This window comes from Thermus sp. LT1-2-5, from assembly GCF_040363165.1.
In the GTDB taxonomy this organism is placed as follows: domain Bacteria; phylum Deinococcota; class Deinococci; order Deinococcales; family Thermaceae; genus Thermus.
In genome coordinates, this window is sequence record NZ_BSRG01000004.1 from 107,891 (window position 1) to 209,581 (window position 101,691).

Below are 101,691 nucleotides of genomic sequence, written 5' to 3' on the forward strand. Positions count from 1 at the left end.
AGGAGGGCTTGATCGCGCGGCTTTCCCAGGGGAAGGAGCTCCGCATCCTGGCCCCGGGCACGGACCTTTCCCTTTCCGTGGCGGGGAGGGTCTGGATCAACTCCGACGGGCGGCGGAACATGCCCTCGGGGGAGGTGTTCACGGGTCCGGTGGAGGATAGCGCCGAGGGCGAGGTGCGCTTCAACCTCCCGGCCTTCGTGGGGGGGCGGAGGGTGGAAGGGGTCTACCTCCGCTTTGCCCAGGGCGAGGTGGTGGAGGCCCGCGCCGAGGTGGGGGAGGACTACCTGCAAAGCGCCCTGGCCACGGACGAGGGGGCGAGGCGGCTTGGGGAGGTGGGCATCGGCACCAACTTCGGCCTCACCCGGCCCACGGGCCTCATCCTCCTGGACGAGAAGATGGGGGGCACGGTGCACCTGGCCTTGGGCCAAAGCTACCCGGAAACGGGCGGCAAGAACCGAAGCGCCCTCCACTGGGACCTGGTCCTTTCCCTGAGGGAGGGCCGGCTCCTTCTGGACGGCGAGCCCCTCCTGGCCGAGGGGCGCTTTGTGGGCCTCTAGAGGTCTTTCCGTTCAAAGAGGAGGGCCGCCAGGAGGGCGAAGCCCAGGGTGTAGATGAAAAGGAGGGAAAGCCCAAGCCCCGCCGCCTGGGGTCGCAGGTGGAGGTCCAAATAGGTGGTGAGGAGGAAGGGCGTTAGGGCGGGAAAGGCCACCAGGAGGCGCATGAGGAGAAGGGTGGCCACCGCCGCCAGGGCGCTCGCCGTGGTGGAGAGGAAAAGGGTCCCGTAAAGAAGGGCCAAGGCGGCCAGGGGCACGAGGACCGCCCCCGCCAGGAGGTGGGCCCGCAGAACTTCCCCCAGGGCCTCCCCTGGGGCCAGGAGCCCCGTGCCGGCGAAACCCCCTTCCCCCAGGCCCGTGCCGCCGAAGAAGGGGCCAAACCCGTGGGGCAGGCCCGCCAGAAGGCTTCCGAGGAAGCTTGCCGCCAGGAGGACGAAGGGGTAGAGGAGGGTGGCGAGGAGCTTACTCAGGAGGAGGAGGCTTCGGGGAAGGGGTCTTAGGAGCAAGGTCTTGAGCGTGCCCTGGGCCACCTCGCTCCCCAAGGACTCGCTGGCCGCCATGACCACCAGGAAGGGGAAGAGGAACTCCATGCCGGCGAGGAGGCTTAAAGACACCACCTGCCACCCCGAGGCCAGGACCAGGCCGTAGACCTCCTTAAGCCCGGGGGCTAGGGCCCAGAGGAAGGGGAGGAGGAAGGCGAACAAGAGCCCCAAGGCCACGGAACGCAACCGGAAGAGCTTGTAAACCTCAAAGAAGAAAAGCCTAAGCATGCTTCACCCGCTCCTGGTAGTAGCTCCTGAGATCGAAGCGTTCGGGATGGAGGGCCTTCACCCGGTATCCCTCCTCCAGGAGGGCTTTTAGCGCCGCTTCTGGGTTCCCCTCAAAGAGGATGGCACCCCCTTGGAGCCGCACCTGGGCCACCTGGGGGAGGGTCTTGAGGAGGGCTAAGGCCCCTTCCAGAGGGTGGGCCTCGAGGCGATAGACTTCCCGCCCGGAAAGCGCCACCTCGTCCAAAAGCCTTCCCCCGCCCAGGATCCCCACCTTATGGGCGTACTGGCCTACCTCCTGCAGGTGGTGGGTGGAGAGGAGGACCGCCACCCCTTCCCGGGAAAGCTCCTTTAGGAGGCCGTGGACGAGCTCCACCCCCTCCGGGTCCAAGCCGCTGGTGGGCTCGTCCAGGACCAAGACCTTGGGCCGGTGCAGGATGGCCGCCGCCAGGCCCAGGCGCTGCCTTTGCCCCAAGGAGTAGCTTCCCACCTTCTGGTCCGCCACCGCCAACAGTTTCAGGCGGGCCAGCACCTCGCCGATGCGCCCTTCCTCCCTCACCCCGGCCAAATAGGCCTGCAGGCGGAGGTTTTCCCGCCCGGTGAGGTAGGGGTAGAAGGCGGCGGGCGCCTCCACCACCGCCCCCAGGTGGCGCCGGGCAGCAGGATTCTTGTGCACGTCCTCCCCCAGGAGGAGGGCCCTTCCTTCCGTGGGGAAGGCCAGGCCCGTCACCAGGCGGATCAGGGTGGTCTTGCCCGAGCCGTTGGGGCCGGCCAGGGCGTAGACCTCCCCCGGGGCCACCGTCAGGCTCACCCTTTCCAAGACGGGCTTGCGGCCATACCGCTTGCCCACGCCCTCTAGCCTCAGGGCTTCCATGGGTGCTATACTACTCAAGCCCCCGGTCCAGCGCGGCGGGCCGGGCGTGAACCGGGTCAGGTCCGGAAGGAAGCAGCCCTAAGCGCCCAGGTCCGGGCGCCGCTGGGTAGCCGGGGGCGGCTTATCCACAGGGTTATCCACAAGTCCTCAACGCCCTTGGCTATGGGTTTGGTCGTCCTTTGCGCCCTCCAGAAGGGCGCTTTTGTTCATCCCTTGCGTTTGGGGCCGGTCCGCGCTACCCCCTTTTCCACAAGGGCGAAGACCTCTTCCGGGGTGTACCCCGCTTCCAGGAGAATGGCCTCCGTGTGCTCTCCCAAAAGGGGCGGGGGCGTGGAGGGCCTGGCGGGGGTGCGGGAGAGGAAGCGCAAGGGGTTGGCCAGGGTAGGAAGCCTTCCCACGAGGGGGTGGTCCAGGGTCCAGACCGCTTCCCGCACCCAGGCCTGGGGGTCCTGGAAGGCTTCGGCCAGATCGTTCACCGGGGCGGCGGGGACCCCCGCTGCTCTGAGCTGCTCCAGCCAGTAGGCCCGGGGGCGGGTGCGGAGCCTTTGGGCGATGGCCCTTTCCACCTCCTCCCGCTCCTCCACCCGGCTTGGGTTGGTGGGGAAGCGCGCCGCCAACTGGGGAAGCCCCAGGACCTGGCAAAGCCTTTGGAACTGCTCGTCGTTTCCCACGGCGAGCACAAGCCAGCCGTCCTCCGCCGGGAAGGCCCCGTAGGGGACGATCTGGGCGTGGGCGTTGCCGAGCCTGCCAGGGGGTCTTCCCGTGAGGAGGTAGCTTTCCCCGAGGTTCGCCAGGGCGAAGAGGCCCACGTCAAAGAGGGAGAGGTCGATGTGCTGGCCCAGGCCGCTTCGCTCCCTCTCCCAAAGGGCGGCGAGCACGGCCACCGCTCCCATCATCCCCGTCATCACGTCAATCCAGGCCACCCCCACCTTCATGGGGGGGCCTTGGGGCTCCCCGGTGACGGACATGATGCCGGTGTAGCCCTGGAGGGCGGCGTCGTAGCCGGGTTCCTTGGCCCGGGGCCCGGTGTGGCCGAAACCGGTGAGGGAGAGGTAGACGAGCCTGGGGTTCAGGGCCTTGAGGCTTTCGTAGTCTAGGCCGTAGCGGGCGAGGTCCCCTGTCTTGAAGTTTTCCACCAGCACATCCGCCCGCCTGGCCAGGCGCCGCACCGCCTCCTGGCCTTCCCCTTGCTTGAGGTCCAGGGCCACGCTCTTCTTGCCCCGGTTCACGGAGAGGAAGTAGGCGCTTTCCCCCTCAGCGAAGGGGGGGCCCCAGCTGCGGGTCTCGTCCCCCCAGGGGGGTTCCACCTTGATGACCTCCGCCCCCAGATCGGCCAGGATCATGGTGCAAAGCGGCCCCGCCAGCACGCGGGAGAGGTCCAGCACCCTAACGCCGGAAAGCGGCCCCATGGCGGCTATCCTAACCCGGTATAGTGAGAGCGTGGGCCGCTTCCTCAGGCACCTCTTCGTTTTTGCCGTGCTCCTTTTCATCGCCCTGCCCTTCCTCTGGATGGCCTACGCCGCCTTCATGCCCAAGGAGGCGGTGTACTCGGGGGAGCTTTTCTCCCGGGTGGGCTTCAGCCTGGAAAACGTCCGCGCCCTGGCCAAGGAGGGTTTCTGGGACCGGCTTCTCTTCTCCCTGGGCCTTTCTTCGGGCGTGGTGGCCCTGCAACTCCTCACCGCCCTTTTGGCCGCTTACGCCCTCCGGGCGGGGCTTGGGCTTTTGCCCTTTTACCTTTTCCTCATGGCGGTGCCAGCGGAGCTCCTTCTGGTCCCCCTGTACGGCGTCCTCCAGGGGCTTGGCCTCCTGGACACCCTTTTTGCCCTGGTCCTTCCCTTCGCCGCTAGTCCTTTTGTCATCTACCTGGTCTACCAGGCCATGCGGGGGGTGCCGGAGGAGCTTTTGGAGGCGGCCAGGCTGGATGGGGCCGGGCACCGGGTGCTCCTCTTCCACATCCTCTTCCCCTTGGCCCGGCCCACCTTGGTGGCGGCGGGGGTGCTCGCCTTCGCCGCCCACTGGAACCTGGTCCTTTACCCCAGGGTGGTGGTTTCCGACCCCAGGCTTTGGACCCTCCAGACCTGGCTCACGGACCTACAACGCAAGTACCCCACGGACTGGGGCCTCCTCTCGGCGGCGGCGCTTTTGAGCGTCCTGCCCATCGCCCTCCTCTACCTCCTCTTTGAGCGGCGGGTGGTGGCCACCTTTGAGGAGGGGCTGAAGGGCTGAGGGGCCTTTGGGACTAGCTCTTCCCTCGCCTTTGGCCTGCGCTTTCAAAGCGGGCCCTGAGGGCCTTTAGCCGCTCCCGCACCCGTTCTTCCCAACCCTCCCCCGTGGCCTCAAAGAGAAGGAGGTCCTCGAGGCCCTCGGGCAGGTAGCGCTGGGCGAAGCTCCCCTCCGGGTTCTCGTGGTAGTAGGCGTACCCCCGGCCGTGGCCCTGGGACCGGGCCAAGGCGGTGGGGGCGTTCCTCAGGTTTAGGGGCACGGGGGCTTGGGGGTGGGCCTGCACCGCCGCCTCTGCCCGTTGCCAGGCGGTATAGAGGCTATTGGACTTGGGGGCCAGGGCCAGGTAGACCGCCGCCTCCACCAAGGCGAGCTCCCCTTCTGGGCTTCCCAAGGCCTCGTAGGCCTCTAGGGCCGCCACCGCCAGGCGAAGGGCCAAGGGATCGGCTAGGCCCACGTCCTCCACCGCCACCCGGATGAGGCGACGGGCCACGTAGCGGGGGTCTGCGCCCCCTTTTAGGAGCCTTGCCAGGTAGTAGAGGGCGGCGTCCACGTGGCAACCCCTAAGGCTTTTGTGCAGGGCGGAGGTGAGGTCGTAGAAGTGGTCCCCTTGGCGGTCCATGGCGAAGCGCTCCGCCCCCAGGGCCTCCCGCACGCTTTCCTGGCTCACCTCGCCGAAGGCGGCGGCGAGCTCTAAGGTGTTCAGGGCGAAGCGGGCGTCCCCCCCTGCCGCCTGGGCCAGGAGCCTTAAGGCCGCTTCCTCGAAAGGGGTGCCGGGGAGGCCCCGGGGGTCGGTGAGGGCCCGCTTCAGGAGGGTGAGGAGGTCCTCCTCGGAAAGGGGGCGCACGGGGAGGAGGCGGAGGCGGGAGCGCAGGGCGGGGGTGAGGAAGAAGGCGGGGTTTTCCGCCGTGGCCCCGATGAGGGTGAGGAGGCCGGACTCCAGATGGGGGAGGAAGGCGTCCTGCTGGGCCTTGTTGAAGCGGTGGATTTCATCCAAAAAAAGCAGGAGCCCCCCTTCTTCCCGCGCCCGTTCCAAAGCCCGCCGCACCTCTTTAAGCCCCGCCTCCACCGCGGAGAGCCGGAGAAAGGGCTGGCCCGTCCCCTCCGCCAGGAGGCGGGCCAAGGTGGTCTTACCCGTGCCTGGGGGGCCGAAGAGGACCATGGAGCTTAGGCGCTTTTCCGCCAGCATACGCCGCAAAAGGCCCCGCTCCCCCGTGAGGTGGGGCTGGCCCAAGACCTCCTCCAGGCTCCTCGGCCTGAGGCGCTCCGCCAAAGGCTCCACCCTTCCATGGTAAGGCGGGGGTAAGGGGGTGTGTGGTAGCCTTGGAAAGAAACATGCGCTGGCTTTTTTTGCTCCCTTGGCTTCTCTTCCTCCTGGGCCTTCTGCCCCTCCAGGGGGAGCTCTTGGGCCAGGTGGATAGGGGCTTGGGGCTTTTCCTGGCGGGGCTCCTTTTGGCGGCGGTGGCGAGCCTTTACTCCCGCTTCCCCGTGGGTTTCCGGGTGCAGTTCGCCTGGGTGCTGGGGTTGGGGCTCTTGGCCTTCCAGCTGGCCTGGGAAAGCGCCTTGGCCTTCACCGGGCAGGAGGGGTCGGCCTACACCGCCTTGGCGGGGGTCTTGGGGGCTATGGCCTTGGGGGTGGCCTTCTTCCTGGGCACGGGGCGGGAGGCCCCTTTGCTGCCCGCCTTAGAGGGGGTGGGGACGCGGGAGGACCTCCGGCGCCTGGCCGGGGCCTTGGAAGGGCTCGCCTTGCGGCGGGAGCTGGTTCTGGTCTACTTCTCGGCCCCCCTGCCCTCTGAGCGCTTGGTGCGGGAGCTTCGCCGGGGGGATTTGGCCTTCCGCCTGGAAGGGGGGTATCTGTTGGTGCTCCAGGGAGGCCGCCCCGAGGACGCCGCAGGGCTTCTCAAGCGGCTTCGGGAGCGGTTTCCCCTGGCCGCCTACGCCGTGGAGCGCTGGCGGGGAGGGAGCCTGGAGCGGGTTCTGGCCCGCCTCGAGGCGGAAAGCCTCCTGCAAACCTAGCGGTGTAGCCTTCTTCCCCCTACACCGCTTGCGGGTGTACGGGTTTTGCCTTTAGCGCAAGGCGCCTTGCCCGCTTGGGGGCTACCTTGGAGGCTAAGGAGGTCAGCCATGGAGCAGGCCAAGGAGATCAGCCAAGCGTGGCAGGAGGCGTTGGAAACCTACGGGGAGCGGGAGGAAGAGTGAGGCTTCAAGCGGCGGAGGGGGCCTTCGCCCCCTCTTTGTTTACTTCCCCACCAGGCGCTTGCGCTTGGCCGGGTCCAGGACCTTTTTCCGCAAACGGAGGCTCTTGGGGGTGACCTCCAAGAGCTCGTCCTCGGCTAGGAACTCCAAGGCTTCCTCCAAGGAGAGCTTCCTTGGGGGGATGAGGCGGATGTTCTCGTCGGAACCCGCAGCCCGGATGTTGGTGAGCTTTTTGGCGGTGGTGACGTTCACCTCCAGGTCGTTTTCCCGCACGTGTTCCCCCACGATCATGCCCACGTAGACCTCGGTGCCCGGTTCAATGAAAAACTGCACCCGTTCTTGCAGGCGGTGGAGGCTGTAGGCGGTGGCCACCCCTGCTTCCATGGCCACGGCGCTCCCCGTGGTGCGGGTGGGGATGGGCCCGGCCTCGGGGCCGTAGCCGTGGAAGGTGTGGCTCAGGATGCCCTCCCCCCCGGTGAGGGAGAGGAAGAGGCTGCGGAAACCGAAGAGGGCCCGGGCGGGGAGGAGGAACTCCGCCCGCACCCGATCGCCCGATTCCATGTGGACCATCTCCGCCCGCCGGGTGCCCAGGGCTTCCATCACCGCCCCAAAGCGGTCCTTGGGGGCTTCCACCACCAAGAGCTCGTAGGGCTCGAGGCCATCCTTCAGGAGGACCCGGGGCTGGCCCACGCTAAACTCGTACCCTTCCCGGCGCATGGTTTCCAGGAGGATGGCCAGGTGGAGCTCCCCCCGGCCCCGTAGTTCAAACACCTCGGGGGCCACCTCCAAAACCTGCAGGGCCACGTTGGTGCGAAGCTCCCGGTCTAGCCGCTCCTTGAGCTTCTGCCCCGTGACGTACTTTCCCTCCCGCCCGGCGAAGGGGGAGGTGTTGGCGGTGAGGGTGAGGGCCACGGTGGGTTCGTCCACCGCCAAGCGGGGCAGGGCCTCGGGGGCCTCGGGGCTCGCTAGGGTGTCCCCGATCTCCGCCCCTTCCACCCCGGCCAGGGCCACAATGTCCCCGGGCAGGCTTTCCTCCACCTCCACCCGCTCCAGGCCCTGATGGGTGTAGACCGCCGCCACCTTGGCCAGGACCTGGCCCCCTTCCTTCAGGATGGCCACGGTTTCCCCCTTGCGCACCCGGCCCCGGGCCACCTTGCCCACGGCCACCCGGCCCAGGTAGGGGGAGTGGTCCAGGTTGGCCACCAAAAGCTGGAAAGGCCCTTCCCTCCAGCGGGGCGGGGGGACGTGGTCCAGGATGGTTTGGAACAGCTCCGCTAGGTCCCCCTTGGGCTCTTCCCGCCAGGCCCTCCCCTCGCGGCCGATGGCGTAGAGGTAGGGGAAGTCCAGCTGTTCCTCGGAGGCGCCCAGTTCCACCATGAGGTCAAAGGTGAGGTTGAGGACCTCGTCGGGTCGGGCCTCCTTCTTGTCCACCTTGTTCAGGACCACGATGGGCTTGAGGCCGGCCTCGAGGGCCTTGCGCAGGACGAAGCGGGTCTGGGGCATGGGGCCTTCCGCAGCGTCCACCAAGAGGAGCACCCCGTCCACCAGGGAAAGGGCCCGCTCCACCTCCCCCCCGAAGTCCGCATGCCCCGGGGTGTCCACGATGTTCACCTTCACCCCGCCCCAGGCCACGGCGGTGTTCTTGGCCAGGATGGTGATGCCCCGCTCCTTCTCCAGGTCAAAGGAGTCCAGGATCCTTTCCCCTTCCTCCTTCTTCAGGGCCTTGGCTTGGCGGAGCATGGCGTCCACCAAGGTGGTCTTGCCGTGGTCTACGTGGGCAATGATGGCAATGTTTCTAATCTCCATGGGCGCACCCAATCCCCCCACTCTACCACGGGAAGGCGCGTAGGATAAGGGCATGGTGGTGGCCACCTTCTCCCTGGTGGCCCGGGACCCCGAAACCGGGGATCTGGGCGTGGCCGTGGCCAGCAAGTTCCTGGCGGTGGGGGCGGTGGTGCCCTTCGCCAGGGCCAAGGTGGGGGCCGTCGCCACCCAGTCCTACGCCAACCCCCGCTTTGGCCCCCAGGGCCTGGCCCTCTTGGCGGAAGGGGCGAGCCCGGAAGGGGTCTTGGAAGCCTTCCGCCGCACCGATCCCCACCTGGAAAAACGACAGTTCGGCCTGGTGAGCGCCAGGGGCGAGGCCCTAAGCTTCACCGGTTCCCTTTGCCATCCCTGGGCCGGGGGGGTGGTGGGGGAGGGCTTCGCCGTCCAGGGCAACCTCCTGGCGGGCCCCGAGGTGGTGGAGGCCATGGCGGAAACCTTTGTGCAGGAAAAGGACCTTCCCTTTCCCGAGCGGCTTCTTGGAGCCCTACGAGCAGGGGAGGCGGCCGGGGGGGATAAGCGGGGCCGGCAGTCCGCCGCCCTTTTGGTGGTGGGGGAAGGGAAGGGGTACGGGGGGCTTTGGGACCGCTACATAGACCTGCGGGTGGACGACCATACCGAGCCCCTGGAGGAGCTTGCCCGCCTTCTTTCCCTCCACCGCCTCCTCTTTGAAAAGCCCAAGGCCAGACGCCCCCTGCGGGAGGAGGAGGTGCGCTGGGTGCAGAGGGTGCTCCACGGGCTTGGCCTTTACGCCGGGGAGGCCCACGGGGTCTTTGACCGGGAAACGGAGGAGGCATTTTTGGCCCTCATCGGCATGGAGAACCTGGAAGAGCGCTACCAAGGGGGTCCCGAGGTGGACGAGGCCACCCTGGACCACCTCAAACGGAGGTACGGGTGGAACTAGGCGCCGGGGGTGTGGTCTTCAACGCCAAGCGGGAGGTCCTTCTCCTTAGGGACCGCATGGGCTTTTGGGTCTTTCCCAAGGGGCATATAGAGATGGGGGAGAGCCTGGAAAGCGCTGCGGTGCGGGAGGTGTACGAGGAAACCGGGGTCCAGGCGGTGGTCCTAGGCCCTCTCTATCCCACCCGCTACGTCAACCCCAAGGGGATAGAGCGGGAGGTGCACTGGTTCCTCATGCGGGGGGAGGGGGAGCCCAGGCTCGAGGCGGGCATGACCGGGGCCGGCTGGTTCGCTCCCGAGGAGGCCCGGGCCCTCCTCGCCTTCCCCGAGGACCTGGGGCTTTTGGAGGTGGCCCTTGAGCGCCTACCGCTTTGAGGACAAGCTTCCCAAGGTCCACCCCACCGCCTTCCTCGCCCCCGGGGCCTACGTGGTGGGGGCGGTGGAGGTGGGGGAGGGGGCTTCCCTCTGGTTTGGCGCCGTGGCGCGGGGGGATTTGGAGCGGGTGGTGGTGGGCCCCGGAACCAACGTCCAGGACGGGGCTGTCCTCCACGCCGACCCGGGCTTTCCCTGCCTCTTAGGGCCTTCCGTCACCGTGGGCCACCGGGCGGTGGTCCATGGGGCGGTGGTGGAGGAGGGGGCCTTGATCGGCATGGGGGCCATCGTCCTCAACGGGGCGAGGATCGGCAAGAACGCCGTGGTGGGGGCGGGGGCGGTGGTGCCCCCGGGGATGGAGGTGCCCGAGGGGATGTTGGCCCTGGGCGTCCCCGCCCGGGTGGTGCGCCCCGCCGACCCCCCCACCAACGCCCCCCGGTACCAGGCCTTGGCCGAGCGCTACCGCAAGGGGCTTTTCCCCGTGGACCCCCCCCGGCGCTACCGCCTCACCCTAAGGGGGCAGGATGCGCTCAACCCTTTTAGCGAGCTCCACTTGCGGTTGAAGCGGCAGAAAAAGGAGGCCCTCGAGGCCCTGCGCCAGGTGGCCCAGGGCTTTCCCTTGGCGCCGGAAGCTGCCATACCCCTTCTGGAAGAGGGCCTCATCGTTCCCGAGTGAGCCCGGGGCCACAAAAAGAAGGGAAAAAGGGGAGCACCATGGAGCGCAAGATGGTGGAGATTGAAGAAACCGGCCTTTCCTTTGAAACGGAACTGGACCTGGACCGCCTTAAGGTCCTGGCCTCGGAGTGGCTTCAGGTGATCGGGGAGGATCCCAACCGGGAAGGGCTTTTGAAGACACCGGAGCGGGTGGCCAAGGCCTGGGCCTTCCTCACCCGGGGCTACCGCCAAGACCTTAAGGAGATCGTCAACGGGGCGGTCTTCCAGGCGGAGGGGAGCGAGATGGTGGTGGTGAAGGGCATCGAGTTTTACTCCCTTTGCGAGCACCACCTTCTGCCCTTCTTCGGCCAGGTGCACATCGGCTACATCCCGAACGGCAAGATCCTGGGCCTTTCCAAGTTCGCCCGCATCGTGGACCTCTTCGCCCGTCGCCTCCAGGTGCAAGAGCGCTTGGCGGTCCAGATCGCCGAGGCCATCCAGGAGATATTGGAGCCCCAAGGGGTGGGGGTGGTGGTGGAGGGGGTCCACCTCTGCATGATGATGCGGGGGGTGGAGAAGCAGCACTCCCGCACCGTTACCAGCGCTATGCTGGGGGCTTTCCGGGAAAGCCAGAAGACGCGGGAGGAGTTCTTGAGCCACCTGCGCTAGGGGCTAGCGCCGCCAAAAATGCCCCAGGAGGTTGAGGAGGAGGGTGAGGAGAAGGGAAAGAAGGAGGGCCGAGGTGAGGGGGATGTATACCCGTAAGCCCTCCCGCTCTATGCGGATGTCCCCCGGCAGGTGGCCGAACCAGGCGAAGAGCTTGGGGAAGTAGAGGAGAAGGAGCCCCAAGGCCGCAAGGAAGAGCCCAAGGTAAAGGAGCGCTTTACCCAGTTCCATCCCGCACCTCCAGGTAGGCGGTGAGGGCGGCCCCCAAAAGCCCAGCGTCCCCTCCAAGCTCGGCCTTGCGCAAAGGGGGTACCTCCCAGCCCGCTAGGTAATGGCGGTAGGCGGCGTGCAGGGCTTCCCAGTAGCCCTCTGGGGCGTTTAGGGCGAGCCCCCCGCCCACCACCACCGCTCCCGGGTCAAAGGCCTTGACCAGGCTGGCGAGGCCCAGGCCCACGTAATGGGCCGCCTGGAGGAGGATGCGCTTGGCCTTGGGGTCGCCTTCTTGAAAGAGGGCGAAAAGCTCTTGGTTGCTGACAGAGCGGTGGTAAGCGTAGCCCGCTTCCCGTTCCAGGGCCCGACCGGCGGCCAGGGCCTCCAAACACCCTTCCAGCCCGCAGCCGCACATGGGTCCCCCGGGGAGGAGGGTCATGTGGCCTAGCTCCCCGCCTTGGCCCCTTTCCCCCCGGAGCACCCGGCCCCCAAGGACCACCCCGCCCCCGACGCCGGTGGAAACCGTGAGGTAGAGGGAGCTCGTTTCCCCTCGGGCCGCCCCCAGGTGGTGCTCGGCCAAGGCGGCGGCGTTGGCGTCGTTTTCCAAGTAGACGGGCTTGCCCGTGGCCTCTTGCAGAAGGTCCCGGATGGGGAAGTCCACGAGGCCGGGGATGTTGGGGGTGAAGCGGATCACCCCTTTGCGGAAGTCCAAAGGCCCTGGGGTGCCAAGGCCGATGGCCACCCCTTCCCCCCCCGCTTCCTCCTCCGCCTTGTGGGCCGCCTCCGCCAGGGCCCGCACCACCGCCATCCCCCCCTCCTTGGGGGTGGGGAGGACCACCTTGGAAAGGAGCTTTTCCCCGTCAAACACCCCGGCGGCGATCTTGGTCCCCCCGAGGTCCAGGCCCACCACCCTCATGGCGCCTCCTCCGCCAAGACGGCCTCGGCTTCGCCCCAGAGGGCCTCGGGCACGAAGAGGGCCACGTCCCCCATGTAGGTGCCCAAGGCGGCCTCGGGGAGGCCGGCGAAGGGGGTTTCCAGGAAGACGGGGATGCCCCGGACCTCGAGGCGGGCCTTCAGCCCCTCCGCCACCGGGCGGGGGGCGGTGAGGAGCTTGGCGTATGGGGTTCCGGCTACCGTGCGGCGTTCCATAGGGCCTCCACTAAGCGGGTGTAGGCTTGGGCGGCGGCCTCCACCTGGGATAGGAGGATGTGCTCCTTGGGGGTGTGGGCTAAGGCGGGGTCCCCTGGGCCCAGGCCCAGGACCGGAGCCTTGGCGCCCAGGTAGGGGGCGTCGGTGGTGAAGGGCCAAAGGCCCGCCCTTTCTTGGCCCAGGGCCTTTAGGGCGGCCTGGAGGAGGGGGTGGTCCTCCGGCAGGCGGTAGGGGGGCCAGAGGGCGGGGATGGCCATCCGTACCTCCCCCGAGGCCCGCTCCTCCTCGGGGATGTACACCGAGGCGCTTCCCAAGGCCCTTAGGCGGTCCAAAAGCCCCTCCGGGTCCGCCTCGGGCTCGTAGCGCACGTCCAGGTAAAGCCGCACCACCCCGGGGGTCTGGTTGGTGGCCCCGGGGTAGGTGTCCACCCGGGTGGGGGTGAGCTTGAGGCCGGAGGGTAAGGGGAGTTCCTTTAGGGCGAGGAGGTACTCGGCAAGGTCGTAAAGGGGGTTTTCCCCGGAGGCCAGGGCGGCATGGGCCTCTTCCCCTTCAAAGTCCGCCCAGACCTCGGCCCGGCCCCGGTGCCCCCGCATGAGCCTTCCCCCCGAGGGTTCCCCCAGGATGAAGGCCAAGGGGCTAAGCCGCAGGGCGGCGTAGCGGCTTCCCAAGCCCCCCACCTCCTCCTGTACCACCGCCAGGAAGCGCACCCGGCCCCGGAGGGGGGTCCTGGAAAGCGCCTCCAAGGCCAGGAGCATGGCCACCAGGGCGCCTTTCATGTCCACCGCTCCCCGGCCGTAGAGCCGCTCGCCCACCACCGCCCCTTGGGGGTGGGGCCAGTGGGCGGGGTCCCCCACGGGCACCACGTCCATATGCCCGGTGAGGACCACCTCGGGCTCCTCCTCCCCCAAAAGGGCCTCCACGTTCCCCGCCTCGTCCAAGGTGGCGGGGAGGCCCAAGGCCTTTAGGGCTTCCAGGAGTAGCCCCGCCACCTCCTCTTCCTTCCCCGGAAGGCTTTCCGCCTGGACGAGGCGGGAAAGGAGCTTCACCCAGTCCACGCCCCTATCCTACACCCCGGGAAAGCCTCGCCTGGTAGAGGGCGATGCCCAGGGCCACGGAGGCGTTCAAGGACTCCGCCTCGGGCCGGATGGGGATGCGGAAGAGCTCGTCGCAGGACTCCCGCACCAGCCGCCGCATCCCTTCCCCCTCCGAGCCCACCACCAAGGCCAAGGGCCTTTGGAAATCCAGTTCTGGGGGGGTCTTCTCCCCCCGCACGTCCAACCCGTAGACCCAAAGCCCCCTTTCCTTGAGTTCCTTCAGGGTGCGGGGGAGGTTTTTCACCTTGATGACAGGAAGCTTGAGGGCGGCCCCAGCGCTGGCCTTGAGGGCTAAGGGGGAAAGGGGGGCTGCCCGCCGCTCCTCGGAAACCACCCCGTGGGCCCCCAGGGCCAGGGCGCTCCGGATCATGGCCCCGTAGTTCCTGGGGTCGGTGATCCCGTCCAGGACCACGAGAAGGGGGGGTTCGCCCCGGGCTTCGGCCAGGCGCCAGGCGTCTTCCAGGGTGGCGTAGGTGGGCGCCTCCACCTCCGCCGCCAGGCCCTGGTGGTGGGTGGTGCGGAGGAGGGTATCGAGCTCTATTCGGGGGACGAGCTCAAAGGGGGCCCCGAGCCGCTCCAGTTCCCGTAGGAGCCAGGCCTCCACGCCCCTCGCCACCAGGACCCTGCGGGCGCGGCCTTCCCGGATGGCCTCGAGGACCGGGTTTCTCCCGTAGATCCACATGGCCCGAGTCTACGCCGTATGATGAGGGGGAAGGAGGCCTTATGTACCGGACCATCCTTATGCCCACGGACGGGAGCCCCTGCAGTTTCCAGGCCCTGGAGCATGGCCTTTCCCTGGCCAAGGCCCTGGGGGCCAAGGTGCACTTTCTCTACGTCCTGGAAAACCCCGCCCAGGCCATCTGGATCGCCCCCGAGAGCGTTCCCTACGGCCTCGAGCTCCTGGAGGACCTGAAGAAGGCGGGGGAGGAGGCCATCGGGAAGGCCCTGGCCCTGGCCAAGGAGAAGGGGGTGGAGGCCACGGGGGAGGTGAAGGAGGGTACCCCCATCCCCACCATCGTGGAGGCGGCCAAGGGGTTTGACCTCGTGGTCATGGGCACCCACGGGCGCACGGGGCTGGACAAGCTCCTTTTGGGCTCGGTGACCGAGGGGGTGCTCCACCGGGTTTCCGTGCCGGTCCTGGTGGTGCGCTGCCGCTAGATGCGCCTCGTTTCCGTCTTCGTCTCCTCCAGGCTTTCCCCAAAGGACCCCCTTTACCCCAGGCTCGTGCGCTACGGGGAGGTGCTGGCCGAGGAGGGCTTTGGCCTGGCCTGTGGCGGGTACCAAGGGGGGATGGAGGCCCTGGCCCGAGGGGTGAAGGCCAAGGGGGGGTTGGTGGTAGGGGTTACGGCCCCGGGCCTTTTCCCGGAGCGGAAAGGCCCCAACGCCCACGTGGACCTGGAGCTTCCGGCCAGTAGCCTTCCCGAGCGCATCGGCCGGCTTTTGGACCTGGGGGCGGGGTACCTGGCCCTGCCCGGCGGGGTGGGCACCCTGGCGGAGCTGGTTCTGGCCTGGAACCTCCTCTACCTGCGGCGGGGCTTGGGGCGGCCCTTGGCGGTGGACCCCTACTGGCTCGATCTCCTCAAAGCCCACGGGGAGATCGCCCCCGAGGACCTCGCCCTCTTGCGGGTGGTGGCGGGCGAGGAGGACCTGCGCCGCTTCCTGAGGAGCCTATGAGCGAAACCCTGGTGGTTTATGTGCCCGACCTGGGCCAGGGGGCGAGCTTCTACCAGGCCTTGGGCCTGGCCCTGGAGGAGCTCGTTCCCCACGAGGCCTTATTGGTGCCGGGGGAGGGGCCTCTTCTCCTCCTCCGGCTGGGGAAAGGCGGGGTGGAGCGGGGACCGAGCCGGCCCAGGCCCGAGGGGCAGGGCTTTGCCCGGCTCCGCCTCGAGGAGGGGCGGCTCGTCTTCCTGGTGGAGAGCCTCGCCCACGAGCGGCTCCGCCTGGCCAAGTACGGCCTGGCCTACCGGGAGGCGGGGGACCACCTCCTCCTCTTTGACCCCGGGGAGAACCCGGTGGTGGTGCGGGAGGGGTGATGCGGCTTTGGCTTTTGGACCTAGACGACACCCTCCTCGTGGACCACGGGGTGACCCGGGAGGTACTGGAGGCCTTGGGGAGGGAGGTGGGGGTAGAGGGGCTTTACCCGGCGGTGAAGGCGCGGGCCGAGGCCCTATTCCGGGAGGCTCCCTTTTACCCCTGGGCGGAAAGGATCGGCCACTCGGCCTTAGAGGCCCTTTGGGCGGGCTACACCACCCCGGGCCTCGAGGCCTGGGCCGCCTGGGCCTGGCCCTTTCGCGAGCGGGTCTTCCGCGAGGCCTTGGCCGCCCTGGGGGGGCCTAGGGAAAGGGCTCGGGAGCTGGCGGAGGCCTTCTTCCAGAGGCGACGCCGCTACCCCCTGTTCCCCGAGGTGCCGGAGTTCCTTAAGGCCCTGCGGGCGCAGGGGGCCTTCCTCGTCCTCCTCACCAACGGGGTCCCTGACCTGCAGCGGGAGAAGCTCGTGGGCGCCGGGCTGGAGGCGGCCTTTGACCTCACCCTGGTCTCGGGGGAGGTGGGGTGGGGCAAGCCCGACCCCCGGCTTTTCCGCATGGCCCTATGCGCCTTCGGCCTCCCCCCCGAGGCGGCGGTGATGGTGGGGGACAACCCCGAGCGGGACATCCAGGGGGCCTTGGCGGCGGGGCTCACGGCGGTCTTCGTGGACCGGGGCCACCGCTTGCCCGACCCCCGCTACCCCGCCCACCTGCAGGTGAAGGACCTAAGGGAGGCCCTGGCCCTCCTTTCGTGAGGCGCTTCACGGGCGACCCGTTTCCTTTCCGGTAGACTCCCCCCATGCACGAGGCGCTCCTTTTCCTCCATAGTTGGGTGCGTTGGTTGGTCCTCCTTTTAGGCCTCTTTGCCCTCCTCCGGCCCGAGCCCCGCTTGGGGGCCTTTTTTGCCCACGCCCTCACCCTGCAGGTGGTCTTGGGGGTGGCGTTGGCCTTTGCAAGCCCCCTTTTCCAGGGGGCCCTGGCCAACCTGCCCGCGGCGATGGAGGCGGGGGGAGAGGCCCGCTACTTCGTGGCGGAGCACTGGGTGGGGGGGCTTGTGGCCCTGGGGCTCGCCCACGCCGGGCTGGCCCGGGCGCGGAAGGGGAAGCCTAGGGCCCGGCTCCTCTTCGGCCTTGCCCTCCTCGCCCTACTCCTTTCCATTCCCTGGTTTCGGCCCTTCTTCCGGCTCTAGCGTGGCCTGCCACCTGGGTCCCCCCCTAAACTGGGAGGGTGCGGCCCTTTCCTCCCCAAGGCGAGGAGGACTTCGCCCCCTTCTTCCCCGAGGAGCTCCTGCGCCGGGGCCTGGCCTATGCCCGGGAGGGGCGGGTTCGGCGGGTTTTCCGGGTAGGGGAGCGGCTTTTCGGCGAGGTACAGGGTTCGGCGCCTCTGCCCTACCGGGTGGAGGTGGGGCCGGGCCTTTCGGGCCGGTGCGAGTGCCCTTACCCGGACTTCCCCTGCAAGCACGCCGCCGCACTTCTTTACGCCTACCTGGAGCGGCAGCCTGAGGACCTTCGGGCCCGCCTCGAGGCCCTCCCCCCCGAGGAGGCCAAGGCGCTTCTCCTTCGCCTGGCCCGGGTACCCGAGGTGGCCTTCCGCCTCAAGGAGGTCCTGGCCCCCGAGGAGGCTTTCCGGGAAGGGGTGCGGCGCCTGCGCCAGGCCTTCCGCCTGGGGGAGGGGGAAGAGGAGGTGGAGGCCCTCCTCTTAAGGCTGGAGGAGGCGGGGAGGGAGGAGGTGGAGGCCTTTTTGGAGGCCCTGGTCCAGGCCCCCTTTGACCCCGAGCCCTACCTGCGGCAGGCCCTGGCCCGCTACCAGGCCCTTTCGCCCCGCCTTCGGTTCCTCCTGGGGCTTTACCTGCGCTACCCCTCGGAGGCCTTGGGGGAGGCCTTCTTGGAGGCGGCGAAGGGAGCGCCGGAGGAGGCGCTTTCCCTCCTCAAGGGGCAGGACCCCTCGGGCCTAAAGCGGGCGCTTAGGGCCGAGCTCCTCTTCCGCCTGGGCCGGGAGGAGGAGGGCCTCGCCGCCCTGAGGGAGGGCCTGGAGGGGGTGGAGGACTACCTCCAGCTGGTGGCGCGCCTTTTGGCCCTGGGCCGCCTGGAGGAGGCCCTCTTCTACGCCGAGGAGGCTCTGGCCTGGTTCGGCCGGGATCCGAGGCTTCTGCCCCTGCTGGACCTCCTGGTGGCCCACCGGGGCCGGGTGGAGGACCATCGGGCCCGCTTCGCCATAAGGCCGAACCTCGAGGACTACCTGGCCCTCAAGGCCAAGCTAGGCCGAGGTTTTGCCGAGGAGAGGGCGCGGCTTCTGCGTCAGGTTCAAGACCCCACCCTCCTCGCCCAGATCTACCTTCTGGAGGAGGACTGGAAGGGCTTGGAGCGCCTCCTGAAGCGGGCCCCTCCGGAACGCTACCCCGCCTTGGCCGAGCTTCTGGAGGAAAGGCTTCCCGAGGAGGCCTTTCGCCTCTACCGGGAGGCCGCCTGGCGCTTGGCGGAGGCAGGGGGGAGGGCCCGCTACGAGGAGGCGGCGCGGCTTTTGCGGCGGGCAGCCCGCCTGGACCCCAAGGGGGCGGAGGAGGCGGCCTTGGCCCTCCTCCGGGCCTACCCCCGCCGCTTTGCCCTGAGGGAGGCTCTGACCCCCCTTCTCGGGCAAGGCTCATGAAGCCTTGGGAGAATGGGCGGGTGGAGCGCTTCCCTTGGGTGGAGGTCTTCCGGGGGCTTGCCATCCTGGAGGTGGTCCTCCACCACGTCACCGGCCGCTTCCTGCGCGAGCTCTCCCCGGGGAGCCCGGAGTGGCTCCTCCTGGCGGCGGCAAACCGCACCCTCCACTTCGCCGTGCCCGCCTTCCTCTTCATGACCGCCTTGGTCCTGGGGGCGGGGCTGCTTCGGGATTTCCGCCTGGGGCGTTACGGGAGAAACCGTGCCCTGCGCCTCCTTTGGCCCTACCTCCTCTGGAGCGGGGTCTACCTCCTCTTCCGCTACTGGGATGCGGGGGCGTTCCAGCCGGAGCGGCTCCTCCACCAGCTCCTTTGGGGCAAAGCCTACTTTCACCTCTACTTCCTGGCGGTGGCCCTCCAGCTCACCCTGCTCCTTCCCCTTTTCCTTCCCCTCCTCCGGAGGCGCCCCCCGGGCCTTCTGTTCCTCGCCCTGGCCTTAGGGCTTACCCTCCTCGTCTACTTCCTGAACCGGCACTACCGCTTCCTGCCTTACCCGGGAAGCTTCGTCCTTTGGTACACCCCGGCCATCCTCCTTGGGCTTTACCTCGCCGCCCACCTGGACCGCCTTCCCCGCCTTCTCCGGCTTTGGCCCCTCTTTCTCCTCTTGGCGGGGATGGGGCTTTGGGGCTACCTGCCCCTGGCCCTTAAGGTCCTCCAGGGGCTTCCCGTGAACACCTTCGCCTACCAGGCCTTCCACTGGGCCTACACCACGGGGGTGGCCTTCCTCCTCCTCGTCCTGGCCCACCGCCTGGCCCAAAGCCCCCTTAGGGCCCCCTTGGCCTTCCTGGGCCGCTACTCCCTGCAGGTCTACCTGGTCCACCCCATGGTGGTGCGGCTTCTGGAAAAGTACCCCGCCTTCCCTGAGCCCCTGGGCTTCAAACCCGCCTTCCTCATCTACCTCCTCCTTGCCCTGGCCCTCCCCCTCCTCCTCGCCCGCCTCCTGGCCCGGGCGGGGGTGTCCCCTGTGGTCTTTGGGCGATGAGGGCGATTTGGGTCTTTTTCCTCCTCGGGCTTTTGGCCAGGCCCTCCCCCGAGGGTTTCCGCCTCGAGGGTGATGGCCTCCGCTACTTGCGGGAGGGCGTCTCCCTCTACGCCCTCCTCTGCCGCCCCCAAGGGGTGGCGGAGGGGGCGGTGCTCCTGGTGCCTGGGGGGTTTGGTCCTCCCACCCCGGGCATGGAGGCGCGGTGCCGCCGCTATGCGGAAAAGGGCCTCCTTGCCCTGGTGCCCCACCTAAGGGGGCGGGGAAGGAGCGGGGGCAAGATCACGGGCTGCCTGGCCGAGGCGGAGGACCTGGCCCACCTGGCCCGCCTCCTCCCCCGGCTTGGGGTGCGGCGGCATGCCTATGCGGGCTACTCCCTCGGGGCCTGCGTGGCCCTGAGGGCGGCGGCCCGGGAAGGGGCCTCCAGGGGGGTGGCCTTCGTCATCGGCCCCGTGGACTTCGCCGAGCAGGTGGCCCTCCTGCGGCGAACCCGTCCGGAGGCCTTAGGGCGCTGGCGGGAGGTCTTTGGCGGCCTTCCGGAGGATTGCCCCGCCTGCTACGACCGGCAAAGCCCCCTGCCGGAGGCGGCGCGCCTAAAAGCCCCCCTCCTCATCCTCCAAGCGGGCAACGACCCTCTCATTCCTCCCACCCAGGCCTGCCGCCTCCGGGACGTGCGGGAGGGGGTGGGGCGGAGGGTGTACCAGGTGGCCCTCACCCGGGAGGAGGCCCCGTGGACGGGTCCCCTCACCCGGGGCCGGGCCTGCCTTAGGCCCACGGGGTTTGGTCCCCCCTCGGAGGACCACCTGGTCCTCTTTCCCGACCTTCACCATGCGGTGGTGCCGGCCATGGAGGCCTTGGTGGAGCGGTTTCTTTTGGCCTGGCTTCGGCCTTGACAGGCGGGGGGCTTTGCCGCATAGTAAGGCTTGCGGCCAGACCTTGGAGGGTTGGCCGAGCGGTTGAAGGCGGCGGTCTTGAAAACCGCTGTGGGCCTTGGGCTCACCGGGGGTTCGAATCCCTCACCCTCCGCCAAAGGCGTGGAGAGGTGGCCGAGTGGTCGAAGGCGGCACCCTGCTAAGGTGTTGCACCGGGAAAACCGGTGCCGCGGGTTCGAATCCCGCCCTCTCCGCCAAGCCGGCCCGGCCCAAAGGCCGGGCTTAGCCCTTTATGCTCCTTCCCCTGCCGCCCCTAAAGCCTTGCCGCTTCTATAGGCGGAAAAACCGCTTCCTGGTGGAGGCGGACGTGGGGCCCTTGCACCTTCCCAACTCCGGCCGGATGGGGGAGCTTTTGCGGCCCGGCGCTTCCTGCTTCTACCACCCCAAGCCCACCCCCAAGACCCGGGGCCGAATGGTCCTGGTGGCGTCGGAAGGGGTTTTGGTGGGGGTGGATGCGAGCCTTGCCGGCCGCCTTTTGGAACTCCTTTTGCGGTCTGGGCACCTAGGCCCTTGGGAAGGCCTGCGGCGGGAGGTGGCGGTGGGCGGGGAAAGGCTGGACTTCTTTGCCCGGCTCGGGGGGAAGGAGGCCTATTTGGAGGCCAAGAACTGCAACCGGGTGACGGGAGGCCTCGCCCTCTTTCCCGATGCCCCCACCGCCCGGGGGGCGCGGCACCTCCGGCTCCTCGCTGCCTTGGCGCGGGAGGGGAAGGGGGCTTACGCCCTTTGGTTCGTGCAACACCCCCTGGCGGAGGCCTTCGCTCTAGACCCCACCGATGCTCCCCTCCACCGGGCGGCCCGGGAGGCCCTGGAGGCAGGAGTAGTCCTGAAGGCCTACCGGGTGCGGCCCACCTTGGCGGCCTTGGTGTTGGAAGGCGAACTCCCTTGGGTTTGGCTAGCCTCCCAAGAGAATTTGGAAGGCCACCATGAGGGCCGCGGCCACCGTGAGGACCGTGGCTACCCCCTCGGCCTCCGCCTCCTTGAGGGCGTCGGGCAGGAGCTCGGCCACCGCCATCCAGATCATGGCCCCGGCGGCGAAGCCCAGGCCCACGGGGAGGATGGGCCGGAAGGCCTCCACCAGGAGAAAGGCGGGCACGGCCATGAGGGGCTGGGGCAAGCTGGAAAAGACGCTCCAGAAAGCGGCCCCTAAGACGCTCACCCCCCGCGGCACCAGGACCAGGCTTATGGCAAGCCCCTCGGGGATGTTGTGGACGGCGATGGCCAAGGTGATGAAGACCCCAAGGGCCTCCCCGCCCCCGAAGGCCACCCCTACCCCCACCCCCTCGGCGAAGGAGTGAAGGGTCATGATGCCCACGATCATGAGGGCCTTGCGGGCGTCCAAGCCCCTGAGCTCGCCGAAGCTCACCTCCCGGCCCTCTAGGTAGCGGTGGGAAAGCTGGATGAAAAGGAGGCCCAGGGCCACCCCCAGAAGGGTGCGGCCCAGGCTATAGCCCACCCCCTCGTAGATAAGGCCGAAGCTCGCCGCCACCATGAGCCCGGCGGCGGCGGCGTTGGCCAAGCCCAGGTGGCGCTTGAGGACGTTTTGGGTGAAGAGGAAGGGCAAGGCGCCCAAGCCCGTGGCGATGGCGGTGAGGAGGGCGTAGAGGAAGACGCTCCAGGGGGAAACGGAAAAGCCTTCCATACCCCTCCTAGCTTACTGCAAGCGATTACTAGTTTCAATAAGCCAATCCCGCACCGCCTCCGCCACCTCTTGCCGGTTCCGGTCCAGAAGGAGGTCGTGCCCGCTTTCCGGGAAGATCAGGTGGCGCTTTTCCCGGCTTCCCAGAAGGGCGTAATAGCGGTCCACCCCCTTGACCACCCGGTCCCGCCCCGCCTCCACCACCAAGGCGGGGGCCTGAACCCGGGGGAGGATCTTCGGGGTTTGGCGCATGAGGCCAAGGAGCTCCCCCACCGCCCGGGTGGGAAAGTAGGGATAGTTGGGGTTTTGTCGCTTTAGAAGGGGGTCCTCAATGGAGTTGGGCCCGGGGAAGCGGGGGACGAGCCAGGCCAGGTAGGGGGCTAGGGGGGCCAAGGGGTTTTGCAGGGCAAAGGCGGGGGCCAGGGCCACCAAAGCCGCTGTGGGGTGGGCCGCGGCTAGGTGGGCGGCGAGGAGGGCCCCCATGGAAAGCCCCACCACCCCCCGGGGTTCCGGGAGGGCCAGGTAGGCCTCCTCCGCCTCCTTGAGCCAATCCTGCCACCGCACCCCTAGCAGATCCTCGGGGCGGGTGCCGTGGCCGGGAAGGGCGGGCTGGGCCACGGCGAAGCCTGCCTCTCGGAGCACCCCGGGCAAGGGGCCTAGGGTGAGGACGGGGTGGGAGGTAAAGCCGTGCAGGAGGAGGAGGTGCATGCCTCAGCATACCCCGCCTGGACGTTCTTGTAAGCGGCGTGGTAAAACGGGGGGGAATGCTGGAGGGCAACCTCGCGGAGTTCCCTTTTCCCTCCTTGGTGGGCGCCCTGATGAGCGCCGGGCGTACCGGGAGGCTTTTGGTAAGGTCACCCCACCTCGAGGGGGAGGTCTACGTGCAAGGTGGCCAGGTGGTCCACGCCCGGGTCCAGGCGGGGGAGAAGGTTTTGGAGGGGGAAGAGGCCCTGGACCTTTTGGCAGGGCTCAAGCGCGCCCCTTTCCGCTTTGAGCCGGAGGTCCTCCCTCCCCACACCACCCTCCTTGGGGGGCTAGCCGTGCCCGCACGGCTAGCGGAGGCCCAGGCGGCCTGGCAGGCCCTAAGCCTTCCTGGGGACTGGGGCTACGTCCTGCGTCTGCCCAGCAAGGAGGGCGCGGTGGAGCTTACCCCGGAGGCCTTAAGGGTCCTGGCCCAGGTGGAGGGGAAGCGCATCGCTGAGGTCCTGGTGGCCCCTGGGGTCTTGCGCCTCGCCCGCATCCTCCACACCCTTTTGCAGATGGGGGCTTTGGAAGCGGTGCCCGTAGTGGAGGTTCCCCCAGAGCCCCTTCTGGTCCTGCCCATCTACGGCCCAGGCTCCGGGATAGCCTACGTGGACGAGGCTCTCTACGCCCAGTGGGCCCGGGCCATCCGCCATGGGTTTCGCTTACGGGTCACCCCCCCGGGGACGGTCTTTGAGGTGCGCCCTAGGCCCAATATCCCCGGGCGGCTTGGGCTTTTGGAGGAGGACCTCAGGCGCTTACGCCTGAGGCGAGGGGATAGGGTAGAGGTGGTGCCGGAGGTTTAGCCTATGGATATCCTGACCCTGAACGAGTATCTGAACCGCATCGTCTATGGCTTTCCCATGAAGCTGGTCTTCCTCCTGGTGGGGGCCTATCTGGTTATTTTTCAGATCCGGTGGTTTAGCGCACCCCTCCGGATGATGCGGGTTTCCTTTAGCGAAACCTTTGGGGCCCTTCGGGAGCGTTCTTACGGCTTCGGCGGCCAGATTACCCCCTTCCAGGCCACCATGGTGGCCCTCTCCGCCACCGTGGGGACGGGGCACCTTTTGGGGATGCTGGCGGCGGTGTTGCTAGGGGGGCCAGGGGCGGTTTTCTGGATGTGGGTGGGCTACTTCTTTGGCACGGGGAGCAAGTTTGCCGAGGCTACCTTGGCGGTGCACTATCGCCGCCGCTATGCCGATGGCTCCGTGTCCGGTGGCCCCATGTACTACCTTTCCCGGGGGTTGCCCCGCCTCCGCTTCTTGGGGCACCTCTTCGCCTTTTTCGCCGCCATCGCCGCCTTTGGCATTGGCAACCTTTCCCAGGCGGGGGCGGTGGGGGGAGCCTTGACGCCCCTGGGAGCGCCCCCGGCCCTGGTGGGGCTTGGCCTCGCCCTTTTGGTGGGGGTGGTGCTGGGCGGGGGGATCGTCCGGGTGGCCCGTTTCGCCCAGGTGGTGGTGCCTCTCAAGCTCCTCCTCTTTCTGGTGGCGGTGCTGCCCCTCCTGGTCCTCTATGGGGGGAATATCCCCGAGGCCTTGGCCCTGGTCTTCCGGGCGGCCTTCACCCCGGAGGCCGCCTTGGGCGGGGCGGCGGGGTATAGCCTTTTTGCCGCCCTAAACGCCGGGCTTGGCCGGGGCATCTTCGCCAACGAGGCGGGGTTGGGCTCGGCGGCCATCGCCCACGCCCAGGCCCAGGTGGACCACCCCGTGCGCCAGGGCTTCTGGGGGGTTACGGAGATGTTCGTGAGCTTCCTGGTGACCTCCCTCACCGCCCTCACCTTCATCGCCTCCGGCCTTTGGCGCCAAGGGGGAAGCGCGGCGGAGGCAGCCCAGGCCCTCTTTCAGGCCCATCCCTTGGGGAGCGTGATCCTGGCCCTCACCGTGGCCGTCTTCGCCCTGGGGACCATGGTGTCCTGGGGGTTTTACGGGGAGGAGGCGGCGGCCTTCCTCTTCGGGGAAGGGGTGCGCTGGCCCTACCGCCTCACCTTTGCCGTTTTGGCCTTTGTGGGGCCCTTGGGGGGCCTCGAGGCCTTCTTGGCCATCTCCGACACCCTAAACGGCCTCATGGCCGTTCCCAACCTCCTGGGCCTTGTCCTCCTAGGCGGGGTGGTGGGCCGGCTGGTCTACGGCTTCTTCCGCGGGGAGCCTTGGGTGCCGCCCCGTTAGCGGAAAAGGCTCCGGATGGCCTTTTCTAGCTCCTCTCCCGCCTTACGGTCCAAGGTGAGCTTGACCTTGAGGGCCACGCGCAGGGCCTCTTCCTCCAGGGCCTCCCGGCTTTCGCAGGCCCGAAGCCGGGCGGCGAAGGGGTCCGCCTTTGGGCCCAGGCGGGCCTTGAGGAGGTCTAGGAGCTTTTGGCAGAGCTCCTTCGGTCCCTCCACGGGCAGGATGAGCCCCCGCTTGAGGAGGCTTGCCAGGATGGCGTAGGCGTTTTCCCCTAGGCCGCTATCCCGCACCACCTCCTCCTCCGTGCGCCGCCCGTCGCAGAGGGTGTACACCCGCCACTCCTCCGGGGTGGGCTTCCAGTCGGCCTCGGGGGGGGTGGGGTTGCGGCGGAAGACCATGGTTACAAGGAGGCCACGATGGCGTCCACCAGGCGGAGGACCAGGTAGACGAAGACGGCGCCCAGGAAGAGGACCAGGGAGAGGAGAAGGAGGAGGAGGCTTGCGGGCTCGCTCCACGTGAGGAGCAAGATAACGAGGTAGGCCACCGCGAAGAAGGCGATGAGGAAAAACATCTGCCCGCTCCTCTCCCCCACGATGCCGCCGGGAGCGGCCCTGCGGATCCTTAGGCCTAGGACCACGTTGTAGGCCATGAGGAGGAGGCCAAGCCCCAAGAGGAGTTTTTCCATGTCGCCATTTTACCCCTGGCGCCACTCCCGGATGGGGACGAGCTCTCCCCCCTCCACCTGCTTGCGTACGGGGCGGTAGCGGCGGTCGAACCAGATTTCCAAAACCGCCCGGTCCAGGCTCCTCGGGGCCACGATCTCCTTACGCACGTAGTAGCCCCCTTCCGTGGGGCTAATCTCCGTGCTCTTGGAAAGCCTTAGCTCCACCACCTCCCCGCTTTTCGTGCGCACCCGCACCCGGAAGGCCAAGGGGCCCTCCGGCTTCACGTGGGGGTCTTGGCGGAAGGGCCACATCACGCCTCCTTGAGGTCCGCCACCTTCGCCCCGGTGAGGGCCAGGAGCTCCTCGGGCCTCACGGGAAAAAGGGCCTGGGGGGTGCCCGCCGCCGCCCAGAGGGCCTGGTAGGCGAGGAGGTCTTGGTCCAAGAAGGTGGGCAAGGCCCGGGCGTGGCCCACAGGGGGCACCCCGCCGATGGCGAAGCCGGTGAGGGCCCGCACCTCCTCAGGGGTGGCCCGGCGCAGGGGTTCGCCCACCAGGGCGCCCGCCTTCCTTAGGTCCAGGCGGTTTTTACCGCTTAGGAGGAAGAGGTAGGCCCCCTTCTCCCCCACGAAGACCAAGCTCTTCACGATCTGCCCCACCTCGGCCCCCACCGCCTTTGCCGCTTCCGGGGCGGTGCGGGTGGATGCCGTGAGCTCCACCACCTTCAGGTGGCCGAAGCCCTTGGCCTTAAGCGCTTCTTGTACCTTGCGGGCGGAAGGGCTCATAGGGCGTAAAGGAGCTCGGCCAAAAGGGCGGCCCGCCGGGGGATTTCCGAAACCACCACGTACTCCGTCCTTTGGTGGGCGTCCCCGCCGAAAAGCCCCAGGCCGTCCAGGGTGGGCACCCCTAAGGCGGCGGTGAAGTTGCCGTCGGACCCGCCGCCCACCCGGCCCGGCTCCAGGCGAAGCCCCAGGGCCTCCCCGATGGCCTTAGCCCGGGCGAAGAGGGCGAGGCTTTGCTCCGTGGGTTCCATGGGGGGGCGGTTGAGGCCGCCCGTGACCTCTAACCGGGCCCCAGGGAGGGCGGGGGTGAGGCGCTTCAGGCCTTCCTCTACCCGACGCACCTCCTCGAGGGTCCAGGCCCTCAGGTCCACCTCTACCCAGGCCTCCTCCGCCACCACGTTGCTCACCGTGCCTCCCCGCACCACGTTGGGGCCCAAGGTGGTCCCCTTTTCCCGGTCCTCCAGGGCGGCCACCTTCAGGATCTGGTGGGCGAGCTCCAAGATGGCGTTCACCCCCTTCTCCGGCTCCACCCCCTGGTGGGCGGCCTTGCCCAGGGCCTTGAGGCGGTATAGCCCCACCCCCTTGCGGGCCACCTTCAGGTCCCCCGTGGCGGTGGGGGGTTCCAGGACCAGGGCGGCCTTAGCCTTCTTAGCCGCCGCCTCAATGAGGGGGCGGCTTTCCTTGGAACCCGTTTCCTCGTCGGGGGTGAAGAGGATTTCCAAAGGGGGAAGCCTCCTTCCCGTGGCCTCGGCGTGGCGCAGGGCGTAGAGGAGGGCGATGATCCCCCCCTTCATGTCGTAGACCCCGGGGCCCACGGCCCGGTCCCGCTCCAGGCGGAAGGGCTCCGGGAAGCTTCCCCTGGGGTGGACGGTGTCGTAGTGGCAGAGCACCAGGACGGGGTCCCCTTCCCCTTCCCGCCGCAGGAGGAGGACCGGCCCCGCCGGGGTGTCCTTGCGGGAAAGCCGCCCTTTCATGGGCCCAAAGGCCTCTTCCAAAAAGGCGGCCGCAGACCTCAGGCCCTCCAGGTCCCCCGAGGGGGATTCCCGCCGCACGAAGGCCTCGAGGTCCTTCAGGAACTCGGGGAGCTTGGCCTGCATCCAGGCTAGGGTGTCCATGCCCCCATTATGCCCCCTCGGCCAGGGCTAGAGGGGAAGGGTGAGGGTGAACTCGGCGGCGAAGCCCTCCCCCTCGAGCCTTGGGGCGAGGAGGAGGTCGGCGCGGAAGAGGCCGTCTTGGCGGTTTCCCACCTGGGGCATGCCCCTTTGCGCATAGGGGGGGCGGGCGTAGACCTGGCTCTGGACCTCCTCGGGGAAGAAGAGCTGGGTGGCCAAGGCCCTCCCCTTGGCCTCCACCCGGAGGTGCAGGTGGGGGGTGCGGCTCGGGTACCACCCGGGGAAGAGGGTGAGGAAGCCCACCTGGCCCTTCTCGTCCGTGGCCTGCCACCCCCGGCAGAAGACCCCAGGGGCGTTCACCCCGGAGTAGCGGCCTAAGGCGTCCGTGTGCCAAAGGTCCACCCGCGCCCCCTGGAGGGGCCGGCAGGCCGTGTCCTGCACCCGTAGGGTGAGGCGCAAGGGAACCCCGGGAAGCCCCTCCCGCAGGTCCTGCCGTTGGGGCACTTCCCGCAGGTAGTAGGGGCCTTCCGTGAGGGCCGGGGTGGGGCGGCAGGCCCCTTGCCCCCGGGCCCAGGGGAGGAGAAAAAGGGCGAGGAGGCTACGCCGCTTCATCGCCGCCTCAGGGTGAGGTCCACCTCGAGCCGGATGCGGTTTTCCACGCCCAGGACCACGGGCACCCGGGGCTGGACCAGGCGGAACCGCTCAAAGGGGAACTCCGTCTTCAAAAAGACCCTCACCTCCTGGCCCCGGAACTCCGCTTCCCCCTCCCAGACCACCTCCTGGGTCACGTCCCGAAGGGTGAGGTCTCCCACCACCTGGATGGATGCCTTGCCGCTTTGGGGCAGGGGGTTGGGAAGGCCCTTCACCTCCTTGGGGCGGAAGGTGGCGGTGGGAAAGCGGTCCGTCTGCAGGGTGTTTTGCCGCAGGTAGTTGTCCCGGCGGGCTTGGTCGCTCCTCAGTTCCCTAAGGTCCACCACGAACTCCCCGCTTGCTCGCCCCCCCTGGAGGGCTACCTGCCCGCTTACCGCCTTGGTGGCGCCCACGGCGTCGGTGATGCCCACCCCTAAAAGCTCCTCCCGCACCCGGTAGCGGGCCTCCCCCGACACCACCTCGAAGCTTTGGGCCAAAGCCGGTATAAAAAGGGCCAAGCTCAGAACGAGCCAGCGCATCCCGTCCACCTCCCTTGCTATGGAAAGCGTAGCGGGATAGGGTTAGACCCGGGTTAGAGGGAAGCGGTTTAGACTTGAGCCATGGTCCGGGCCGTGCTCTTTGACGTGGGCAACACCCTGATCCTGGCAAGCCCCCGGTTTTGGCTTCTGCCCTTTTTGGAGGAGCGGGGGCTAAGGCCTCGGAATGACCCAAGGGCGGCGGCCCTGGAGGCCTTTCGCTTCTATGAGGAAAACCACCTCCAGGCCAAGGACCTCCCCACGGCCCTCGCCCTCTGGCAGGAGTTCCACCGGAGGCTCCTTACCGGCATGGGGCTTGCGGAGCATGCGGAGAGCCTAGCCCGGGAGCTCGTGGCCCGCTGGCGGGACCCCGCCATCTGGCCCTTGGCCCCGGGGGCTAAGGAGGTGCTGAGGGCCTTGCGGGAGCGCGGCTATGCCCTGGCCGTGGTGTCCAACTGGGACGCCACCTTGCCGGAGATCCTGGAGGTGGTGGGCCTAAGGCCCTACTTCCACCACCTGGCGGTGAGCGCCCTTTCCGGCGTGGCCAAGCCCGACCCCAGGCTTTTCCAGGAGGCCCTAAGGGCCTTGGGCGTGGCCCCGGAGGAGGCGGTGCACGTGGGGGATGCGGAGGCGGACCTCTTGGGGGCCAAGGGGGCGGGGGTGAGGCCCCTCCTCTTCGATCCCCTGGGGCAAAACCCCCAGGCCCTCCACCGCCTGGAAAGGGTGCTAGACTTCCTGCCATGAGCGTGCGGGCGGCCATCTGGGGGGAAAAGAAAGAGGCCATTGAGGAAAGCCTGAAGGCGGTGGACGAGGACCTCTTCCGCTACATCCGCGACTTCGCCTACGAGGAGGTCCTGGCCCGCCCGGGGCTGGACCTGAAGACCCGGGAGCTTCTGGCCATCACCGCCTTGATCGCCCTGGGAAGCCCCAAGGAGCTCGCCACCCACCTGGAGGGGGCCTTGAGGGTGGGGGCCACGGAGCAGGAGGTGCGGGAAACCATCCTCCAGTCCGCCCTCTTCCTGGGCTTTCCCCGGGCCCTGGCGGCCATGAAGCTCTTCCAGAGGGTGCTGAAGGGCCGTGGTGCTCCTCACGAGGGGGAAGGATAGGGCGCTTTTGGCCCGGCTCGCCGCCTTGGGGGTGGAGGCGGCGGAGGTGGCCCTTTTGGAACAGGTGGACCTCCCGGGCTTAGAGGAACTTCCCGGGAAGCTCCTGGAGCCATGGGACTACGTGGCCGTCACTTCCAAGGAAGGAGCGAAAAGGCTCCTTTGGGCCTGGGAGGAGGCGGGAAGGCCCCCCCTAAGGGTGGCGGCGGTGGGGGAGGGGACAGGGGAGGTCCTGGCGCAAGGGGGGCTACCCCCCGCCCACCTTCCGGAAAGGGCCACGGCCAAGGACCTGGCCGAGAGCTTCCCCCCGGCGCAAAGGGTTCTGTTCGTGGCGGGGGACCTGGCGGGGCGGGACCTGGAGGCGGGGCTAGGGGCTAAGGGGGTGGAGGTGGTGCGCCTTGAGGTCTACGCCACCCGGGAGCGGGAACTTTCCCAGGAGGAGCGCCGCCTCCTGGAGGGGGCGGAGGTGGTGGCCTTCTTCAGCCCGAGCGGGGTGCGGGCCTACGCCCGCTGGACGCATCGGCGACCCAAGGCGGCCTGCATTGGCCCCGCCACGGCGGAGGCGGCAGCAACCCTGGGCTTTCCCGTCTTCGTCGCGGCGGAGCCGGGGCTAGAGGGGCTTTTCCAGGCGATCCTTCGCGCTTTGTGAGGGACAGGTGTCCCTACCCGGCTTGGGTATACTGGCGGAAGGCTATGGCCCTGCCCTTATACCTGGTGGGCCTTTCCCACAAGACCGCTCCCCTGGCGGTGCGGGAAAGGGCTGCCCTGGACCCCGTCGTGGCCCTCCCCGCCGCCCTGCGGCGCCTGGGCAAGGCGGTGGTCCTTTCCACCTGCAACCGCACGGAGATTTACGGGGTGGGCTCCTTCCAGGAGGCCAAGGCGCTCCTTTTGGAAAGGGGTGTGGAGCCCCAGCACCTCTACGTCAAGGAGGGGACGGCGGCCCTTCGCCACCTCTTCCAAGTGGCCGCAGGGTTGGACTCCTTGGTGCTGGGGGAGGCCCAGATCCTGGGCCAAGTGCGGGAGGCCCTTTTCCTGGCGCGGCGGCATGGGGCCACGGAAAGCCTTCTGGAAAAGGCTTTCCAGTCGGCCATCGCCGTGGGCAAGCGGGCCCGGAGCGAAACCGCCATCGGCGCCGGGGCGGTGAGCGTGGCCTACGCCGCCTTGGACCTGGCCCTGGCCGTCTTCGGCGATCTGGCGGGGCTTTCCGTGGCGGTTTTGGGGGCGGGGGAAATGGCGGAGCTCTTCCTCACCCACCTCCGCGCCCACGGGGTGGGGCGGGTCCTGGTGGTGAACCGCACGGCGGAGCGGGCGAAGGCCTTGGCGGAGCGCTTCCATGGGGAGGCGTTTTCCCTGGAAGCCCTGCCCCAGGTCCTGGCGAGGGCGGACCTGGTGGTGGCCTCCGCCGCCGCCCCCCACTACCTGGTGCGCCCCGAGGACCTGCCCCGGCGGGCCAAGCCCCTTTTCCTCATCGACATCGCCCTGCCCCGGAACATAGACCCCAGGGTGGGGCGGCTTCCCCACGCCTACCTCTACAACCTGGACGACCTGGAAAAGGTGGTGGAGAAAAACCGCCAAGCCCGCCTGGGGGAGGTGCCCAAGGTGGAGGCCCTCATTGAGAAGGCCCTGGGCGATTACCTGGAGTGGTACGCCGGCCACCGGGTGCGGGAGGCCATCCGGGCCTTGGAGGAAAAGCTTCTCCGGGAGGTGTCCACGGAGTTGCCCCACGCCGACCCCTTCACCTGGCACAAGGAGGCGGGCCGCCGGGCCCACCCCTTGATCCTGGCCCTCAAGGCCCAGGCCCGGACATGACCCTGGCAAGCGCCCTGGCCTTTTTGGGCGTGGCTCTCTTGGCCCTAGGGTGGTTCTGGCCTCGAGGGATTGGGCTTGGGGCCTGGCTCTACCTGGGGGCGGCCTTGGTGGATGCCCTGGCCAAGGGGGTTTTTTCCGGGCCGGCCCAGCCCGCCTTGGTCCTGGGCGGCCTTTTGGCCCTGCGGGGGGAGGGCCTCGGCCTTCGCCCCAGGCTTTCTCCCTTGCGGCGCTACCTTCTCCTTTTGGCCTTGGTCCTGGGCCTTTTCGCCCTCAAGGCCCTGCCCCACCCTAGGGGAGAGCTACCCCTGTTCCTTACCCTCTTCCACGCCGGGGCCTTTGTGGTGGCTTACCTGGCCTTGGCGGTGGGGGTGGGGGCGGGCGTCCTGTGCGCCTTGCAGGACCTGCGCCTGCGGGCGCACCCGGAAAAGGCCTTAGGGGCCCCGCCCCTTTGGAGCCTAAAGCGGCTTGAGCGGGGGTACTTGCGGGTGGGCTATTGGGCGGCCACCCTGGGCCTGGGAAGCGGCATGGCCTGGGCCTTTAGCTACTTCGGAAGCCCTTTGAGCCTGGACCCCAAGGAGCTTTCCGCCTTTTTGGGTTGGCTCCTTTTTACCTTCTATTTCCTCTTGGAGGAGAGGCTTAGGGGCCGGGCCCGGGTTGCGCTTCTCCTTCTGGCCTACGCCCTTTTCCTCTTCGCCTTTTTGGGGGCTCCCTTCCTGGGGTCCCGGCACCCCTCGAGGCTCCCTCTTTAAATATCGCAAGTTAGACTTGACAATCTATAAACCTCGAGTTTATCCTTTTAGCCAGGGGGTGAGCATGGGGCTAGGGTACTGGGACCGGGAGGCTCTCCTGGAGCGGTACCGGGAGCGCTTGCGGGAAGCGGAGCGGGAAAGACTTCTCCTTTCCCGGCACCGCCCCTGGCGGGTGCGGCTCGCCCGGGCTCTTTGGCGCCTGGCTGAGGCCCTGGCACCCGAGGTGCGGTGGGAGGTGGCCCGTGGAGGCTAAGCGGCGCGTTTTGGCCGTGTTGAGGGAGGGCGCCATCGCCCTCGAGGCCGTGGCGCTAGGGGAGGTCCAGGTGCGGTTTTAGACCAAGGAGGCGTGATGGAGGAGAAACGGAGGGTTTTGGAGATGGTGAGGGCGGGGGAGATTGGGGTAGAGGAAGCCGTGGCCTTGCTTGAGCCTTTGGAAAGGCCTAGACCCCAGGCCTTGGCGTCCCTTTTGCGGTTGCACATGGACGCTTATGACGAGGGCAAGCCCGTGCGGATCCGCCTCAATCTGCCGCTGGCCCTGGCGGACCTCGTGGAGGGCTTCCTGCCCCAGGAGGCCAAGGCTACCCTGGAGCGCCAAGGGGTGAACCTGCGGGAGGTGCTCAGCCTGGCCCGGCAGGGGACGGAGGGGAAGCTTTTGGAGGTGGAGGCGGAAGGGGTCAAGGTAAAGGTGGGACTATGGTGATGCGACCGCTTCCCGTGCGTTGCCCGGCTTGCGAAAACCCCTTGGCGGTGAAGGTCCTTTTCTGCCCCGCCTGCGGCACCGAGGTTGCGGGCCGCTTCGCCCTAAACGAGTTCGCCCTCCTGCCCAAGGAGCACCTGGACTTCCTGCGGCTTTTCGTGAAGGTCCGGGGAAACCTAAAGGAGGTGGAGCGCCTCCTCGGCGTGTCCTACCCCACGGTGCGGGCCCGGCTGGATGCTCTCCTGCGGGCTTTGGGCTACGAGGCGGAGCCGGAGGGTACGGAGGAGGCGCGCCTCCAGGTCCTGGAGGCCTTGCGCAAGGGGGAGATCAGCGTGGAGGAGGCGGTGGCGCGCTTGCGGGGAGGGAAAAGCTGAAGGCGGTGCCCTTTCCCACCTCGCTTTCCACCCAGACCTCCCCCCCGTGGGCCTCGAGGATGGCCTTCACGATGGCCAGCCCTAACCCCGAGCCCCCCCGCTCCCGGTCCCGGGCCTTGTCCACCCGGTAGAAGCGCTCAAAGAGGTGCGGGAGGTGCTCCTCGGGAATGCCTTCCCCGTCGTCCTCCACCCGCACCACCACCTTCTTCCCCAGGTCGAAAGCCCTAAGCCACACGTGCCGGGACCCGGCCTTGAGGCTGTTGGCCACCAGGTTGGCTAGGACCTGGTGGAGCCGATCCGGGTCCCCCCGCACGTACACCTCCGGGGGGGCCTCCACCAGGATCTCCCCTTCAAAACTCCGCTTGAACTCCTCCCGCACCTCCTCCAGGAGGTCCAAGACCCGCACCGGGATGGGCTCGATGCGCCAGCTTCCGCTTTGGGAAAGGTCCAAGAGGTCGGAGACCAGCTTGCTCATGCGCTCCGCTTCCCGCCGCACAATATCCAGGCTTTCCCGCTGCACCTCGTTTAAGGGGGTGCGGCGGAGGAGGTAACCCACGTGGCCCAGGATGGCGGTGATGGGGGTTCTGAGCTCGTGGGAGGCGTCTTGGAGGAAGCGGGTCTGGGCCTCAAAGGCCTTCTGCATGCGGGAAAGCATCCCGTTTAGGGCCCGGACCAAGGCCGCCACCTCGTCCGCCCCTTCGGGCTCGGGCAGGGGCTCGGGGCGCTCGGGCATGGCCTCGGCCCGCCGGGCCAGCCACTCCAAGGGAGAAAGGGCCCGGGCCACCAGGGCCCGGGCCAAGAGCACCGCCAGGAGGAGGACGGCCAAGGCGGTGCCGGCGTAGATGCGGGCGAACTGGTTCAGGGTGGCCTCAATCCCCTCCGTGGGCCGCCCCACCAGGAGGAGGCCCTTCCACACCGTGCCGGCCACGTTCACCTCCACCCGGCGGGCGTAGACGAGAAGGGTGAGGGGCTTGCCTTCCCGGGGTAGCTCCACCCGGGTCCAGACCTCCCCCTGGGCCAGGAGTGTGCGGTAGTCCCCCTCGTTGAGGAGGAGGCGCCCGCTTCCCAGAGCCGGGCTTTTTTGCAGGCTAATCCCCCCCTCCCGGGCCAAGAAGGCGGGGTCCTCCTCGGGCAGAAGTTGGAGCTCGGCGTAAAGGCCAGCGGGAAGCCCCGCTTCCAAAAGGGTTTGCCCCCCGAGGTTCAAAAGGCGCACCACCTGGTTGCTGGCCTCCAAGAGCTCGGCCCGGAGGTTGCGGTAAAGAAAACTCCGCAAGACCCCTTCCAGGGCGAACCCCAGCACCAAGAGGGTGACGAAGAGGAGACTGGCGGTTAACAGGGTGATGCGGGCGCGCAGGGTCATGGAGGGGGGTTAGTCCTCCCTTAAGACGTACCCCACGCCCCGCACCGTGTGGATGAGGCGGCGCTCCCCACCCGCCTCCAGCTTCTTGCGCAGGTAGCCGATGTACACGTCCACCACGTTGCTCCCGCCCTGGTAGCCTGGCCAGACCTTCTCCTCGATCTCGTAGCGGCTAAAGACCTTGCCCGGGTTTTTGGCGAGAAGCTCCAGGAGCTCAAACTCCTTGTTGGAAAGCTCTATGCGCCGCCCGGCGCGGAAGACCTCCCGCCCCTCCACGTTGATGATGAGGTCCGCCACCCGGATCTCCCCGGTGATGGCCGGGCTTACCCGGCGCAGGTGGGCCCGCACCCGGGCCAGGAGCTCTTCTATGGAGAAGGGCTTTACCAGGTAGTCGTCCGCCCCGGCGTCCAGGCCCTCCACCTTGTCCTCCACCCGGTCCTTGGCGGTGAGGATCAGGATGGGCACATTGGAGGTCTTGCGGATGCGCTTGGCCACCTCAATCCCGTCCATGACGGGAAGCATTAGGTCCAGGATCACCAGGTTGGGGTTTACCTCGCGGAAGCGGGAAAGGCCGGTGATCCCGTCGTGGGCCACCTCGGTGCGGTAGCCCTCCGCCTGGAGTTCCAGTTCTATGAAGCGGGCGATGTCCTTCTCGTCCTCCACGATGAGGATCAGGGGGGGTTCCATACCCCTCAGGATACTCACTTTCTCATGAGAAAGCTAGGTGTAGAGGCTGAGGACCGCCAGGTACATGAAGAGGCTTCCCAAAAGCACCAGGAGGTGCCAAAGCCCGTGGAAGCCCACCCGGTGCGGCCAGGGGTTGGGGCGTTTGAGCCCGTAGACCAAGGCCCCCAGGGTGTAGAAGGCCCCTGCCAGGGCCATGAGGGCGAAGGTGGAAAGGGGCAGGTCAAGGCGGGGCAGGAAAAGGACGGAAAGCCATCCCAGGCCCAGGTAGGCCAGGGTGTACAGCCAGCGGGGGGCTTTGAGGAAGAAAAGGCGGAAGCCCACGCCCAAAAGGGCTAGCCCCCAAACGAGGCCCAGGGCAAAGGCCTTGGGGCCTTCCCGCAAGCCCTCTAGCAAAAAGGGGGTATAGCTCCCGGCGATAAAGAGGAAGATGGCGGCATGGTCCAGCCGCCTCAGCCAGGCCAGGGCCCTTTCCTCCACCTTTAAGGCGTGGTAGAGGGCGCTTGCGCCGAACATCAGGGCCATGGTGAGGCCGAAGAGGAGAACGCCGCCCCAGGCCTCCTTGGGGGCCAAAAGGAGGAGAAGGAGGCTACCCAAAAGGGCAAACGGCACACCCAAGGCGTGGCTCAAGGCGTTGAACGGCTCGCGGACCATGCCCAAGCTTACCCTAAGCCCAAGGCGCTTTCCACCTCTGCCACCTTCTTCACCGTGCGCAGAAGGGCGTCCGGGTTGAGGCTTAGAGAGTCAATCCCCCGTTCCACCAAGAAGGCGGCGAACTCGGGGTAGTCGGAAGGGGCCTGGCCGCAGATGCCCACCGGCTTTCCCCGGGCGTGGGCTTTTTCCAGGAGGAGGGCGCAAAGGGCCTTCACCGTTTCCCGCCGTTCGTCGAAGAGGTGGGCCACCCTTTCGGAATCCCGGTCCAGGCCCAAGGCCAGCTGGGTGAGGTCGTTGGAGCCGATAGAGAAGCCGTCAAAGAGCTCGGCGAAGGCCTCGGCCTCGAGGACATTGGAAGGGATCTCCGCCATCACGTAGACGAGAAGCCCCTCCTCCCCCCGTCTTAGGCCCCCTTCCGCCATGACCTCCAAGACCTTCGCCCCCTCCTCCGGGGTGCGGCAGAAGGGCACCATGACGTGAAGGTTCTTTAGGCCCATCTCCTCCCGCACCCGCTTCACCGCGGCCACCTCCAACAGGAAGCCCTCCTTGTAGTCGGGGTGGTAGTAGCGGCTCGCCCCCCGCCAGCCCAGCATGGGGTTTTCCTCCTTGGGTTCAAAGAGGTGCCCCCCCACCAGGCGGGCGTACTCGTTGGTCTTGAAGTCGGAGAAGCGGAGGATCACGGGCCGGGGGTAAAAGGCGGCGGCGATGAGGCCGATGCCCTGGGCTAAGCGGTCCACGAAGTAGTCCCGCTTGTCGCCGTAGGCCTCGGTGAGGGCCTCCACTTCCCGTTGCACGGCAGGAGGTAAGGCCTCGAAGCGGGTGAGGGCCAGGGGGTGGATGCGCACGTGGCTAGCGAAGACGAACTCCATGCGGGCAAGCCCCACGCCGTCCGTGGGGAGGAGGCTCGCCTTCAGGGCCTCCTCCGGGGTGCCCACGTTGACCAGGATCCGGGTTTTGGTCCTGGGAAGGGCCTCGGGGCGGATCTCCTCCACCTCAAAGGGCAGGCTCCCCCGGTAGACCCGGCCCACCTCCCCCTCGGCGCAGGAAACGGTCACCGCTTCCCCCTCGGGAATGGCCCGCGTGGCTCCCACCGCCCCCACCACCGCCGGCACCCCCAGCTCCCGGGCCACGATGGCGGCGTGGGAGGTGCGCCCACCCCTTTCCGTGACGATGGCCGCCGCCTTTTTCATGATGGGTTCCCAGTCGGGGTTGGTGGTTTCCGTGACCAGGACCTCTCCTTCCTGAAAGCGGTCCATCTCCTTAGGGTCCTTGAGAATGCGGGCCCGCCCGGTGGCGATGGCCTCCCCCACCGCCAGGCCTTCCGCCAACACCTCTCCCCGCGCCAGGAGCCGAAAGACCCGAAGCACGGGGCTCTTTTGCGCATGCACCGTCTCGGGGCGGGCCTGGAGGATGAAGAGTTCCCCCGTGGGCCCGTCCTTGGCCCACTCGATGTCCATGGGGGTGGGAGCGCCCCGCTTCTTGGAATAGTGCGCCTCGATCTTCAAGGACCAGTCGGCAAGCTGTAGGGCCTCCTCGTCCTTCAGGGCGAACTGGTTTCGCAGGTAGGGGGGCGTGGGGCGGTTTTTCAGGCGGCCTTCCTTGGGGTCAAAGACCAGGGTGAGCTCCTTGGTCCCCAGGCGCTTGTACACCAGGGCCTTGTACCCCGCCTTTAGAGCCTCTTTGTGCACGTAGTAGCCGTCTGGGACCACCCGCCCCTGGACGATGTTCTCCCCCAGGCCCCAGATGGCGGTGAGGTAGACAAAGCCCCGGTGGCCCGTGTCCGGGTCCAGGGTGAAGATGACCCCGCTGGTGGCGGTGTCCGCCCGCACCATGCGCTGCACCCCCACGGAAAGGGCCACCTTCAGGTGGTCAAAGCCCATATGGGCCCGGTAGCTGATGGCCCGGGCGGTGAAGAGGCTGGCCATGGCCCGTTTCACGTGCAGGAGGAGGTCCTCCTCCCCTTGGACGTAGAGGTAGCTTTCCTGCTGCCCGGCGAAGCTGGCCGTGGGCAGGTCCTCGGCGGTGGCGCTGGAGCGCACCGCCACGGGGATCTCTTCCTCCCCCGCCTCCTCGGAAAGCTGGCGGTAGGCCAAAAGGATCTCCTCCCTAAGGTCCGGAGGATACTCCCCCTTGAGGATCAGGTTCCGGAGGTGGCGGCTTGCCCTTTGGAGGGCCTTGGGGTCTTCCACGTCCAGGTCCTTTAGCTCCTGGGCGATGGCCTCCTTCAGGCCGTTTTTCTCCAGAAAGTACCCGTAGGCCTCGCTGGTGGTGGCGAAGCCACCGGGCACCTTCACCCCCAAGGGGGAAAGCTCCCGGATCATCTCCCCCAAGGAGGCGTTCTTGCCCCCCACCAAGGGGACGTCCTCCAGGCCCACCTCGTGGAAAAACCGCACCCATCTCATGGCACCCCTCCTTTCCGCAAAACCTCCCGCAGCACCCCTTCTGCGCTTTCCCCCTCGTAGAGGGCCTCCTCCGTGAGGAAGAGGCGGTGGGGGAGGGCTAAGAAGGCAGCATCTTTGAGTTCTTTCCAGTCTACCAGGGGCTTCCCCCTCAGGTAAGCTAGGGCCTTGGCCAAGGCCAGCCAGGCCTTGGCCCCCCGGGGGGAAAGCCCCATGCGAAGCCGCTTGTCCTCCTGGGTCAAGAAGGCCACGTGGGTGATGGCCTCTAGGGCCTCCTTGGCCACCCGCACCTCCGTGGCCTCCTTTTGCCCCTGGAGGAAGTCCACCGCCTGGGGCTCGGGGAGCTTGGGCTCCTCGGTGAGGATGCGGAGCCACACCTCCCGCCTGGGGGGGCGGAAGGGAATTTTGGCGGTGAAGCGGTCCAGCTGGGCCTCGGGCAGGGGGTAGGTGCCCTCCAGCTCCAGGGGGTTTTGCGTGGCGATGACGAAGAAGGGCTCAGGCAGGGGGTGGCGCACCCCGCCTGCCGTCACGGCCCGCTCCTGCATGGCCTCGAGGAGGGCCGACTGCACCTTGGGCGGGGCCCGGTTGATCTCGTCCGCCAGCACCACCTGGGCGAAGAGGGGACCTGGTACGAAGACGAAGCTTCCCTGGCGGAAAATCTCGCTCCCGGTGAGGTCCTGGGGGAGAAGGTCGGGGGTGAACTGGATGCGCTTGTAGGAGAGGCCGCTTCCTTGGGCGAAGCTTTCCGCCAGAAGGGTTTTGCCCAGGCCCGGCGCCCCTTCCAACAGGGCGTGCCCCCGGGCCAAGAGGGTGGCCAGAAGGGCCTCGATGGCCTCCTCCTGGCCGAAGAGGGTTTGGTTCAGGGCCTCCTTGAGGCGGAAAAGCGCCTCCACTACCCCTCCTGGGCCCGGCGCTCCTGGACGATCTTCTGCGCCAGGTGCGGGGGCACCTCGGCGTAGTGGCTGAACTCCAAGGCGTAGGCCCCAGCCCCCCCGGTGAGGCTTGGCAGGGTCTTGTAATACTCCAGCACCTCGGCCAAGGGCACCTCGGCCCGCACGGCGCTCAGGGCTCCCTCCTGCTCCATGCCCAGGATGCGTCCCCTGCGGGCTTGCAGGTCGGAGAGGATGTCACCGATGCGCTCCTGGGGGGCTAGGACCTTGATCTGGTAGATGGGCTCCAAGAGGACCGGGCTCGCCTCCGCCATCACCTTTTTAAAGGCCAGGCTGGCGGCGATCTGGAAGGCCAGGTCCGAGGAGTCCACCTCGTGGTAGGAGCCGTTATAGACGATGGCCTTGAAGCCCATCACGGGGTAGCCCGCCAGGACCCCCTTCTTGGCCGCCTCGAGGATCCCCTCCTCGATGGCCTCCTGGTACTTGCTGGGGATAACCCCCCCGGTGATGCGCCACTCAAAGCTGTACTCGGGGGCGGGCTCCAACCTAAGCCACACGTCCCCGTACTGGCCGTGCCCCCCGGTCTGCTTCTTGTACTTGCCCTGGCCTTCCGCCACCTTGCGGATGGTTTCCCGGTAGGGCACCTTGGGCACGGAAAACTCCACCTCCACCCCGTAGTCCGCCAGGCGCTCCTTGGCGGTGGTGAGGTGAAGCTCCCCATGCCCCCAAAGGAGGAACTCCCCGGTTTCCTCCTGCCTTTCCAACTTGAGGCTCGGGTCCTCCTCCAGAAGCTTCCTCAGGGCCTCCCCCAGCTTGGCCTCGTCCGTGCGCCCCTTGGGGTAGAGGGCCACGGGCACGTTGGGCTCCGGCAGGCGGGCGAAGGGCACGGCCTCGCTTTCCGGCTTCTCCCCTTGCCAAAGGAGCATGCCCCGGTGCAGGGTTTCCGCCTTGGGCAAGCCCAGGATGTAGCCCGCCTCCGCCTCCTCCACCTCCAGGAGGTCCTTGCCCATGGGCACGTAAAGGTGGGGTAGGCGCACCGCCCCCGCCTCGCTTTGCAGGGTGTCCCCGGGCTTGAGCCTGCCCCGGTAGAGGCGGACATAGGCCACCTGGCCCATGAAGGGGTCCACCTGCACCTTGAAGACCTTGGCCAAGGGGGGGCCGTCCCCAAAGCGCTCCTGGGGGGAAGGGAAGGCTTCCAGGATTAGGTCCAGAAGGGGCAGGACGCCGATGCCCGTTTCCCCCGAGGCCAGGGCCACGGGGTAGAGGAGCCCCCGTCGCACCGCTTCATGAAACGCCTTTTCCAGGGCCTCCCCCGTGACCTCCTCCCCTTCCAGGTACTTCTCCAAAAGGCCCTCGTCCGTTTCCACGATGGCCTCGAGGACCTCCTGGCGGAAGCGCTCCGCCCGCGCCCTCTCCTCCTCGGGCAAGGGCACCTCCACCTCCTTGCCCCCTTCCAGGCGGTAGGCCTTGCCGTGGAAGACGTCGATAAGCCCCACCCAGCGCCCCCCCTCGTACAGGGGCAGGTCAATGGGAAGGATGGGGCCCAGGGTGGCCCGGAGGTCGTCCAGAAGGGCGTAGTAGTCCCCGCCCTTGTCCAGCTTGGTCACCACCACCATCCGGGGCAGGTCCAGGCGCTCGGCCACGGTCCAGGCCCTTTCCGTGCCCACCTGGACCCCGCTTTCTGCGGATACCGCCACCAGGGCGGCGTCCGCCGCCTCCAAGGCCCCCCGGATCTCCCCCACGAAGTCCCCGTAACCGGGGGCGTCCAGGAGGAAGATGCGGTGTTCCTTGTAGCGCAAGGGGGCTACCCCGGTGCGCACCGTGGTGCGGTGGAGCTTGGCCTCGGGGGTGTAGTCCGTGGTGGTGGTGCCCTCCTCCACCCGGCCCATCCGCTCCTTGGCCCCCGTGTGGTAGAGGAGCGCTTCCGTTAGCGTGGTCTTGCCGCTTCCCGCATGGCCCACCAGGGCGAGGGTACGGATCATGGTCCCTCCTTCTTGGTGCCCATAGTATAGGGCCAAGGAGGGGGCGATTGTCCCAAGTCCTTTACGTGCCCCGAAGGCTTCTGGAGGAAACCCGGGCCCACCTCCTGCGGGAGGCTCCCCGGGAAGGGGTGGGGCTTTGGGCGGGCGGGCGGGAGGTGGAACGGATCATCCCCCTGCCCAACGCCCACCCCCATCCCCTCACGGGCTACCTGGCGGAGCCTTTGGCCCTTCTCAAGGCCCTAAAGGAGTTGGAGGGCCAGGGCCTGAAGCTGCTTGCCATCTACCACTCCCACCCCCATGGCCCCGCCTTCCCGAGCCCCACGGACGTTCGCGAGGCCCGCTGGCGGGTGCCCTACGTCATCTTTGGCACCGACGGGGTTAGGGCCTTCCTCCTGCCCGAGGGGCAGGAGGTGGCCTTGGCGGTCCTATAATCAAAGGCATGCGTACGGCGGAGATCCGCGAGAAGTACCTTTCCTTCTTCGAGGGCAAGGGCCATCTGCGCCTGCCCTCCTTTAGCCTCATCCCCGAGAACGACCCCTCCCTCCTCTTTACCTCCGCGGGCATGGCTCCCCTGAAGCCCTACTTCCTGGGGGCCAAGCCCGTCTTCGGAGGTAAGGAGTGGCGCAGGATCACCACCTGCCAGGAATGCCTCCGGGTGGGGGACATCGAGAACGTGGGCCGCACTTCCCGGCACAACACCTACTTCGAGATGCTGGGGAACTTTTCCTTTGGGGACTACTTTAAAAAGGAGGCCATCCTCTGGGCCTGGGAGTTCCTCACGGAGCACCTGAGGTTGGACCCCAGCCGCCTCTGGGTCACGGTCTACGAGGACGATGACGAGGCCTACGCCATCTGGCGCGACCTGGTGGGGGTGCCCGAGGAAAGGATCGGCCGCTTCGGCGAGGACGAGAACTACTGGCCGGGCGGGGCCATCACCCACGGGCCCAACGGACCCTCAGGCCCTTGTTCGGAGATCTTCTACGATCGGGGCCCGGCCTTCGGTACCCCGGACGAAACCGGGCCCAACACGGGGAGCGGGGACCGTTTTGTGGAGATCTGGAACCTGGTCTTCACCCAGTACGACCGCCAAGGCCCCATCCCCGGGCCCGGCATCCTCAAGCCCCTGCCCCAAAAGAACATAGACACCGGCATGGGCCTGTACCGGGTGGCGGCCATCCTGCAGGACGTGGAGGACTTCTACCGCACCGACACCTTCTTCCCCCTCATCGAGCGGGTGGCCCTTTGGAGCGGCAAGCCTTACGAGGGGAAGGGGAGCGTGAGCCACCGGGTCATCGCCGACCACGTGCGGGCGGTGGTGGCGGCCTTGGCCGACGGGGTGACCTTCGCCAACACCGGGCGGGGCTACGTGATCCGCCGCCTCCTCCGCCGGGCCCTGAGGTACGGCTACCTTTTGGGGCTTTCCGAGCCCTTCCTCTACAAGCTCGCTCCCTTGGTGGCGGAGCTCTTGGGCGACTTCTACCCCGAGATGCGGGAAAACCTCCCCTCGGTGGAGCGGCAGATCCGCCTCGAGGAGGAGCGCTTCCTAGAAACCCTGGAAGGGGGCTTGAAGCGCCTGGACGCCCTCCTTTCCGGCCTCAAGCCCGGGGAGGTGCTTTCCGGGCAGGAGGCCTTCCGCCTTTACGATACCTACGGCTTCCCCCTGGACCTCACGGTGGAGATCGCCGCTGAACGGGGCTATGGCGTGGACACCGAGGGCTTCAAGCGGGCCCTGGAGGCGCAACAGGAGCGCTCCCGGGCGGCCATGGCCTTTGAGCGGGAGATCTTCAAGAAAAGCGCCCAGGTCCTGGAGGAGCTCTACGCCGAGCGGGGGGCCACGGAGTTTTTGGGCTACGGCGCCCTGGAGGCCGAGGCGGAGGTTTTGGCCCTTCTGGCCGGGGACCAAAGCCTTGGGGAGGCGGGGCCGGGCACCGAGGTGCAGGTGGTTCTGGACAAGACCCCCTTCTACGCCGAAGGGGGTGGGCAGATCGGGGACTTCGGCGTCTTGGAGTGGCCCGGGGGCAGGGCCCAAGTGGAAACCACCCTGAAAACGGAGCAAGGCCTTTTCCTCCACAAGGCCAGGGTGGAGGAGGGGGTTTTGCGGGTGGGGCAGAGGGTGCGGGCCCTGGTGGACCCCAAGAGGCGGGACACCGAGCGCCACCACACCGCCACCCACCTCCTCCACGCCGCCCTTAGGGCCGTCCTCGGCCCCCACGTGCGCCAGGCGGGAAGCCTGGTGGCCCCGGACCGGCTCCGCTTCGACTTCACCCACCCCGAGCCCCTGACCCCAGAGGAGCTGGAGCGCATAGAGCTCCTCATCAACCGCTGGATCATGGCGGACTTCCCCGTCACCTGGCGCTACATGCCCCTGGAGGAGGCCCGGAAGGAGGGGGCCATGGCCCTTTTCGGGGAGAAGTACGGGGAGGTGGTCCGGGTGGTGCGGGTGGAGGGAAGCCCCCTGCCGGGCCTAGAGTCCAAGGAGCTCTGCGGGGGCACCCACGTGCGCCGCACCGGGGAGATCGGGGCTTTCCTCATCGCCAAGGAGGAGGCGGTTTCCGCCGGGGTGCGCCGGATCGAGGCGGTGGCGGGGGAGGCGGCCATCCGCTTCGCCCGGGGCGCGCTAAACCGCCTTGGGGCCTTGGCGGAACGGCTTTCCGTGGGGGAAAGCGCCCTGGAGGAGCGGTTGGAAAAGCTTTTCGCCGAGCTTAAGGCCAAGGAAAGGGAGGTGGAAAGCCTCAAGGCGCGGCTGGTGCAGGCGGAGCTCAAGAAGGAGGTGGCCCTCTCGGAAAAGGGCGGTCTCCGCTACGCCGTGGTGGAGATGGCGGGGCTGGACGGGGAGGCCTTGCGCCAGGCGGCGGACGACCTGGTGGAGCGGGGGGCCGACCTCGCCTTGGTCCTCTCGGAGGGCAAGGCGGTCTTGAAGCTCTCCAAGCGGGCCCAGGAGCGGGGCCTCGAGGCGGGAAGCCTCTTCCGCGCCCTCACGGAGAGAGCGGGGGGCCGGGGGGGCGGCAAGGGGGTCTTGGCCCAGGGAGCGGGGCTGGACCCCGAAAGGGCCAAGCAGACCCTCCCCGAGCTTCTCCCGTAGAATAGCCCCATGGGTACTTGGTTCGCCCTCCTGGCGGTGGCCTTCTCCTGGGCGCTATTTGCCCTCACCTTCGCCCGGTATCGCCGGAGGCCCGCTTTGCACAACGCCCTTTACGCCTTGGGGCTTTTCCTCTTCGCCCTGGCGGTGACGGCGGAGCTTTGGGCCCGGCTTGTGGGAGCGTGGGACCCCGGGCTTTACCGCCTCTGGTACCTGGCCGGGGCCATGCACGGGGTGACCTTCTTGGGCTTGGGAAGCCTCGCCCTCCTCAACTCCAAGGCGGCCCGGGGGCTCCTCCTTTTCCTTAGCCCGTTCCTCCTTTACGGGCTCTACCTGGTGGCCTCGGCCCCCTTGGACCTAGGCGCCCTCCCCACGCCCTATGCCCCCTCGGGGAAGGCCTTCCCCGAGCCCAGCCTCACCTCCCCTAGGCTTTGGACCATCCCCTTTAACCTCCTCGGCACCCTCCTCCTGGCCGGGGTGGCCCTGTACACCACGCTCCGCTTCTGGCGGGAAAACCCCTTGCGGGCCCAGGGCACGGCCCTCATCCTCGTGGCCGCCTTGGTGCTGGCCTCCACCAGCACCCTGAACCGGCTTGGGGTGGTGGGCCTGGAGGAGCTGGGGCGGGCCCTGGGGGTGGCCCTCCTCTACTTCGGGGTGGTCCTGGCGGACCGGTCGGCCTATGCGGGTGGGCGCGCTTGACGTGGGGGAGGCCCGCATCGGCCTGGCGGTGGGGGAGGAGGGTAGCCCCTTCGCCTTCGGCCGGGGATACCTGGTGCGCCGCAGCCTGGAGGCGGACCTCGAGGCCATCTTGGACTTCGTGCGGCGGGAGGGCCTAGGGAAGCTTTTGGTGGGCCTCCCCTTGCGCACCGACCTTAAGGAAAGCGCCCAGGCCAAGCGGGTGCTTCCCCTGGTGGAGGCCCTAAGGGCGCAGGGGCTCGAGGTGGAGCTTTGGGACGAGCGCTTCACCACCAAGCTGGCCCAGCGGCGGCTGGCCCACGCCCCCAAGCGGCTACGGCGGGAGAAGGGGAAGCTGGACGAGCTGGCGGCTGTGGTCTTGCTGGAGGACTACCTTGCCCGAAGGCTCTAGGAAGTGGCTCTGGCGTGGGGTTTTAGCCCTTTTCCTCACCTTTGCCCTCCTCTTGGCCTACGCCCTTTGGCTCTTGGGACCCACGGGGAAGGAGGCGGTGGTGCGCATCCCCCGGGGGGCCAAGGGGGCGGAGGTGGCGCGGATTTTGGAGGAGGCGGGGCTCCTGCGCTCGGGCCACCTCTTTTCCGCCTATCTGCGCTTTTCGGGCCGGGAGAGGCGCTTGGTCCCGGGGGTTTACCGCCTAAGGGGGGAAGGGGCCTTCCGCCTGGCCCGCGCCCTCACCGGGGGGGAGAGGCCCTTGACCCTTACCCTCACCTTCCCCGAGGGACAAAGGGCCAAGGACTACGCCCTGAGGCTTTCCCAGGCGGGCTTGGATGGGGAGGGTTTTCTCCGCCTCGTGGAAAACCCGGGGCCCCTGAAGCCCTCCTACGTGGAGGGGAAGACCCTGGAGGGCTTTCTCTTCCCCGCCACCTACACCTTTGACCTCCTCGCCACCCCGGAGGAGGTAGTGCGGGCCCTCCTCCGCCGCTTCGAGGCGGAGCTCACCCCCCCGGTGCGGGCCCTTCTGGCGGAGCGGGACCTTTCCGTCCACGCCTGGGTGACCCTGGCCTCCATCGTGCAGGCGGAGGCGGGAAGCGAGGCGGAGATGCCCTACATCGCCGGGGTCTTCCTCAACCGCCTGGAGCGGGGCATGCCCCTTCAGGCCGACCCCACCGTGGCCTACGCCTTAGGCAAGCGCCTCCCCGAGCTTTCCCGGCCCGCGGGGGATTTCGCCGTGGACTCCCCCTACAACACCTACCGCTACCCGGGCCTTCCCCCAGGCCCCATCGGCAACCCGGGGCGGGCGGCCCTTCTCGCCGTGCTGAACCCGGTGCGCACCGACGGGAAGGGCCGCCCTTACCTCTACTTCTTCCACGCCCAAGGGAAGCTCTTCCTCAACACCGACTTCGCCGGGCACCTCCAGGACCTGGCCCGCCACCGCTACTCCTCCCCGTAGCGGAGGAGCCTTAGCTGGGCGTAGGCGAAGAGCAGGGTGAGGAGGAGGATTACCAAGGTGATGGCGGCGGCGTAGCCCAGGCGGAAGTTTTCAAACCCCGCCTCGTAAAGGTAGTAGCCCAGGACCCGGGTGGCCCCGTAGGGCCCGCCCCGGGTGAGGAGGAAGACGGCGGCGTAGGCCTGGAAGGAAAGGATGGTCCCCACCACCACCAAGAAGGCCACCGCCGGGCGCATGAGGGGGAGGACCACGTAGCGGAAGGCCTCCCCAGGACCCGCCCCGTCCACATAGGCGGCCTCCAGGAGGGTCTTGGGGATGGCCTTGAGCCTAGCCGAGGCCACCAAGACCCCGTAGCCCAGGTGCCGCCAGAGGGTGAAGAGAACCACCATGACCAGGGCCCAGAACCCCTCCCGGTCCCAGGGGGGGATGGGGAGGAACTGGGCCAGGGCGCCGTACTCCGGGGTGAAGAGGGTGTACCAGCTTAGGGTGGCCCCGCCCAGGGTGACGAGGCCGGGGAGGAAGAGGAGGCTCTTGGCCAGGCGCTCGTAGGGCATTCCTTCCAAGGCCACCGCCAGGCCCAGGGAAAGCCCCACGAAGAGGGGCAGGGCGAGGAGCATGAACTTGAGGGTGACCCAGAGGCTTCCCCAGAAGGCGGGGTCCTTGAGGAGGTCTTGGTAGTTCTTGAGCCCCACGGGCTTGGGTTCGGAAAGCCCCGACCACTCCCAGGTGGAAAAGCGGATCACGTCCAAGAAGGGGTAGAGGACGAAGACCCCCAGGGTGAGGAGGGCGGGGAGGGAGAAGAGGACTAAGGGCAGGCGGCGCACGCTAGAAGAGGTAGAGGAGGCTTAGGCGGAAGGGGAAGCGGTCCGAGGTGGCGGCCTCGAGGGCGATGGGCTCCAGGTAAAGCCTAAGCCCAAGGCCCCAGGCCAGGTGCAGCCCGCTTCCCGTCTGGTACCCAAGGCCTAAGGTGCCGGAAAGGGCCCCGCCCGGAAGCTCCAGGCTCGCCACCGGGCCCACGTGGGCCCCCAAGGGGTAGCGCAGGTCCAGCCCGAGGCCCAAGGAGGTGTAGAAGTCCCCAAGCACGAGCCCGGGGAAGAGGTTGGCCTTGAGGAGGGCGTAGACCTCGGGGTTGGGGGAAAGGAGGGCCTCGGCGTCCAAGCCGGTGTCGATGCCCAAAGGGCTGAAGGGCAGGAGGAGGCTTCCTTGCAGGTAGGCGCCCTTATCCGGGGCGTAGCCCACGCCCAGGGTGGTTTCCGGGTAGGCGGGGGCTTGGGCCAGGGCCAGGCCCAGGAGGAGGAGGGAGGCTAAAAGCCGCTTCATATCCCCTCCATCCTACCAGGTAGCATGGGCCCATGCCCGTGGCCTTTTCCGTGGAACCCAGGGAGGGCTTGGTGCCGGCCAAGGAGGTGCCCCTTCTGGTCCTGGTGGGCCTCACCGGGGTGGGGAAGAGCACCCTGGTGCAGGCCCTAAGCCTTCCTGCCCTTCCCGACCGCCGCCAGTTGGTGGACCGCTACGTCCTCCCCCGCTACGGGGCCAAGCCCCCCCTTCCCCGGGAGGAGCGCTTCCGCTACACCCGGCTGTTCCGGGAGGAGTTCCCCGGGGGGGTGGCGGAGGTCCTGGCCCGGGGGTACACCGAGCCCTACCCCCTCCTTCTCTTTGACGGCCTGCGGGGGGAGAAGGAGGTGGCCTTCGCCCTGGAGCACCTGCCTAACGCCCGCTTCGTGGTCCTCCAGGCCAGGGAGGCCACCCGGCTCAAGCGCCTCCTCGCCCGCCAGGACGCCTTTGACCGGGTGGCCCTGGAGGAGGCGGAGCTCCAGGCGCTTAAGGCGCTTGCCCAAGGGGTGCTCGCCCCGGGGGAGCTAGAGGAGGCCTTGGGGCTTGCGCCCCCGGAGGAGGTTCTCGCCAAGCTCAAGATCGTGGCGGAGGAGAAGAAGAACTACGATCCCGAGGGGCCCTTGCGCCTCTTGACGGGCCACCCCCGGGCCCTCCTCCTGGACACCGAGGCCCTTTCCCTCGAGGAGGAGGTGAGGGCGGTGCGGGCCTTCCTTCGGGACCAGGGCCTTTTAGAATGAGCCTCATGCCGACCCTAAAGGACTTCCGCCTCGTTCCCTTCCGCATCCCCTTGAAGGCTCCCTTGCGCTGGGGTAAGTCCTCGGAGATGGCGGTCTTGGAGCATGCCCTTTTGGAGGTGGAGCTCTCCGACGGCTCCCTGGGCCGGGCTGAGGTGGCCATAAGGCCCACCATCTACGGGGAAACCTTAGGCAGCGTGCAGGCGGGGCTCGCCTACCTCGCCCCCAGGCTTAAAGGCCTCGAGGCGGACGACCAGGAGGCCATCCGCGGGGTACTGGAGGCTTTCCCCTACAACTTTGGCCTCAAGGGGGCCCTGGACACCGCCATCTGGGAGGCCTGGGCCCGGAGCGAAGGGGAGGAGCTCCACCAGGTCCTCAAGCCCGCTAAGCACCGGGTGCGGGTGGCCTACATCCTGGGCCTCGGGGGGGAGGAGGAGGTCCTGGAGGACGCCCGGCTGGCCTACGAGGGGGGGGTGAGGGTCTTCAAGGTAAAGGTGGGGCTGGACCTCGAGGCCGACACCCGGCGCCTCCTCCGCCTCAAGGAGGCCTTCCCGGAGGTGGAGCTCTACGCCGACGCCAACGAGGCCCTTTCCCCCCAGGAGGCGGAGCGCTACCTCACCGCCTGGAAGGCCTTGGGCCTCCTCTACGTGGAGGAGCCCTTGCCCATAGAGGAGGTGGAGGCGAGAAGGCGCCTCAAGGAAAAAAAGATCCTCCCCCTCATCGCCGACGATTCCGCCATGACCCCAAGGGACCTCCGGCGGGAACTCCTCTTGGACACCTTTGACATCCTCAACCTCAAGCCCGCCCGCACCGGCATCACCTGGACCCTGGAGATGCTGGCCTTGGCCCGGGAGAAGGGCAAGCGGGCCATGGTGGGCAGCCAAGCCCAAAGCGCTTTTGGCGCCTACCAGTCCGCCCTCCTCGCCTTCCAGCAGGGGGTGACGGAGCCCTCGGAACTCGCCTTCCACCTGAAGGCGGAGGGCGGCTTCTTCTCCTTCCCCGCCTTCCGGGAAGGGTGGCTCTACTGGGAGGACCTGGTGGAAGGCCGCTTGGACGAGGCGGCTTTTGCCCGGTATGCCCTATAGGAGGTCTAGCGCCTCCCGGAAGTCCCGGAGCACCCCTTTGGCCCCCGCTCCCAAGAGGCTTTCCCCCTCGTGCCCCGTGAGGAGGGCGTAGGTGGGGATGCCGGCCCCCACAGCGCTCTTCACCCCGGAAGGGGAGTCCTCGAAGGCCAGGGCCTCTTCCGGGGCCACCCCCAGGCGCTCCAGGGCCACCCGGTAGGGGAGGGGGTCGGGCTTGCCCCGGCCCACCTCCTCGGCGAGGACGAGGAGGGGCGGGCGTAGCCCCAGGGCCCTTAACACGTGGCGGGCGTTTTCCCGGGGGGCGTTGCTGACCACGCCCCAAAGGAGGCCCTTAGCCTCGGCCTTGCGGAGAAGCGCGGGAAGCCCGGGGGTGGGCGCAAGGTTTTGGGCGAGCTGGCGGAAGCGGGCCTCCTTGGCCTCTATGAGCCTTTGCGCCTCTTCCCCTTCTAAGCCCAGGAGGTCTTTCACGATCTCCGGGTTGAGCCTTCCTGAAATCCTTTCCCGGTAAAAGTGGGGGTCCACCTCGAGGCCAAAGGGCCTCAAGACCTCCCGCCAGGCCACCAGGTGAAGGGGGTCGGTGTCCGCCAGGGTACCGTCCAGGTCAAAAAGGAGGGCCTTAGGCATGGACCTCCCTCCGCGCCAGGCCCTGGAGGAGGAGGAAGATCCCCGCCGCCAGGGCCAAAAGCCCCAGGGGAATCCCCCCTTGGGGCAAGAGGGCGAAGAGGGCGGGGATCAGGGTGCTCCCCGCAGCCCCCGCATACATAAGCCCCCCCAGGGCCTTGTGCCCGAAGCGGGCCTGCACCAAGGCGAAGAGGGTGGAGAAGAGGGGCCCCAGGAGGAAGCCCGTGAGGGGGAAGAGCAGGGCGGTGGGGGGGAGGAGGTTGAGGGCGAGGAGCCCCATCACCCCAAGGAGGAGGGCCTTGAGGGCCAAAAGGGGCCTTTGCGCCACCCGCTTCGCCAAGGCGAGCCTTCCCAGGGCCAAAAAGAGCCAGTAAAGGGAAAGGAGGACGCCCCCCAAGGCGGTGGGGTGGCCCAGGGCTTCCAGCCAGACCCGGTTCCAGGTGGCCAAGGAGCCTTCCAGCCCGGTGTACAGGGCCACGGCCAGGAGAAAGGGCCAAAGCCCTCCCGAGGCCTCCCCGGAGGTGCGGGCCACCGTGGGGGCCTTCCAGACCAGGAGGGCGGCGAAGAGGGCGAGAAGTCCCGCCAGGGCCAGGAAGAGGGGGTAGGGCACGAGGGTAAGGGCCAAGGGGGTGAGGACCGCCCCCAGGCCGAAGGCCACGTTCACCCGGTTTAGGAGTTCCACCCGCCTTTCGGGGAAGAGCTCCCCCACCAGGCTGTTGCCGTGGACGTTCATCGTCCCCTCCCCGAGGCCGAGGAAAAAGGCCAGGGCCACCACCCAAGCAAAGCCCGGGGCCCAGGCCACGCCGAACAGGGCGAGCCCCACCAGGCCAAGGGCCAAGGGGAAGAGGGGGTGGCGCCTTTCCCCTTGCGCCAGGCGCACCCCCAGGAGGAGGCCCACAAGGAGGGCGGTGAAGAAGAGGGAAACCTCTTCCCCCACCCCGTACCGGGCCCGCCAAAGGGGCAAGGCCGCCCCCGGCAGGGCCACGATGACCCCCACCAGGAAAAGGGCGAGGAAGGAGCCCCAGAAAAAGCGCACGTTCGCTATTCTCCCCCTTCCTGACCCTTTGGTCAATAATGGAAGGCATGGAGGCCCTCTTGGCCAAAGCCTTGGCGGGGGAAGGCTTCTTCGCCTTTCCCGGCGTCCTCCTGGTGCGGGGACCAGACGCCTTTTCCTTCCTCCAGGGGCAGTGCACCCGCGACCTGAGGCGGCTTTCCGGGCCCGCAGGGGCCTTGTTCCTCAACCACAAGGGGCAGATCGAGGAGGGGGCCACCCTCTTTCCCCACCCGGAGGGCTACCTCCTTGCGCCGTGGGGTAGCCTCGAGGGCCTTTGGCATCGGCTTAAGCGCTACATCGTCTTCGACCAGGTGGAGCTTTTGACGCTTCCCCTCTACCGCCTGATCTATGCCGACGGGCGGGAGGAGGTAGGGGAAGGGGCCGAGGGCGCTTGGCCTGCGGAGCTTTACCCCCTGTACACCCTGCTCAAGGGCCTTCCCCTCCTGGAGGACATCCGGGGGGAGCTGCCCCAGAGCGTGGGCCTCCTCTCCCTGGTGGACTACGGCAAGGGGTGCTACGTGGGCCAGGAGATCATGGCCCGCACCGAGGGCAAGGCGGTGCCCTACCGTCTGGTGGGCCTAAGGGCCTTGGCGGTGGGGGAGGCGCCGGCGGAGCTCCTTTGGGCGGGGAAGCGGGTGGGGGAACTCAAGCGCCTGGAGGCCACCCCCTTTGGCCCCTTGGGCCTGGGGGTGGTGCGGCAGGAGGTGCCCTTCGGGGCCGAGGTGGAAGGGGGCGGGGGGCGCTACCGCCTTGCCCCCCTTCCCTTTGAGGAGGTTGAGGAGGCGGCGTGGAGCGGGCAGAGATCATCGGGGTAGGCACGGAACTCCTTTACGGGGAAACCCTGGACACCAACACGGCGGAGATCGCAAGGAGCCTCAAGCCCTTCGCCCTCAAGGTGGAGCGGACCCTCAGGGTGGCGGATGAGCCCGAGCCCTTGGCCCGGGAGGTGCGGGCGGCTTGGGAGCGGGCGCGGCTTTTGGTGCTCTCGGGGGGGCTCGGCCCCACCCCGGACGACGTGACCCGGGAGGCGGTGGCCCTGGCCCTGGGGGAGCCCTTGGTCCTGGACGAGGCGGTGTTGGCGGAGATCGAGGCCCTCTTCCGCGCCCGGGGGCGGGCCATGCCCGAGGCCAACCGCAAGCAGGCCCTGAAGATCCCCTCCGCCACCTGGCTTAAAAACCCCGTGGGCACCGCCCCCGGCTGGTGGGTGCGCAAGGAGGGCAAGGACCTCATCCTCCTCCCCGGCCCTCCACCCGAGTGGCGGCCCATGTGGCGGGAGGTTTTGCCGGAGCTTGCCCTTCCCCGTAGGCCCTACACCGAGCGGGTCTTCAAGACCTGGGGCATCGGGGAATCGGACATCGTGGAGCGGCTTGGGGAGCTATTCCTCCGGGAAGAGGAGGTGGAGGTGGGCACCTACCCCAAGCTCCACGGGGTGGAGGTGGTGGTGCGGGGCCGGGAGGACCGGGTGGCGGAACTTTCGGAAAGGATTAAGAAAAAACTCCTGCGGGAGATTTGGGGCGAAGGGGACTTGACCCTGGCCGAGGCGGTGAAAAGGCGCATGGAGCTGGAAGGAGCCACCCTGGCCACCATGGAAAGCCTCACGGGGGGGCTCCTTGGGGCGGAGATCACCCGGGTTCCCGGGGCGAGCCGCTTCTACCTGGGGGGCGTGGTATCCTATTCCGTAGGGGCCAAGGCCCGCTTCGGTGTGCCCGAGGAGCTCCTCGCCAAAACGGTTTCCGCCGAAACGGCCAAGGCGATGGCGGAGGCCGCACGGTCCCTTTTCGGCGCCACCTACGCCCTAGCCACCACGGGGGTGGCGGGGCCCGAGCCCCTCGAGGGCGAACCCGTGGGCACGGTCTACGTGGCCCTGGCCACCCCCAAGGGAACCGAGGCTAGGCGCTACCGCTTTCCCGGGGACCGGGAGGCGGTGCGGCTTCGGAGCGTGTACGCCGCTTTGGCCCTTTTGGTGACATGAGGCTTTTCTACGCGGTTTTCCTCCCTGAAGACGTGCGGCGGGCCCTGGTGGAGGCCCAAGGTAAGGTGGCCCGTTACAAGGGCTGGAAGGAGGTGGCGCCGCACCAGCTCCACCTCACCCTCCTCTTTCTGGGGGAAAGGCCGGAAGGCGACCTGGAGGACCTCCTGGCCCTCGGCCACCGCTTGGGGCGCCAGCACCCCCCCTTTCCCGCCCGCATCCGGGGCACGGGCTACTTCCCCAACGAGGGAACCCCCCGGGTCTGGTTCGCCAAGGCGGAAGGGGAGGGGTTTTCCCTCCTGGCCGAGGCCCTGCGGGAAGGGGTAGCGGAGGCCTTGGGGGAAGAGGCCCTTAGGGCGGGCGGGGACAAGCCCTTCAAGCCCCACATCACCCTGGCCCGGCGCAAGGCTCCCGCCCCCAGGGTGCCCCCGGTGGTTTTCGGCCTGGAGTGGCCGGTGACCGAGTTCGCCCTGGTGCGCTCGGAGCTCAAGCCCAAAGGGCCCGTCTACACCATTTTGGAGAAGTTTCCCTTGCGAGGTGAGCATGGACGAGAACAAGAAGAAAGCGCTGGAGAACGCCCTGAAGACCATTGAGAAGGAGTTCGGCAAGGGGGCGGTAATGCGGCTTGGGGAGATGCCCAAGCAGCAGGTGGACGTGATCCCCACGGGCTCCTTGGGCCTGGACCTGGCCTTGGGCATCGGGGGCATCCCCCGGGGCCGGGTGGTGGAGATCTACGGCCCCGAGTCCGGGGGCAAGACCACCTTGGCCCTCACCATCATCGCCCAGGCGCAGAAGCAAGGGGGTGTGGCCGCCTTCGTGGATGCGGAGCACGCCCTAGACCCCCTCTACGCCGCAAGGCTTGGGGTGAAGGTGGAGGACCTCTTGGTTTCCCAGCCGGACACCGGGGAGCAAGCCCTGGAGATCGTGGAGCTTCTCGCCCGCTCCGGGGCGGTGGACGTCATCGTGGTGGACTCCGTGGCCGCTTTGGTGCCCAAGGCGGAGATCGAGGGGGATATGGGGGACGCCCACGTGGGCCTCCAGGCCCGGCTCATGAGCCAGGCCTTGCGCAAGCTCACCGCCGTATTGGCCAAGAGCAACACCGCCGCCATCTTCATCAACCAGGTGCGGGAGAAGGTGGGGGTGATGTACGGCAACCCCGAAACCACCCCTGGGGGGCGGGCCCTCAAGTTCTACGCCAGCGTGCGCTTGGACGTGCGCAAAAGCGGCCAGCCCATCAAGGTGGGGAGCGAGGCGGTGGGCATCAAGGTCAAGGTGAAGGTGGTGAAGAACAAGCTGGCCCCCCCCTTCCGCGAGGCGGAGCTGGAAATCTACTTCGGCAGGGGGTTTGACCCGGTCATGGACCTGGTGAACGTGGCCGTGGCCGCTGGGGTCATCGAGAAGGCGGGGAGTTGGTTCTCCTACGGGGAGCACCGCCTGGGCCAGGGGAAGGAGAAGGCGGCGGACTTCCTGAAGGAGCGGCCCGAGCTCCTGGAGGAAATCCGGGCCAAGGTCCTGGAGCGGGCCGACCAGGTGGTCTTGGCTGCCAGCGAAGAGGGGGAGGAATGAGCCTTCTGGACCTGGTGCTTTTGGCCCTAGTCCTCCTCCTTTTGGCGGCCCTCTTTTTCAGGCGGAAGGGCGAAGACCGCACGGGGGAGGAGGCGAAGGCGGTTTTGGACACCGCCAAGGAGGAGGCGAAGGCCGCTTTAGAGGCCGCCCGCAAGGAGGCTAAGGAGATCCTCGAGGCGGCCCGGCACGAGGCCAAGGTCCTGCGGGAGGAGGCCGAGGCCCGGGCCAAGGCCTTGAAGGCGGAGCTGGAGGCCGAGCTCAAGCGCCGGACCGAGGCGCAAGAGCAGGAGACGAAAAAGCGCTTCGCCGAGGTGGAGGAGCGCCTAAAGGCCGAGCGGGAGGAGTTGAGGGCGGAAAGGGATCGGCTCCGCTCCCTCCAGGAGGAGCTCAAAGCGGAACGGGAGCGCCTCAAGGAGGAAAGGGAGGAGCTTCGCCGGGAAGCGGAAAGGCTTTCCAAGCGGGGTGAGGCCTTGGACGCCCGGGCCCTAAAGCTAGACGCCCTGGAGGAGGCCCTTTCGCAAAAGGAGGCGGCCCTCAAGGCCAAGGAGGCGGAGCTTTCCGAGCGGGAGAAGGAGATAGAAAAAAGGCTTTACCAGGTGGCGGGCCTTTCCCCCGAGGAGGCGCGCAGGCTCATCCTGGAAAAGCTGGACCAGGAGTTGGAGGAGGAAAAGGCCCAAAGGGTTAGGGCCGCCTTGGAGAAGGTGCGCCTCGAGGCCCGGAGGGAGGCGCAGAAGATCCTGGCCCAGGCCATGCAGCGCCAGGCTTCGGAAACCGCCGCACAGCTTGCCGTTTCCGTGGTCCCCATCCCCTCCGACGCCATGAAGGGCCGGATCATCGGCCGGGAAGGGCGGAACATCCGCACCTTTGAGGCCCTCACGGGGGTGGACCTCATCATCGACGACACCCCGGAGGCGGTCCTCCTCTCCTCCTTCAACCCCGTGCGGCGGGAGATCGCCCGCATGGCCTTGGAGGAGCTTCTCAAGGACGGCCGCATCCACCCAAGCCGCATCGAGGAGGTGGTGGAAAAGGCCAAGCAGGAGATGAAGACCTTCATCTACGAAAGGGGCGAGGAGGCGGCCTTGGAGGCTGGGGTGGTGGGGCTTAAGCCTGGCCTCATCCAGCTTCTGGGGCGGCTCCACTTCCGCTCTAGCTACGGCCAAAACGTTCTGAAGCACTCCGTACAGGTGGCCCACCTGGCGGGGATCATGGCGGCGGAGCTCGGTCTGGACGCCGCCATGGCCAAGCGGGCCGGGCTCCTGCACGACATCGGGAAGAGCGTGGACCGGGAGGTGGAAGGGAGCCACGTGGAGATCGGCATCGCCCTGGCTCGGCGCTTCGGGGAGCCCAAGGAGGTCCTTGACGCCATCGCCCACCACCACGACCCGGAGAACGCCGAAACCACCTACGCCGTCTTGGTGGCCGCCGCCGACGCCCTCTCCGCCGCCAGGCCCGGGGCCAGGCGGGAAAGCCTGGAGGAGTATCTGCAGCGCCTCGAGGCCCTGGAGCGCATCGCCCTTTCCTTCCCTGGGGTGGAGACCGCCTTCGCCGTGCAAGCGGGCCGCGAGGTGCGGGTCATCGTCAAGCCGGACAAGATCACCGACGCCAAGGCGGTGCTCCTAGCCCGGGAGATCGCAAGCCGCATCGAGCGGGAGATGAACTATCCGGGGCAAGTCCAAGTGACGGTGGTGCGGGAGAGCCGGGCGGTGGAGTACGCCAGGTGAGCTAGAATAGGGCGATATGCTTCGGGGCGAGGACATCGGGATTGACCTGGGGACGGCCAGCGTCCTCATCTACGTGCGGGGGAAGGGGATCGTCCTCCGCGAACCCTCGGTGATCGCCGTGGTGCAGGGGAAGCGGGAGGTGAAGGCGGTGGGGGCGGAGGCCTATCGGATGCTCGGGCGCACCCCCGGCAACATCGTGGCCGTGCGCCCCTTGAAGGATGGGGTCATCGCCGACTATGCCCTCACGGAAAGGATGCTCCTCCTCTTCCTGCAGAAGGTGCTTTCCCCCATGAGCCGCTTCTTCAAGCCCCGGGTCATGGTGGGGGTGCCCTCTGGGGTCACGGACGTGGAGAGGCGGGCGGTGGTCCAGGCGGTTTCCGCCTTGGCGCAGAAGGTCTACCTCATCGAGGAACCCTTGGCGGCGGCCATCGGGGCCGGCATCAACGTGGCCGAGCCCACGGGGAGCATGGTGGTGGACATCGGGGGTGGTTCCACCGACATCGCCGTCATTTCCTTGGGGGGGATCGTGCGCTCGGAAAGCCTCCGCATCGCCGGGAACGAGATGGACCAGGCCATCATCCGCTACATCCGCCAAAAGTACAACCTCCTCATCGGCGAGCGCACCGCCGAGGAGCTCAAGATCCAGCTGGGCCGGGCCAAGCTCCTCCCCGGGGAGGAGAAGGAGGTGGCGGAGGTCCGGGGGCGGGACCTCATCAGCGGCCTTCCCCGCACCGCAGAAATCCCGGCGGAGGACGTGGCCGAGGCCCTCAAGGAGCCCTTGGAGAAGATCTTCCAGGGGGTGAAGGGGGTGTTGGAAACCACGCCCCCCGAGCTGGCCTCGGACATCTACGAGCGCGGCATCCTCCTCACCGGGGGCGGGGCGCTTCTAAAGAACCTGGACGTGGCCCTGCAGGAGGCCACGGGGGTGCCGGTGGTGGTGGCGGAAAACCCCATTGAGGCCGTGGCCCTGGGCACGGGGAAGGCCTTGGAGATGCTCCACGTCCTCGAGGACACCATCCTCTCCTCCGACGACGTCCTAAGGAGGTGAGGCCTTGGACATCCAGGAGATCCTCAAGCTCCTCCCCCACCGCTACCCCTTCCTCCTGGTGGACCGGATATTGGAGGCGGACGAAAAGCGCTTCCGTGCCTTGAAGAACGTGACCTTCAACGAACCCCACTTCCAAGGGCATTTCCCCGGCTATCCCATCCTGCCAGGGGTCTTGCTCCTCGAGGCCATGGCCCAGGCGGCGGTGGGCACCATCGCCAAGCAACCCGGCTTCAAGCCGGGGGGGCTCGTCTTCCTCGTGGGGGTGGAGGAGGCCCGCTTTAGGAAGCCCGTGGTGCCGGGGGACACCCTCATCCTGGAGGGGGAGCTCCTCCTCTTCCGCCGGGGCCTGGGCAAGGTGGCGGTAAGGGCCTTGGTGGAAGGGGAGGAGCGGGCGAGCGCCACCCTGAGCTTTGCCGTGCGGGAGGGGTGATGGACCTTTCCGCCTACCTCAAGCGGGCCCGGGGCGGGCGGGTGGTGCGCACGGGGTTTTTGGAGCTCGAGGACCAGGCCCTCCTGGAGGCCCAGGCAAAGGCGGAAGGGCTCAAGGTGGCCTTCTTCGGCGGCTTCCCCCTGGCGGAGCGGAAGGTGGCCGTCCTCTACCCCCCCGAGGTGCCGGGCGTCCCGGACCCGGTGGAGGTCTACCTCCTGGAGAAGGAGCCCCCGGACCTGGGGGAGGCCATGGGGGACGTGGAGGCCTGGGAGGAGGGGTATTTGGTGGCCCTGCTTCCCCAGGGGAAAAACGCTCTCCTGGAAGCGGGCTACACCCTGCATCCCGCCCCCGAGGCCGCCTTCAAGGCCACCAAGGGCGTGCGCACCCTGGTGGTCCCCTCCCTGCGGGTGGACGCCTTAGGGGCTAAGGGGTTCGGCGTTTCCCGCAGCTACTTCGTCCAAGGGGTGAAGGCGGGCAAGGTGCGCCTTAGGGGCAAGGTGGCCTCCCCTAAGGACGAGGTGCGCCCTGGGGATACCCTCTTGGCCGAGGGCTTGGGAAGCCTCCGCCTCTTGGAGGTCCTGGGCGCCACCCGCCGGGGCAACGTCAAGGTGCGGGTGGAGGTGGAGAAGGGTTAGGCGTCATTAGTTTGGGTGGGGGGAAGGAGAGAGTGTGAGCCCCCCCACTTGCCATGAAAACGCAAGGGGTAGTAGCATTCAGGCCGTAAGCCCCAAGATATGGGGGGATTGCGGAGGGATTATGGAGCGCTATTTCTTTGACGAGCACGCCCAAGCCATCGCTAAGCGCCAGTATCTCCAGCCCGGGGACGGGGATATTCTGGGCATGTTCCGCCGGGTGGCCCGGGAGATCGCCAAGCCGGAAAAGCCCGAGGAAAGGGCGTACTGGGAGGAGAAGTTCTTTGAGCTCATGAGCTCTAAGCGCTTCTCCCCCGGCGGGCGCATTCTGGCCGGGGCGGGCACCGCCCACGGCAACCTCCTCAACTGCTTCGTGCAGGGGGCCACGGAAAACCCTCCCGAAAGCTTTGCGGGCATCATGGAGGTGGCCAAAAAGCTCGCCTTGGTCACCAAGGTGGGCGGGGGAAACGGGGTGAACCTGGACCCCTACCGCTCCCGGGGCACGAGGAAGCGCCGGGCGGTGCAGGGGGTGGCTTACCTCTCCGCAGGCCATCCCGACGTGGAGGACTTCATCCGCGGCCTCATGCGCCCCCCCATCAACCCCGATGGCCCCAAGGAGGAGATCGCCCTCAAGAACTTCGCCCGGGTGGTCTACGGGGAGGTTTCCCCCGAGCTTAAAGCGTTGGCGGAGCGCTACGGGGTGGCCGTGGTCCAGGAGCCTCCGCAAGACGCCATCCGGGTGCCCGACGATATGGGGGGCATCGTGGAGGCCGCCAGGGAGGCGGCGGACCGGGCCCGGCGGGGGCTTGTGCCCCACGTGGACTTCTCCCTCCTTCGGCCCGAAGGCGCTCCCATCCGGGGAAGCGGCGGGACCAGCTCCGGCCCCGTGAGCTTCCTCTTTGAAATCTTTGACAACTTCCTGGAGTGGGCGGCCTTGGGGGCGGAGGAGGCGGGCCCCGTGGCTACCCTGCGCTACGTCTACGCCCCCGTGCTCCGGGTGGTGCGGCAGGGGGGGTGCCTCCATCCGGACACCTTGGTGCACACGGACCGGGGCACCTTGCGTCTTCGCGAGCTTGTGGACCCCTTCCGGCGGGGCTGGCAACGCCACACCCTAAGCGTGGCCACCGATGAGGGATGGCGGCCAAGCCCCGAGGGGTACAACAACGGCGTAGCCCCCACCCTCCGGGTGGTGTTGGAAAACGGCCTCGAGGTCCAAGGAACCCCTAACCACAAGCTCAAGGTCCTCCGGGAGGACGGAACGCGGGCGTGGATGGAGCTCCAGGAGCTTAAGCCCGGGGACTGGGTCATCTGGGTGCTGGATGAGCACACGGGCACCCCGGTCCAACTCGCCCCCTTGGACGAGGCCTTCCACCCCAACGCCAACCCCATCCGCACCCCAGAGGTGCTCACCGAAGACCTGGCTTTCCTCCTTGGGTTCTTCTTCGGGGAGGGCTTCGTGAGCGGGGACCGCATTGGGTTTTCCGTTCACGAGGAAGAGCCCATGCGGGCGGAGGTCAAGCGTCTCTTCCGCGAACTCTTTGGACTGGAGCTCCGGGAAGAGAGGAAACCCGGAGACCGGAGCGTTACCCTGGTGGTTCGGAGCCGTCCCCTGGTCACCTGGCTCCGGAAGAACGGCCTGCTTAAGGGGAAGGCACAGGAGTTGGAGGTCCCGAGGGCCATCCGCCAAAGCCCTCGCCCCGTCCTCGCCGCCTTCCTCCGGGGCCTCTTTGAGGCCGATGGCACCGTGACTGCAGGCTATCCCATGCTGGTTACCGCCTCCAAGCGCCTGGCCCAGGACGTGATGGTCCTCCTGGGAGGGCTTGGCATCCCTTCCAAGCTCCTCCGCTACAACCCCCGCCCCGGGCGCTTCTCCAAGGCTGAGCACTACCGGGTCCGGGTGGTGACCGCCAAGGGCCTGGAGCGGTACCTGGAAAGGATTGGGGTGCCTCAAGGCTCCCGCCTCGAGGCCCTTTACGGAAGCCGGCCCGACACGCGCCGAGAGTCTAGCTGGCCCTTACCCCACGCCGAAGTTCTCTTGAGGCCCCTCCTGGAGGTGGCGGGAAAGGGCAGGAAAGGCCATGCTTCTCCCTACACCCCCTTGCGCAAGGACCTTCTCCGGTATCTCCGGGGCGAGCGCCAGCTCACCGCCACGGGGTACACCCTGGTCCAGGAGAAGGCCCTAAGCTTGGGCTTGGAGGCCGAGCCCTTCGCCTTCAACGAGTACTACGTGCGGGTGGCGGCCGTGGAACCGGGGGGGGAGATCCTTACCCTGGACCTTTCGGTGGAGGGCAACCACACCTACCTGGCCAACGGCCTGGTGAGCCACAACACCCGCCGCGGCGCTGGCATGGCCACCCTCGCCCTCGAGCACCCCGACCTATTGGACTTCCTCACCGCCAAGGACCTGGACCGGGAGAAGGCGGAGGGGGATATCTCCACCTTCAACATCTCCGTTTTGGTGAGCGATGCCTTCATGCGGGCTTTGGAGCAGGACGCCCTTTGGCCCGTCACCCCTGTGGAGGTCCCCGGCAAGTACTACCCCTACCCCCTGGAGGGCCCCTACACCGGGAAGGTGCCCGAGCTTCCCGAGCGGGAGGACGGGGCCAAGCCCATTCCCCTTTACGAGGGGAAGGTGCCCGCCCGCTGGCTCTGGCACGAGATCGCCTGGCACGCCTGGGCCACGGGGGAGCCGGGGCTCATCTTCGTGGACCGGGTCAACGCCCTTTCGGCCCTGAAGGGGTTGGGGGAGCGCTACCAGATCCGTTCCACCAACCCCTGCTTCGTGGGGTCCACCCGGGTGCCCACGGAGTACGGCTTGGTGCCCATCGCCGAGCTGGCGGAGAAGCCGGAAGGCTTTTTCCTGGTCACGGATAACCGGGCTCCCTTTGGGGGTATGGGCCGGCCCATGCCTTATGAAGGCACCACGGTGCGCCGGGCGGCCAAGGCCTTCTTCACCGGGGTGAAGCCAGTGGTCCGCTTGAGGACGCGGGAGGGGCTAGAGCTCACCCTTACCCCCGACCACCTGGTCCTTACCCTCGAGGGCTACCGGGAAGCGGGTAGCCTCCGTCCGGGCGATCGGATTCTGGTCCAAAGCGGAGAGGGCCTATTCCCCAAGGAGGTGGTCCTCCCGGCCCCCGCCTTGGCCGTGGTGCGGGAGCGGGTGGCCATTGCTGGAAGCCGGAGCGGGGTGGGAAGGGCCGATGTGCGGGCCCGGTACGCCAACCTTCCCACCCAGTGGAGCCGGGAGCTGGGCGTGGCCTTGGGGTGGCTTGTGGGGGATGGCTACCTGCGGGAAGACGGGGTGGGCTTTTACTTCTCCCAGGAGGATTTCCAAGCCCTTGGTTGGCTTGTGGACCTCCTTCGAGATTGGTTGGGCGGAGGAACCCTCCAGAAAACCTTCTCCAACACCTACCACCTGCACTTTAAGCGTATACCTGCTGAGTTCTTCCAGGCCCTTGGGGTCAAGGTGGCCAAGGCCATGGAGAAGCGGGTTCCTGAAAGCCTTTTCCGGGCTCCTCGGGAGGCGGTGGTGGGCTTCCTCCAGGGGCTCTTTAGCGCCGATGGCTCGGTCCAGATAAACCCGGGCAAACGAGATGCCACGGTGCGCTTGGCCTCCTCTAGCCCGGCTTTGCTGCAAGATGTGCAGCTCCTTCTGCTAAACCTCGGCATCTTCGGCAGGATTTATCGGCGCCGCCCCCGGGGGGAAAAGCTCCTTCCCAACGGACGAGGCGGGGTAAAGGCGTACGAGGTAGCGGAGCAGTACGAGCTCGTCCTGGGGGGTAGGAACCGCGACCGTTTCGCTGAGGTGGTGGGCTTTTTGCAGGAGGCGAAGCAGGCGAGGCTTCGCGCCTACCTTCAAGACCGCCCTCGAGGGAGTTACCGCAAGCCTTTTGTGGCGGTGGTGGAGTCCCTCGAAACCTTGGGGGAAGCCCCCGTGTACGACCTCACCGAACCCGTGACCCATAGCCTCATCGCTAACGGCTTGGTCTGCCACAACTGCGGTGAAATCCCCCTCACCGTGGGCGAGCCCTGCGACCTGGGCGCTTTGAACCTCGCCGCCTACGTGAAGGACGGGGAGTTCCAGATGGAAGCCTTCCGCCAGGACGTGCGCACGGCCATCCGCTTCCTGGATAACGTCCTGGACGTGAACCGCTTCGCCCTTCCCGACAACGAGGAGGCGGCCAAGAAGCTCAGGAGGCTTGGGCTTGGGGTCATGGGCCTCGCCGACATGCTCATCCGCTTGGGCCTCCCCTACGATTCCGAGGCGGCCCGGGAGAAGGTCTACGAGATCGTTTCCGCCATGCGGGAGGAGGCCATAAAGGCCTCGGAAGCCTTGGCCGAGGAACGGGGGGTCTTCCCCCTCTACGAGGCGCACCGGGAGTACTTCGAGGCCCTGGGCGTGAAGCCCCGGCGCAACGTGGCCGTCCTCACCGTGGCCCCCACGGGCACCACCAGCATGCTCATGGGGGTTTCTAGCGGCATCGAGCCCGTCTTCAGCCCCTTCGTCTGGCGCAGGATCGGCGGGGAGTACAAGCCCCTCCTCCACCCCCTCTTCGTGGAGCTCATGGAGGGCTATCCGCCTGCCCCTGGCTACGAGAAGGACGGCAAGTGGGACTGGGACAAGATCATCGAGGAGATCCAGAAGGACGGGCACGGCTCGGTGCAGAACCTCCCCTTCGTGCCCGAGGCCATCCGTAAGGTCTTCCGTTGCGCCCACGACATCCACCCCCTGGACCACGTGCGCATGCAAGGGGTGGTGCAACGGGCCTTCGACGCCGAGGGGTACGCCGCCAACTCCCTCTCCAAATGCCTTGCCAAGGGCACCTTGATACCTACTTCCCGCGGGCTTATCCCTGTGGAAGAGATTGCCCCACCTCATCCCGAGGACACGTTTGTTCCCGTGGAGGGCCTCTACACGGCGGAAGGCTACCGCATCACCGCCCACTACTTTGCCGGGAAGAAGCGGGGGGTTCGGGTGCGTCTGGACAACGGCTCCGAGCTTGTAGGGGCTTGGGAAAGCCACCGCGTCCTCACCCCAGAAGGTTGGCGCCTCATGCGGGACCTGAAGCCGGGGGATCTCGTGTTGGGGAAGTTGGTGCCTTCCCATGGCCCTGGAGGCGCTCCCATCCCCTTGGACCTTCCTCGCCGCACCGACGCCAAGCCCCTTCCCCTGCCCGAAAGGATGAGCCCGGAGTTGGCCCTTTTCCTGGGCATGTTGGCGGCGGATGGAGCCACGGTAGAGCGCACGGGCTTTGTGGGAATCGCCACCAAGAGCCCGGAGGTGGAGGCGGTTTTCCGCGAAGTGGCTTATAAGCTCTTCGGCGTGGAGCCCAAAGTCACCCTGGACAAGCGCACGGGGGTGCGAAACCTTTACCTGCTTTCTAGGCGCTTGGCCCGCTACGTGGAGGCCTTGATCGGCAAGGGGGCCAAGGGGAAGCGGGTGCCCTCCCAGATCCTCCAGGGGAGCCCCGAGGAGAAGCTGGCCTTCCTCCGGGGGTTGACCTTGGACGGGTACGCCCGTCAGGACCTGGGCCTCATCCTTTACGAGGGCAAGAGCCGCCGGCTCGCCTACGAGGCCGCCGAGGTGGCCCGCAGCTTCGGGTTGCCCTTGGTGTACCAAGGCCGCAAGAAGGTGAAGGCGTCCAAGGAGACGTATTTTGTCCACTCGGTGGTGGTTTCGGGCCCCCTTCAGGAGTTGGTGGAGCCCATAGAAAGCCACAAGCGCATTCCCCGGGTGGACAAGCAGTATAGGGTCTTCGTGCCCGAGGAGGTTCTGGCCGCTACCCAGGTGGGGGTGCATCATCCCGGCTACCGGAACCTGAAATCGGTGCGGGATAGAGGGGTATCCCACGTGTACAACCGCACGGCGGATCGTTTGGGTTGGCCCACGGAGGTTCTGGCCTTCCGGGTGGTGGCGGTGGAGGATGCGGGCGAGGTGGAGATGTACGACATAGAGGTGGAGGACGTCCACCGCTATGTGGTGAACGGCATCATCTCCCACAACACTATCAACCTGCCCCACGAGGCCACGGTGGCCGATGTGGAGGCCGCCTACACGGAGGCCTACCGCACGGGGTGCAAGGGGATCACGGTCTACCGCGACGGCTCGCGGGAGTTCCAGGTGCTCACGGTGAAGAAGGAGGCGAAGGAGGTAAAAGAGGTAAAAGAGGTAAAAGAGGAGAAGGCGCCCGAAGGGGAACCTCAGGTGGCCCCGGCCAGGGAGCCAGGGGGTCCCGTCTACGAGCGCCCGGGCCGCCTCATGGGCTTCACCGATATGGTCAAGCTCCTCTCCCCCGAAGGGACCAAGCGGAGCTTCCTCGTCACGGTGAACCTCCTGGGGGACAGGCCCATCGAGGTCATCCTCACCTCGGGCAAGGCGGGGGACGAGGCCAACGCCGACAGCGAAGCCCTGGGCCGGGTGGTGTCCATCGCCCTGCAGTACGGGGTTCCCCCCGAGGCCATCGTCCGCACCCTTAGGGGCATCAACGGGGGGCTTTACGGCACCTACCAGGGGCGGCTTGTCTCCAGCAAGGCCGACCTCATCGCCGTGGCCCTGGAAACCATCCCCCAGGCCTTCAAAGGGGCGGCCGAGGCGGCGGAGCCCCTGCCGAGCCTCTCGGGCGGGGGCCTGGCCCTGCCCGGGGCCCTCCCTTGCCCGGTTTGCGGGGAGAGGGCTTTGGTGCGGGAGGAGGGTTGCTACAAGTGCCAGGCCTGTGGCTACTCCAAGTGCGGCTAGGGTGAGGCCGTGGTGCGGGTGAAGATCTGCGGCCTCACCCGCCTCGAGGACGCCCTCCTGGCCGAGGATCTCGGGGCCCACGCCCTGGGTTTCGTCCTCGCCCCGGGCTCGCCCCGGGGGGTTTCGCCCCCAAGGGTGCGGGAGATAGCCGCAGCCCTGGGGCCCTTGGTGGTGCGGGTGGGGGTCTTCCGGGACCAAGCCCCGGAGGAGGTGCTTCGCCTCATGGAGGAGGCCCGGCTCCAGGTGGCCCAGCTCCACGGAAAAGAGCCCCCGGAGTGGGCGGAGGCGGTGGGGCGCTTCTATCCCGTGATCAAGGCCTTTTCCCTGGAAGGCCCCGCCGACCCTGCCTGGGCCGGCTACCCCGCCTGGGCCCTCCTCCTGGATAGCCCCCGGCCCGGCAGCGGCCAGGCCTACCCCCGGGCCTGGGCCGAGCCCCTCCTGGCCACGGGGAAGCGGGTGATCCTGGCCGGGGGGATCACCCCGGAAAACGCCCCCCAGGCCCTGGCCCTCCGCCCCTACGCCATCGACCTGGCAAGCGGGGTGGAGGAGGCCCCGGGGGTGAAGAGCCCAAAAAGGCTCGAGGCCCTCTTCGCCCAAGTGCGGGCCTTTATGATGGGGGTGTGAAGGGCCACCCCTTTTACCCCTATCTAGAGGCCCTCTTGCAGGCGGCGAGCCTGGCCCAGGGCATCCACGCCTACTACCTGGCCAAGGGCTTCACCCAGGGGACCAAGTCCGGCCCCACGGACCTGGTGACCCAGGCGGACCGGGAGGCGGAGGCGGCCATCAAGGACCTCCTCCTTTCCCGCTTCCCCGAGGCGGGGTTCTTGGGGGAGGAGGGGGGAAGCGAGGGCGGAAAGGCCCTCCGCTTCATCGTGGACCCCTTGGACGGCACGGTGAACTACGCCCACGGCTTCCCCTTTTACGGGGTTTCCTTGGCCCTGGAGGTGGAAGGGGTCATCCAGGTGGGGGTGGTGCAGGACACCGCCCGGGGAGAAACCTTCTACGCCCTCCGGGGTGGGGGGGCCTACCTGGACGGGCGGCCCCTCCGGGTCACGGAGCGGGGGGAGCTTTTGGGAAGCCTCCTCGCCACGGGCTTCCCCTACGATGTGGCCAAGGACCCCGAGAACCTCACCTATTTCGCCCGCGCCCTGAGGCGGGGGCTGTTGGTGCGGCGGCCGGGAGCGGCGGCCTTGGACCTGGCCTACGTGGCCGCAGGGCGTCTGGAGGGCTTCTGGGAGGTGAAGCTCAACCCCTGGGACGTGGCGGCGGGGTGGCTTCTGGTGGAGGAGGCGGGGGGGCGGGTGACGGACCTGGAGGGGAGGCCCTACCGCCTGGGCCACCGCTACATCGTGGCCACCAACGGGCGCATCCACGAGGCTTTGCTCCGGGTGCTCCGGGAAGACTAGAATGGGGGCATGGACCTAGAGGCCAAGAAGAAGGTCCTGAGAAGCTTCACCTACGGGCTTTACGTCCTCACCGCCAGGGACGGCGAGGAGTACGCTGCCGGCACGGTGAACTGGGTGACCCAAGCCTCCTTCACCCCGCCCCTCATCGCCCTTGGGGTGAAGCGGGATAGCCGCCTCCACGCCCTCATAGAGCGCACGGGGAGGCTCGCCCTCATGACCTTGGCCGCAGACCAAAAGGCCATCGCCCAGGACTTCTTCAAGCCCACGCAAAGGGAGGGGGACACCCTAAACGGCCACCCCTTCGTCCCCTCCCCCACCTTCGGCCTGCCCCTCCTCACCGAGCTTCCCTATTGGCTCGAGGCCGAAGTACGCCACCTCTATCCCGGGGGGGACCACAGCCTGGTGGTGGCGGAGGTGGTGGAGGCGGGGGTGCGGTACGAGGCCAAGCCCCTGGTGATGTGGGACACGGGTTGGTTCTACGGGGGCTAGGCCTGGCAGCGGGGGCAGAAGTGGGTGCTCCTGCCCCCCACCACCTCCCGCCGGATGGGTCCGCCGCAGGCGGGGCAGGGGAGGCCAGACCGCCCGTAGACGGCGTGGCGCTCGTGAAAGCTACCCGGAAGCCCGTCCGGCTGCCGGTAGCTTTGGTCGGAGAGCGTGCTTCCCCCTAGGGCCACCGCCTCGGACAACACCTCCCTTAGCGCCCGGTAAAGCCTTTCCCCCTCGGCGGCGCTTAGGGATGAGGCCCGCCGCAGGGGGCTTAGCCGGGCCCGGAAGAGGGCCTCGTCGGCGTAGATGTTCCCCACCCCCGCCGCCAGGGTCTGGTCCAGGAGGAGGGCCTTGAGGGGCCTTTGGCTCCGGGCCAGGCCCTGGAGGAAGCCCGTGAGGGTGAAGGCCTCGGAGAGGGGCTCGGGGCCGAGGCGGTTTAGGAGGGGGATTTCCCGGTAGTCCCCCTGCCGCACCACGAGGATGCGGCCAAAGCGCCGGGGGTCGTGGAAGTGGAGGCGTAACCCCTCCAGCTCCCAGGTGAGGCGGGTATGGGGGGTGAGCTCCAGGCGGAACCCCCCGGTCATCCCCAGGTGCACCACCATCTCCAGGCCCTGGGAGAGGGCGAAGAGGAGGAACTTCCCCCGGCGGCCGATCCCCTCCACCCGCTTTTCCACCGCCTCCTCCACGTTGCGGTAGCGCTCCGGGTCCCGGTGGCGCACCGCCAGGACCCGCCTTCCCAAGACCAGGGGGAGGAGGCGCCTCCGGGTGGTTTCCACCTCGGGAAGCTCAGGCACGGGGCCTCCGCGCCGCCAGGAAGCGGTAGAGCCTATCTCCCAAGCCCCAGGGCTTTAGGAGGAGGAGGAAGGGGTAGAGGGGGAGGAGAAGGGGCAGGCGGCGGGCCAGGTGGAGGAGGGCCCCGTAGCCGCGGTAGACCCTTCTCCCCTCCAGGACGTGGAGCTCCCGGAGGAGGTCCTCGGGGTCCAGGTCCCGGGCCGCTTGGAGGGGCTCCACCCTAAGGCCTCGCCCCAGGTCTAGGGCCTTAAGGACCCCGCCCAAGGCCCGGCAGTAAGGGCACTGGGCGTCAATCAGCACCCGCATGGGCCTCCACGGGGACGGGCTCCCCCTTCTCGTTCACCGCCACGTAGGTAAGGGTGCCCTTGGTGGCCAAGGTCCGGCCGTTTTCCTGGCCGAAGCGCTCCTTGTAGACCTCCACTTCCACGGTTAAGGAGGTACGCCCCACCCGCACCACCCGGGCCACCACCTCCAGGAGGTCCCCCGTGCGGATGGGAACCTTGAACTCCACGCTCCCCACCGCCACGGTGACCACGGGCTTCTTGGCGTAGCGGGCGGCGGCGTAGGAGCCCACCTTGTCCATCAGGCCCAGGACGAAGCCGCCAAAAGCCGCCCCCAAGGGGTTGGTGTGCTCGGGGAAGACGAGCTCGAGGGTCCGCGCCTCCATGCCCTTAGCCTACAGGAGGGCGTCCGTGAGGCGGGCCATCTCCTCGTCCTTCGCCGTGATGCCCCCGGCGCTGTGGGTCCACCACTCCACCTCCACCCTGCCCCACTCCACGGTGAGGCGGGGGTGGTGCCCCTGGGCCTCGGCCAGCTCTCCCACCCGGTTGGCGAAGGCCAGGGCCTCCCGGAAGTCCTTGAAGCGGAAGACCTTGGCGAGCCGCTTGGGGTTTTCCCGCACCTCCCAGTCCATGCCCTAAGGGTAAAGCGAAACCCCCCGGGCCATTGTGCCCGGGGGCCTTTTGGTTGCGGGGGCGGGATTTGAACCCGCGACCTTCGGGTTATGAGCCCGACGAGCTACCAGGCTGCTCCACCCCGCGTCGCCATCCTTAACTATAGTGAAGGATGGCACCTTTGTCAAGGAGGGCGGGGCTTGCCTTGCAAACTCCACCAAAGAGCGTTGACCCTTTGACCTAGCCGCCCCAGAATAGGAAGGGTGCGCGCTGCCTTCCGCACCTTAGGGTGCAAGGTCAACCAGGTGGAAACCGAAGCCCTCTTGGGCTTTCTTAAGGCGTTGGAGCCCCAGGTGGTGCCCCTGGAGGAGGGGGCCGACCTCGTGGTCATCAACACCTGTGCCGTCACCACCACCGCCGAGGCGGACGCCAGGAAGGAGGTCCGCCGGGCCCGGCGGGCCAACCCCAACGCCTTCATCGTGGTCACGGGGTGCTACGCCGAGCTCGCCCCCGAGCAAATCCGGGAGCTGGGGGCGGACGTGGTGGTGCCCAATAGCCGTAAGGCGGAGCTTCCCAAGGTCATCCTGGAGCACTTCGGCCTCCCCTCGGACCCCATCACCACCCCTCCCAACGAGTTCTGGGGGGCGGGGGAAAGGGGGCTTTTAAATAGCCGGGTGCGGGCCTTTTTGAAGGTGCAAGACGGCTGCCAGGTGGGGTGCGCCTACTGCATCATCCCGAGACTTCGCGGCAAGGAGCGCCACCGGGACCACCAGGACGCCTTGGCTGAAGCGGAGGCCCTGCTAAGGATGGGCATCAAGGAAATCGTCCTCACCGGGGTGCGCCTGGGGAGCTACCGGGGGCATCCTAAGGGCATCGCCGGGCTCGTGGAGGACCTTTACCACCTGGGGGCCAAGGTGCGGCTTTCCTCCATAGAGCCCGAGGACACGGGGGAGGACCTCCTCAGGGTCATCGCCCGCTACGCCCCTGCGGTCCGGCCCCACCTGCACCTTTCCTTGCAGACGGGTTCGGACCGGCTCCTTAAGCTCATGGGCCGCCGCTACGACAAGGCTTACTACCGAAGCCTGGTGCAAAGGGCCTACGAGCTCATCCCGGGCTTCGCCCTCACCACCGACGTCATCGCTGGCCTGCCCACGGAAACCGAGGAGGAGCACCGGGAAACCCTGGCTTTCCTGGAAGAGCTGAGGCCCACCCGGGTCCACGCCTTCACCTACACCCCAAGGCCCAAGACCCGGGCCGCCTCCATGCCCCAGGTGCCCCCGGAGGTGCGCAAGCGCCGCACCAAGGAGCTCATCGCCTTGGCCCAGCGCCTGGCGGAAGAGCGCCTGAGGCCCAAGCTGGGGGGGGAGGTGGAGGTCTTGGTGGAGCGCCTTCAAGGCGGGCACGCCCTGGGCCACACCCCCGACTACTACGAAGCCCGCCTCACGGGCTCGGCCCGTCCAGGAGATACCGTTTGGGCCCGGGTGGAAGGGGTGGAAGGGTACACCCTCCTGGGCCAGGTGGTGGGGATCAAAGAGGGGCTTTTGGAGCTCCCCATAAGGTAGACTTTTCCCATGGACTGCGTGTTTTGCCGCATCATCCGGGGGGAGCTTCCCTCGCGCAAGGTCTACGAGGACGAAGCGTTTGTGGCCTTCCACGACATCCGGCCCAAGGCGCCGGTGCACGTTCTGGTGGTGCCCAAGGAGCACGTGGAGAAGCTTTCCGACTACCCCGATAACGAAGAGGGGGAAAGGAAGCTTGGGGCTTTGTTCCGCACCGCCAACCGGGTGGCGCGGCTCCTAGGGCTTCCCGGCTACAAGGTCCAGGTGCACGTGGGGGAGAAGGGCGGTCAGGAGGTCTTCCACGTGCACGTGCACGTTATGGGGAGCCCCGCTTGAGAAGAAAGCGGTCCAGCACCCGGCCTTCAGGGTCTAGGGCGTAGCCTTGGAGGGTGGTTTCCGTGGCCTCCAAGAACAGGGCGTGGTGGGCCACGTTCAGGGACTGGCTGAAGGGGAGGGGCACCCGGGTGGGGTAAAGAGGGGCGCCCCCGCCCCCCAGAACCAGGTGGGTGGTGGGTCCCACCCGGAGCCTTTCGTAGTGGTGGTCGTGCCCGGCCAGGACCAGGGGGACTTCCGCGCGGCGCAAAAGGGGCTCCAGCAGGCTCCGCAAGAGGGGGCTTCCCCCGTGCAGGCCGGACGAGTAAAGGGGGCGGTGTAGGACCACGACCCGCCAAGGGGCGGAGGAGGTGGCCAGGGCCTCTTGTAGCCAAGCCTTTTGCTCCCGAAGAGAGGCTTCGGTGTACAGGAAAAAGAACTCTAGGGCGCCAAGGCGTAGGCGGTAGAAGGGTTTGGCTAGGCCAAAGCGTCGGAGCTGCTGGGCTAAGGCGGGGGCGTCGTGGTTGCCAAAGGCCGGGTAGAGGGGCAGGGTGGGGAGGTCCTGGAGAAACCGCTCCACCACTTGGCCCCGGGGGTAGAAGTTGTCCCCCACGGTGAGGAGGGCCAGGAGGGGCTGTTTTCCGTGTGCGTTCCGCAGAAGGGCCGCCACCTGGACCCTTCCTGGGGTATCGGCCCCCCAGTCGCCGAAGACCGCCACCCGGGCTGCGTGGGCCTGGAGGAGGAAGAGGAGGGCGAGGAGGGCCCGGAACACGGGCTAGGCTTCCGCTGCCCCGTGGGGCTTGAGGCTTGCCTCCTCCACCCCTGCCTTCTCCACCACGTCCTCCGCCACCAGGATGGGGGCTCCCACCCGGAGGGCCAGGGCCATGGCGTCGGAGGGGCGGGCGTCCACCTCTAGCTCAATCCCCCGGTGTTCCAGGATGAGCCGGGCGTAAAAGGTGCCGTCTTTCAGATCGGTGATCTCCACCCGCTTGAGCTTTCCCTGGAGCATGTCCATCACGGACAGGAGAAGGTCTGGGGTGAGGGGGCGGGGAGGCTTTTCCCCTTGCAGGGCCACCACGATGTGGTGGGCCTCGAGGGGACCAATCACAATGGGAAGGAGCTTGTCGTTCTCCGTCCTGAGCAGGACCACCACGCTGCCGTTTTGCGGGTCCACGCCCAGGGTTTCAATCTTGGCGTGTAGCATACTTTGAGTATAGACTGGCGGCGTGAGGACCTACCCTGTGGAGATCGCCGGGGTCAAGCGGGAGCTTCCCATCGTCCAGGTGGGCCCGGACGTGGCCGTGGCCCTTTTGAACCTCTTGGGGGACACCGAGCTCACCGAGGCCGCCGCCGAGGAGTTGGCCAAGCGCCTCCCTTCCGAGGTGGAGACCCTGGTCACCCCAGAGGTCAAGGCGGTGCCCTTGGCCCACGCCCTTTCCCGCATCACGGGGAAGCCCTACGTGGTGGCCCGCAAGACGGAGAAGCCCTACATGATCAACCCCGTGAGCCGCCAGGTGCTCTCCATCACCACGGGCAAGCCCCAGCTTTTGGTGCTGGACGGAGCCGATGTTCCCCTCATCCGGGGGAAGAAGGTGGCCATCGTGGACGATGTGGTTTCCACCGGCTCCACCCTTTCTGGGCTGAGGGAGCTCATCGAGAGCGTGGGGGGGCAGGTGGTGGCGGTCCTGGCGGTCTTCACCGAGGGCACGCCCAGGCAGGACGTCATCGCCCTGGGCCACCTGCCCCTTTTTAAGCCGGAGTAGGAGGGCTTTATGGAAACCTATCCCATCGCCATCGGCGGCGTAACCCGGCATGTGCCCCTGATTGAGCCCCTACCGGGGCGGCGCATCCCCTTGGTGGAGTTTTTGGGGGACCCGGAACTGGTGCGGGCCGCGGCCTTGGCCCTTAGGCCCTTGGTGCCCAAGGAAACCGAGGTTCTCTTCACCACGGAAACGAGCCCCATCCCCCTCACCCACGTGTTGGCGGAGGAGATGGGCCTGCCCTACGTGGTGGCCCGCCGCCGCCGCCGCCCCTACATGGAAGACCCCATCATCCAGGAGGTGCAGACCCTCACCCTCGGGGTGGGGGAGGTGCTTTGGTTGGACCGCCGCTTCGCCGAAAAGCTCTTGAACCAGAAGGTGGCCCTTATTTCCGACGTGGTTTCTAGCGGCGAAACCATGCGGGCCATGGAGCGCATGGTTCAAAGGGCCGGGGGACGGGTGGTGGCGCGCTTGGCTGCCTTCCGCCAGGGAAGCCCGGCCTTGGATGTGATTACCGTGGCGGAGCTACCAGTGCTGTAGCCGCGTACATCTCCGCCCGGAGGCCGAGCCTCCGGGCGGTTTCCACGTTCTCGGGATCGTCGTCCAGGTAGAGGGTTTCCTCTGGGGAGAGGCCTAGGCCCTTTAAGGCCAGCAGAAAAGCCCTGGGGTCTGGTTTGGCCACCCCTAGGGCGCAGGAGGCGAAGAACCCGTCCACGTACCGGTCCAGGCCGTGGTAGGCCAGGCTTTCCTTAAGGCTTGGCAGGGTGTTGGAGAGCACCCCCACCTTGAACCCCCGCGCCTTTAGGTCCTGAAGGAGGGCTTCGGCGCCCGGGGCTTGGCGCATGAAGTGGTAGTAGCGGAGACCTTTAAGCCGCTTTGGGGGCAGGCCGAGGTCCTTGGCGGCCTTGTGGGCCAGGGTTTGGAAGAAGCGGGCTTCCTCTTTCAAGGTGCGCACCTTGAGCCAACGCACCGCCTCGAGGATTTCCCGCATGACCCAGGCCAGCACCGCCAGGGTTTTTTCCAGGCCTGGCCCCTGGGCGGCCAGCTCCAAAGCCTTCTTGTAAAGGGCCTCCTCGTCCATGAGGAGGAGTACCCCGTCCCGGTCCAACAAGGCCCCCCGCATGGGGCGAGTTTAGCACCCCCACCCGAGGAAGCGGGGTCAGGCGACCCGCCATACCCCCTTTTCCGTGGCCAGGTGCGTCATGGGCACGTCCCAGGGGTCCCGGGGGAGGTGGGGAAGGAGCAGGGCTTCCGGCGCCACCCCCAAGCGGGCGGCTTCCAGTTTGGCCAGGAAGCGGTCGTAAAACCCCTTGCCGTGCCCCAGACGGAAGCCTTCCCGGTCAAAGGCCAGGCCCGGGACCACCACCAGGTCTAACGCCCCCGGGTCCACGGGGGGCGTGGTGGGCTCCAAGAGGCCAAAGGGGCCTGGGGCCAGGGGGCCCAAGGGGTGCACGGAAAGCTCCTCCCCCGCCACCTTGGGCAGGTAGTAGCGGGCTGGGTATTGCTCCGTTAGGGCGAGGAGGTCCAGCTCGTGGGGCAAGGGGTGGTAGAGGAGGATGGCCCTAAACCCCTTTTCCCTAAGCCAGGGGACGAGCTGGGCCATCACCCTTTGGGAAAGGGTCTGGCGGTCCAAGGTTTTCCAAACGCCCAGGGCCCAGCGGCGTAGGGCGGGCTTGTCCACGGAGGGAGGGTACCACCCCGGCCTCTTGACACTCAAGGCGGTTGAGTGTCAAAATTCCCCTTAGGAGGGTAGGGTATGCCGGTCTACGTTTACAAGGGCCTGGAAACGGGCAACTACTACGAGTTTGAACAGGGCTTCCACGACGAGCCTCTGAAGACCCATCCAGAAACGGGCGAACCCCTTAAGCGGGTCATCACCCCGCCCGCCATCATCTTCAAGGGTTCGGGGTGGCACGTGAAGGACTACGCCAAGAAGGACGCCTCTGCCAAGTCGGAAGGGAGCGAGGCCAAGGAGTAGGCCCTTGGCCCCCTCTGGCCCCGGGGCTGGCCTCGGGGCCTTATTCTTGGTTCCTGCTCAAGCTGGCTTGCGTCGCTGCTCCTTTTGCTGGGCTGTAACCCCTAGGCGGCGATTTGGGCCACCTCTGATGGGCATGGGGCTCCTCCTGCTCCTCCTGGCCAACAGCTCCGTGGTGGTTCCGGCGGGGCACGTGGGGGTGGTCTTCAACCTCCTGCGGGGGGTGCGGGAACGGCCCCTTTACGAGGGCATCCACTTCGTGGTGCCCGGGTTGCAACAGGTGATCCTTTACGATCACCCGGGTGAAGGAGGTGACCTTCTCGCCCCTACAAGGGGGAAAGGCGGGCCGATACCTCCATCCGGGCCCGCTCCAAGGAGGGGTTGGAGATGGGGGTGGACGTCACGGCCCAGTACAGCGTCCTCAAGGACCGGGCGCCCAAGCTACACCAGGAGGTGGGGCCGGGCTATCTGGAAGTCCTCATCGTGCCTCAGGTGCGTTCCAAGGTGCGGGACGCCGCCATCTTGCGGGCGGAAGGCGAGGCTAAGGCCATCGCCCTCCGGGGCCAGGTTATCAAGAACGCACCCGAGGTGGTGCAGCTCACCTTCGCCGAGAAGCTCGCTCCTGGGGTCCAGACCATCTTTGTCCCTAGCAGGGAGAACTGCCCCCTGGACCTTAGAGGCCCTCAGGGGGGCCCCAAGCCCTAGCGCAGGACCCGGTCCCCAGGGGCGGGCTCCAGGACCCCTTCCCGCACCTCCAAAATCCCCCGGTAGGCGGTGCCGGGGGCGTAGGTTTCCCCCGGTTGGAGCCTAGCCACCTTGAGCACCCGCCCCTCCCCGTCCAAAAAGGCCACCACCACGCCGAAGCGGTAGCCCTCCGTGGAGAAGGGAGCGTCCGTGGCCTCAGGAAAGAGGTAGAGAAGGGCCTCCAGCCCCTCTCGCCGCAAGCCCAGGCCCAGGTTCCAGGCCTCGGGGGTGCGGGCCAGGCGGGCCCGTAAGGTGTGGCGGCCCTGGGGGGTTTCCACCACTACCTGGGCGGGCGGGGGTGGGGTTTGGAAGCGCCGGGCCGCCAGGAGGTACCCCAAAAAGGAAAAGACGGAAAGGACGATTAAGAGGGCGAAGGCCACCAGGGGAAAGAGGGGGCTGCGTTCCACGCCTATTTGGGCCAGAGCTTTAGGGCCTCGCCCCCCACCTTGGCTCCTTGGGTGAGGCCCCGCCGGGCGAACCAGCCCTGGTTCACCTCCAACGCTCCCTGGTACAGCACCCCGGGATAGTAGACGGGGCAGGGGTCGGCCTTGCAGGGCTCCATGTCCAGGATGCGCAGGATGACCCCCTGGCGGTCAAAGAAGGCGATGGAAAGTGGGATCAGGGTGTTTTTCATCCAAAACCCCCCTGCGGTGGGGGTGGGGAAGAGGAAGACCATGCCCTCGTTCTCTCCCAGGCGCTGGCGGAACATAAGCCCCTGGGCCTGGCGCTCTGGGGTGTCCGCCACCTCCACCTTGAGGAGGTACCGCTTTCCCCCCTGCTCCACGTAGAGGGTGCTTTTGGGAAAGGATAGCCCCTGAGCCAAGGCGAGGAGGCCGAGGAGAAAGGCCAAGAGGCGCATGGGCCCATTATGGCAGAAGGGAGCGGAGGTGGGCCTGGATCTCCGCCTGCACCGCCTCCACGGGCCGGGTGGCGTCCAGGACCACGACGCGTTCCGGCTCCGCTTCCGCCAGGCGCAGGTACCCTTCCCGCACCCGGTGGAAGAAGGCGAGCCCGAGCCGCTCCAGGCGGTCGGGGTCTTTCACCCGCCTTAGGGCTTCCTCCGGGGGAAGGTCCAGGAGAAAGGTGCGCTGGGGCCTAAGGCCTAAGGTGGCCAGGCGGGCCACCTCCAGGAGCCAGGCCAGGGGAAGCCCCCGGCCGTGGCCCTGGTAGGCCAGGCTGGAGTCCAGGTAGCGGTCGGAAACCACCCACTCCCCCCTCTCTAGGGCTGGGAGGATCACCTTGCGCACGTGCTCCGCCCGGTCGGCGCTGAAGAGGAGGTACTCGGCCTCCGGGGAAAGTTCTTCCCCCAGGAGGAGGGCTTGCCGCACGGGGGGAAGCCCCGCCCCAGGTTCCCGGGTGAGGCGCACCTTCAGGCCCCTTTCCTCCAGGAAGGCGGCCAGGAGCCTGGCCTGGGTGGACTTGCCCGCCCCGTCCAGGCCTTCCAGGGTGAGGAAAACCCCGGCCATCTAGAGCCCCGTGGGGTGGTCCAGGAACACCCAGGGCAGGCCGAAGCGTTCCTCCAGGTGGGCCGCCAGGGCCTTGACCCCGAAGACCTCGGTGTCGTAATGGCCGGCGTAGATGACGTTGAGCCCCCGCTCAAAGGTTTCGTGGAAGGCGCTGTGCTTGGGCTCCCCGGTGATGAAGAGGTCCGCCTCCACCTGGCTTACCAGGCTCGCCGCCCCCCCCGAAACGATCACCACCTGTTCCACCCGGTCCTTACCCCCTTGGTGGACCAGAGGCTGCATCCCCGTGAGTTGTCCGAGCATGTCCGCTACCTGGACCAGGGGGGTGGGGAGGGGGAAGCGCCCCTTCACCCCCACGTCGTAGGGGGAAAGCTCCACCAGACCCAAGGCCCGGGCCAGGACGAAGTTGTTGCCCACCTCGGGGTGGGCGTCCAAGGGAAGGTGGGCGGCGTAGAGGTTGATGCCGCCTTGGAAAAGGAGCTCCAGGCGCCTTTTGTGGTGGCCTCGGATGGGGAAGGGCTTGCCCCAGAAAAGGCCGTGGTGCACCAGGAGGAAGTCCACTCCCTCTTCTAAGGCCTTTTGGAAGGTGGCCTCCGCCGCATCCACCGCCGCCCCCACCTTGCGCACCTCCTCCTTTCCCTCCACCTGCAGGCCGTTGAGGGAGGGGTCTTGGGGGAAGTCGGCGAGCCGCAGGTAACCGTCCAGGTAGCGCACCAGCGCATCCCGCTTCATGGGCCCTAGCTTACCGGAAGCCCCCCCTGGGCGAATGGCTGACCGGTCAGTAACATGGGAGCGTGGAACCCGAAACCCTTTTGCACCTCCGTTTCCTTTCCGACCTCACGGAGGGCCCGGAGGGCCTGCCCCTTTTTGTGCTCACGGAGATCGTGGCGGGCGACCCGCCCCGCTACCGCTCCCGCTTGGCCCTTTTTGACGGGGAGGTGCGCTTCCTTACCCAGGAGGAGGCGGCTAAGCCCCGCTACGCCCATCCCTATGTTTACTTCCTGCGTAAGGTGGGGGAGGGCAAGGAGCTGTTCCGCTTGGACCTAAGGGGGGGCGAGGCGGAAAGGCTCACGGAAACCCCCGGGGTCTTGGACTACGTCCTGGGCCCCTCGGGGGAGGTGGCCTTTCTGGCCCTAAAGGAAGCTCCCAAACCGGGAAGCCCCCGGGTGTACGAGACCTGGCCCTTTAAGTTTGACGGCCGGGGCCCTTTGCCCGAGGGGAACGTGGCCCTTTACCTCCTGAAGGATGGGGAGAAGCGGCTCCTTTTGGACCGCTACCCTCCCCCCAAGGAGATGGTCTTCGCCCCCGAGGGGCTCTACCTGGTGATGCCGGAGGAGGCCCGGGCCCAGGCGGCGTGGCGGGATACCCTCTTCCTCTTGGGGGAGGAGGGCCTGCGGAAGGTTTACGGGGGGGTGGGCCCCATCTTCGGCCTGGAGTGGAGCCCTGAGGGGCTTTTCTTCCTGGGCCACGCCTTTGAGCGGGGCGGGGGTACGGAGGCCCGGCTTTACCACCTCCGGGGGGGCGAGGCCCGGGTCCTCTTCACGGGGAGCCTCTTGAACTCCATCAACAGCGACCTTCGCTTCGGCACCCACTTCCAGGGGCCCCGGTGGGGTGAGGACGGGGTCTACCTGGTGCGCACGGAGGAGGGGGTGGCGCGGCTTTACCGGGTGGACCTGGAGGGGCGGGCCGAGGTCCTGCCCGCCTCCGGAAGCGTCCTGGCCTTCGCCCGCACCCCGAAGGGCCTATTCCTCCTCACCGAGGACTTCACCCGCCCGGCCCGCCTCGAGGGCCCCCTAGGCGTGTACGATCCCAACGCCGGCCTGCTCTCCCTGGCCGAGCCCGTTTACACCCTTTGGGAGAGCCCTGAGGGGCACAAGGTGCCGGGCTGGGTCCTCCTGCCCGAAGGGGAGGGCCCCCACCCCGTGATCCTCTACATCCACGGGGGCCCCCACACCGCCTTCGGGGCCGCCCCCATGCTGGAGCTCCAGCTTTTCCGGGCCCACGGCTACGCCGTGGCCTTCTGCAACCCCCGGGGCTCCACGGGCTACGGCCAGGACTATGCCCTTTTGGAGGGGGCCTGGGGCGAGCGGGACGAAAGGGACCTCTTGGGCTTCTTGGACCACGTTCTGGCCCGCTTCCCCTTGGACCCTAACCGGGTGGGGGTGGCGGGGGGGAGCTACGGGGGGTACATGGTGAACTGGCTCACCGCCCGCTACCCCGAGCGCTTCAGGGCGGCGGTCACCGACCGGAGCATCGCCAACTGGCTAAGCTTTTTCGGAAGCAGCGACATCGGCCCCCGCTTCACCTACCTGGAGCTTTTCGCCAAGCCCTGGGAGCGGCCTGAGGTCCTTTGGGAGAAGAGCCCCTTGCGGCTTGTCCACCGGGTGAAAACCCCCACCCTGGTGGTGCACGCCGAGGCGGACCACCGCTGCCCCATCGACCAGGGGGAGACCTGGTACACCGCCCTTTACCACCTGGGGGTGAAAGCCCGGTTTTTCCGGGTGCCCGAGGAGGGCCATGAGCTTTCCCGCTCGGGCCGTCCCGACCGCAGGCTGGCGCGGCTTCGCGCCTATCTGGACTGGTGGCGGGAGAACTTGTAAGCAGAAGGGGCCAGGGTTTTCCCTGGCCCCTTGGGGCTCATCCTTAGGCCTGGCTTTCCGCCACCGGCTCGGGGATGGGACCGAAGGTTTCCTCGTAGCGGGCCACGTTCTCCGCTAGGCTCCGCAGGAGGGCCTTAGCGTGCTGGGGGCTAGTGATGACCCGGCTCACCACCATGGCCCCGCCTTGGGGCTGGAGGAGGGCGAAGTCCAGGATGAACTCGTTCTTGGTGTGGGCGATGAGGGCCAGGTTGGTGTAGCGGCCCAGGGCGGTGTCCTTGTCGATCTGGATGTCTAGCTTTAGCTCGCTCATGCTAACGCCTCCTGGATTTTGGGAAGGGCCCGTTTTAGGGCGAGCCGCGCCCGGCCGAGGCTTTTGGCGCCGTCCAAGAAGAGGAGGAGGTGGTGGCCGGGAAGCGGCACGAGCAAAAGGGCCCCTTCCGGGTACTCTACCATGACCTCCTCCACCCCTTCTTGGCCCAAGGTCTGGGCCAGGGCCTTGGCGGTGCCCAACACCGTGGCGGAGCGAGCGGCGAGGGCGCTGGCCTCGGGGGCCCCTTCCTCCCGCGCCTCCTCCACCACGAACCCGTCCTCGCTCAGGAGGGCGGCCACCCGTACCCCCCGGGTTTCCTGTAGCTCCTTGAGGACCTCCAGCATCCCTTACCTCCTAGAGGCTTTGCACCCTAAGGGCGATGCGGGAAAGCTCCTGCCCAATGGCCTTGCGGTCCATGCCCCGCTCCAGCACCGCCCCTAGGATGTACTCGCCCACCCGCAAGGCCAGGACCTCGTGGCTGTCCGTGGCCAGGGTGAAGCGGCGCACCTCCCCGGAAAGGGCCTCCGCCAAGGGGGTCATGTGGCGTACCAAGGAGGCGAGCTCCGCCGCCAGGACCTCCGCAGGCGGGGCGCCCCGGCCCAGGGCTTCTATGACCAGGCCGTCCAGCCCGGTGAGCACCGCCCGCTTTACCCCCAAAGAGGCCAGGCTTTCTAGGTAGGCCATCCCACCACCTCCCAAAGCGTTTCCACCGCCTTGGCCGCCTCCACCCGGGCCCGGCCCAGGTTGGCCGAAGGCTCCAGGAGGAGGAGCAAGAAGAGGTCTTCCCGGGCCTTGGGGGCGCGCGCCATCCGGGCATAGCCTACCACGGGATGCCCTCCGATCCAGAGCTCCTCCACCCGGGCGGCCCCCAGGCTGGCGGCGTAGGCGGTCCTGGCCTGGCGGAAAAGGGCGGCGTGCTCGGCGATGGCCGCCTCGAGGTCCACCCGTTTCCGCCGCACCCCCTCCACCAAGAGGCCGTCCAGGGTGCCGAGCCCCGCGGCGAAGGCCCCCTCCACCCGGTCTAAGAGGCGTTGCAAGAGCTCCTCCATGCTATACGGGCTTCCTTCCCTCCAGGGCCCGGCCCAGGGTCACCTCGTCCACGTACTCCAGGCTCCCGCCCACGGGCAGGCCGTAGGCGAGCCGGGTGGCCTTAACCCCCCGGCGCTTGAGCTCCTCCGCCAGGTAAAGGGCCGTGGCCTCCCCCTCCACGGTCATGGAGGTGGCGAGGACCACCTCCTTCACCTCCTTGAGGCGGGGCCAGAGGGTTTCCAGGTTGAGCTCCTTGGGGCCCACGCCTTCTAAGGGGTTAAGGGCGCCGCCCAGGACGTGGTAGACCCCGGAGAACTCCCCGCTCCGCTCCAGGGCGAAGAGGTCGGCCACGGTTTCCACCACGGCGAGGAGGCTGGGGTCGCGGCTTTCGTCCTGGCAAATGGGGCAAAGCTCCCCCTCCGCCAGGTTGCCGCACACCCGGCAGACCCCAAGCCCTCGGATGGCGGCCAGGGCTTCCCGAAGCCCCTCCGCCTCCTCCGGGTGGAAGGCCAGGTGCAAGGCGAGCTTCTGGGCGGTTTTGGGGCCGATGCCGGGGAGGCGGGAGAGGGCCCGGGAGAGCTTGAGGAGGCTTTCGGGGTACTTCATCTAGAAGAGCTTGCCCAGCATCTGGCCCACGCCCCCGAGCTCCCGGGCCATCTCCTTCTCGGAAAGCTCCTGGGCCTTCTTCTGGGCGTCTTGGATGGCCACCAAGAGGAGGTCTTCCAGGGCCTCGAGGTCGTCCTGGAAGGTGCTAAGCACCTCGGGCTTGAGGCGCACGGCGAGGATCTTGCCGTGCCCGTTGGCCTCCACCTCCACCAGTCCCTGGGCCGTGCCCACCACGGTCATGCCCTCTAGGCGTTCTTGGATCTCCGCCGCCTTCTTCTGGGCCTTTTGCGCTTCCTTCAGGAGCTTCTGTAGGTTCATCGTCCCTCCCCTATGAGTATAGTGGAAGGCATGGAGCGCCCAAGAAGGCTGCGTTCGCCCCTTTTGCGCCCCCTGGTGGCCGAGGTGGAGCTTTCCCCCCGCCACCTCATCCTCCCTCTCTTCGTGAAGGCGGAAGGGGAGCGGGAGGAGATCGCCTCCATGCCTGGGGTCCACCGCCACCCCCTAACGGACCTTCCCCGCCTGGGAGAGGAGGCCCTGAAGGCGGGGCTTGGCGGGGTCATCCTCTTCGGGGTTTTGCCCGAGGGAGAAAAGGACCCGTTAGGCCACGGGGCCTACGCCGAGGAGGGCGTGGTGCAACGGGCCATCCGCCTCCTTAAGCGGGAGTTCCCCGAGCTTTTGGTCATCGCCGACACCTGCCTGTGCGAGTACACCAGCCACGGCCACTGCGGGGTGGTGCGGGAAGGGCCCTTGGGGTTCTACGTGGACAACGACGCCACCCTGGAGCTTCTGGCCAAGACCGCCCTTTCCCAGGCCCAGGCCGGGGCCGATGTGGTGGCCCCAAGCGCCATGATGGACGGCCAGGTGCGGGCTATCCGGGAGGCGCTGGACCGGGGAGGGTTTGCCCACGTGCCCATCCTCTCCTATGCGGTGAAGTACGCCTCCGCCTTCTACGGGCCCTTCCGGGACGCCGCGGCCAGCGCCCCCCAGTTCGGCGACCGCTCGGGCTACCAGATGGACCCGAGGGCGGGGCTTTGGGACGCCCTGCGGGAGGCGGACCTGGACGACCGGGAAGGGGCGGACCTCCTCATGGTGAAGCCCGCTTTGCCCTACCTGGACGTCCTGGCCGCCCTCAAGGGGCGCTTCCCCAAGCCCCTTTTCGCCTACCACGTGTCCGGGGAGTACGCCATGCTAAAGGCCGCCGCCCTCAAGGGGTTTTTGGACGAGCGGCGGGCGGTGTTGGAAACCCTATACGCCATCCGCCGGGCCGGGGCCCAGGGCATCCTCACCTACTACGCCCTCGAGGCGGCCCGTTGGCTCCAGGAGGGCTAAAGGCCCCAGATCTTCGCCGGGGCCAGCTCCACCAGGTTGCCCTCGGGGTCGCGGGTGTAAAGGCTTTTCCCCTTGGGCCACTCCGCCCACCAAACGGGGTAGCCCGCCGCCCTTAGGCGCCCTTCCCAAAGGGGCAGGTCCTCCTCCTCCACCCGGAAGGCCACGTGGACGCTCCCCCGGGCCCCGTGGGGGGGAAGGGCGGGGTCCTTTTCCGTTTCCTCGGGGTTGAAGACTAAGAACACCCCCCGCCCGGCCCGGAAGAAGGCGTGGCGGGGGGGCTTGAACTGGAAGCAGGGGAGGCCCAAAACCCCCTCGTAGAAGGCCCGCGCCCTTTCCAGGTCCTTGGCGTAGACGGCGGTTTCCAGGACGTCCACTACTTGAGCCGGGCGATGAGTTCCGCCACGGGGATGGCTTCGAGGGTGATGGTCTTCACGCTTCCCCTCGAGGCCAGGTGCAGCATGGCCCGGGCCACGCTGGCGGCGTCCTCTGCCTCCACGATGTTCACGAAATCGTAAGGCCCCAAGACCGCATACTGGGCCACCACCTTCACCCCGAAGTCCCGCTCCAGCTCCTGGTTCACCTCCTTGATGCGCTCCGGGTTTTTCACTAGGGTTTCCGCGCCGTCGTCGGTCAGGGTGCTCAGCACGATAAAGGTGGGCATGGCTGTCCTCCTTGCCCCCAGTTTAGCCCGATTTCGCTTCCCGCTCTAGCTCAAAGCGCCTCACTCCCACTCTATGGTGGCCGGGGGCTTGGAGGTGATGTCGTAGACCACCCGGCCCACCTCGGGTACCCGGCGGGGGATGCGCCGGGCCACCTCGTCCAGAAACTCCAGGGGCAGCCGGGCCCAGTCTGCGGTCATGAAGTCCTCCGTGGTCACTGCCCGGAGGGCCAGGACATAGCCGTACCGCCGCTCGTCCCCCGCCACCCCCACGCTCCGCAAGGGGGTGAGGACCGCCAGGGCCTGGGCCACCTTATCGTAAAGCTCCCACTCCTTGAGGAGGCTTGTGAAGAGGTCGTCCGCCTGCCGCAGGATCTCCAGGCGCTCCTCCGTCACCTCCCCCAGGATGCGCACCGCAAGCCCCGGCCCCGGGAAGGGGTGGCGCAGGCGGATGGGGTCGGGCAGGCCCAGGAGGAGGGCCAGCTCCCGCACCTCGTCCTTGAAGAGGAGGCGGAAGGGCTCCAAGAGGGTAAACTCCAGGTCCTCAGGGAGCCCGCCCACGTTATGGTGGCTTTTGATCTTGGCGGCCCCGTGCCCCCCCGCCGACTCGATGACGTCGGGGTAGAGGGTGCCTTGGGCCAGGAAGCGGAAGGGCCCTTGGGTCCGCGCCACCTCCGAGAAGACCGCCACGAACTCCCGCCCGATGACCTTGCGCTTCTCCTCGGGGTCCTCCACGCCCTTGAGGGCCTGAAGAAAGCGCTCCTTGGCGTCCACCACCAGGAGGTTGACCCCAAGGGCCCTTAGAGCCCCCTCCACCTCCTCCCGCTCCCCCAGGCGCAGGAGCCCGTGGTCCACGAAGACCGCCAGGTGGTCCACCCCCGCCCTGGCCAGGAGGAGGGCCAGGGTGCTGGAGTCCACCCCCCCGGAAACCGCCAGGAGGACCCGCTCCCCGCCCACCCGCTCCCGCACCTCCCGGAGAAGGGTTTCCAGCATGTGCTCCGGGGTCCAGTCCCGGGGCACGCCCGCTATCTCCAAAAAGTTTTCTAAAATCTGCATCCCCTTGGGGGTGTGGGCCACCTCGGGGTGGAACTGCACGGCGAAGGTCTTCCCGTCTTCGGCCTCCATGGCCGCCACGGGGTTGTCCTCGGTGGCGCCGGAAACCCGCCAGCCGGGAGGAAGCTCGCTAACGGCGTCTTGGTGGCTCATCCAGACCTGAACCTCCCCGGAAAGCCCCCGGAAGAGGGGGCCTTGGTAGCGGGTGAGGAGGGCCTTGCCGTACTCGGCCCGGCCGGAACGCTCCACCTTGCCCCCGAGCTCCTGGGCCAAAAGCTGCATCCCGTAGCAGATCCCCAGGGTGGGAAGGCCGAGCCCAAAAAGCCGGGGGTCGGGGCGGGGGGCGTCGGGGTCGAAGACGCTCTTGGGCCCCCCGGAGAGGATGAGGGCCTGGGGCTTGTGTTTGAGGATCTCCTCGAGGGGAGCGGTGCCCGGGAGGATGAGGGAGAAGGCCCGGAGTTCCCGTAGCCTCCGGGCGATAAGCCTTGTGTACTGGGAGCCGAAGTCCAGGACCAGGACCATGGGCTAAAGTTTACCCTTTGGTGTGTAATGAAGGCATGGCCGAGGTGGAAAGCTTCGCCCTGGACCACACCAAGGTCCAGGCCCCTTACGTGCGCCTAGCCGGCAGGAAGCCTGTGGGAAAGGGATGGGTGGAAAAGTACGACCTGCGCCTGGCCCAGCCCAACCGGGAGGCCATTCCCACCGCTGCCTTGCACACCCTCGAGCACCTTTTGGCTGGGTACCTCCGGGACCACTTGGAAGGGGTCATTGACCTTTCCCCCATGGGTTGCCGCACGGGATTTTACCTGGTGGTGGAAGGCCCCGTGGAGGAGGAGCGGGTCTTGGTGGCCTTGGAAAGGGCGTTGCGGGACGTTTTGCTCCACCAGGGGCCCATTCCTGGGGCGAGCTTTAAGGAGTGCGGCAACTACCGGGACCACCACCTGGAAGGGGCTAAGGCCTGGGCGGAAAAGGCGCTTAGGGCGGGGCTTCGGGTGCAGCCCACCATCCCCTTGGAGGGCCGGTGATCGCCTTTTTCGCCGCTGAGCCCGAGGAGGCGGGGGCTATCCGGGAAGCCCTCGGGGCGGAAGCCCCCCTGGATGCCCCTTTTCCCCTTTACCGGGGCGCGGGCGTTTTGGTGGCGGAAACGGGGGTGGGCAAGGTGGCGGCGGCCATGGCCGTGGCCCACGTCCTCACCCGCTTTGCCCCCAAGGAGAGCTTCTTCCTGGGGGTGGCCGGGGCCTTGGACCCTTCCTTGCGGGCCCTTGACCTCCTCCTGGCCGAGAAGGCGGTGCAGTGGGACGTGGACCTCACCCCCTTTGGCCGCCTCCCTGGGGAGACCGCCTTGGGGGTGCGCTTTTTCCCCTCGGACCCCAAGCTCCTGGAGAGGGTGGAACGGGCCGCCTTGGCCCTGGGCGTTCCCCATAAGCGAGGGGTGGTGGCCACGGGGGACCGCTTTATGGCGGAACGGAAGGAGGCGGAAAGGCTTCGCGCCCTCCACGGGGCCCATGCCGTCGAGATGGAGGGGGCGGCGGCCCTCATGGTGGCCTACTGCTTCCGCCACCCCATGGCCCTGGTGCGGATGGTGACGGACGGGGCGGGGGAAGGGGCGGAAGGGGACTTCCAGGCCTTTTTGCGGGAGGCCTCGAGGCGGCTCGGCCTCCTGGCCCGGGCCCTCGTATACTAAAAAGGAGGGGTCCCGATGCAAATCCGCCTCTTCACGGGAAACGCCCATCCGGGCTTGGCCCAAAGGATCGCCGAGGCCTTAGGGGTGCCCCTGGGCAAGGCCCTGGTGGACCGCTTCCCCGACGGGGAGATCCGGGTGCGGCTTTTGGAAAGCGTCCGAGGGGACGATGTCTACCTCATCCAACCCACCTGCCCCCCGGTGAACGAGCACCTCATGGAACTCCTCCTGTTGGCGGACGCCGCAAGGCGGAGCTCCGCCGGGCGCATTAACGCCGTCCTCCCTTACTTCGGCTACGCCCGCCAGGACAAGCAGACCGAAGGCCGGGAGCCCGTGAGCGCCAAGCTGGTGGCAGGGCTTTTGGAACGGGTAGGGGTCCACCGGGTCATCGCCATAGACCTCCACGCCCCCCAGATCCAGGGCTTCTTTGACATTCCCGTGGACCACCTCTCCGCCGTCCGCCTTTTCGCCCGCTACCTTCAGGAAAAGGGCTATGCGGAAAACGCCGTGGTGGTTTCCCCCGACGCCGGCCGGGCGGAGGAGGCCAGGCGGCTTGCCGAGCGGCTAAGCCTCCCCTTCGCCATGCTGGCCAAGCGCCGCCACGGGCCCAAGGAAACCTCGGTGACCTACGTGATCGGGGACGTGGAGGGGAAAAGGCCCCTCCTCATTGACGATATCGTTTCCACCGGTGGAACCATTCGGCGGGGGGTGGAGGCCCTGTTGCAGGCAGGGGCCCTGCCCGAGGTGGTGGTTTTGGCCACCCACCCCGTTCTGGTGGGGGAGGCGCGGGAGAACCTGGCCCACCCCGCCATCCGGGAGGTGGTCTTCACCGACACCATCCCCCTGAAAGACGGCGGCTACACCGTGCTTTCCACCGCCGAGCTCCTCGCCCAGGCCATCCGCCACGTGCACACCAACCAGTCGGTGAGCGCCCTCATCTAGGGCGAGGGCGGGGGATATGGTAAGCTTTTCTTTGTGTGCCCCTCGGGGGGGCAGGGTTTCACAAGGAGGAGTCATGGAGTACCGCCTGAAGGCCTATTACCGGGAGGGGGAGAAGCCCGCCGCTCTAAGGCGGGCGGGGAAGCTCCCCGGGGTCATGTACAACAAGAGCCTGAACCAGAAGGTTTACGTGGAGCTGGGGGAGTTTGACAAGGTCTTCCGCCAAGCCTCCATCCACCACGTGATCGTCCTGGAACTTCCTGACGGCAAGGAGCTCCCCACCTTGGTGCGCCAGGTGAACCTGGACAAGCGCCGGCGCCGGCCGGAGCACGTGGACTTTTACGTCCTTTCCGACGAGCCCGTGGAAATGTACGTGCCCCTGCGCTTCGTGGGCACGCCCCAAGGGGTGCGGGAAGGTGGGGTGCTCCAGGAGATCCACCGGGATATCCTGGTGCGGGTTTCCCCCCGCAACATCCCCGAGTACATCGAGGTGGACGTTTCCGGCCTCGGCATCGGGGATAGCCTCCACGCCGCTGACCTGAAGCTCCCCGAGGGGGTAAGGCTCGCCATCTCCCCCGAGGAGACCATCGCTGCGGTGGTGCCCCCGGAGGATGTGGAGCGCCTAGCGGCCGAAACGGCGGAGGCTCCCGCCGAGCCTGAGGTGATCAAGAAGGGCAAGAAGGAGGAGGAGGCTTAGCCTCCCCCCGCTGGGGCGCGGGGGGCCTGGGCTCCCCGCTTTCTTTTGGGGCCATGTTCTTGGTGGTGGGGCAGGGCAACCCGGGGGAGCGCTATGCCCCTACCCGGCACAATGTGGGCTTCATGGTCTTGGACCGGCTGGGCCTTTCCTTTCGCAAGAAGGGGGAGGCGCTTTTGGCCGAGGCGGAGGTGGGGGGGCAAAGGGGCTTTTTCCTGAAACCCCTCACCTACTACAACCTCACGGGCCAGGCGGTGGCCCCCCTGGCCCGCTTCTACAAGATCCCTCCCGAGCGCATTCTGGTGGTGCACGACGAGATGGACCTTCCCTTGGGCCGCCTGCGCCTTAAGGCGGGGGGGAGTCCTGCGGGAAACCGGGGGGTGGCTTCCATCGCCGAGGCCTTGGGCACCCTGGCTTTCCACCGCTTGCGCATCGGGATCGGCAAGCCTCCCACCCGGGAGCTGGGGGCGGCTTATGTGCTTTCTCCCTTCGCTCCCGAGGAGCTTCCCCTTTTGGAACGGGTGCTGGAGGTGGCCAAGGAGGCGGTGCTCTGCTGGGCGGAGCGGGGGCTTATCCCTTGCGCCGACCGCTATAACGGCCTGAACCTGCGGGAAAACCGCTAAGCTTGGGGTATGGCCGAGCCTGCCGTTTTGCTCCTTGCCGGGGGAAAAAGCCCCGAACACGAGGTTTCCCTGCTTTCCGCCGAGGGCGTTCTGCGCCATATGCCGTTTCCCACGGACCTGGCGGTTATCGCCAAGGACGGGCGCTGGCTCTTGGGCAAGGAGGCGGAAGCCGCCCTAACCGCCAAGGTGGCCCCCGAAGGCCGTCACCCCTTCCCGCCCCCTTTGGACTGGGATCGGTACCAGGTGGTCTTTCCCCTCTTACACGGGCCTTACGGGGAGGACGGGACGGTGCAGGGGTTTTTGGAGCTGTTGGGCAAGCCCTACGTGGGGGCGGGGGTGGCTGCTAGCGCCCTTTGCATGGATAAGGACCTTTCCAAGCGGGTCCTGGCCCAAGCGGGCATTCCCGTGGTGCCCTGGGTGGCCCTTTACCGGGGGGAGAGGCCTTTTGTGCCCTTTGAGCCCCCTTTTTTCGTGAAGCCCGCCAACACCGGCTCCAGCATCGGCATCACCCGGGTGGAGGACTACGCCCACCTGGAAAGGGCCTTGGCTGAGGCGTTCCGCCACGACGTCAAGGCGGTGGTGGAAAAGGCCCTACAAGGGGTGCGGGAACTGGAAGTGGGGGTTTTGGGGAACATCTGGGGCGAGGCGAGCCCCGTGGGGGAGGTGCGCTACCAAGCCCCCTTTTACGATTACGAGACCAAGTACACTCCGGGCCGGGCGGAGCTTCTCATCCCCGCCCCTTTGGACCCAGGAACCCAGGAGACCATCCAGGAGTTGGCCTTAAAGGCCTACCGGCTCCTGGGGATCCGGGGCATGGCCCGGGTGGACTTCTTCTTGGCGGAAGGGGAAGTGTACCTCAACGAGGTGAACACCATTCCCGGCTTCACCCCCACCAGCATGTACCCCAGGCTCTTTGAGGCGGGGGGGGTGCCCTACCCTGAGCTTCTCCGGCGGCTCGTGGAACTGGCCCTAGGCTAGGTGGCTGCTCCCTTTCCGGTAAGCGGGGGACAAAGGAAAGGGGCTTTAGTGGATGTTGGGGAGCGGCTGGGCCTAAAGGGGCGGCGGGTTCTTTTGCTGCACCACGATGACCTGGGGTTGACCCACGTCCAGAACGCCGCCTTTTTCGCTTTGGGTTTGCCCACGGGCAGCGTCATGGTACCGGGGGCCTGGGCGTCCCAGGTGCGGGGGGTGGACCTGGGGAAGGTGGAGCCAGCGGGGGGGCGGTTTCTCCTTCGGGAGTGGATGGCTTAGGTAGTTTTGTGGGCGCATTGGTGCCTTGGACTATAGTTGGACTAGTAGGAAGATGGAGGGGTGCGGCGGCTTGGCCCCTACCGCTTCCAGTGGGGTGAGGAGGTCTTGGACTATGCGTTCCTTCTATAGGCGCCACCACCGGAAACGGGACGGCCGGGAGCTCATCCTCTACGGCCTTGCCCCTTGGGAAGAGGCCCCTTTGCCAGAAGGGGAGGAGGCTCTGGAGCCTGCTCCCCACCTCCGCTACCATCCCTTGCGGAAGGAGTGGGTGGTCTACGCCGCCCACCGCCAGGAGCGCACCTTCCTGCCCCCAAGGGAGCATTGCCCCTTGTGCCCAAGCCGAGAAGGGGCCTTTCCCACGGAAATCCCTTTTACCCGCTTCCAGGTGGCGGTCTTTGAAAACCGTTTCCCCGCCCTGGTCTCCGTTCCCCCGCCGCCCCCTTCCGGCCTTCCCGTGGCGGCGGAGGCTGCGAGGGGTCGGTGCGAGGTGGTGGTCTACACCCCTGCCCACACGGGAAGCCTGGCCACGCTAAGCGAGGAGGAGAGGCTTCTTTTGGCCTGGGTGTGGCGGGAGCGGTACCAGGCCCTCTATAGCCTCCCCGGGGTGCGCTTCGTCATGCCCTTCGAGAACCGGGGGGAGGCGGTGGGGGTGACCCTGCACCACCCCCATGGGCAGATCTACGCCTATCCCTTCGTGCCGCCCCTTCTGGAGCGGGAAAGCCTGGCTTTCCGCGAGCGCCCTGTGCTCCAGGAGCTTTTTCCCCACCTCGAGGCCTACCGGGTGGACGAGGAGGAGGGCTTTTTGGCCTTTGTACCCCCCTTCGCCCGCTACCCTTACGAGGTCTGGGTGGCTCCCCGGGAGCGGCACCCGGGTCCTTGGACGTTCTCGGAGGAGGAGATGGCGGCCTTCGCCCGGCTTTTGGGCCGGGTGGTGGCCCGCTACGATGCCCTCTTCGGCGAGCCCTTCCCCTACGTGATGGCCTTCCACGCCGCACCCCTGGGGGAGGAGCGCACCTTTCACTTCCACGTGGAGTTCTACCCGCCAAAGCGCACAAAGGACAAGCTCAAGTTTCTGGCGGGAACGGAGCTTGGGGCGGGGACCTTCGTGGTGGACGCCCTGCCGGAGGAAACGGCGCGGCGGCTTAGGGAGGTGTTATGAGGTACCTTTTGGCCCTGGACCAAGGCACCACCTCGAGCCGGGCCATCCTGTTCACCCTGGAGGGGAGGCCCGTGGCGGTGGCCCAACGGGAGTTCCGGCAGATTTACCCGGAGCCGGGCTGGGTGGAGCACGACCCTTGGGAGATCTGGGAGAGCCAGCTTTGGGCGGCACGGGAGGTTTTGCGGCGGGCGGGGGTGGGGCCTGAGGAGGTGCTGGCCCTGGGCATCGCCAACCAGCGGGAGACCACCTTGGTGTGGGAGAGGGAAACGGGGCGGCCCCTCTACCACGCCCTCGTCTGGCAGGACCGGCGCACGGCCTCCCTTTGCGAGGCCCTGCGGGAACAGGGGCTAGAGGGGCTCTTTCGGGCCCGCACGGGGCTCCTCTTGGACCCCTACTTCTCCGCCACCAAACTCCTATGGCTGTTGGAGCGGGTGCCTGGGCTTAGGGCGCGGGCGGAGAGGGGAGAGGTGGCCTTCGGCACCGTGGACACCTGGCTCCTTTGGCACCTCACGGGGGGCAAGGTCCACGCCACCGACCCCACCAACGCCAGCCGCACCCTTCTCTTCCACCTCCAGACCCTCACCTGGGACGAAGAGCTCCTCGCCGCCTTGGGCATCCCCAGGGCCCTCCTGCCGGAGGTGCGCCCCTCGGATGGGGACTTTGGGGCCACCCTGCCGGAACTCCTCGGGGCCCCCATCCCCATCCGGGGGGTTTTGGGGGACCAGCAGGCGGCCCTCCTGGGGCAGGCGGCCTTGGGGGCGGGGGAGGGGAAGTGCACCTACGGCACCGGGGCCTTCCTTCTCCTGAACACGGGGGAGCGGCCGGTGTGGGCGGAGGGGGGCCTCCTCACCACCTTGGCCTGGCACCTTCGGGGGAAGGCCACCTACGCCCTGGAGGGAAGCGTGTTTGTGGCGGGGGCGGCGGTGGGGTGGCTCAAGGAGGTGGGCCTCCTGGGGGAAAGCGCCGAGGCGGGACGGCTGGCCGAGGAGGTGGGGGACACGGGCGGGGTGTACTTCGTTCCCGCCTTCACGGGGCTTGGGGCCCCCTACTGGGACCCCTACGCCCGGGGGGCCATCCTGGGCCTCACCCGGGGCACGGGGCGGGCCCACCTGGCGCGGGCGGCCCTGGAGGGGGTGGCCTTCTCCGTGCGGGACGTGGCCTTGGCCATGGCGGAGGCGGCGGGGCTTAGCCTCAAGGCCCTCAAGGCGGACGGGGGCATGGCGCAAAGCGACGCCTTCCTGGCCATCCAGGCGGACCTTCTGGGGGTGCCGGTGCTCCGGCCGAGGACCACGGAGACCACCGCCCTGGGGGCGGCCTTCGCGGCGGGGATAGGGGCGGGGGTACTTGCCCTTGAGGACCTCCCTGGCCTGTGGCGGGAGGAGGCCCGCTTCCTCCCCCGGATGCCGGAGGAAGAACGAAGGCGGCGCCACCGCCTCTGGCAGAAGGCGGTGGCACGGGCCCGGGCCTGGGCGGAGGAGGCCTGATGCCCTGGGAACGGGCGGCCCTTTGGGAACGGCTTAGGGAACCCCTGGACCTCCTCATCCTGGGAGGCGGGGCCACGGGGGCGGGGGTCTTGTGGGAGGCCACCCTGAGGGGCTTAAAGGCCGCCCTGGTGGAGGCGAAGGACTTCGCCGCGGGGACGAGCAGCCGCTCCACCAAGCTCCTCCACGGGGGCGTGCGCTACCTGGAACTCGCCCTCCGGCGCCTGGACCGGCGGCAGCTCCGCCTGGTGGTGGACGCCCTGCACGAGCGCCAGGTGATCCTGGACCTGGCCCCCCACCTGGCCCACCCCCTCCCCCTCCTCACCCCGCTTTTCCGCCCCCTGGAGCTCCCCTACTACTGGACGGGCCTCCAGCTCTACCACCTCCTGGCGGGGAAGCGTCGCCTCGGCCCCACCCGCTACCTCACCCCCCACGAGGTGGCGGCCCGCTTCCCCCAACTCCCCAAGACCCTGGGGGGCGTCCTCTACTGGGACGGGCAGTTCTCGGACCACCGCCTCGTCCTCGCCCTCCTCCTCTCCGCCCTCCACCGGGGGGCCATCGCCCTGAACCACGCCGAGGCCACCGCCTTCCTCCTCCGGGGGGGAAGGGTGGCGGGGGCGGTGGTCCGGGACCGCCTCACGGGGAAGGAGGTGGAGGTCCCGGCCAAGGCGGTGGTGAACGCCACCGGCCCCCTCGCCGACCGCACCCGCCACCTCCTGGACCCCGAGCTCCCTCCCCTCCTCACCCCCTCCTCCGGGGCCCACCTGGTCCTGGACTACCCCGTGCCCCTGGGGCTGCTCCTTCCCAAGACCCGGGACGGCCGGGTGCTTTTCCTCCTGCCCTACCGGGGCAGGGCCCTCCTGGGCACCACCGACCTCCCCGCACCCCCCACCCCCTGCCCCCTCCCCCGGGAGGAGGAGGTGGCCTACCTCCTGGAGGAGGTCCGGCCCTACCTGGGGGACCTCTCCCCCTATGTCCGGGCGGCCTGGTCCGGGCTTCGGCCCCTGGTGGGGCGGGGGGAGACTAGGCTCTTGGTGCGGGACCACCTCATCGCCGAGGAGCGGGGGCTCTACACCCTCACCGGGGGCAAGTGGACCACCTTCCGCCTCATGGCCAAGGACCTCCTGGACCGCTTGGACCGGGACCTCGGCCTTGGCCTTCCCCCCTCCACCTCCCACGCCACCCCCCTTTGGGGGGCGGGGCCTAAGCCCTCCCTGGACCTCCCCCCCGAGGTGGCGGAACACCTTTACCACACCTACGGCACGGAGGCGAGGGGGGTGGCCGTCTTAGGGGATAGGCCCCTTCTGCCCGGGCTTCCCCACCTGGAGGGGGAGGTGGTCTACGCCGTGCGGGAGGAGCTGGCCCAGAAGCCCCTGGACGTCCTGGCCCGGCGCCTGGGCCTGGCCCTTTGGGACCAGGAGGCGGCGCGGGCGGCCTTGCCCCGGGTGGTGGAGCTTATGGCTTCCCTCCTGGGCTGGGACGAGGGGCGGAAGGAGGCGGAACGGAAGGAGGCCGAGGCCGCCTTGCCGGGGCTTTGCTAGCCCTCTTCCGCCCGTTGCACCGCCTGGGTTTCCCGCAGGATGGCCCGCACCCGCTCCCCGGGAATGGTTTCCTCCCGCAAGAGCTCTTCCGCCAGGCGGTGCATGGCCTCGGCGTGGGCCAAAAGCACCTCCCGGGCCCGGGCGTAGGCCTCGTCCAGGATCCTGCGAATGTCCTGGTCGATGAGGCGGGCGGTCTCCTCGGAATGGTCCTTTTTCTTGGCGATTTCCTCGCCCAGGAAGATGGGGCCGGAGTCCGAGCCCCAGGCGATGTTCTTGAAGTGTTCCCCCATGCCCCAGTCCAGGACCATGCGCTTGGCGAGCTGGGTGGCCCGCTTGAAGTCGTCCTGGGCCCCGGTGGTCACGGTGCCGGTGAAGAGCTCCTCCGCCACCCGGCCCGCCATGAGGACGGAAAGCTCGTCCATGAGGTGCTCCCGGGACACCAGGACCCGCTCTTCCGGCTTGCTCCACCGGGCGCCCAGGGCCATCCCCCGGGGCACGATGGACACCTTCTCCGTCTTGTCGGCGTGGGGCAGGACCTCCCCCACCACGGCGTGGCCCGCCTCGTGGTAGGCTACCGCCCGCTTCTCCTCGGGGGAGAGCTTGAGGGCGGGGCGCTCCAGGCCGAGGACGATCTTGTCCAGGGCCCTGAGGAAGTGCTCCTTGCGGATTTTCTTTTCCCCATCCCGGGCGGCCAGGAGGGCGGCTTCGTTCACCAGGTTCTTGAGGTCGGCGCCGGAAAAGCCGGGGGTGAGGTGGGCGAGCTCCAAGGCGTCCACGTCCTCGGCGACGGGTTTGCCCCGCATGTGGACCAGGAGGATGTCCTTCCTCTCCTCCAGGGAGGGGAGGCCCACCACCACCTGGCGGTCAAAGCGCCCCGGGCGCAACAGGGCGGGGTCCAGGATGTCCGGGCGGTTGGTGGCGGCGAGGACGATGACGGAGGTGTCCTTCTCAAACCCGTCCATCTCGGAAAGGATTTGGTTTAGGGTTTGCTCCCTTTCGTCGTGGCCGCCCCCGATGCCTGCCCCCCGTTTGCGGCCGATGGAATCTAGCTCGTCGATGAAGATGATGCTGGGGGCGTTCCTGCGGGCGTCTTCGAAGAGGCTTCGCACCCGGCTCGCCCCCACGCCCACGAACATCTCCATGAACTCGCTGGCGGAAACGGAGAAGAAGGGCACCCCGGCCTCCCCCGCCACCGCCCGGGCCAGAAGGGTCTTCCCCGTGCCCGGGGGGCCCACCAGGAGGACCCCTTTGGGGATCTCCGCCCCCAGCTCCAGGTACTTCTTGGGGTTTTTGAGGAAGTCCACCACCTCCATGAGCTCCCGCTTGGCCTCCTCGTGGCCGGCCACGTCCTTGAAGGTGGTGTTCACCTTGCGTTCTTTGCCGTAGAGTTTGGCCCGGCTTTGGCCGAACTGCATCACCTGGCCTGCCCCGCCTTGGGCCCGCATGAAGAAGAACCAGAAGAAGAGGATGAGGAGGAGGGTGGGGCCCACGTAGAGGAGGAGCTGGGGCCAGAAGGAGGGGGCCTTGGTCACCACCCGGACGCCGTTCTCCTCCAGGAAGCGCAAAAGCTCGGGGTCCGCCACCTGGGCGGGGGGCAGGGGCACCTGGAAGCGGCGGGCCACCTGGCTCCCCCCTTGCGGGGTGGGAAAGCGCTCGGGCTCCTTTAGGGTGCCTAGGATGCGGGTTTCCTCCAGGGTCACCTCCGCCACCTTGCCTTGGCGCACCAGTTCCCGGAACTCGGTGTAGGAAAGGGTGGGGGCCGGGGGGCCGGTGAAAGCGCTGTAGGCCAGGTAGCCCAAGAGGAGTAGAAAGATCAGGGTAAAGGGGTTCAAGCGTTGCGGCAACATCTACCTCCCTTGCCCTATGGTAGCGCCTCACCGGGTGAGAGGACTGAAGGCTGTGGTATCCTCTAGCGGCGATGAGGGGGGTCCTCGAGGCCCTGCACCAGGGAGACTACGATACCGCCATCGATCGCCTCACCCGCAAGGCCCTTTTCGGCGCCAAGGAGGAGGCCAAGGAGGCCCTTTTGCTCCTGGCCGAGGTGTATAGCCTCTACGGGGAGGAGGGGCTGGAGCGGGCCCACAGGGCCTTGGAGGAGGCGTACGAGCTCGGGGAGCTGGAGTATAACCCCCTTTACCGGGCCCTTTTGGCCGAGCTTTTGGCCTTGGAAGGGCGGGGCGAGCGGGAGGTCCTCCCCCTCTTTCTGCCCACGGAGGACCCCCGGGCCCGTTACCATCAGGCCCAGGCCCTCTTCTACCTAGGCCGCTTCGAAGAGGTGTTGGGGACGCTTAAGGAGGGGCTTCCCGCCTTCTTGGCCTGGCGGGCGGAGGCGCTTAAGGGGAGGGCCCTAGAGCGGCTTGGCCGCCACCGGGAGGCGGCCCTGGCCTACGAGCGGGGGGCGGAGCTCGCCCTGGGGCTTGAGCGCTACTGGCTCCTCCTGGACGCCGCCGCCATGTGGGTGGAGGCGGGGGAGGGGGAGCGGGCCCTTTTGGCCCTGAAGGAGGCGGAGGAGGAGGTGGGGGAGGTGGAGGGGGCGGAGGACGCGGCCACCCGCCACTACCTGTTGGCCCGGGCCCACCTCCTGTTGGAAAACCCCAACCGGGCCCTGGATGAGGTGCAGGAGGCCTTGAGGAACGAGGAGGAAAGCGGCCATAAGGCCTACGGCACCCCCCTCCTCATGGGGCAGATCCTGCAGCGGCTAGGCCGCTACGAGGAGGCCATGGCCGCCTTCCAAGAGGCCTTGCGGCGGGCGGAAGGGGGGGAACGCCCTTACGTGCTCCACGAGATGGGGGTGGCGGCCTTGGACCAGGGGGCCTTCCTCGAGGCCGAGGAGTACCTGCGGGCCCTGGTGGAGGAGGAGGGCTACCCCTACCGGGCCCAGGCCCTGGCGGACCTGGCGGAGGCCCTCTACCGCCAAGGGCGCTACCAGGAGGCGGTGGGGGTGGCCCAGGAGGCCATGGCCCAAGGGGCGGAGGCGGCGGGGGAGCTCATCTTGGGCCACGTGGCCTACGACCTCATGCATCTGGAGGAGGCTTTGGCCCACTACCGCAAGGCGGCGGAGCTTTCCGAGGAGGGGAGCCGGGAGTGGGTGGGGGCCCAGGAGATGGTGGTGGACACCTTGGCCCAGTTGGGCTACCGCTTTCCCGAGGAGATCCTGGCCCGGGCCGAGGCGGTGCTGCCCCACGTCCACCCCGCCGACGAGTGGCACCAGGCCCTCCTGGCCTACCGGGAGCGGGCCGAGGCCATCCTGCGCCAGGGCAGGCGGCCCAACTAGCCCCGCCGCAAGGGGCTTAGGGCCTTGAGCACCTCCTGGGCCCGGAGGGGCTTGGGTAGGTGAAGGACCCGCAAGGGGCGGAAGAGGAGGCCCGGGGGGGTTTCGCTCACCAGGTACAAGGAGGCGAGCTTCCCCTCGGGGTGGGTCCGGATGCGGCGGGCCATCTCCAGGGCCTTTTCCCCTTGCAGGATGACGCCCTTGGGCCTTTCCTTGAGGAGCCTTAGGGCCATCTCCAGGTCCTTGGCCAGAAGCACCCGGAAGCGGTGGGCCTCGAGGAGGTACAGAAGAAGCCTGCGCACCACCCCGCTTTCCGCCAGGACCAGGACCAAGGGGTCTTCCGCCAAGAGGGTGGAGGGGCGCACCAAGCCCCGGCTTTTTAGCTCAAAGAGGAGGTGGTAGACCTCCTCCTCCGGCAGGCCCGAAAGCAGGGCCACGCTCCGGGCCCGCCGCACCCCGTCCAGGTGTTCCAACACCGCCCAGGCCTCCGGGGGCAAGGGGTGGCGGGTGGGGTCTTCCACCAGGTGGAGGACCTCGTCCGGGTCCACCTGGCCCCGGCGCCACTCGTCCAGGCGCCTCGCCGCCTCCATGAGGGTGGCGTCGGTGTCCAGGGTGTGGGGGAGGGCCACCTGGCTCCCCTCGGTGAGGGGCTCGGCCAGGATTTCCCCTTCCTTTTCCCCCAAAAGGGTGGCCAGGGCCTCCAGGACCTGGGCGGTGAGGGCCTCCCTGAGTTCCTCCTCCCCGATGAGGCCGAGCTCCAAGGCCAAGGCCCCCAAGGGGGTGCCGGGGTTTTCCCGGCCCTGGCGCTCCACCAAGGCTTGCACCTCCTCCAGGCTCAGGTGGCCGAGGCGCACCAGGTACTCCCCCAGGTGGGGGCCCGGCTCGGTGCGGGCGTAGAGGATGCGCCCGCCCAAGAGGTGGACCCGGCCGTAGATGCGGCCCTGGAAGGCCACCACGGCGCTTTTCCGTTGGGCGGAAAGGGCCTTTAGGAGTTCGCCCAGGTCCAGTTCCTCCAGGGTGGCCCGGATCATGCTACAGGAGGGGTTCCACGGGGGGCGGGTAGCCCAGGTGGCGGTAGGCCCGTTCCGTGGCCACCCGGCCCCGGGGGGTGCGCTTGAGGAGGCCCTGCTGGATCAGGTAGGGCTCGTGCACCTCCTCCAGGGTCCCGGGGTCTTCCGAGACCGCCGTGGCCAGGGTGGCGAGGCCCACGGGCCCGCCGCCGAAGCGCAGGATGAGGGCCTCGAGGATCTCCCGGTCCCGCTTCTCCAGGCCAAGCTCGTCTAGCCCCAAGGCGGCCAGGGCCTCCTGGGCCCTTTCCCGGGTGATGACCCCTTCCCCCGCCACCTGGGCGAAGTCCCGCACCCGGCGGAAAAGACGCTTGGCGATGCGCATGGTGCCCCGGCTCCGCTTGGCGATCTCCAGGGCAGCCTCCGCCGTGATCTCCACCCCAAGAAGCCCGGCGTCCCGCTGGACCCCTTGGGCCAGCTCCTCCAAGGAATAGTACTCCAGGTGCTCCACGATGCCGAAGCGGCTCCTTAAGGGGGCGGTGATGAGGCCTGGGCGGGTGGTGGCCCCGATGAGGGTGAAGCGGGGAAGCTCCAGGCGGATGGTCCGCGCTGCCGGCCCCTGGCCGATGACGATGTCCATCTTGAAGTCCTCCATGGCCGGGTAGAGGTGCTCCTCCGCCTGGCGGCTTAGGCGGTGGATCTCGTCGATGAAGAGGATGTCCCCCTCCTCCAAGGAGTTGGCCAAGATGGCGGCCAGGTCCCCGGGCTTCTCTATGGCTGGCCCCGAGGTGATGCGCAGGTTCACTCCAAGCTCATGGGCGATCACGTGGGCCAGGGTGGTCTTGCCCAGACCCGGGGGCCCGAAGAGGAGGAGGTGCTCCAGGGGCTCCCCCCGGGCCTTGGCGGCCTCGAGGTAGACCCTAAGCTTCTTCTTGAGCCTTTCCTGGCCGATGTACTCGTCCAGGGTCTTGGGCCTTAGGGCGAAGTCCGGGTAAACCTCCACGCCCTTTCATGATAGCCTTTTCCCGTGCGGCGCACGGTGAAGGAGTTTCGCGAGGCCAAGGGCAAGCGGCTGGTCTACCTCACGGCCTATGACTACCCCACCGCCCGCCTGGCGGAGGCGGCGGGGGTGGACGCCATTTTGGTGGGGGACTCCTTGGGCATGGTGGTCCTGGGTTACCCTTCCACCGTCCCCGTGACCCTAGAGGAGATGCTCCACCACACCAAGGCGGCCAGGCGGGGCGCGCCCGACACCTTCCTGGTGGCGGACCTTCCCTACCTCTCCTACGCCACCTTGGACCGGGCCTTGAGCGCGGCGGAGCGCCTCCTTAAGGAGGGCGGGGCCGATGCGGTGAAGCTAGAGGGGGGTGAGGAGGTGGCGGAGATCGTCCGGGGCCTGGTCCGGGCCGGGGTGCCGGTGCTGGGGCACGTGGGCCTCACCCCCCAGACGGCGAGCCAGCTAGGGGGCTACAAGCTCCAGGGCAAGCGGCCCGAGGAGGCAAAGCGCATCCTCGAGGGGGCCCTGGCCTTGGAGGAGGCGGGGGCTTACGGGGTGGTGCTGGAGATGGTGCCCGCCCTTCTGGCCAAGGAGATCACGGAGCGGCTTTCCGTCCACACCGTGGGCATCGGGGCCGGGCCCCACACCGACGCCCAGGTCCTGGTCTTCCACGACGTGGTGGGGCTTTACGGGGAGTTCAAGCCCCGCTTCGTCAAGCGCTACCTGGAGGCGGGAAGGCTCATCCAAGAGGCCCTGGCCCAGTACGCCAAGGAGGTGCGGGAAGGGGTTTTCCCTGGCCCTGAGCACAGCTTCTAGCCCTACAATGGAGGCCGTGGTGCGCTTTCAGGCGGAAGGCGTGCGCCTGGACCAGGCGGTGGCCGAGGCCTGTGGGGTGAGCCGGGCCCGGGCCCAGGCCTGGATCGCCGCAGGCCGGGTGCGGGTGGGGGAAAGGGTGGTGGAAAAGCCTTCCTACCGCCTAAAAGGGGAGGAGGTCTACGTGGAGCCTCCGGAGGAGCGGCCCATGGTGGTGCCGGAGGACCTTCCCATCCCCGTGCTCTACGAGGACGAGGACCTCCTGGTCCTGAACAAGCCCCCAGGCCTCCTCACCCACCCTGCCCCCGGGGTCTACACGGGCACGGTGGTGAACGCCCTTTTGGGCCGCTACCTGGAGGTGCCCCAGGACCTCTCTCCCGAGCGGCCCGAGTGGGTGCGCCCGGGCATCGTTCACCGCCTGGACAAGGACACCAGCGGGGTTTTGGTGGTGGCCAAGCACCCGGGGGCGGTGGAGGCCCTCTCCCGGGCCTTCCGCGACCGGCTGGTGATGAAGCGCTACCTGGCCCTCACCGAGGGGCACCCCAAGGAGGGCACCCTCATCGCCCCCATCGGGCGCCACCCGGTGGAGCGGCACAAGATGCACGTGGGGGGCGTGGCGCCCCGCTACGCCGAGACGGAGTTTAGGCTCCTCGCCACCGCCGGGCCCTACGCCTTGGTAGAGGCTAGGCCCCACACCGGCCGCACCCACCAGATCCGGGTGCACCTGAAGCACCTCAAGGCCCCTATCCTGGGGGACGAGCTTTACGGCAGGAAAAGCCCCCACATACCCCGCCAGGCCCTGCACGCCTACGAGCTCAGGATCCCCCATCCCCGCACCGGGCGCATTTTGGAGTTTTTGGCCCCCCTGCCTAGGGACATGGCCCAGGCCTGGGAAGCCTTGGGTGGAAGGTGGCCGGAAGGAATAGAGCGCGACGCCAGGTATACTTAGGCCCAATGAGCCTGCGCGCTCCGCCCCTTTTCCAGGCCGAGCCGGCTTGGGCGCACCGCCTTTACGTGGGGGATGCCCGGCAGATCCTGAGCGCCTTGCCCGAAGCCTCCGTCCACCTGGTCCTCACCTCGCCCCCCTACTGGACTTTGAAGCGCTACGAGGACGTGCCCGGGCAACTGGGCCACGTGGAGGACTACGAGGCCTTTCTGGACGAGCTGGACAAGGTGTGGCGGGAGGTGTACCGGACCCTCGTCCCTGGGGGGCGGCTTGTCATCGTGGTGGGGGACGTGGCCGTGGCCCGGAAGCGCTTCGGGCGGCACTTGGTTTTCCCTCTCCACGCCGACATCCAGGTGCGGTGCCGGAAGATTGGGTTTGACAACCTCAACCCCATCCTCTGGCACAAGCACACCAACGCTGCCTTGGAAGCGGACCGCCCCGGTTTCTTCCTGGGCAAGCCCTACGAGCCTGGGGCCATCCTCAAGACCGAGGTGGAATACATCCTCATGCAAAGGAAGCCTGGGGGTTATCGCAAGCCTACCCTGAAGCAGCGGGAGGCTTCCCGCATCCCCAAGGAGCTCTTTGCCCGCTGGTTTCGGCAAATCTGGGACGACATTCCCGGGGAAAGCACCAAGGCCCACCCGGCCCCCTTCCCCTTGGAGCTGGCGGAAAGGCTTGTGCGCATGTTCAGCTTCGTGGGGGACGTGGTTCTGGACCCTTTTGCCGGCACCGGTACCGCCCTGATCGCCGCCGCCAAGTGGGGGCGGAGGGCCCTTGGGGTGGAGCTGGTGCCCAGGTACGCCGAGCTGGCCCAAAGGCGCTTTGCCCAGGAGATCCCCGGGGTTTCCCTGGAGGTTTGGGATGGGGTTCCAGGACTTAGCCCGTGAGCTAGAGGGGGTGCTTGGGGGGATGCTCCATACCTCCTCCCAAGATAGCGGGCGCCAGGGCCGCCTGGCCGAGTACCTGATGGCCCGTTTGCGCGAGCGCCTTCCTCCTCACCTTTGGCCCTATTTGGAAGCGGAAGTCCAGGTCCGACATTCCGCACCCCTCTCCCTTGGCCTTAGGATTTTGGGATGGAAACCACACCCAACCTACAGGTGTACGACCTGGGCCACCTGGGCCTGGTGGCCAGCATCCTGGATCAGATAGGACTG

General features: G+C 67.8%; 119 protein-coding genes, 3 tRNA genes, 1 other RNA gene and 1 pseudogene (1 of these 124 running past the window's edge). 70 read left to right on the top strand and 54 right to left on the bottom strand.

The annotated features are described in order from the left end of the window. On the top strand, window positions 1-557 hold the 3' portion of the coding sequence (locus ABXG85_RS05575; RefSeq protein WP_353512736.1) for an aminopeptidase. 514 nt of this gene lie to the left of the window's left edge; only the last 557 of its 1,071 coding nucleotides appear in the window; its start codon lies off the left edge, out of view; it ends in the stop codon at window positions 555-557. Here the strand turns inward: ABXG85_RS05575 and ABXG85_RS05580 are convergent. Both ABXG85_RS05580 and ABXG85_RS05585 read right to left on the bottom strand, forming a co-directional pair. After that, window positions 554-1,324: an ABC transporter permease gene (locus ABXG85_RS05580; protein WP_353512737.1), complete on the bottom strand. Its 771-nt coding sequence runs from the start codon at window positions 1,322-1,324 to the stop codon at window positions 554-556. The two genes, ABXG85_RS05575 and ABXG85_RS05580, sit on opposite strands and share 4 nt — an antisense overlap. Continuing rightward, window positions 1,317-2,195, bottom strand: coding sequence for an ABC transporter ATP-binding protein (locus tag ABXG85_RS05585; protein ID WP_353512738.1), 879 nt, complete (start codon window positions 2,193-2,195; stop codon window positions 1,317-1,319). The genes ABXG85_RS05580 and ABXG85_RS05585 overlap by 8 nt, the downstream gene beginning before the upstream one ends. Window positions 2,196-2,219: 24 nt before the next feature. On the opposite strand from ABXG85_RS05585, the gene ffs reads away from it, so the two are divergent. Beyond that, window positions 2,220-2,307: signal recognition particle sRNA small type (gene ffs, locus ABXG85_RS05590), an RNA gene on the top strand. 94 nt (window positions 2,308-2,401) lie between these two features. On the opposite strand, the gene ABXG85_RS05595 is transcribed toward ffs, so the two are convergent. After that, window positions 2,402-3,604 carry a CaiB/BaiF CoA transferase family protein gene (locus tag ABXG85_RS05595; RefSeq protein ID WP_353512739.1) on the bottom strand — a complete coding sequence of 401 codons (1,203 nt, stop codon included), beginning with the start codon at window positions 3,602-3,604 and terminating at the stop codon, window positions 2,402-2,404. 31 nt (window positions 3,605-3,635) lie between these two features. Between ABXG85_RS05595 and ABXG85_RS05600 the strand changes: the two genes are divergently transcribed. Further along, the gene (locus ABXG85_RS05600; RefSeq protein ID WP_353512740.1) at window positions 3,636-4,421 is read left to right on the top strand and encodes a carbohydrate ABC transporter permease; all 786 of its coding nucleotides are present in this window, start codon (window positions 3,636-3,638) and stop codon (window positions 4,419-4,421) included. 13 nt (window positions 4,422-4,434) lie between these two features. Here ABXG85_RS05600 and ABXG85_RS05605 read toward each other — a convergent pair whose 3' ends face one another. Next, window positions 4,435-5,697, bottom strand: a complete 1,263-nt coding sequence (locus ABXG85_RS05605) for a replication-associated recombination protein A (protein ID WP_353512741.1) — start codon at window positions 5,695-5,697, stop codon at window positions 4,435-4,437. A gap of 53 nt (window positions 5,698-5,750) precedes the next feature. Here ABXG85_RS05605 and ABXG85_RS05610 point away from each other — a divergent pair, with 53 nt between their 5' ends. Further along, window positions 5,751-6,431, top strand: a complete 681-nt coding sequence (locus tag ABXG85_RS05610; RefSeq protein ID WP_353512742.1) for a hypothetical protein — start codon at window positions 5,751-5,753, stop codon at window positions 6,429-6,431. A 222-nt stretch (window positions 6,432-6,653) separates the two neighbouring features. Here ABXG85_RS05610 and typA read toward each other — a convergent pair whose 3' ends face one another. Continuing rightward, window positions 6,654-8,417, bottom strand: a complete 1,764-nt coding sequence (gene typA / locus ABXG85_RS05615; RefSeq protein ID WP_353512743.1) for a translational GTPase TypA — start codon at window positions 8,415-8,417, stop codon at window positions 6,654-6,656. A gap of 52 nt (window positions 8,418-8,469) precedes the next feature. On the opposite strand from typA, the gene ABXG85_RS05620 reads away from it, so the two are divergent. From ABXG85_RS05620 to folE, 4 genes are read left to right on the top strand one after another with little or no spacing between them, the layout of a single operon-like run. Beyond that, entirely contained in the window at window positions 8,470-9,336 is an 867-nt protein-coding gene (locus ABXG85_RS05620) for a DUF1028 domain-containing protein (protein WP_353512744.1), read from the top strand. Then, complete coding sequence (locus ABXG85_RS05625; protein ID WP_353512745.1) at window positions 9,327-9,707, top strand: NUDIX hydrolase; 381 nt, start codon at window positions 9,327-9,329, stop codon at window positions 9,705-9,707. Before ABXG85_RS05620 ends, ABXG85_RS05625 begins: the two co-directional genes overlap by 10 nt. Next, entirely contained in the window at window positions 9,688-10,380 is a 693-nt protein-coding gene (locus tag ABXG85_RS05630; protein WP_353512746.1) for a gamma carbonic anhydrase family protein, read from the top strand. Before ABXG85_RS05625 ends, ABXG85_RS05630 begins: the two co-directional genes overlap by 20 nt. Before the next feature lie 38 nt (window positions 10,381-10,418). After that, window positions 10,419-11,027, top strand: a complete 609-nt coding sequence (gene folE / locus ABXG85_RS05635) for a GTP cyclohydrolase I FolE (RefSeq protein ID WP_353512747.1) — start codon at window positions 10,419-10,421, stop codon at window positions 11,025-11,027. A gap of 3 nt (window positions 11,028-11,030) precedes the next feature. Here folE and ABXG85_RS05640 read toward each other — a convergent pair whose 3' ends face one another. The 5 genes from ABXG85_RS05640 to rlmB are packed head-to-tail and all read right to left on the bottom strand — an operon-like array spanning window position 11,031 to window position 14,159. Beyond that, window positions 11,031-11,255, bottom strand: a complete 225-nt coding sequence (locus tag ABXG85_RS05640; RefSeq protein WP_353512748.1) for a DUF2905 family protein — start codon at window positions 11,253-11,255, stop codon at window positions 11,031-11,033. After that, on the bottom strand, window positions 11,242-12,150 hold the full coding sequence (locus ABXG85_RS05645; RefSeq protein WP_353512749.1) for a glucokinase: 909 nt from the start codon (window positions 12,148-12,150) through the stop codon (window positions 11,242-11,244). The genes ABXG85_RS05640 and ABXG85_RS05645 overlap by 14 nt, the downstream gene beginning before the upstream one ends. Then, window positions 12,147-12,383 carry a hypothetical protein gene (locus ABXG85_RS05650; protein WP_353512750.1) on the bottom strand — a complete coding sequence of 79 codons (237 nt, stop codon included), beginning with the start codon at window positions 12,381-12,383 and terminating at the stop codon, window positions 12,147-12,149. The genes ABXG85_RS05645 and ABXG85_RS05650 overlap by 4 nt, the downstream gene beginning before the upstream one ends. Then, entirely contained in the window at window positions 12,365-13,438 is a 1,074-nt protein-coding gene (locus ABXG85_RS05655) for a M20 family metallopeptidase (RefSeq protein ID WP_353512751.1), read from the bottom strand. The genes ABXG85_RS05650 and ABXG85_RS05655 overlap by 19 nt, the downstream gene beginning before the upstream one ends. Before the next feature lie 4 nt (window positions 13,439-13,442). After that, a complete protein-coding gene (rlmB, locus tag ABXG85_RS05660; RefSeq protein WP_353512752.1) occupies window positions 13,443-14,159 on the bottom strand; it encodes a 23S rRNA (guanosine(2251)-2'-O)-methyltransferase RlmB in 717 nt (238 codons plus the stop codon). 41 nt (window positions 14,160-14,200) lie between these two features. Here rlmB and ABXG85_RS05665 point away from each other — a divergent pair, with 41 nt between their 5' ends. The 11 genes and pseudogenes from ABXG85_RS05665 to ABXG85_RS05715 form a co-directional block, all read left to right on the top strand. Then, the gene (locus ABXG85_RS05665) at window positions 14,201-14,635 is read left to right on the top strand and encodes a universal stress protein (RefSeq protein WP_353512753.1); all 435 of its coding nucleotides are present in this window, start codon (window positions 14,201-14,203) and stop codon (window positions 14,633-14,635) included. Then, entirely contained in the window at window positions 14,636-15,151 is a 516-nt protein-coding gene (locus tag ABXG85_RS05670) for an LOG family protein (RefSeq protein WP_353512754.1), read from the top strand. Beyond that, on the top strand, window positions 15,148-15,510 hold the full coding sequence (locus ABXG85_RS05675; RefSeq protein WP_353512755.1) for a hypothetical protein: 363 nt from the start codon (window positions 15,148-15,150) through the stop codon (window positions 15,508-15,510). Before ABXG85_RS05670 ends, ABXG85_RS05675 begins: the two co-directional genes overlap by 4 nt. Further along, window positions 15,510-16,256 carry an HAD family hydrolase gene (locus ABXG85_RS05680; protein WP_353512756.1) on the top strand — a complete coding sequence of 249 codons (747 nt, stop codon included), beginning with the start codon at window positions 15,510-15,512 and terminating at the stop codon, window positions 16,254-16,256. Before ABXG85_RS05675 ends, ABXG85_RS05680 begins: the two co-directional genes overlap by 1 nt. 44 nt (window positions 16,257-16,300) lie before the next feature. Beyond that, window positions 16,301-16,690 (top strand): hypothetical protein, encoded by a 390-nt coding sequence (locus ABXG85_RS05685; protein ID WP_353512757.1) that lies wholly within the window; start codon window positions 16,301-16,303, stop codon window positions 16,688-16,690. A gap of 38 nt (window positions 16,691-16,728) precedes the next feature. Continuing rightward, window positions 16,729-18,147 carry an SWIM zinc finger family protein gene (locus ABXG85_RS05690; RefSeq protein WP_353512758.1) on the top strand — a complete coding sequence of 473 codons (1,419 nt, stop codon included), beginning with the start codon at window positions 16,729-16,731 and terminating at the stop codon, window positions 18,145-18,147. Next, complete coding sequence (locus tag ABXG85_RS05695) at window positions 18,144-19,184, top strand: acyltransferase family protein (protein WP_353512759.1); 1,041 nt, start codon at window positions 18,144-18,146, stop codon at window positions 19,182-19,184. The genes ABXG85_RS05690 and ABXG85_RS05695 overlap by 4 nt, the downstream gene beginning before the upstream one ends. Further along, window positions 19,181-20,074, top strand: a complete 894-nt coding sequence (locus ABXG85_RS05700; protein WP_353512760.1) for an alpha/beta hydrolase family protein — start codon at window positions 19,181-19,183, stop codon at window positions 20,072-20,074. Before ABXG85_RS05695 ends, ABXG85_RS05700 begins: the two co-directional genes overlap by 4 nt. 45 nt (window positions 20,075-20,119) lie before the next feature. Next, a tRNA-Ser gene (locus tag ABXG85_RS05705) sits at window positions 20,120-20,210 on the top strand. Between the two features lie 7 nt (window positions 20,211-20,217). After that, window positions 20,218-20,310 (top strand) — tRNA-Ser (locus tag ABXG85_RS05710). Window positions 20,311-20,345: 35 nt separating this feature from the next. Continuing rightward, window positions 20,346-21,008: pseudogene (locus tag ABXG85_RS05715) on the top strand (DNA/RNA nuclease SfsA); the annotation flags it as partial. Here the strand turns inward: ABXG85_RS05715 and ABXG85_RS05720 are convergent. Together ABXG85_RS05720 and ABXG85_RS05725 are read right to left on the bottom strand one after the other, a co-directional pair. After that, the gene (locus ABXG85_RS05720; RefSeq protein ID WP_353512761.1) at window positions 21,006-21,752 is read right to left on the bottom strand and encodes a ZIP family metal transporter; all 747 of its coding nucleotides are present in this window, start codon (window positions 21,750-21,752) and stop codon (window positions 21,006-21,008) included. The pseudogene ABXG85_RS05715 and the gene ABXG85_RS05720 sit on opposite strands and share 3 nt — an antisense overlap. Window positions 21,753-21,764: 12 nt before the next feature. Then, window positions 21,765-22,457: an alpha/beta hydrolase gene (locus tag ABXG85_RS05725; protein ID WP_353512762.1), complete on the bottom strand. Its 693-nt coding sequence runs from the start codon at window positions 22,455-22,457 to the stop codon at window positions 21,765-21,767. Window positions 22,458-22,513: 56 nt separating this feature from the next. Between ABXG85_RS05725 and ABXG85_RS05730 the strand changes: the two genes are divergently transcribed. Both ABXG85_RS05730 and ABXG85_RS05735 read left to right on the top strand, forming a co-directional pair. Next, the gene (locus ABXG85_RS05730) at window positions 22,514-23,296 is read left to right on the top strand and encodes a DUF4388 domain-containing protein (protein ID WP_353512763.1); all 783 of its coding nucleotides are present in this window, start codon (window positions 22,514-22,516) and stop codon (window positions 23,294-23,296) included. Window positions 23,297-23,299: 3 nt separating this feature from the next. Further along, window positions 23,300-24,655 carry an alanine/glycine:cation symporter family protein gene (locus ABXG85_RS05735; RefSeq protein WP_353512764.1) on the top strand — a complete coding sequence of 452 codons (1,356 nt, stop codon included), beginning with the start codon at window positions 23,300-23,302 and terminating at the stop codon, window positions 24,653-24,655. Here the strand turns inward: ABXG85_RS05735 and ABXG85_RS05740 are convergent. Genes ABXG85_RS05740 through ABXG85_RS05770 form a run of 7 tightly spaced genes read right to left on the bottom strand, consistent with a single transcriptional unit; the run spans window position 24,652 to window position 28,376 of the window. Further along, entirely contained in the window at window positions 24,652-25,050 is a 399-nt protein-coding gene (locus ABXG85_RS05740; protein ID WP_353512765.1) for a hypothetical protein, read from the bottom strand. The two genes, ABXG85_RS05735 and ABXG85_RS05740, sit on opposite strands and share 4 nt — an antisense overlap. A 2-nt stretch (window positions 25,051-25,052) precedes the next feature. Next, entirely contained in the window at window positions 25,053-25,337 is a 285-nt protein-coding gene (locus ABXG85_RS05745; RefSeq protein WP_353512766.1) for a hypothetical protein, read from the bottom strand. A gap of 9 nt (window positions 25,338-25,346) precedes the next feature. Then, on the bottom strand, window positions 25,347-25,628 hold the full coding sequence (locus ABXG85_RS05750) for a hypothetical protein (protein WP_353512767.1): 282 nt from the start codon (window positions 25,626-25,628) through the stop codon (window positions 25,347-25,349). Next, window positions 25,628-26,098 carry a YbaK/EbsC family protein gene (locus ABXG85_RS05755; RefSeq protein ID WP_353512768.1) on the bottom strand — a complete coding sequence of 157 codons (471 nt, stop codon included), beginning with the start codon at window positions 26,096-26,098 and terminating at the stop codon, window positions 25,628-25,630. Before ABXG85_RS05755 ends, ABXG85_RS05750 begins: the two co-directional genes overlap by 1 nt. After that, window positions 26,095-27,210 (bottom strand): M20 family metallopeptidase, encoded by a 1,116-nt coding sequence (locus tag ABXG85_RS05760; protein WP_353512769.1) that lies wholly within the window; start codon window positions 27,208-27,210, stop codon window positions 26,095-26,097. Before ABXG85_RS05760 ends, ABXG85_RS05755 begins: the two co-directional genes overlap by 4 nt. A gap of 27 nt (window positions 27,211-27,237) precedes the next feature. Beyond that, window positions 27,238-27,819: an intradiol ring-cleavage dioxygenase gene (locus tag ABXG85_RS05765; RefSeq protein ID WP_353512770.1), complete on the bottom strand. Its 582-nt coding sequence runs from the start codon at window positions 27,817-27,819 to the stop codon at window positions 27,238-27,240. Next, window positions 27,816-28,376: a YceI family protein gene (locus ABXG85_RS05770; RefSeq protein WP_353512771.1), complete on the bottom strand. Its 561-nt coding sequence runs from the start codon at window positions 28,374-28,376 to the stop codon at window positions 27,816-27,818. Before ABXG85_RS05770 ends, ABXG85_RS05765 begins: the two co-directional genes overlap by 4 nt. 81 nt (window positions 28,377-28,457) lie before the next feature. Here ABXG85_RS05770 and ABXG85_RS05775 point away from each other — a divergent pair, with 81 nt between their 5' ends. The 8 genes from ABXG85_RS05775 to ABXG85_RS05810 all read left to right on the top strand — a co-directional run bounded on the left by ABXG85_RS05775 (window position 28,458) and on the right by ABXG85_RS05810 (window position 33,105). Further along, the gene (locus tag ABXG85_RS05775) at window positions 28,458-29,117 is read left to right on the top strand and encodes an HAD family hydrolase (RefSeq protein ID WP_353512772.1); all 660 of its coding nucleotides are present in this window, start codon (window positions 28,458-28,460) and stop codon (window positions 29,115-29,117) included. After that, complete coding sequence (locus ABXG85_RS05780; protein ID WP_353512773.1) at window positions 29,114-29,479, top strand: carboxymuconolactone decarboxylase family protein; 366 nt, start codon at window positions 29,114-29,116, stop codon at window positions 29,477-29,479. Before ABXG85_RS05775 ends, ABXG85_RS05780 begins: the two co-directional genes overlap by 4 nt. Then, the gene (locus ABXG85_RS05785; RefSeq protein ID WP_353512774.1) at window positions 29,451-30,125 is read left to right on the top strand and encodes a uroporphyrinogen-III synthase; all 675 of its coding nucleotides are present in this window, start codon (window positions 29,451-29,453) and stop codon (window positions 30,123-30,125) included. The genes ABXG85_RS05780 and ABXG85_RS05785 overlap by 29 nt, the downstream gene beginning before the upstream one ends. Window positions 30,126-30,169: 44 nt before the next feature. Beyond that, the gene (gene hemA / locus ABXG85_RS05790; protein WP_353512775.1) at window positions 30,170-31,285 is read left to right on the top strand and encodes a glutamyl-tRNA reductase; all 1,116 of its coding nucleotides are present in this window, start codon (window positions 30,170-30,172) and stop codon (window positions 31,283-31,285) included. Continuing rightward, on the top strand, window positions 31,282-32,034 hold the full coding sequence (gene ccsA, locus ABXG85_RS05795; RefSeq protein WP_353512776.1) for a cytochrome c biogenesis protein CcsA: 753 nt from the start codon (window positions 31,282-31,284) through the stop codon (window positions 32,032-32,034). Before hemA ends, ccsA begins: the two co-directional genes overlap by 4 nt. Before the next feature lie 64 nt (window positions 32,035-32,098). Further along, window positions 32,099-32,287, top strand: coding sequence for a hypothetical protein (locus ABXG85_RS05800; RefSeq protein WP_353512777.1), 189 nt, complete (start codon window positions 32,099-32,101; stop codon window positions 32,285-32,287). A gap of 96 nt (window positions 32,288-32,383) precedes the next feature. Then, window positions 32,384-32,734: an SHOCT-like domain-containing protein gene (locus ABXG85_RS05805; protein ID WP_353512778.1), complete on the top strand. Its 351-nt coding sequence runs from the start codon at window positions 32,384-32,386 to the stop codon at window positions 32,732-32,734. Continuing rightward, entirely contained in the window at window positions 32,728-33,105 is a 378-nt protein-coding gene (locus ABXG85_RS05810; protein ID WP_353512779.1) for a DUF2089 domain-containing protein, read from the top strand. The genes ABXG85_RS05805 and ABXG85_RS05810 overlap by 7 nt, the downstream gene beginning before the upstream one ends. Here the strand turns inward: ABXG85_RS05810 and ABXG85_RS05815 are convergent. Genes ABXG85_RS05815 through ABXG85_RS05840 form a run of 6 tightly spaced genes read right to left on the bottom strand, consistent with a single transcriptional unit; the run spans window position 33,059 to window position 41,071 of the window. Continuing rightward, window positions 33,059-34,465 (bottom strand): sensor histidine kinase, encoded by a 1,407-nt coding sequence (locus tag ABXG85_RS05815; protein ID WP_353512780.1) that lies wholly within the window; start codon window positions 34,463-34,465, stop codon window positions 33,059-33,061. The genes ABXG85_RS05810 and ABXG85_RS05815 overlap by 47 nt on opposite strands. A 9-nt stretch (window positions 34,466-34,474) precedes the next feature. Then, window positions 34,475-35,149: a response regulator transcription factor gene (locus ABXG85_RS05820; protein WP_039455403.1), complete on the bottom strand. Its 675-nt coding sequence runs from the start codon at window positions 35,147-35,149 to the stop codon at window positions 34,475-34,477. Between the two features lie 33 nt (window positions 35,150-35,182). After that, entirely contained in the window at window positions 35,183-35,800 is a 618-nt protein-coding gene (gene trhA / locus ABXG85_RS05825; protein ID WP_353512781.1) for a PAQR family membrane homeostasis protein TrhA, read from the bottom strand. Window positions 35,801-35,808: 8 nt separating this feature from the next. After that, entirely contained in the window at window positions 35,809-38,202 is a 2,394-nt protein-coding gene (gene ppsA / locus ABXG85_RS05830) for a phosphoenolpyruvate synthase (RefSeq protein ID WP_353512782.1), read from the bottom strand. Beyond that, window positions 38,199-39,092 (bottom strand): AAA family ATPase, encoded by an 894-nt coding sequence (locus ABXG85_RS05835; RefSeq protein ID WP_353512783.1) that lies wholly within the window; start codon window positions 39,090-39,092, stop codon window positions 38,199-38,201. Before ABXG85_RS05835 ends, ppsA begins: the two co-directional genes overlap by 4 nt. Continuing rightward, a complete protein-coding gene (locus ABXG85_RS05840; protein WP_353512784.1) occupies window positions 39,092-41,071 on the bottom strand; it encodes an elongation factor G in 1,980 nt (659 codons plus the stop codon). The genes ABXG85_RS05835 and ABXG85_RS05840 overlap by 1 nt, the downstream gene beginning before the upstream one ends. A gap of 47 nt (window positions 41,072-41,118) precedes the next feature. Here ABXG85_RS05840 and ABXG85_RS05845 point away from each other — a divergent pair, with 47 nt between their 5' ends. Genes ABXG85_RS05845 through mltG form a run of 5 tightly spaced genes read left to right on the top strand, consistent with a single transcriptional unit; the run spans window position 41,119 to window position 46,234 of the window. After that, window positions 41,119-41,502 (top strand): M67 family metallopeptidase, encoded by a 384-nt coding sequence (locus ABXG85_RS05845; protein ID WP_353512785.1) that lies wholly within the window; start codon window positions 41,119-41,121, stop codon window positions 41,500-41,502. 8 nt (window positions 41,503-41,510) lie between these two features. Further along, window positions 41,511-44,153, top strand: coding sequence for an alanine--tRNA ligase (gene alaS / locus ABXG85_RS05850; protein WP_353512786.1), 2,643 nt, complete (start codon window positions 41,511-41,513; stop codon window positions 44,151-44,153). Between the two features lie 9 nt (window positions 44,154-44,162). Next, on the top strand, window positions 44,163-44,849 hold the full coding sequence (locus tag ABXG85_RS05855) for a hypothetical protein (protein ID WP_353512787.1): 687 nt from the start codon (window positions 44,163-44,165) through the stop codon (window positions 44,847-44,849). After that, entirely contained in the window at window positions 44,830-45,237 is a 408-nt protein-coding gene (ruvX, locus tag ABXG85_RS05860; RefSeq protein WP_353512788.1) for a Holliday junction resolvase RuvX, read from the top strand. The genes ABXG85_RS05855 and ruvX overlap by 20 nt, the downstream gene beginning before the upstream one ends. Continuing rightward, entirely contained in the window at window positions 45,221-46,234 is a 1,014-nt protein-coding gene (gene mltG / locus ABXG85_RS05865; protein ID WP_353512789.1) for an endolytic transglycosylase MltG, read from the top strand. Before ruvX ends, mltG begins: the two co-directional genes overlap by 17 nt. Here the strand turns inward: mltG and ABXG85_RS05870 are convergent. Further along, window positions 46,219-47,055: a carbohydrate ABC transporter permease gene (locus ABXG85_RS05870; RefSeq protein ID WP_353512790.1), complete on the bottom strand. Its 837-nt coding sequence runs from the start codon at window positions 47,053-47,055 to the stop codon at window positions 46,219-46,221. The two genes, mltG and ABXG85_RS05870, sit on opposite strands and share 16 nt — an antisense overlap. Before the next feature lies 1 nt (window position 47,056). Continuing rightward, the gene (locus ABXG85_RS05875; RefSeq protein WP_353512791.1) at window positions 47,057-47,551 is read right to left on the bottom strand and encodes a bioflim formation protein; all 495 of its coding nucleotides are present in this window, start codon (window positions 47,549-47,551) and stop codon (window positions 47,057-47,059) included. 32 nt (window positions 47,552-47,583) lie between these two features. Between ABXG85_RS05875 and ABXG85_RS05880 the strand changes: the two genes are divergently transcribed. Both ABXG85_RS05880 and ABXG85_RS05885 read left to right on the top strand, forming a co-directional pair. Next, entirely contained in the window at window positions 47,584-48,303 is a 720-nt protein-coding gene (locus ABXG85_RS05880; RefSeq protein ID WP_353512792.1) for a DEAD/DEAH box helicase family protein, read from the top strand. A 5-nt stretch (window positions 48,304-48,308) separates the two neighbouring features. After that, a complete protein-coding gene (locus ABXG85_RS05885) occupies window positions 48,309-49,385 on the top strand; it encodes an enolase C-terminal domain-like protein (protein WP_353512793.1) in 1,077 nt (358 codons plus the stop codon). On the opposite strand, the gene ABXG85_RS05890 is transcribed toward ABXG85_RS05885, so the two are convergent. Further along, complete coding sequence (locus ABXG85_RS05890; protein ID WP_353512794.1) at window positions 49,380-50,006, bottom strand: HAD family hydrolase; 627 nt, start codon at window positions 50,004-50,006, stop codon at window positions 49,380-49,382. The two genes, ABXG85_RS05885 and ABXG85_RS05890, sit on opposite strands and share 6 nt — an antisense overlap. Beyond that, window positions 49,999-51,048: an MFS transporter gene (locus tag ABXG85_RS05895; RefSeq protein WP_353512851.1), complete on the bottom strand. Its 1,050-nt coding sequence runs from the start codon at window positions 51,046-51,048 to the stop codon at window positions 49,999-50,001. Before ABXG85_RS05895 ends, ABXG85_RS05890 begins: the two co-directional genes overlap by 8 nt. A gap of 38 nt (window positions 51,049-51,086) precedes the next feature. On the opposite strand from ABXG85_RS05895, the gene ABXG85_RS05900 reads away from it, so the two are divergent. From ABXG85_RS05900 to ABXG85_RS05955, 12 genes are all read left to right on the top strand, one after another. Next, window positions 51,087-51,872 carry a YgfZ family protein gene (locus ABXG85_RS05900; RefSeq protein WP_353512795.1) on the top strand — a complete coding sequence of 262 codons (786 nt, stop codon included), beginning with the start codon at window positions 51,087-51,089 and terminating at the stop codon, window positions 51,870-51,872. Further along, window positions 51,845-53,029 carry a CinA family nicotinamide mononucleotide deamidase-related protein gene (locus ABXG85_RS05905; RefSeq protein WP_353512796.1) on the top strand — a complete coding sequence of 395 codons (1,185 nt, stop codon included), beginning with the start codon at window positions 51,845-51,847 and terminating at the stop codon, window positions 53,027-53,029. Before ABXG85_RS05900 ends, ABXG85_RS05905 begins: the two co-directional genes overlap by 28 nt. Next, window positions 53,026-53,619, top strand: coding sequence for an RNA 2',3'-cyclic phosphodiesterase (thpR, locus tag ABXG85_RS05910; RefSeq protein ID WP_353512797.1), 594 nt, complete (start codon window positions 53,026-53,028; stop codon window positions 53,617-53,619). Before ABXG85_RS05905 ends, thpR begins: the two co-directional genes overlap by 4 nt. Next, on the top strand, window positions 53,570-54,592 hold the full coding sequence (recA, locus tag ABXG85_RS05915) for a recombinase RecA (RefSeq protein WP_353512798.1): 1,023 nt from the start codon (window positions 53,570-53,572) through the stop codon (window positions 54,590-54,592). Before thpR ends, recA begins: the two co-directional genes overlap by 50 nt. Then, the gene (gene rny, locus ABXG85_RS05920) at window positions 54,589-56,313 is read left to right on the top strand and encodes a ribonuclease Y (RefSeq protein ID WP_353512799.1); all 1,725 of its coding nucleotides are present in this window, start codon (window positions 54,589-54,591) and stop codon (window positions 56,311-56,313) included. Before recA ends, rny begins: the two co-directional genes overlap by 4 nt. A gap of 16 nt (window positions 56,314-56,329) precedes the next feature. Then, window positions 56,330-57,361 carry a rod shape-determining protein gene (gene mreB / locus ABXG85_RS05925; protein ID WP_353512800.1) on the top strand — a complete coding sequence of 344 codons (1,032 nt, stop codon included), beginning with the start codon at window positions 56,330-56,332 and terminating at the stop codon, window positions 57,359-57,361. 4 nt (window positions 57,362-57,365) lie between these two features. Further along, on the top strand, window positions 57,366-57,791 hold the full coding sequence (gene fabZ / locus ABXG85_RS05930) for a 3-hydroxyacyl-ACP dehydratase FabZ (RefSeq protein ID WP_353512801.1): 426 nt from the start codon (window positions 57,366-57,368) through the stop codon (window positions 57,789-57,791). Next, window positions 57,788-58,426 carry a S4 domain-containing protein gene (locus ABXG85_RS05935; protein ID WP_353512802.1) on the top strand — a complete coding sequence of 213 codons (639 nt, stop codon included), beginning with the start codon at window positions 57,788-57,790 and terminating at the stop codon, window positions 58,424-58,426. Before fabZ ends, ABXG85_RS05935 begins: the two co-directional genes overlap by 4 nt. Before the next feature lie 121 nt (window positions 58,427-58,547). Beyond that, a complete protein-coding gene (locus ABXG85_RS05940) occupies window positions 58,548-65,159 on the top strand; it encodes an LAGLIDADG family homing endonuclease (RefSeq protein WP_353512803.1) in 6,612 nt (2,203 codons plus the stop codon). A gap of 12 nt (window positions 65,160-65,171) precedes the next feature. Continuing rightward, window positions 65,172-65,783, top strand: a complete 612-nt coding sequence (locus ABXG85_RS05945; RefSeq protein ID WP_353512852.1) for a phosphoribosylanthranilate isomerase — start codon at window positions 65,172-65,174, stop codon at window positions 65,781-65,783. Continuing rightward, the gene (locus tag ABXG85_RS05950; protein ID WP_353512804.1) at window positions 65,780-66,565 is read left to right on the top strand and encodes an inositol monophosphatase family protein; all 786 of its coding nucleotides are present in this window, start codon (window positions 65,780-65,782) and stop codon (window positions 66,563-66,565) included. Before ABXG85_RS05945 ends, ABXG85_RS05950 begins: the two co-directional genes overlap by 4 nt. 9 nt (window positions 66,566-66,574) lie before the next feature. Further along, window positions 66,575-67,054, top strand: coding sequence for a flavin reductase family protein (locus ABXG85_RS05955; protein ID WP_353512805.1), 480 nt, complete (start codon window positions 66,575-66,577; stop codon window positions 67,052-67,054). Here ABXG85_RS05955 and ABXG85_RS05960 read toward each other — a convergent pair. The 5 genes from ABXG85_RS05960 to ABXG85_RS05980 all read right to left on the bottom strand — a co-directional run bounded on the left by ABXG85_RS05960 (window position 67,051) and on the right by ABXG85_RS05980 (window position 68,883). Next, window positions 67,051-67,845, bottom strand: a complete 795-nt coding sequence (locus tag ABXG85_RS05960) for a DNA-formamidopyrimidine glycosylase (RefSeq protein WP_353512806.1) — start codon at window positions 67,843-67,845, stop codon at window positions 67,051-67,053. The two genes, ABXG85_RS05955 and ABXG85_RS05960, sit on opposite strands and share 4 nt — an antisense overlap. Then, window positions 67,838-68,149, bottom strand: coding sequence for a DCC1-like thiol-disulfide oxidoreductase family protein (locus ABXG85_RS05965; RefSeq protein WP_353512807.1), 312 nt, complete (start codon window positions 68,147-68,149; stop codon window positions 67,838-67,840). The genes ABXG85_RS05960 and ABXG85_RS05965 overlap by 8 nt, the downstream gene beginning before the upstream one ends. Beyond that, complete coding sequence (locus tag ABXG85_RS05970) at window positions 68,133-68,510, bottom strand: acyl-CoA thioesterase (protein ID WP_039455457.1); 378 nt, start codon at window positions 68,508-68,510, stop codon at window positions 68,133-68,135. Before ABXG85_RS05970 ends, ABXG85_RS05965 begins: the two co-directional genes overlap by 17 nt. A gap of 9 nt (window positions 68,511-68,519) precedes the next feature. Beyond that, complete coding sequence (locus tag ABXG85_RS05975) at window positions 68,520-68,756, bottom strand: 4a-hydroxytetrahydrobiopterin dehydratase (protein ID WP_353512808.1); 237 nt, start codon at window positions 68,754-68,756, stop codon at window positions 68,520-68,522. Window positions 68,757-68,806: 50 nt separating this feature from the next. Then, window positions 68,807-68,883, bottom strand: a tRNA-Met gene (locus ABXG85_RS05980). Window positions 68,884-68,999: 116 nt separating this feature from the next. Between ABXG85_RS05980 and ABXG85_RS05985 the strand changes: the two genes are divergently transcribed. After that, window positions 69,000-70,298 carry a MiaB/RimO family radical SAM methylthiotransferase gene (locus ABXG85_RS05985; protein ID WP_353512809.1) on the top strand — a complete coding sequence of 433 codons (1,299 nt, stop codon included), beginning with the start codon at window positions 69,000-69,002 and terminating at the stop codon, window positions 70,296-70,298. A gap of 9 nt (window positions 70,299-70,307) precedes the next feature. Further along, window positions 70,308-70,631, top strand: a complete 324-nt coding sequence (locus ABXG85_RS05990) for a histidine triad nucleotide-binding protein (RefSeq protein WP_353512810.1) — start codon at window positions 70,308-70,310, stop codon at window positions 70,629-70,631. Here ABXG85_RS05990 and ABXG85_RS05995 read toward each other — a convergent pair. Continuing rightward, window positions 70,612-71,379 (bottom strand): metallophosphoesterase, encoded by a 768-nt coding sequence (locus tag ABXG85_RS05995; RefSeq protein WP_353512811.1) that lies wholly within the window; start codon window positions 71,377-71,379, stop codon window positions 70,612-70,614. The genes ABXG85_RS05990 and ABXG85_RS05995 overlap by 20 nt on opposite strands. Window positions 71,380-71,382: 3 nt before the next feature. After that, the gene (locus tag ABXG85_RS06000; protein WP_353512812.1) at window positions 71,383-71,811 is read right to left on the bottom strand and encodes a bifunctional nuclease family protein; all 429 of its coding nucleotides are present in this window, start codon (window positions 71,809-71,811) and stop codon (window positions 71,383-71,385) included. Window positions 71,812-71,833: 22 nt separating this feature from the next. Between ABXG85_RS06000 and ABXG85_RS06005 the strand changes: the two genes are divergently transcribed. Both ABXG85_RS06005 and ABXG85_RS06010 read left to right on the top strand, forming a co-directional pair. Further along, a complete protein-coding gene (locus ABXG85_RS06005; RefSeq protein ID WP_353512813.1) occupies window positions 71,834-72,370 on the top strand; it encodes a phosphoribosyltransferase family protein in 537 nt (178 codons plus the stop codon). 9 nt (window positions 72,371-72,379) lie between these two features. Continuing rightward, window positions 72,380-72,907: a type I phosphoribosyltransferase gene (locus ABXG85_RS06010; protein WP_353512814.1), complete on the top strand. Its 528-nt coding sequence runs from the start codon at window positions 72,380-72,382 to the stop codon at window positions 72,905-72,907. Here ABXG85_RS06010 and ABXG85_RS06015 read toward each other — a convergent pair. Both ABXG85_RS06015 and ABXG85_RS06020 read right to left on the bottom strand, forming a co-directional pair. After that, window positions 72,879-73,490 (bottom strand): HAD family hydrolase, encoded by a 612-nt coding sequence (locus ABXG85_RS06015; protein WP_353512815.1) that lies wholly within the window; start codon window positions 73,488-73,490, stop codon window positions 72,879-72,881. The genes ABXG85_RS06010 and ABXG85_RS06015 overlap by 29 nt on opposite strands. 36 nt (window positions 73,491-73,526) lie before the next feature. After that, window positions 73,527-74,048, bottom strand: coding sequence for a 5-formyltetrahydrofolate cyclo-ligase (locus ABXG85_RS06020; RefSeq protein WP_353512816.1), 522 nt, complete (start codon window positions 74,046-74,048; stop codon window positions 73,527-73,529). A gap of 75 nt (window positions 74,049-74,123) precedes the next feature. Here ABXG85_RS06020 and ABXG85_RS06025 point away from each other — a divergent pair, with 75 nt between their 5' ends. Both ABXG85_RS06025 and ABXG85_RS06030 read left to right on the top strand, forming a co-directional pair. Then, entirely contained in the window at window positions 74,124-74,345 is a 222-nt protein-coding gene (locus ABXG85_RS06025) for an FmdB family zinc ribbon protein (RefSeq protein WP_353512817.1), read from the top strand. 384 nt (window positions 74,346-74,729) lie between these two features. Continuing rightward, window positions 74,730-75,047: an SPFH domain-containing protein gene (locus tag ABXG85_RS06030; protein ID WP_353512818.1), complete on the top strand. Its 318-nt coding sequence runs from the start codon at window positions 74,730-74,732 to the stop codon at window positions 75,045-75,047. On the opposite strand, the gene ABXG85_RS06035 is transcribed toward ABXG85_RS06030, so the two are convergent. From ABXG85_RS06035 to ABXG85_RS06050, 4 genes are read right to left on the bottom strand one after another with little or no spacing between them, the layout of a single operon-like run. Beyond that, window positions 75,044-75,493, bottom strand: a complete 450-nt coding sequence (locus tag ABXG85_RS06035) for a DUF192 domain-containing protein (protein ID WP_353512819.1) — start codon at window positions 75,491-75,493, stop codon at window positions 75,044-75,046. The two genes, ABXG85_RS06030 and ABXG85_RS06035, sit on opposite strands and share 4 nt — an antisense overlap. A 2-nt stretch (window positions 75,494-75,495) precedes the next feature. Next, window positions 75,496-75,945, bottom strand: a complete 450-nt coding sequence (locus ABXG85_RS06040; RefSeq protein ID WP_353512820.1) for a DUF192 domain-containing protein — start codon at window positions 75,943-75,945, stop codon at window positions 75,496-75,498. Between the two features lie 7 nt (window positions 75,946-75,952). After that, window positions 75,953-76,552, bottom strand: a complete 600-nt coding sequence (tmk, locus tag ABXG85_RS06045; protein WP_353512821.1) for a dTMP kinase — start codon at window positions 76,550-76,552, stop codon at window positions 75,953-75,955. Further along, the gene (locus tag ABXG85_RS06050; RefSeq protein ID WP_353512822.1) at window positions 76,553-77,281 is read right to left on the bottom strand and encodes a Nif3-like dinuclear metal center hexameric protein; all 729 of its coding nucleotides are present in this window, start codon (window positions 77,279-77,281) and stop codon (window positions 76,553-76,555) included. A gap of 62 nt (window positions 77,282-77,343) precedes the next feature. On the opposite strand from ABXG85_RS06050, the gene ABXG85_RS06055 reads away from it, so the two are divergent. After that, window positions 77,344-79,149 carry a S9 family peptidase gene (locus tag ABXG85_RS06055; protein ID WP_353512823.1) on the top strand — a complete coding sequence of 602 codons (1,806 nt, stop codon included), beginning with the start codon at window positions 77,344-77,346 and terminating at the stop codon, window positions 79,147-79,149. A gap of 43 nt (window positions 79,150-79,192) precedes the next feature. On the opposite strand, the gene ABXG85_RS06060 is transcribed toward ABXG85_RS06055, so the two are convergent. Genes ABXG85_RS06060 through ABXG85_RS06085 form a run of 6 tightly spaced genes read right to left on the bottom strand, consistent with a single transcriptional unit; the run spans window position 79,193 to window position 81,412 of the window. Then, window positions 79,193-79,459 carry a DUF3467 domain-containing protein gene (locus ABXG85_RS06060; RefSeq protein WP_039455520.1) on the bottom strand — a complete coding sequence of 89 codons (267 nt, stop codon included), beginning with the start codon at window positions 79,457-79,459 and terminating at the stop codon, window positions 79,193-79,195. Next, a complete protein-coding gene (locus ABXG85_RS06065) occupies window positions 79,456-79,803 on the bottom strand; it encodes a roadblock/LC7 domain-containing protein (RefSeq protein ID WP_353512824.1) in 348 nt (115 codons plus the stop codon). Before ABXG85_RS06065 ends, ABXG85_RS06060 begins: the two co-directional genes overlap by 4 nt. 10 nt (window positions 79,804-79,813) lie before the next feature. After that, the gene (locus tag ABXG85_RS06070) at window positions 79,814-80,143 is read right to left on the bottom strand and encodes a roadblock/LC7 domain-containing protein (protein WP_353512825.1); all 330 of its coding nucleotides are present in this window, start codon (window positions 80,141-80,143) and stop codon (window positions 79,814-79,816) included. Next, window positions 80,131-80,508 carry a roadblock/LC7 domain-containing protein gene (locus ABXG85_RS06075; RefSeq protein ID WP_353512826.1) on the bottom strand — a complete coding sequence of 126 codons (378 nt, stop codon included), beginning with the start codon at window positions 80,506-80,508 and terminating at the stop codon, window positions 80,131-80,133. Before ABXG85_RS06075 ends, ABXG85_RS06070 begins: the two co-directional genes overlap by 13 nt. 1 nt (window position 80,509) lies before the next feature. Further along, the gene (gene recR, locus ABXG85_RS06080) at window positions 80,510-81,094 is read right to left on the bottom strand and encodes a recombination mediator RecR (RefSeq protein WP_353512827.1); all 585 of its coding nucleotides are present in this window, start codon (window positions 81,092-81,094) and stop codon (window positions 80,510-80,512) included. Then, window positions 81,095-81,412, bottom strand: a complete 318-nt coding sequence (locus ABXG85_RS06085) for a YbaB/EbfC family nucleoid-associated protein (protein ID WP_353512828.1) — start codon at window positions 81,410-81,412, stop codon at window positions 81,095-81,097. It lies immediately after the preceding gene. Between the two features lie 30 nt (window positions 81,413-81,442). On the opposite strand from ABXG85_RS06085, the gene hemB reads away from it, so the two are divergent. Then, on the top strand, window positions 81,443-82,423 hold the full coding sequence (hemB, locus tag ABXG85_RS06090) for a porphobilinogen synthase (RefSeq protein ID WP_353512829.1): 981 nt from the start codon (window positions 81,443-81,445) through the stop codon (window positions 82,421-82,423). On the opposite strand, the gene ABXG85_RS06095 is transcribed toward hemB, so the two are convergent. Genes ABXG85_RS06095 through guaA form a run of 3 tightly spaced genes read right to left on the bottom strand, consistent with a single transcriptional unit; the run spans window position 82,420 to window position 84,656 of the window. After that, complete coding sequence (locus ABXG85_RS06095) at window positions 82,420-82,797, bottom strand: VOC family protein (RefSeq protein WP_353512830.1); 378 nt, start codon at window positions 82,795-82,797, stop codon at window positions 82,420-82,422. The genes hemB and ABXG85_RS06095 overlap by 4 nt on opposite strands. After that, window positions 82,797-83,084 carry a glutamine synthetase/cystathionine beta-lyase binding protein gene (locus ABXG85_RS06100; protein WP_353512831.1) on the bottom strand — a complete coding sequence of 96 codons (288 nt, stop codon included), beginning with the start codon at window positions 83,082-83,084 and terminating at the stop codon, window positions 82,797-82,799. The genes ABXG85_RS06095 and ABXG85_RS06100 overlap by 1 nt, the downstream gene beginning before the upstream one ends. A gap of 60 nt (window positions 83,085-83,144) precedes the next feature. Beyond that, entirely contained in the window at window positions 83,145-84,656 is a 1,512-nt protein-coding gene (guaA, locus tag ABXG85_RS06105) for a glutamine-hydrolyzing GMP synthase (RefSeq protein ID WP_353512832.1), read from the bottom strand. 35 nt (window positions 84,657-84,691) lie between these two features. On the opposite strand from guaA, the gene ABXG85_RS06110 reads away from it, so the two are divergent. The 10 genes from ABXG85_RS06110 to ABXG85_RS06155 all read left to right on the top strand — a co-directional run bounded on the left by ABXG85_RS06110 (window position 84,692) and on the right by ABXG85_RS06155 (window position 93,503). After that, window positions 84,692-85,159, top strand: a complete 468-nt coding sequence (locus tag ABXG85_RS06110; RefSeq protein WP_353512833.1) for an S-ribosylhomocysteine lyase — start codon at window positions 84,692-84,694, stop codon at window positions 85,157-85,159. Continuing rightward, complete coding sequence (gene mtnN, locus ABXG85_RS06115; protein WP_353512834.1) at window positions 85,156-85,818, top strand: 5'-methylthioadenosine/S-adenosylhomocysteine nucleosidase; 663 nt, start codon at window positions 85,156-85,158, stop codon at window positions 85,816-85,818. Before ABXG85_RS06110 ends, mtnN begins: the two co-directional genes overlap by 4 nt. A gap of 15 nt (window positions 85,819-85,833) precedes the next feature. After that, complete coding sequence (locus tag ABXG85_RS06120) at window positions 85,834-86,757, top strand: ribose-phosphate diphosphokinase (RefSeq protein ID WP_353512835.1); 924 nt, start codon at window positions 85,834-85,836, stop codon at window positions 86,755-86,757. 73 nt (window positions 86,758-86,830) lie between these two features. Then, entirely contained in the window at window positions 86,831-87,451 is a 621-nt protein-coding gene (locus tag ABXG85_RS06125) for a 50S ribosomal protein L25 (RefSeq protein WP_353512836.1), read from the top strand. A 53-nt stretch (window positions 87,452-87,504) separates the two neighbouring features. Next, on the top strand, window positions 87,505-88,071 hold the full coding sequence (gene pth / locus ABXG85_RS06130; RefSeq protein WP_353512837.1) for an aminoacyl-tRNA hydrolase: 567 nt from the start codon (window positions 87,505-87,507) through the stop codon (window positions 88,069-88,071). A gap of 9 nt (window positions 88,072-88,080) precedes the next feature. After that, complete coding sequence (ddl, locus tag ABXG85_RS06135; protein WP_353512838.1) at window positions 88,081-89,049, top strand: D-alanine--D-alanine ligase; 969 nt, start codon at window positions 88,081-88,083, stop codon at window positions 89,047-89,049. Window positions 89,050-89,097: 48 nt separating this feature from the next. Next, window positions 89,098-89,322 (top strand): hypothetical protein, encoded by a 225-nt coding sequence (locus ABXG85_RS06140; RefSeq protein ID WP_353512839.1) that lies wholly within the window; start codon window positions 89,098-89,100, stop codon window positions 89,320-89,322. Window positions 89,323-89,434: 112 nt separating this feature from the next. Continuing rightward, complete coding sequence (gene galT, locus ABXG85_RS06145) at window positions 89,435-90,481, top strand: galactose-1-phosphate uridylyltransferase (protein ID WP_353512840.1); 1,047 nt, start codon at window positions 89,435-89,437, stop codon at window positions 90,479-90,481. Beyond that, entirely contained in the window at window positions 90,478-91,965 is a 1,488-nt protein-coding gene (gene glpK / locus ABXG85_RS06150; RefSeq protein WP_353512841.1) for a glycerol kinase GlpK, read from the top strand. Before galT ends, glpK begins: the two co-directional genes overlap by 4 nt. Continuing rightward, on the top strand, window positions 91,965-93,503 hold the full coding sequence (locus tag ABXG85_RS06155) for an FAD-dependent oxidoreductase (protein ID WP_353512842.1): 1,539 nt from the start codon (window positions 91,965-91,967) through the stop codon (window positions 93,501-93,503). Before glpK ends, ABXG85_RS06155 begins: the two co-directional genes overlap by 1 nt. Here the strand turns inward: ABXG85_RS06155 and ftsH are convergent. After that, the gene (ftsH, locus tag ABXG85_RS06160; RefSeq protein WP_353512853.1) at window positions 93,500-95,347 is read right to left on the bottom strand and encodes an ATP-dependent zinc metalloprotease FtsH; all 1,848 of its coding nucleotides are present in this window, start codon (window positions 95,345-95,347) and stop codon (window positions 93,500-93,502) included. The genes ABXG85_RS06155 and ftsH overlap by 4 nt on opposite strands. Window positions 95,348-95,421: 74 nt before the next feature. Here ftsH and ABXG85_RS06165 point away from each other — a divergent pair, with 74 nt between their 5' ends. Continuing rightward, window positions 95,422-96,777, top strand: a complete 1,356-nt coding sequence (locus ABXG85_RS06165; protein ID WP_353512843.1) for a tetratricopeptide repeat protein — start codon at window positions 95,422-95,424, stop codon at window positions 96,775-96,777. On the opposite strand, the gene ABXG85_RS06170 is transcribed toward ABXG85_RS06165, so the two are convergent. Beyond that, window positions 96,774-97,805: a DUF4388 domain-containing protein gene (locus ABXG85_RS06170; protein WP_353512844.1), complete on the bottom strand. Its 1,032-nt coding sequence runs from the start codon at window positions 97,803-97,805 to the stop codon at window positions 96,774-96,776. The genes ABXG85_RS06165 and ABXG85_RS06170 overlap by 4 nt on opposite strands. Window position 97,806: 1 nt before the next feature. Further along, a complete protein-coding gene (gene ruvB / locus ABXG85_RS06175) occupies window positions 97,807-98,784 on the bottom strand; it encodes a Holliday junction branch migration DNA helicase RuvB (protein WP_353512845.1) in 978 nt (325 codons plus the stop codon). 24 nt (window positions 98,785-98,808) lie between these two features. Here ruvB and panB point away from each other — a divergent pair, with 24 nt between their 5' ends. The 3 genes from panB to ABXG85_RS06190 are packed head-to-tail and all read left to right on the top strand — an operon-like array spanning window position 98,809 to window position 101,424. Further along, window positions 98,809-99,594 carry a 3-methyl-2-oxobutanoate hydroxymethyltransferase gene (panB, locus tag ABXG85_RS06180; RefSeq protein ID WP_353512846.1) on the top strand — a complete coding sequence of 262 codons (786 nt, stop codon included), beginning with the start codon at window positions 98,809-98,811 and terminating at the stop codon, window positions 99,592-99,594. Window positions 99,595-99,610: 16 nt separating this feature from the next. Beyond that, on the top strand, window positions 99,611-100,540 hold the full coding sequence (locus ABXG85_RS06185; protein ID WP_353512847.1) for an RluA family pseudouridine synthase: 930 nt from the start codon (window positions 99,611-99,613) through the stop codon (window positions 100,538-100,540). 5 nt (window positions 100,541-100,545) lie between these two features. Further along, on the top strand, window positions 100,546-101,424 hold the full coding sequence (locus ABXG85_RS06190) for a DNA-methyltransferase (protein WP_353512848.1): 879 nt from the start codon (window positions 100,546-100,548) through the stop codon (window positions 101,422-101,424). Window positions 101,425-101,691: the final 267 nt, after the last annotated feature.

Bases quoted from the DNA above. Each gene is read 5' to 3' on its own strand.
- folE (WP_353512747.1), top strand. From the start codon at position 10,419: ATGGAGCGCAAGATGGTGGAGATTGAAGAAACCGGCCTTTCCTTTGAA.
- ABXG85_RS05900 (WP_353512795.1), top strand. From the start codon at position 51,087: ATGGAGGCCCTCTTGGCCAAAGCCTTGGCGGGGGAAGGCTTCTTCGCC.
- thpR (WP_353512797.1), top strand. From the start codon at position 53,026: ATGAGGCTTTTCTACGCGGTTTTCCTCCCTGAAGACGTGCGGCGGGCC.
- ABXG85_RS05585 (WP_353512738.1), bottom strand. From the start codon at position 2,195: ATGGAAGCCCTGAGGCTAGAGGGCGTGGGCAAGCGGTATGGCCGCAAG.
- ABXG85_RS05695 (WP_353512759.1), top strand. From the start codon at position 18,144: ATGAAGCCTTGGGAGAATGGGCGGGTGGAGCGCTTCCCTTGGGTGGAG.
- typA (WP_353512743.1), bottom strand. From the start codon at position 8,417: ATGGAGATTAGAAACATTGCCATCATTGCCCACGTAGACCACGGCAAG.
- ABXG85_RS05810 (WP_353512779.1), top strand. From the start codon at position 32,728: ATGGTGATGCGACCGCTTCCCGTGCGTTGCCCGGCTTGCGAAAACCCC.
- ABXG85_RS05775 (WP_353512772.1), top strand. From the start codon at position 28,458: ATGGTCCGGGCCGTGCTCTTTGACGTGGGCAACACCCTGATCCTGGCA.
- ABXG85_RS05770 (WP_353512771.1), bottom strand. From the start codon at position 28,376: ATGCGCTGGCTCGTTCTGAGCTTGGCCCTTTTTATACCGGCTTTGGCC.
- ABXG85_RS06085 (WP_353512828.1), bottom strand. From the start codon at position 81,412: ATGAACCTACAGAAGCTCCTGAAGGAAGCGCAAAAGGCCCAGAAGAAG.
- ABXG85_RS05955 (WP_353512805.1), top strand. From the start codon at position 66,575: ATGGACCTAGAGGCCAAGAAGAAGGTCCTGAGAAGCTTCACCTACGGG.
- ABXG85_RS05680 (WP_353512756.1), top strand. From the start codon at position 15,510: ATGCGGCTTTGGCTTTTGGACCTAGACGACACCCTCCTCGTGGACCAC.
- ABXG85_RS06110 (WP_353512833.1), top strand. From the start codon at position 84,692: ATGGCCGAGGTGGAAAGCTTCGCCCTGGACCACACCAAGGTCCAGGCC.
- ddl (WP_353512838.1), top strand. From the start codon at position 88,081: ATGGCCGAGCCTGCCGTTTTGCTCCTTGCCGGGGGAAAAAGCCCCGAA.
- ABXG85_RS05675 (WP_353512755.1), top strand. From the start codon at position 15,148: ATGAGCGAAACCCTGGTGGTTTATGTGCCCGACCTGGGCCAGGGGGCG.
- ABXG85_RS06065 (WP_353512824.1), bottom strand. From the start codon at position 79,803: ATGCTGGAGGTCCTCAAGGAGCTACAGGAAACCCGGGGGGTACGGGTG.
- pth (WP_353512837.1), top strand. From the start codon at position 87,505: ATGTTCTTGGTGGTGGGGCAGGGCAACCCGGGGGAGCGCTATGCCCCT.
- ABXG85_RS05665 (WP_353512753.1), top strand. From the start codon at position 14,201: ATGTACCGGACCATCCTTATGCCCACGGACGGGAGCCCCTGCAGTTTC.
- ABXG85_RS05595 (WP_353512739.1), bottom strand. From the start codon at position 3,604: ATGGGGCCGCTTTCCGGCGTTAGGGTGCTGGACCTCTCCCGCGTGCTG.
- rlmB (WP_353512752.1), bottom strand. From the start codon at position 14,159: ATGTGGATCTACGGGAGAAACCCGGTCCTCGAGGCCATCCGGGAAGGC.
- ABXG85_RS06170 (WP_353512844.1), bottom strand. From the start codon at position 97,805: ATGATCCGGGCCACCCTGGAGGAACTGGACCTGGGCGAACTCCTAAAG.
- tmk (WP_353512821.1), bottom strand. From the start codon at position 76,552: ATGGCCGGGGTTTTCCTCACCCTGGAAGGCCTGGACGGGGCGGGCAAG.
- ABXG85_RS05875 (WP_353512791.1), bottom strand. From the start codon at position 47,551: ATGAAGCGGCTTTTAGCCTCCCTCCTCCTCCTGGGCCTGGCCCTGGCC.
- ABXG85_RS05610 (WP_353512742.1), top strand. From the start codon at position 5,751: ATGCGCTGGCTTTTTTTGCTCCCTTGGCTTCTCTTCCTCCTGGGCCTT.
- rny (WP_353512799.1), top strand. From the start codon at position 54,589: ATGAGCCTTCTGGACCTGGTGCTTTTGGCCCTAGTCCTCCTCCTTTTG.
- ABXG85_RS06155 (WP_353512842.1), top strand. From the start codon at position 91,965: ATGCCCTGGGAACGGGCGGCCCTTTGGGAACGGCTTAGGGAACCCCTG.
- ABXG85_RS05745 (WP_353512766.1), bottom strand. From the start codon at position 25,337: ATGGAAAAACTCCTCTTGGGGCTTGGCCTCCTCCTCATGGCCTACAAC.
- ABXG85_RS05820 (WP_039455403.1), bottom strand. From the start codon at position 35,149: ATGGAACCCCCCCTGATCCTCATCGTGGAGGACGAGAAGGACATCGCC.
- ABXG85_RS05735 (WP_353512764.1), top strand. From the start codon at position 23,300: ATGGATATCCTGACCCTGAACGAGTATCTGAACCGCATCGTCTATGGC.
- ABXG85_RS05990 (WP_353512810.1), top strand. From the start codon at position 70,308: ATGGACTGCGTGTTTTGCCGCATCATCCGGGGGGAGCTTCCCTCGCGC.
- ABXG85_RS05760 (WP_353512769.1), bottom strand. From the start codon at position 27,210: ATGGACACCCTAGCCTGGATGCAGGCCAAGCTCCCCGAGTTCCTGAAG.
- ABXG85_RS06100 (WP_353512831.1), bottom strand. From the start codon at position 83,084: ATGCCCACCTTTATCGTGCTGAGCACCCTGACCGACGACGGCGCGGAA.
- ABXG85_RS06025 (WP_353512817.1), top strand. From the start codon at position 74,124: ATGCCGGTCTACGTTTACAAGGGCCTGGAAACGGGCAACTACTACGAG.
- ABXG85_RS05890 (WP_353512794.1), bottom strand. From the start codon at position 50,006: ATGCCTAAGGCCCTCCTTTTTGACCTGGACGGTACCCTGGCGGACACC.
- ABXG85_RS06000 (WP_353512812.1), bottom strand. From the start codon at position 71,811: ATGCTACACGCCAAGATTGAAACCCTGGGCGTGGACCCGCAAAACGGC.
- ABXG85_RS05685 (WP_353512757.1), top strand. From the start codon at position 16,301: ATGCACGAGGCGCTCCTTTTCCTCCATAGTTGGGTGCGTTGGTTGGTC.
- ABXG85_RS06165 (WP_353512843.1), top strand. From the start codon at position 95,422: ATGAGGGGGGTCCTCGAGGCCCTGCACCAGGGAGACTACGATACCGCC.
- ABXG85_RS06010 (WP_353512814.1), top strand. From the start codon at position 72,380: ATGGAAACCTATCCCATCGCCATCGGCGGCGTAACCCGGCATGTGCCC.
- ABXG85_RS05750 (WP_353512767.1), bottom strand. From the start codon at position 25,628: ATGTGGCCCTTCCGCCAAGACCCCCACGTGAAGCCGGAGGGCCCCTTG.
- galT (WP_353512840.1), top strand. From the start codon at position 89,435: ATGCGTTCCTTCTATAGGCGCCACCACCGGAAACGGGACGGCCGGGAG.
- ABXG85_RS05700 (WP_353512760.1), top strand. From the start codon at position 19,181: ATGAGGGCGATTTGGGTCTTTTTCCTCCTCGGGCTTTTGGCCAGGCCC.
- ABXG85_RS06060 (WP_039455520.1), bottom strand. From the start codon at position 79,459: ATGAGCGAGCTAAAGCTAGACATCCAGATCGACAAGGACACCGCCCTG.
- recA (WP_353512798.1), top strand. From the start codon at position 53,570: ATGGACGAGAACAAGAAGAAAGCGCTGGAGAACGCCCTGAAGACCATT.
- hemB (WP_353512829.1), top strand. From the start codon at position 81,443: ATGGAGCGCCCAAGAAGGCTGCGTTCGCCCCTTTTGCGCCCCCTGGTG.
- ruvX (WP_353512788.1), top strand. From the start codon at position 44,830: ATGCGGGTGGGCGCGCTTGACGTGGGGGAGGCCCGCATCGGCCTGGCG.
- ABXG85_RS05740 (WP_353512765.1), bottom strand. From the start codon at position 25,050: ATGGTCTTCCGCCGCAACCCCACCCCCCCCGAGGCCGACTGGAAGCCC.
- ABXG85_RS06070 (WP_353512825.1), bottom strand. From the start codon at position 80,143: ATGGCCTACCTAGAAAGCCTGGCCTCTTTGGGGGTAAAGCGGGCGGTG.
- ABXG85_RS05855 (WP_353512787.1), top strand. From the start codon at position 44,163: ATGGGTACTTGGTTCGCCCTCCTGGCGGTGGCCTTCTCCTGGGCGCTA.
- ABXG85_RS05720 (WP_353512761.1), bottom strand. From the start codon at position 21,752: ATGGAAGGCTTTTCCGTTTCCCCCTGGAGCGTCTTCCTCTACGCCCTC.
- ABXG85_RS06125 (WP_353512836.1), top strand. From the start codon at position 86,831: ATGGAGTACCGCCTGAAGGCCTATTACCGGGAGGGGGAGAAGCCCGCC.
- ABXG85_RS06015 (WP_353512815.1), bottom strand. From the start codon at position 73,490: ATGCGGGGGGCCTTGTTGGACCGGGACGGGGTACTCCTCCTCATGGAC.
- mreB (WP_353512800.1), top strand. From the start codon at position 56,330: ATGCTTCGGGGCGAGGACATCGGGATTGACCTGGGGACGGCCAGCGTC.
- ABXG85_RS06120 (WP_353512835.1), top strand. From the start codon at position 85,834: ATGCAAATCCGCCTCTTCACGGGAAACGCCCATCCGGGCTTGGCCCAA.
- recR (WP_353512827.1), bottom strand. From the start codon at position 81,094: ATGAAGTACCCCGAAAGCCTCCTCAAGCTCTCCCGGGCCCTCTCCCGC.
- ABXG85_RS05765 (WP_353512770.1), bottom strand. From the start codon at position 27,819: ATGAAGCGGCGTAGCCTCCTCGCCCTTTTTCTCCTCCCCTGGGCCCGG.
- ppsA (WP_353512782.1), bottom strand. From the start codon at position 38,202: ATGAGATGGGTGCGGTTTTTCCACGAGGTGGGCCTGGAGGACGTCCCC.
- ABXG85_RS06030 (WP_353512818.1), top strand. From the start codon at position 74,730: ATGGGGGTGGACGTCACGGCCCAGTACAGCGTCCTCAAGGACCGGGCG.
- alaS (WP_353512786.1), top strand. From the start codon at position 41,511: ATGCGTACGGCGGAGATCCGCGAGAAGTACCTTTCCTTCTTCGAGGGC.
- ccsA (WP_353512776.1), top strand. From the start codon at position 31,282: ATGACCCTGGCAAGCGCCCTGGCCTTTTTGGGCGTGGCTCTCTTGGCC.
- ABXG85_RS05730 (WP_353512763.1), top strand. From the start codon at position 22,514: ATGCTGGAGGGCAACCTCGCGGAGTTCCCTTTTCCCTCCTTGGTGGGC.
- ABXG85_RS05755 (WP_353512768.1), bottom strand. From the start codon at position 26,098: ATGAGCCCTTCCGCCCGCAAGGTACAAGAAGCGCTTAAGGCCAAGGGC.
- ABXG85_RS05880 (WP_353512792.1), top strand. From the start codon at position 47,584: ATGCCCGTGGCCTTTTCCGTGGAACCCAGGGAGGGCTTGGTGCCGGCC.
- ABXG85_RS05805 (WP_353512778.1), top strand. From the start codon at position 32,384: ATGGAGGAGAAACGGAGGGTTTTGGAGATGGTGAGGGCGGGGGAGATT.
- ABXG85_RS06075 (WP_353512826.1), bottom strand. From the start codon at position 80,508: ATGGAGGAGCTCTTGCAACGCCTCTTAGACCGGGTGGAGGGGGCCTTC.
- ABXG85_RS05640 (WP_353512748.1), bottom strand. From the start codon at position 11,255: ATGGAACTGGGTAAAGCGCTCCTTTACCTTGGGCTCTTCCTTGCGGCC.
- ABXG85_RS05670 (WP_353512754.1), top strand. From the start codon at position 14,636: ATGCGCCTCGTTTCCGTCTTCGTCTCCTCCAGGCTTTCCCCAAAGGAC.
- ABXG85_RS05970 (WP_039455457.1), bottom strand. From the start codon at position 68,510: ATGGAGGCGCGGACCCTCGAGCTCGTCTTCCCCGAGCACACCAACCCC.
- ABXG85_RS05650 (WP_353512750.1), bottom strand. From the start codon at position 12,383: ATGGAACGCCGCACGGTAGCCGGAACCCCATACGCCAAGCTCCTCACC.
- ABXG85_RS05815 (WP_353512780.1), bottom strand. From the start codon at position 34,465: ATGACCCTGCGCGCCCGCATCACCCTGTTAACCGCCAGTCTCCTCTTC.
- glpK (WP_353512841.1), top strand. From the start codon at position 90,478: ATGAGGTACCTTTTGGCCCTGGACCAAGGCACCACCTCGAGCCGGGCC.
- ABXG85_RS05725 (WP_353512762.1), bottom strand. From the start codon at position 22,457: ATGCACCTCCTCCTCCTGCACGGCTTTACCTCCCACCCCGTCCTCACC.
- ABXG85_RS05620 (WP_353512744.1), top strand. From the start codon at position 8,470: ATGGTGGTGGCCACCTTCTCCCTGGTGGCCCGGGACCCCGAAACCGGG.
- hemA (WP_353512775.1), top strand. From the start codon at position 30,170: ATGGCCCTGCCCTTATACCTGGTGGGCCTTTCCCACAAGACCGCTCCC.
- ABXG85_RS06190 (WP_353512848.1), top strand. From the start codon at position 100,546: ATGAGCCTGCGCGCTCCGCCCCTTTTCCAGGCCGAGCCGGCTTGGGCG.
- ABXG85_RS06050 (WP_353512822.1), bottom strand. From the start codon at position 77,281: ATGAAGCGGGATGCGCTGGTGCGCTACCTGGACGGTTACCTGCGGCTC.
- ABXG85_RS05965 (WP_353512807.1), bottom strand. From the start codon at position 68,149: ATGCGGGTGCTGATTGACGCCCAGTGCCCTTACTGCCGGGCCTTGGGC.
- trhA (WP_353512781.1), bottom strand. From the start codon at position 35,800: ATGGTCCGCGAGCCGTTCAACGCCTTGAGCCACGCCTTGGGTGTGCCG.
- ABXG85_RS05780 (WP_353512773.1), top strand. From the start codon at position 29,114: ATGAGCGTGCGGGCGGCCATCTGGGGGGAAAAGAAAGAGGCCATTGAG.
- ABXG85_RS05580 (WP_353512737.1), bottom strand. From the start codon at position 1,324: ATGCTTAGGCTTTTCTTCTTTGAGGTTTACAAGCTCTTCCGGTTGCGT.
- guaA (WP_353512832.1), bottom strand. From the start codon at position 84,656: ATGGTCCTGGTCCTGGACTTCGGCTCCCAGTACACAAGGCTTATCGCC.
- ABXG85_RS05645 (WP_353512749.1), bottom strand. From the start codon at position 12,150: ATGAGGGTGGTGGGCCTGGACCTCGGGGGGACCAAGATCGCCGCCGGG.
- ABXG85_RS05940 (WP_353512803.1), top strand. From the start codon at position 58,548: ATGGAGCGCTATTTCTTTGACGAGCACGCCCAAGCCATCGCTAAGCGC.
- ABXG85_RS05800 (WP_353512777.1), top strand. From the start codon at position 32,099: ATGGGGCTAGGGTACTGGGACCGGGAGGCTCTCCTGGAGCGGTACCGG.
- ABXG85_RS05975 (WP_353512808.1), bottom strand. From the start codon at position 68,756: ATGGACTGGGAGGTGCGGGAAAACCCCAAGCGGCTCGCCAAGGTCTTC.
- ABXG85_RS05885 (WP_353512793.1), top strand. From the start codon at position 48,309: ATGCCGACCCTAAAGGACTTCCGCCTCGTTCCCTTCCGCATCCCCTTG.
- ABXG85_RS05840 (WP_353512784.1), bottom strand. From the start codon at position 41,071: ATGATCCGTACCCTCGCCCTGGTGGGCCATGCGGGAAGCGGCAAGACC.
- ABXG85_RS06040 (WP_353512820.1), bottom strand. From the start codon at position 75,945: ATGCGCCTCTTGGCCTTTCTCCTCGGCCTCCTCGCCTTGGCTCAGGGG.